Annotated in this window: 111 protein-coding genes and 1 tRNA gene (2 of these 112 cut by a window edge); 42 read left to right on the plus strand and 70 right to left on the minus strand. The window is 45.6% G+C overall.

Annotation, left to right across the window (positions count from 1 at the left end; all coding sequences use genetic code 11):
• From infB to scpB, 5 genes are all read right to left on the minus strand, one after another.
• Window positions 1-209: the start of a translation initiation factor IF-2 gene (gene infB / locus ICN20_RS00280; protein ID WP_216237213.1), read on the minus strand. 2551 nt of this gene lie to the left of the window's left edge; the window shows 209 of its 2760 coding nt (coding positions 1-209); it begins with the start codon at window positions 207-209; its stop codon lies off the left edge, out of view.
• Window positions 210-222: 13 nt separating this feature from the next.
• Window positions 223-1704: a transcription termination factor NusA gene (nusA, locus tag ICN20_RS00285; protein ID WP_216237215.1), complete on the minus strand. Its 1482-nt coding sequence runs from the start codon at window positions 1702-1704 to the stop codon at window positions 223-225.
• A complete protein-coding gene (gene rimP, locus ICN20_RS00290; protein WP_216237217.1) occupies window positions 1701-2192 on the minus strand; it encodes a ribosome maturation factor RimP in 492 nt (163 codons plus the stop codon). The genes nusA and rimP overlap by 4 nt, the downstream gene beginning before the upstream one ends.
• Window positions 2193-2365: 173 nt before the next feature.
• On the minus strand, window positions 2366-4183 hold the full coding sequence (locus ICN20_RS00295; protein WP_216237219.1) for a pseudouridine synthase: 1818 nt from the start codon (window positions 4181-4183) through the stop codon (window positions 2366-2368).
• A 6-nt stretch (window positions 4184-4189) separates the two neighbouring features.
• Window positions 4190-4921 (minus strand): SMC-Scp complex subunit ScpB, encoded by a 732-nt coding sequence (gene scpB / locus ICN20_RS00300; protein ID WP_216237221.1) that lies wholly within the window; start codon window positions 4919-4921, stop codon window positions 4190-4192.
• 328 nt (window positions 4922-5249) lie between these two features.
• Here scpB and ICN20_RS00305 point away from each other — a divergent pair, with 328 nt between their 5' ends.
• Entirely contained in the window at window positions 5250-6041 is a 792-nt protein-coding gene (locus ICN20_RS00305) for a patatin-like phospholipase family protein (RefSeq protein ID WP_216240100.1), read from the plus strand.
• 26 nt (window positions 6042-6067) lie between these two features.
• Here the strand turns inward: ICN20_RS00305 and ICN20_RS00310 are convergent, their stop codons facing one another.
• The 5 genes from ICN20_RS00310 to ICN20_RS00330 form a co-directional block, all read right to left on the minus strand.
• Window positions 6068-6715: a C40 family peptidase gene (locus ICN20_RS00310; RefSeq protein WP_216237223.1), complete on the minus strand. Its 648-nt coding sequence runs from the start codon at window positions 6713-6715 to the stop codon at window positions 6068-6070.
• A 147-nt stretch (window positions 6716-6862) separates the two neighbouring features.
• Window positions 6863-8524 (minus strand): ABC transporter ATP-binding protein, encoded by a 1662-nt coding sequence (locus ICN20_RS00315; protein WP_216237226.1) that lies wholly within the window; start codon window positions 8522-8524, stop codon window positions 6863-6865.
• Entirely contained in the window at window positions 8521-9546 is a 1026-nt protein-coding gene (locus tag ICN20_RS00320) for an ABC transporter permease (protein ID WP_216237229.1), read from the minus strand. The genes ICN20_RS00315 and ICN20_RS00320 overlap by 4 nt, the downstream gene beginning before the upstream one ends.
• The gene (locus ICN20_RS00325) at window positions 9543-10607 is read right to left on the minus strand and encodes a microcin C ABC transporter permease YejB (RefSeq protein WP_216196495.1); all 1065 of its coding nucleotides are present in this window, start codon (window positions 10605-10607) and stop codon (window positions 9543-9545) included. The genes ICN20_RS00320 and ICN20_RS00325 overlap by 4 nt, the downstream gene beginning before the upstream one ends.
• A gap of 11 nt (window positions 10608-10618) precedes the next feature.
• Window positions 10619-12487 carry an extracellular solute-binding protein gene (locus tag ICN20_RS00330; RefSeq protein WP_216237231.1) on the minus strand — a complete coding sequence of 623 codons (1869 nt, stop codon included), beginning with the start codon at window positions 12485-12487 and terminating at the stop codon, window positions 10619-10621.
• Between the two features lie 50 nt (window positions 12488-12537).
• Between ICN20_RS00330 and fabI the strand changes: the two genes are divergently transcribed.
• The 6 genes from fabI to ICN20_RS00360 all read left to right on the plus strand — a co-directional run bounded on the left by fabI (window position 12538) and on the right by ICN20_RS00360 (window position 18879).
• Window positions 12538-13323, plus strand: a complete 786-nt coding sequence (gene fabI, locus ICN20_RS00335; RefSeq protein ID WP_072583474.1) for an enoyl-ACP reductase FabI — start codon at window positions 12538-12540, stop codon at window positions 13321-13323.
• Window positions 13320-14660 (plus strand): chromate efflux transporter, encoded by a 1341-nt coding sequence (gene chrA / locus ICN20_RS00340; RefSeq protein WP_216237233.1) that lies wholly within the window; start codon window positions 13320-13322, stop codon window positions 14658-14660. The genes fabI and chrA overlap by 4 nt, the downstream gene beginning before the upstream one ends.
• A gap of 22 nt (window positions 14661-14682) precedes the next feature.
• A complete protein-coding gene (locus ICN20_RS00345; protein ID WP_216237235.1) occupies window positions 14683-15567 on the plus strand; it encodes a MaoC family dehydratase N-terminal domain-containing protein in 885 nt (294 codons plus the stop codon).
• A gap of 17 nt (window positions 15568-15584) precedes the next feature.
• Window positions 15585-16961, plus strand: a complete 1377-nt coding sequence (locus ICN20_RS00350; RefSeq protein WP_216237237.1) for an MmgE/PrpD family protein — start codon at window positions 15585-15587, stop codon at window positions 16959-16961.
• A 14-nt stretch (window positions 16962-16975) separates the two neighbouring features.
• Window positions 16976-17821 carry a CoA ester lyase gene (locus tag ICN20_RS00355; RefSeq protein WP_216237239.1) on the plus strand — a complete coding sequence of 282 codons (846 nt, stop codon included), beginning with the start codon at window positions 16976-16978 and terminating at the stop codon, window positions 17819-17821.
• Between the two features lie 68 nt (window positions 17822-17889).
• Window positions 17890-18879 carry a tripartite tricarboxylate transporter substrate binding protein BugD gene (locus ICN20_RS00360; protein WP_216237241.1) on the plus strand — a complete coding sequence of 330 codons (990 nt, stop codon included), beginning with the start codon at window positions 17890-17892 and terminating at the stop codon, window positions 18877-18879.
• Between the two features lie 59 nt (window positions 18880-18938).
• Here ICN20_RS00360 and ICN20_RS00365 read toward each other — a convergent pair whose 3' ends face one another.
• The 5 genes from ICN20_RS00365 to ICN20_RS00385 all read right to left on the minus strand — a co-directional run bounded on the left by ICN20_RS00365 (window position 18939) and on the right by ICN20_RS00385 (window position 24238).
• On the minus strand, window positions 18939-19307 hold the full coding sequence (locus tag ICN20_RS00365) for a Rap1a/Tai family immunity protein (RefSeq protein ID WP_216237243.1): 369 nt from the start codon (window positions 19305-19307) through the stop codon (window positions 18939-18941).
• 22 nt (window positions 19308-19329) lie between these two features.
• Window positions 19330-20598: a DUF3300 domain-containing protein gene (locus tag ICN20_RS00370; RefSeq protein ID WP_216237245.1), complete on the minus strand. Its 1269-nt coding sequence runs from the start codon at window positions 20596-20598 to the stop codon at window positions 19330-19332.
• Window positions 20599-20673: 75 nt separating this feature from the next.
• Window positions 20674-21288 carry a hypothetical protein gene (locus ICN20_RS00375; protein ID WP_216237247.1) on the minus strand — a complete coding sequence of 205 codons (615 nt, stop codon included), beginning with the start codon at window positions 21286-21288 and terminating at the stop codon, window positions 20674-20676.
• Window positions 21288-22520, minus strand: coding sequence for an exo-alpha-sialidase (locus tag ICN20_RS00380; protein ID WP_216237249.1), 1233 nt, complete (start codon window positions 22518-22520; stop codon window positions 21288-21290). The genes ICN20_RS00375 and ICN20_RS00380 overlap by 1 nt, the downstream gene beginning before the upstream one ends.
• Window positions 22517-24238, minus strand: coding sequence for a glycosyltransferase family 39 protein (locus ICN20_RS00385; protein ID WP_216237256.1), 1722 nt, complete (start codon window positions 24236-24238; stop codon window positions 22517-22519). The genes ICN20_RS00380 and ICN20_RS00385 overlap by 4 nt, the downstream gene beginning before the upstream one ends.
• Before the next feature lie 181 nt (window positions 24239-24419).
• Here ICN20_RS00385 and ICN20_RS00390 point away from each other — a divergent pair, with 181 nt between their 5' ends.
• The 3 genes from ICN20_RS00390 (at window position 24420) to ICN20_RS00400 (ending at window position 26608) form a co-directional block, all read left to right on the plus strand.
• Window positions 24420-24752 carry a c-type cytochrome gene (locus ICN20_RS00390; protein ID WP_216237258.1) on the plus strand — a complete coding sequence of 111 codons (333 nt, stop codon included), beginning with the start codon at window positions 24420-24422 and terminating at the stop codon, window positions 24750-24752.
• A gap of 14 nt (window positions 24753-24766) precedes the next feature.
• The gene (locus tag ICN20_RS00395) at window positions 24767-26041 is read left to right on the plus strand and encodes an NAD(P)/FAD-dependent oxidoreductase (RefSeq protein WP_216237260.1); all 1275 of its coding nucleotides are present in this window, start codon (window positions 24767-24769) and stop codon (window positions 26039-26041) included.
• 108 nt (window positions 26042-26149) lie between these two features.
• Complete coding sequence (locus ICN20_RS00400; RefSeq protein WP_216237262.1) at window positions 26150-26608, plus strand: phosphate-starvation-inducible protein PsiE; 459 nt, start codon at window positions 26150-26152, stop codon at window positions 26606-26608.
• Between the two features lie 4 nt (window positions 26609-26612).
• On the opposite strand, the gene ICN20_RS00405 is transcribed toward ICN20_RS00400, so the two are convergent.
• Window positions 26613-28034: a TAXI family TRAP transporter solute-binding subunit gene (locus ICN20_RS00405; protein ID WP_216237264.1), complete on the minus strand. Its 1422-nt coding sequence runs from the start codon at window positions 28032-28034 to the stop codon at window positions 26613-26615.
• 86 nt (window positions 28035-28120) lie between these two features.
• Between ICN20_RS00405 and ICN20_RS00410 the strand changes: the two genes are divergently transcribed.
• The gene (locus ICN20_RS00410) at window positions 28121-28822 is read left to right on the plus strand and encodes a pirin family protein (RefSeq protein WP_216237266.1); all 702 of its coding nucleotides are present in this window, start codon (window positions 28121-28123) and stop codon (window positions 28820-28822) included.
• 15 nt (window positions 28823-28837) lie between these two features.
• Here ICN20_RS00410 and ICN20_RS00415 read toward each other — a convergent pair whose 3' ends face one another.
• The 4 genes from ICN20_RS00415 to ICN20_RS00430 are packed head-to-tail and all read right to left on the minus strand — an operon-like array spanning window position 28838 to window position 32562.
• The gene (locus ICN20_RS00415) at window positions 28838-29809 is read right to left on the minus strand and encodes a tripartite tricarboxylate transporter substrate binding protein (RefSeq protein ID WP_216237268.1); all 972 of its coding nucleotides are present in this window, start codon (window positions 29807-29809) and stop codon (window positions 28838-28840) included.
• A 28-nt stretch (window positions 29810-29837) separates the two neighbouring features.
• Window positions 29838-30887: an Ldh family oxidoreductase gene (locus ICN20_RS00420; protein WP_216237277.1), complete on the minus strand. Its 1050-nt coding sequence runs from the start codon at window positions 30885-30887 to the stop codon at window positions 29838-29840.
• A 6-nt stretch (window positions 30888-30893) separates the two neighbouring features.
• The gene (locus ICN20_RS00425) at window positions 30894-31628 is read right to left on the minus strand and encodes a GntR family transcriptional regulator (protein ID WP_216237279.1); all 735 of its coding nucleotides are present in this window, start codon (window positions 31626-31628) and stop codon (window positions 30894-30896) included.
• Between the two features lies 1 nt (window position 31629).
• Window positions 31630-32562 (minus strand): SMP-30/gluconolactonase/LRE family protein, encoded by a 933-nt coding sequence (locus ICN20_RS00430; RefSeq protein WP_255534578.1) that lies wholly within the window; start codon window positions 32560-32562, stop codon window positions 31630-31632.
• A 141-nt stretch (window positions 32563-32703) separates the two neighbouring features.
• Between ICN20_RS00430 and ICN20_RS00435 the strand changes: the two genes are divergently transcribed.
• The 4 genes from ICN20_RS00435 (at window position 32704) to ICN20_RS00450 (ending at window position 36639) form a co-directional block, all read left to right on the plus strand.
• Entirely contained in the window at window positions 32704-33639 is a 936-nt protein-coding gene (locus ICN20_RS00435) for a 3-hydroxyacyl-CoA dehydrogenase family protein (RefSeq protein WP_216237281.1), read from the plus strand.
• A gap of 102 nt (window positions 33640-33741) precedes the next feature.
• Window positions 33742-35289: a UxaA family hydrolase gene (locus tag ICN20_RS00440; RefSeq protein ID WP_216237284.1), complete on the plus strand. Its 1548-nt coding sequence runs from the start codon at window positions 33742-33744 to the stop codon at window positions 35287-35289.
• A gap of 61 nt (window positions 35290-35350) precedes the next feature.
• Window positions 35351-36331, plus strand: a complete 981-nt coding sequence (locus tag ICN20_RS00445; RefSeq protein ID WP_216237291.1) for a DnaJ C-terminal domain-containing protein — start codon at window positions 35351-35353, stop codon at window positions 36329-36331.
• 5 nt (window positions 36332-36336) lie between these two features.
• Window positions 36337-36639, plus strand: a complete 303-nt coding sequence (locus ICN20_RS00450) for a chaperone modulator CbpM (protein WP_216237293.1) — start codon at window positions 36337-36339, stop codon at window positions 36637-36639.
• On the opposite strand, the gene ICN20_RS00455 is transcribed toward ICN20_RS00450, so the two are convergent.
• On the minus strand, window positions 36640-38574 hold the full coding sequence (locus tag ICN20_RS00455) for an ATP-binding cassette domain-containing protein (RefSeq protein ID WP_216237301.1): 1935 nt from the start codon (window positions 38572-38574) through the stop codon (window positions 36640-36642).
• 67 nt (window positions 38575-38641) lie between these two features.
• Here ICN20_RS00455 and ICN20_RS00460 point away from each other — a divergent pair, with 67 nt between their 5' ends.
• Window positions 38642-39238, plus strand: a complete 597-nt coding sequence (locus tag ICN20_RS00460) for an ATP-binding protein (RefSeq protein WP_216237304.1) — start codon at window positions 38642-38644, stop codon at window positions 39236-39238.
• A 60-nt stretch (window positions 39239-39298) separates the two neighbouring features.
• Here the strand turns inward: ICN20_RS00460 and ICN20_RS00465 are convergent, their stop codons facing one another.
• The 3 genes from ICN20_RS00465 to ICN20_RS00475 form a co-directional block, all read right to left on the minus strand.
• Entirely contained in the window at window positions 39299-39925 is a 627-nt protein-coding gene (locus ICN20_RS00465; protein WP_216237306.1) for an OmpW family protein, read from the minus strand.
• A 167-nt stretch (window positions 39926-40092) separates the two neighbouring features.
• On the minus strand, window positions 40093-41526 hold the full coding sequence (hemN, locus tag ICN20_RS00470) for an oxygen-independent coproporphyrinogen III oxidase (protein ID WP_216237308.1): 1434 nt from the start codon (window positions 41524-41526) through the stop codon (window positions 40093-40095).
• 18 nt (window positions 41527-41544) lie between these two features.
• Window positions 41545-43158, minus strand: a complete 1614-nt coding sequence (locus tag ICN20_RS00475; RefSeq protein ID WP_216237310.1) for an NAD(P)/FAD-dependent oxidoreductase — start codon at window positions 43156-43158, stop codon at window positions 41545-41547.
• Between the two features lie 120 nt (window positions 43159-43278).
• Between ICN20_RS00475 and ICN20_RS00480 the strand changes: the two genes are divergently transcribed.
• Together ICN20_RS00480 and ICN20_RS00485 are read left to right on the plus strand one after the other, a co-directional pair.
• On the plus strand, window positions 43279-43824 hold the full coding sequence (locus ICN20_RS00480; RefSeq protein ID WP_216237312.1) for a YaeQ family protein: 546 nt from the start codon (window positions 43279-43281) through the stop codon (window positions 43822-43824).
• 9 nt (window positions 43825-43833) lie between these two features.
• Window positions 43834-44250, plus strand: a complete 417-nt coding sequence (locus tag ICN20_RS00485) for a putative toxin-antitoxin system toxin component, PIN family (protein ID WP_216237314.1) — start codon at window positions 43834-43836, stop codon at window positions 44248-44250.
• On the opposite strand, the gene ICN20_RS00490 is transcribed toward ICN20_RS00485, so the two are convergent.
• Window positions 44245-45243 carry an LLM class flavin-dependent oxidoreductase gene (locus ICN20_RS00490; RefSeq protein ID WP_216237316.1) on the minus strand — a complete coding sequence of 333 codons (999 nt, stop codon included), beginning with the start codon at window positions 45241-45243 and terminating at the stop codon, window positions 44245-44247. The genes ICN20_RS00485 and ICN20_RS00490 overlap by 6 nt on opposite strands.
• Before the next feature lie 33 nt (window positions 45244-45276).
• Here ICN20_RS00490 and ICN20_RS00495 point away from each other — a divergent pair, with 33 nt between their 5' ends.
• The 3 genes from ICN20_RS00495 to ICN20_RS00505 are packed head-to-tail and all read left to right on the plus strand — an operon-like array spanning window position 45277 to window position 46122.
• Window positions 45277-45498: a DUF1653 domain-containing protein gene (locus tag ICN20_RS00495; protein WP_216237318.1), complete on the plus strand. Its 222-nt coding sequence runs from the start codon at window positions 45277-45279 to the stop codon at window positions 45496-45498.
• A 15-nt stretch (window positions 45499-45513) separates the two neighbouring features.
• A complete protein-coding gene (locus tag ICN20_RS00500; protein ID WP_216237319.1) occupies window positions 45514-45714 on the plus strand; it encodes a SlyX family protein in 201 nt (66 codons plus the stop codon).
• Window positions 45715-45774: 60 nt separating this feature from the next.
• A complete protein-coding gene (locus ICN20_RS00505; RefSeq protein WP_068323482.1) occupies window positions 45775-46122 on the plus strand; it encodes a phage holin family protein in 348 nt (115 codons plus the stop codon).
• Window positions 46123-46159: 37 nt separating this feature from the next.
• Here the strand turns inward: ICN20_RS00505 and ICN20_RS00510 are convergent, their stop codons facing one another.
• On the minus strand, window positions 46160-47959 hold the full coding sequence (locus tag ICN20_RS00510) for an AsmA family protein (protein WP_216237322.1): 1800 nt from the start codon (window positions 47957-47959) through the stop codon (window positions 46160-46162).
• Between the two features lie 66 nt (window positions 47960-48025).
• Between ICN20_RS00510 and ICN20_RS00515 the strand changes: the two genes are divergently transcribed.
• Window positions 48026-48370, plus strand: a complete 345-nt coding sequence (locus tag ICN20_RS00515) for a zinc ribbon domain-containing protein YjdM (RefSeq protein WP_216237324.1) — start codon at window positions 48026-48028, stop codon at window positions 48368-48370.
• Window positions 48371-48429: 59 nt separating this feature from the next.
• Here ICN20_RS00515 and ICN20_RS00520 read toward each other — a convergent pair whose 3' ends face one another.
• Window positions 48430-48645, minus strand: coding sequence for a YdcH family protein (locus ICN20_RS00520; RefSeq protein ID WP_216237326.1), 216 nt, complete (start codon window positions 48643-48645; stop codon window positions 48430-48432).
• 217 nt (window positions 48646-48862) lie between these two features.
• Between ICN20_RS00520 and ICN20_RS00525 the strand changes: the two genes are divergently transcribed.
• Window positions 48863-49741: a hypothetical protein gene (locus ICN20_RS00525; protein WP_216237327.1), complete on the plus strand. Its 879-nt coding sequence runs from the start codon at window positions 48863-48865 to the stop codon at window positions 49739-49741.
• A 39-nt stretch (window positions 49742-49780) separates the two neighbouring features.
• Here the strand turns inward: ICN20_RS00525 and ICN20_RS00530 are convergent, their stop codons facing one another.
• The 4 genes from ICN20_RS00530 to ICN20_RS00545 form a co-directional block, all read right to left on the minus strand.
• Window positions 49781-50044: a hypothetical protein gene (locus ICN20_RS00530; protein WP_216237329.1), complete on the minus strand. Its 264-nt coding sequence runs from the start codon at window positions 50042-50044 to the stop codon at window positions 49781-49783.
• A 310-nt stretch (window positions 50045-50354) separates the two neighbouring features.
• Window positions 50355-51422, minus strand: coding sequence for an ACR3 family arsenite efflux transporter (gene arsB, locus ICN20_RS00535; RefSeq protein ID WP_216237331.1), 1068 nt, complete (start codon window positions 51420-51422; stop codon window positions 50355-50357).
• Window positions 51419-51898 (minus strand): arsenate reductase ArsC, encoded by a 480-nt coding sequence (locus ICN20_RS00540; protein WP_216237333.1) that lies wholly within the window; start codon window positions 51896-51898, stop codon window positions 51419-51421. The genes arsB and ICN20_RS00540 overlap by 4 nt, the downstream gene beginning before the upstream one ends.
• On the minus strand, window positions 51895-52224 hold the full coding sequence (locus ICN20_RS00545) for a helix-turn-helix transcriptional regulator (protein ID WP_216237341.1): 330 nt from the start codon (window positions 52222-52224) through the stop codon (window positions 51895-51897). The genes ICN20_RS00540 and ICN20_RS00545 overlap by 4 nt, the downstream gene beginning before the upstream one ends.
• 161 nt (window positions 52225-52385) lie before the next feature.
• Between ICN20_RS00545 and ICN20_RS00550 the strand changes: the two genes are divergently transcribed.
• Both ICN20_RS00550 and ppk2 (ICN20_RS00555) read left to right on the plus strand, forming a co-directional pair.
• On the plus strand, window positions 52386-52661 hold the full coding sequence (locus ICN20_RS00550) for a serine/threonine protein kinase (RefSeq protein WP_216237343.1): 276 nt from the start codon (window positions 52386-52388) through the stop codon (window positions 52659-52661).
• Window positions 52661-53428, plus strand: coding sequence for a polyphosphate kinase 2 (ppk2, locus tag ICN20_RS00555; protein ID WP_216237345.1), 768 nt, complete (start codon window positions 52661-52663; stop codon window positions 53426-53428). The genes ICN20_RS00550 and ppk2 (ICN20_RS00555) overlap by 1 nt, the downstream gene beginning before the upstream one ends.
• A 4-nt stretch (window positions 53429-53432) precedes the next feature.
• Here the strand turns inward: ppk2 (ICN20_RS00555) and ppk2 (ICN20_RS00560) are convergent, their stop codons facing one another.
• Both ppk2 (ICN20_RS00560) and ICN20_RS00565 read right to left on the minus strand, forming a co-directional pair.
• Window positions 53433-54338, minus strand: coding sequence for a polyphosphate kinase 2 (gene ppk2 / locus ICN20_RS00560; protein WP_216237347.1), 906 nt, complete (start codon window positions 54336-54338; stop codon window positions 53433-53435).
• Between the two features lie 51 nt (window positions 54339-54389).
• Entirely contained in the window at window positions 54390-55184 is a 795-nt protein-coding gene (locus ICN20_RS00565) for a 1-acyl-sn-glycerol-3-phosphate acyltransferase (RefSeq protein ID WP_216237350.1), read from the minus strand.
• 104 nt (window positions 55185-55288) lie between these two features.
• On the opposite strand from ICN20_RS00565, the gene ICN20_RS00570 reads away from it, so the two are divergent.
• Genes ICN20_RS00570 through ICN20_RS00585 form a run of 4 tightly spaced genes read left to right on the plus strand, consistent with a single transcriptional unit; the run spans window position 55289 to window position 58475 of the window.
• Entirely contained in the window at window positions 55289-56098 is an 810-nt protein-coding gene (locus ICN20_RS00570) for a UDP-2,3-diacylglucosamine diphosphatase (protein ID WP_370624512.1), read from the plus strand.
• Entirely contained in the window at window positions 56095-57123 is a 1029-nt protein-coding gene (locus ICN20_RS00575; RefSeq protein ID WP_216237352.1) for a glycosyltransferase family 1 protein, read from the plus strand. The genes ICN20_RS00570 and ICN20_RS00575 overlap by 4 nt, the downstream gene beginning before the upstream one ends.
• Before the next feature lie 9 nt (window positions 57124-57132).
• Window positions 57133-57543 carry a diacylglycerol kinase gene (locus ICN20_RS00580; protein ID WP_216237354.1) on the plus strand — a complete coding sequence of 137 codons (411 nt, stop codon included), beginning with the start codon at window positions 57133-57135 and terminating at the stop codon, window positions 57541-57543.
• An 8-nt stretch (window positions 57544-57551) separates the two neighbouring features.
• Window positions 57552-58475, plus strand: coding sequence for a GNAT family N-acetyltransferase (locus ICN20_RS00585; RefSeq protein WP_216237356.1), 924 nt, complete (start codon window positions 57552-57554; stop codon window positions 58473-58475).
• 91 nt (window positions 58476-58566) lie between these two features.
• Here ICN20_RS00585 and ppx read toward each other — a convergent pair whose 3' ends face one another.
• From ppx to ICN20_RS00615, 7 genes are all read right to left on the minus strand, one after another.
• Window positions 58567-60129 (minus strand): exopolyphosphatase, encoded by a 1563-nt coding sequence (gene ppx, locus ICN20_RS00590; protein WP_216237358.1) that lies wholly within the window; start codon window positions 60127-60129, stop codon window positions 58567-58569.
• A 110-nt stretch (window positions 60130-60239) separates the two neighbouring features.
• Window positions 60240-60449 carry a GDCCVxC domain-containing (seleno)protein gene (locus tag ICN20_RS10325; RefSeq protein ID WP_370624513.1) on the minus strand — a complete coding sequence of 70 codons (210 nt, stop codon included), beginning with the start codon at window positions 60447-60449 and terminating at the stop codon, window positions 60240-60242.
• A 54-nt stretch (window positions 60450-60503) separates the two neighbouring features.
• Window positions 60504-61220, minus strand: coding sequence for an MgtC/SapB family protein (locus ICN20_RS00595; protein WP_216237360.1), 717 nt, complete (start codon window positions 61218-61220; stop codon window positions 60504-60506).
• A gap of 11 nt (window positions 61221-61231) precedes the next feature.
• The gene (locus ICN20_RS00600) at window positions 61232-62977 is read right to left on the minus strand and encodes an alkaline phosphatase (protein WP_216237361.1); all 1746 of its coding nucleotides are present in this window, start codon (window positions 62975-62977) and stop codon (window positions 61232-61234) included.
• An 88-nt stretch (window positions 62978-63065) separates the two neighbouring features.
• Window positions 63066-64499 carry a DUF2252 domain-containing protein gene (locus ICN20_RS00605; RefSeq protein ID WP_216237365.1) on the minus strand — a complete coding sequence of 478 codons (1434 nt, stop codon included), beginning with the start codon at window positions 64497-64499 and terminating at the stop codon, window positions 63066-63068.
• Window positions 64500-64559: 60 nt separating this feature from the next.
• The gene (locus ICN20_RS00610; protein WP_216237366.1) at window positions 64560-65000 is read right to left on the minus strand and encodes a tautomerase family protein; all 441 of its coding nucleotides are present in this window, start codon (window positions 64998-65000) and stop codon (window positions 64560-64562) included.
• Window positions 65001-65022: 22 nt separating this feature from the next.
• Complete coding sequence (locus ICN20_RS00615; protein ID WP_216237368.1) at window positions 65023-65520, minus strand: arsenate reductase ArsC; 498 nt, start codon at window positions 65518-65520, stop codon at window positions 65023-65025.
• Window positions 65521-66187: 667 nt separating this feature from the next.
• Here ICN20_RS00615 and ICN20_RS00620 point away from each other — a divergent pair.
• Together ICN20_RS00620 and ICN20_RS00625 are read left to right on the plus strand one after the other, a co-directional pair.
• Window positions 66188-66664, plus strand: coding sequence for an MgtC/SapB family protein (locus ICN20_RS00620; RefSeq protein ID WP_216237370.1), 477 nt, complete (start codon window positions 66188-66190; stop codon window positions 66662-66664).
• 83 nt (window positions 66665-66747) lie between these two features.
• Window positions 66748-66948 carry a hypothetical protein gene (locus ICN20_RS00625; RefSeq protein ID WP_216237373.1) on the plus strand — a complete coding sequence of 67 codons (201 nt, stop codon included), beginning with the start codon at window positions 66748-66750 and terminating at the stop codon, window positions 66946-66948.
• Window positions 66949-66950: 2 nt separating this feature from the next.
• Here ICN20_RS00625 and phoR read toward each other — a convergent pair whose 3' ends face one another.
• The 8 genes from phoR to ICN20_RS00665 form a co-directional block, all read right to left on the minus strand.
• Entirely contained in the window at window positions 66951-68249 is a 1299-nt protein-coding gene (phoR, locus tag ICN20_RS00630; RefSeq protein ID WP_216237375.1) for a phosphate regulon sensor histidine kinase PhoR, read from the minus strand.
• A gap of 64 nt (window positions 68250-68313) precedes the next feature.
• On the minus strand, window positions 68314-69027 hold the full coding sequence (gene phoB / locus ICN20_RS00635; protein WP_216237376.1) for a phosphate regulon transcriptional regulator PhoB: 714 nt from the start codon (window positions 69025-69027) through the stop codon (window positions 68314-68316).
• Window positions 69028-69041: 14 nt separating this feature from the next.
• Window positions 69042-69749, minus strand: coding sequence for a phosphate signaling complex protein PhoU (gene phoU, locus ICN20_RS00640; RefSeq protein WP_216237378.1), 708 nt, complete (start codon window positions 69747-69749; stop codon window positions 69042-69044).
• Between the two features lie 13 nt (window positions 69750-69762).
• Window positions 69763-70599, minus strand: a complete 837-nt coding sequence (gene pstB / locus ICN20_RS00645; protein WP_255534584.1) for a phosphate ABC transporter ATP-binding protein PstB — start codon at window positions 70597-70599, stop codon at window positions 69763-69765.
• Window positions 70600-70607: 8 nt separating this feature from the next.
• Window positions 70608-71465 carry a phosphate ABC transporter permease PstA gene (gene pstA, locus ICN20_RS00650; RefSeq protein ID WP_370624548.1) on the minus strand — a complete coding sequence of 286 codons (858 nt, stop codon included), beginning with the start codon at window positions 71463-71465 and terminating at the stop codon, window positions 70608-70610.
• 5 nt (window positions 71466-71470) lie between these two features.
• A complete protein-coding gene (gene pstC / locus ICN20_RS00655) occupies window positions 71471-72457 on the minus strand; it encodes a phosphate ABC transporter permease subunit PstC (RefSeq protein WP_216237382.1) in 987 nt (328 codons plus the stop codon).
• An 88-nt stretch (window positions 72458-72545) separates the two neighbouring features.
• On the minus strand, window positions 72546-73568 hold the full coding sequence (gene pstS, locus ICN20_RS00660) for a phosphate ABC transporter substrate-binding protein PstS (RefSeq protein ID WP_216237384.1): 1023 nt from the start codon (window positions 73566-73568) through the stop codon (window positions 72546-72548).
• A gap of 184 nt (window positions 73569-73752) precedes the next feature.
• Window positions 73753-74766: a CorA family divalent cation transporter gene (locus ICN20_RS00665; RefSeq protein ID WP_216237386.1), complete on the minus strand. Its 1014-nt coding sequence runs from the start codon at window positions 74764-74766 to the stop codon at window positions 73753-73755.
• Between the two features lie 112 nt (window positions 74767-74878).
• On the opposite strand from ICN20_RS00665, the gene ICN20_RS00670 reads away from it, so the two are divergent.
• The 3 genes from ICN20_RS00670 to ICN20_RS00680 all read left to right on the plus strand — a co-directional run bounded on the left by ICN20_RS00670 (window position 74879) and on the right by ICN20_RS00680 (window position 77199).
• The gene (locus ICN20_RS00670; protein ID WP_216237388.1) at window positions 74879-75709 is read left to right on the plus strand and encodes a hypothetical protein; all 831 of its coding nucleotides are present in this window, start codon (window positions 74879-74881) and stop codon (window positions 75707-75709) included.
• Between the two features lie 66 nt (window positions 75710-75775).
• Window positions 75776-76213, plus strand: coding sequence for a hypothetical protein (locus ICN20_RS00675; protein ID WP_216237390.1), 438 nt, complete (start codon window positions 75776-75778; stop codon window positions 76211-76213).
• A gap of 2 nt (window positions 76214-76215) precedes the next feature.
• On the plus strand, window positions 76216-77199 hold the full coding sequence (locus tag ICN20_RS00680) for a hypothetical protein (RefSeq protein WP_216237392.1): 984 nt from the start codon (window positions 76216-76218) through the stop codon (window positions 77197-77199).
• A 298-nt stretch (window positions 77200-77497) separates the two neighbouring features.
• Here ICN20_RS00680 and ICN20_RS00685 read toward each other — a convergent pair whose 3' ends face one another.
• Window positions 77498-78796 carry a lipase family protein gene (locus ICN20_RS00685; RefSeq protein ID WP_216237394.1) on the minus strand — a complete coding sequence of 433 codons (1299 nt, stop codon included), beginning with the start codon at window positions 78794-78796 and terminating at the stop codon, window positions 77498-77500.
• Between the two features lie 365 nt (window positions 78797-79161).
• Here ICN20_RS00685 and ICN20_RS00690 point away from each other — a divergent pair, with 365 nt between their 5' ends.
• Window positions 79162-79560: an alpha/beta fold hydrolase gene (locus ICN20_RS00690; protein ID WP_216237396.1), complete on the plus strand. Its 399-nt coding sequence runs from the start codon at window positions 79162-79164 to the stop codon at window positions 79558-79560.
• 5 nt (window positions 79561-79565) lie between these two features.
• Here the strand turns inward: ICN20_RS00690 and recQ are convergent, their stop codons facing one another.
• From recQ to ICN20_RS00715, 5 genes are all read right to left on the minus strand, one after another.
• On the minus strand, window positions 79566-81404 hold the full coding sequence (gene recQ / locus ICN20_RS00695; protein WP_216237398.1) for a DNA helicase RecQ: 1839 nt from the start codon (window positions 81402-81404) through the stop codon (window positions 79566-79568).
• 120 nt (window positions 81405-81524) lie between these two features.
• Window positions 81525-81614: transfer RNA gene (locus ICN20_RS00700), tRNA-Ser, on the minus strand.
• A 54-nt stretch (window positions 81615-81668) separates the two neighbouring features.
• Complete coding sequence (gene serS / locus ICN20_RS00705; RefSeq protein ID WP_216237401.1) at window positions 81669-82979, minus strand: serine--tRNA ligase; 1311 nt, start codon at window positions 82977-82979, stop codon at window positions 81669-81671.
• A 57-nt stretch (window positions 82980-83036) separates the two neighbouring features.
• Window positions 83037-83717 carry an outer membrane lipoprotein carrier protein LolA gene (locus ICN20_RS00710; protein WP_216237403.1) on the minus strand — a complete coding sequence of 227 codons (681 nt, stop codon included), beginning with the start codon at window positions 83715-83717 and terminating at the stop codon, window positions 83037-83039.
• Window positions 83718-83726: 9 nt separating this feature from the next.
• Window positions 83727-86039 (minus strand): DNA translocase FtsK, encoded by a 2313-nt coding sequence (locus ICN20_RS00715; RefSeq protein WP_216237404.1) that lies wholly within the window; start codon window positions 86037-86039, stop codon window positions 83727-83729.
• 39 nt (window positions 86040-86078) lie between these two features.
• On the opposite strand from ICN20_RS00715, the gene trxB reads away from it, so the two are divergent.
• Window positions 86079-87035, plus strand: a complete 957-nt coding sequence (trxB, locus tag ICN20_RS00720) for a thioredoxin-disulfide reductase (protein WP_216237406.1) — start codon at window positions 86079-86081, stop codon at window positions 87033-87035.
• Between the two features lie 75 nt (window positions 87036-87110).
• Here the strand turns inward: trxB and ICN20_RS00725 are convergent, their stop codons facing one another.
• From ICN20_RS00725 to ICN20_RS00735, 3 genes are all read right to left on the minus strand, one after another.
• Complete coding sequence (locus tag ICN20_RS00725; protein WP_216237408.1) at window positions 87111-87452, minus strand: DNA-binding transcriptional regulator; 342 nt, start codon at window positions 87450-87452, stop codon at window positions 87111-87113.
• Window positions 87430-87738: a BrnT family toxin gene (locus ICN20_RS00730; protein WP_370624514.1), complete on the minus strand. Its 309-nt coding sequence runs from the start codon at window positions 87736-87738 to the stop codon at window positions 87430-87432. Before ICN20_RS00730 ends, ICN20_RS00725 begins: the two co-directional genes overlap by 23 nt.
• Before the next feature lie 70 nt (window positions 87739-87808).
• Complete coding sequence (locus ICN20_RS00735; protein ID WP_216237441.1) at window positions 87809-89869, minus strand: sodium-translocating pyrophosphatase; 2061 nt, start codon at window positions 89867-89869, stop codon at window positions 87809-87811.
• A gap of 194 nt (window positions 89870-90063) precedes the next feature.
• On the opposite strand from ICN20_RS00735, the gene ppa reads away from it, so the two are divergent.
• The 3 genes from ppa to glnK all read left to right on the plus strand — a co-directional run bounded on the left by ppa (window position 90064) and on the right by glnK (window position 92678).
• Window positions 90064-90600 carry an inorganic diphosphatase gene (gene ppa / locus ICN20_RS00740; RefSeq protein ID WP_216237447.1) on the plus strand — a complete coding sequence of 179 codons (537 nt, stop codon included), beginning with the start codon at window positions 90064-90066 and terminating at the stop codon, window positions 90598-90600.
• A 47-nt stretch (window positions 90601-90647) separates the two neighbouring features.
• Window positions 90648-92267 (plus strand): NAD+ synthase, encoded by a 1620-nt coding sequence (locus tag ICN20_RS00745; RefSeq protein WP_216237448.1) that lies wholly within the window; start codon window positions 90648-90650, stop codon window positions 92265-92267.
• Window positions 92268-92339: 72 nt separating this feature from the next.
• Entirely contained in the window at window positions 92340-92678 is a 339-nt protein-coding gene (gene glnK / locus ICN20_RS00750) for a P-II family nitrogen regulator (RefSeq protein ID WP_216237450.1), read from the plus strand.
• Window positions 92679-92737: 59 nt separating this feature from the next.
• Here glnK and ICN20_RS00755 read toward each other — a convergent pair whose 3' ends face one another.
• Both ICN20_RS00755 and ICN20_RS00760 read right to left on the minus strand, forming a co-directional pair.
• Window positions 92738-93778, minus strand: a complete 1041-nt coding sequence (locus ICN20_RS00755; RefSeq protein WP_216237453.1) for a helix-turn-helix transcriptional regulator — start codon at window positions 93776-93778, stop codon at window positions 92738-92740.
• Window positions 93779-93856: 78 nt separating this feature from the next.
• Window positions 93857-94486, minus strand: a complete 630-nt coding sequence (locus ICN20_RS00760) for a response regulator transcription factor (protein ID WP_216237455.1) — start codon at window positions 94484-94486, stop codon at window positions 93857-93859.
• 229 nt (window positions 94487-94715) lie between these two features.
• Here ICN20_RS00760 and ilvD point away from each other — a divergent pair, with 229 nt between their 5' ends.
• Window positions 94716-96407 carry a dihydroxy-acid dehydratase gene (gene ilvD / locus ICN20_RS00765; RefSeq protein ID WP_216237458.1) on the plus strand — a complete coding sequence of 564 codons (1692 nt, stop codon included), beginning with the start codon at window positions 94716-94718 and terminating at the stop codon, window positions 96405-96407.
• 77 nt (window positions 96408-96484) lie between these two features.
• On the opposite strand, the gene ICN20_RS00770 is transcribed toward ilvD, so the two are convergent.
• The 8 genes from ICN20_RS00770 to ICN20_RS00805 form a co-directional block, all read right to left on the minus strand.
• A complete protein-coding gene (locus ICN20_RS00770; protein WP_216237466.1) occupies window positions 96485-96970 on the minus strand; it encodes a copper chaperone PCu(A)C in 486 nt (161 codons plus the stop codon).
• Window positions 96971-97004: 34 nt separating this feature from the next.
• A complete protein-coding gene (locus ICN20_RS00775; protein ID WP_216237482.1) occupies window positions 97005-97487 on the minus strand; it encodes a TlpA disulfide reductase family protein in 483 nt (160 codons plus the stop codon).
• Window positions 97487-98734: a sialidase family protein gene (locus ICN20_RS00780; RefSeq protein WP_216237484.1), complete on the minus strand. Its 1248-nt coding sequence runs from the start codon at window positions 98732-98734 to the stop codon at window positions 97487-97489. Before ICN20_RS00780 ends, ICN20_RS00775 begins: the two co-directional genes overlap by 1 nt.
• The gene (locus ICN20_RS00785; RefSeq protein WP_216237487.1) at window positions 98734-100887 is read right to left on the minus strand and encodes a TonB-dependent receptor; all 2154 of its coding nucleotides are present in this window, start codon (window positions 100885-100887) and stop codon (window positions 98734-98736) included. The genes ICN20_RS00780 and ICN20_RS00785 overlap by 1 nt, the downstream gene beginning before the upstream one ends.
• 119 nt (window positions 100888-101006) lie before the next feature.
• Window positions 101007-101378, minus strand: coding sequence for a DUF2946 domain-containing protein (locus ICN20_RS00790; protein ID WP_216237488.1), 372 nt, complete (start codon window positions 101376-101378; stop codon window positions 101007-101009).
• Between the two features lie 76 nt (window positions 101379-101454).
• A complete protein-coding gene (gene oxlT / locus ICN20_RS00795; RefSeq protein ID WP_216237500.1) occupies window positions 101455-102717 on the minus strand; it encodes an oxalate/formate MFS antiporter in 1263 nt (420 codons plus the stop codon).
• Between the two features lie 580 nt (window positions 102718-103297).
• Complete coding sequence (locus ICN20_RS00800) at window positions 103298-103777, minus strand: DUF1854 domain-containing protein (RefSeq protein WP_216237505.1); 480 nt, start codon at window positions 103775-103777, stop codon at window positions 103298-103300.
• Window positions 103774-106119, minus strand: coding sequence for an ABC transporter ATP-binding protein (locus tag ICN20_RS00805; RefSeq protein WP_216237506.1), 2346 nt, complete (start codon window positions 106117-106119; stop codon window positions 103774-103776). Before ICN20_RS00805 ends, ICN20_RS00800 begins: the two co-directional genes overlap by 4 nt.
• A gap of 204 nt (window positions 106120-106323) precedes the next feature.
• Between ICN20_RS00805 and cphA (ICN20_RS00810) the strand changes: the two genes are divergently transcribed.
• Together cphA (ICN20_RS00810) and cphA (ICN20_RS00815) are read left to right on the plus strand one after the other, a co-directional pair.
• Entirely contained in the window at window positions 106324-108516 is a 2193-nt protein-coding gene (gene cphA, locus ICN20_RS00810; RefSeq protein WP_216237509.1) for a cyanophycin synthetase, read from the plus strand.
• The gene (cphA, locus tag ICN20_RS00815) at window positions 108517-111087 is read left to right on the plus strand and encodes a cyanophycin synthetase (protein ID WP_216237512.1); all 2571 of its coding nucleotides are present in this window, start codon (window positions 108517-108519) and stop codon (window positions 111085-111087) included. It begins immediately after the preceding gene.
• Window positions 111088-111157: 70 nt separating this feature from the next.
• On the opposite strand, the gene ICN20_RS00820 is transcribed toward cphA (ICN20_RS00815), so the two are convergent.
• The 3 genes in view from ICN20_RS00820 to ICN20_RS00830 are tightly spaced (at most 56 nt apart) and all read right to left on the minus strand, a layout consistent with a single transcriptional unit that may run on beyond the window.
• Window positions 111158-112156, minus strand: coding sequence for a class 1 fructose-bisphosphatase (locus ICN20_RS00820; protein WP_216860172.1), 999 nt, complete (start codon window positions 112154-112156; stop codon window positions 111158-111160).
• 56 nt (window positions 112157-112212) lie between these two features.
• On the minus strand, window positions 112213-114822 hold the full coding sequence (gene pepN, locus ICN20_RS00825; protein ID WP_216237515.1) for an aminopeptidase N: 2610 nt from the start codon (window positions 114820-114822) through the stop codon (window positions 112213-112215).
• Window positions 114823-114867: 45 nt separating this feature from the next.
• Window positions 114868-115343: the 3' portion of a TMEM165/GDT1 family protein gene (locus tag ICN20_RS00830; protein ID WP_216237517.1), read on the minus strand. 100 nt of this gene lie beyond the right edge of the window; 476 of the gene's 576 nt are visible here — the last part of the coding sequence; the start codon falls outside the window, past its right edge; the stop codon is at window positions 114868-114870.

A 115343-nucleotide genomic window follows, 5' to 3' on the forward strand; every position in this document is an offset into this window, starting at 1 on the left:
TCACGCTTAATCAAGGTGATCTTTTTGCGCGCGCCAGAATCTGCGCTGCCATGTGCTTTTTGCAAATGCTCGAGCAGGACAGTTTTGTCCTTTTCGGTAATGCTGTCGTCCTCAGAACCTTTTTCGATACCGGCCGCCTTCAACTGCTCCAAGAGGTCTGGCGCGGTACGTTTTAATTCTTTAGCGAGTACTTTTACTGTTGTTGCCATGCACTACTTCCTCTCATGAAGTAAACCAATGTTCGCGCGCTTTCATGATGAGCGTTTTCGCAGTTTCTTCGTCAATTTGTGTCGCCTCAACCAGCTCATCAACAGCTAATTCAGCAAGGTCGTCACGGGTATGTACTTGATTGTCAGCAAGCTTAGCAATCAGTTCTGTTGTCATTCCCTCTAAGGAGCGTAAATCTTGTGACACTTCGCCAATACGCTCTTCTTTTGCCAACTCCATAGTCAACAAAGAGTCACGCGCACGAGTGCGTAGCTCATTCACAGTATCTTCATCGAAAGAATCGATTTCCAACATTTCTGACAATGGCACATAAGCCACTTCTTCCAATGTATTGAAACCTTCTTCAATCAGGATGTCAGCAACTTCTTGGTCCACATCCAACTTATCCATAAACAACTGGCGTACAGAAGAGGCTTCTTTTTCAGTTTTCTCAGCAGACTCTTCAGGAGTCATGATGTTGATCTGCCAACCTGTCAAATCACTTGCCAAACGAACGTTCTGTCCGCTACGGCCAATGGCGATTGCCAAATTCTCTTCATCAACTACTACGTCCATTGCATGACGCTCTTCGTCAACCACAATAGAGGACACTTGGGCAGGAGCCAAAGCGCCAATCACAAACTGGGCTGGATCTTCAGACCACAATACGATGTCCACCGCTTCGCCAGCAACTTCGTTACGAACCGCAGTCACACGGGTACCACGAACGCCAACGCAAGTACCGATTGGGTCGATACGCTTGTCATAAGTAATTACAGCAATCTTTGCGCGCACACCAGGATCACGGGCAGCGCCTTTGATCTCTAGCAAGCCCTGCTCCATCTCTGGAACTTCGTTTTCAAACAACTTAATCAAGAAGTCTGGGCAAGTACGTGAGAGTTCGATTTGTGGACCACGTGCTTCGCGATCCACTTTAAGGATGTATGCGCGTACACGGTCGCCAGAACGTAAGTTCTCTTTTGGAATCATTTGATCGCGACGGAGCAATGCTTCAACACGACCAGATTCAATAATCAGACCATTCTTGTCGGCACGCTTCACGGTACCAGTCATAACCTTTTCGCCACGCTCAAGGTAGTCATTCAAAATCTGTTCACGCTCAGCATCACGAATGCGCTGCAAGATCACTTGCTTAGCAGCTTGTGCGCCGATACGGCCAAAGGCTAAAGATTCGATTTGCTCTTCGATGTAGTCGCCAACTTCCATGTCAGCAAGCTGCTCTTGAGCTTCAAATTGCAGAATCTCTTTATCCGGCTCTTGTAAACCGGCTTCGTTAGGAACAACCAACCAACGGCGGAAGGTTTCGTATTCACCAGATTCGCGATCAATTGAAACGCGGATATCCACGTCTTCTGTAGCGTAGCGCTTCTTGGTTGCAGAGGCCAAAGCCATCTCCAACGCTTCAAATACGATCGCTTGATCAACGTTCTTTTCACGCGCTAACGCGTCTGCCAACATGAGAACTTCTCGGCTCATGACTTTCTTCCTTTGAAATCAATAACAGGGACCAACCGAGTCTTATCGACCTCGGCTAAAGAGAACTCCAATTGAGAGGGCTGACCATCAGCACCCTCAAATACCAAACCAAACTTTGCATCTGGTGAATTCAATTCACCACTCAGCAAACCTTGCAACTCACCACGAAAATTCTTGCGGCCACCAGCGGCAACACGCAACTTCAAATCTACTTCCATGCCAGCAAAGCGCACAAAATCTGCGGCACTTTTTACCGGGCGATCCAATCCTGGAGATGAAATCTCTAAACGCTCGTAAGGGATGTTTTCAACCGGCAATGTGTAGCTCAGCTGATGACTCACCTTCTCGCAATCCAAAACAGAAATCAAGCGCTCGTAATCCGGGTTTTCAATCGTGACGCGCAGCAATCCTCCGGCTTCACGCTCAATCTCAACTAGCGTGTAACCCAAGTTTTCCAGCTCTGCAGAAATAACCTGCTGATCCTTCACGACACCCCTTCATACCAAAATGGCAAAAAAAAATGGGCTTCAAAGCCCATATTCTCGAAATTCAGAACAGGCCGACTTACGTTGATCGCAACATCAGTCGGTAACTACTCAAAACAGCAAAACCCTGCTGTAAGACCAAAATTATAGCCTATTTAGCAGAAAACTGATACAAATCAGAAGCTTTCGCCCGGATTACGCGGCTTTCTAGGCCCTTTATTGAAGGGTTTTCGTCCTTTTGGTGCACCACGCTTGGGCCCATTTCCAGGACTTTGGGGGTTGCCAGTCACAAAAGCGGACTGACCATGGTGAACTTTGCCGCCTTTACTGCGGTTCTGACCATTTCCACCCTGGCCACCTTGACCACCCTGGCCGCCTTGACCACCTCGACCGCCTTGGCCCTGACCAGGTCTACCACCTTGGGTGCGACCCCGGAAAGGACCACGCCCTTCACCAGAACCACTGCCACCACCTGGTTTTCCACCTCGGCCCTGATGCGTGAGGCCATTGTGGCCGCTAGCAAGGGTTAAGGCATCACGAGAGCCCCAATAAGAAACCGAGGTTTGCATTGGGTCAGGCTGGAAATCTTCACCCATAGGGCGACGATCACGATTATTGGAATTCGCGTTAGGGTTGCGACCCTTGTCTTGCGGCTGTGGCATTTTTAAGCCTGCAGACTTCATCAAGTTGTAGATGCCACCAGCTTCAATCTCTTCCCATTTGCCGCGTCTTAAGCGTGGAGGCAGCAAGAAAATGCCATAACGGGTTCGGATCAGGCGAGATACCACATGACCAACCGCCTCAAACATACGACGCACTTCGCGATTGCGACCTTCACTTAATGCAACGTGGTACCAGCGGTTAGCGCCTTCACCGCCGCCCATCGCTAGACGTAAGAATTTAGCTTGGCCATCATCGAGCGTAATGCCGCTCTTTAATAGAGAGGTATTTTCTTGACTCAAATCACCCAAAATACGCACAGCGTATTCACGCTCTACACCGTAACGTGGATGCATTAGGCGATTCGCCAATTCACCTGAAGTAGTAAACAACAACAGACCTTCAGTATTAAAGTCCAAGCGACCAACCGCGATCCAACGTCCTTGACGTGGCTTTGGCAAACGGTCAAATACGGTTGGGCGACCTTCTGGATCTGATTGGCTAACGATTTCACCGGCTGGCTTGTGATACATGATCACGCGTGGCGGTTTAGTCTGAATCTTGCGATGCACTGGCTTGCCATTGATTCGCACTTGATCTGTTGGTCCAATGCGCTGACCAATGTGAGCAGGTAATCCATTGACGGATACGCGTCCTTGAATAATCAAGTCTTCCATATCGCGACGAGATCCCATACCAACATCAGCCAATACCTTATGCAACTTAACGGTATCTTCATCATCAGCATCGTCATCTAAACCATCGAGGTCAGACCATACTTCATCACGCAAACTCAGCGGGAGATCATCAACGTTTGCAAATTGCAAACTACTCATCTCTTCATCTGTTGGTACATCCGAATCTTCATCTTCCCGGGAACGTTGAGCGCGTTGTGCGCGACGCTCAGCGCCAGTTTGATGAGAGATCTCATTCTCATTCACGCCATCAGGATTTTTAGTCTCTTCAATTTCTGGAGCATCTAAGGCAGCATCAAATTCACCCGATACCACTGAAGCAAATAAGGCCTCGCTCTCTGCTGGGTTAGGTGCTAATTTTGAAGATTGATTGTTGCCTGGATTGCCTCCACCTTCGCGGGGGCTATTGGCATCGACACCCTCGCGACGTGGCCGATCCTTATTGAATGGGCGCTTCTTATTAAAAGGGTGTTTACTACCTCCAGCGCCTTGGCGACGCGGGCGACGATCACCACGTTCTGTGCGCTCCCCACCCTCAGTCTTCTGGCCATCAGCATTTGAAGGCGCAGCATCTGAATTGGAAGGGGTTGCCGATGAATTTACTACCGGGGATGAATCGTTTTCGTTAGAGCTTGTCATTAATTATTATTTTGTTTCGTCTGGATTATTTTCAGACTCAGGGGTAACTTCTTCAATTGTTTCTTCTTCAGCAATCTCAATAGTTGTTTCTTCAACAACGATTTCCACTACCTCAACTTCAGTCTCATTTACTTCTTGTGCATCGGCATCAATGATGACTGTTTCTACAGTGGCAGATGGATCAAATTCCATTACTGCTTGACCCAATTGCGCCGCAGCAGCCATTGGTGCGGCATCTTCTAAGATTGGCAAGCTTTGTAAATTTGTCAGGCTGAGATCGTCCAAGAACTGTTTGGTGGTGGCATATAAACCTGGACGGCCAATCGTTTCTTTATGGCCAATCACCTCAACCCAACCGCGATCCTCTAATTGCTTCATCACGTTACTGCTGACGGCAACTCCGCGAATTTCCTCAATCTCACCACGAGTCACTGGCTGACGATAGGCGATGATGGCTAATGTCTCCATCACAGCACGGGAATACTTTGGAGGCTTTTCTGGAGTCAGGCGATCGAGGTATTCACGCATCGAAAGACGGCTCTGAAAACGCCAGCCGGTAGCGATATGAACTAACTCCATACCCTTGTCATCCCAATTACGCTGGATTTCAATTAATGCTTCATCGATATCTGAGGTAGTGATGTCTTCTATAAATAAGCGAGACAAATCAGCAACGGTGAGTGGCTCCTGCGCGCACAGGAGGGCTGTTTCAATTACGCGCTTATTGTGATCGTCCATAAAATTCGGGCTACCAGGAGTCATCCTGATTAGACTTTAAAAATGTATTTAGTAATGGGTTTTGGTGTTCTCTAGCGACTACGGACAATCTATCTCATCAGTTCTTATTGGGATATGCCCGCGCTGAAACGAAGTCCTTTTCGTTCACCTTCCAACCATTATAAGGTAGGCTCAATACAATAGCTATATGCACAAGAATTCCACAAGACCCCCTTTATCCCCTCCAGATAGCCTAGATTCCATAGGGCGCCGCAGACTCCTGGGTCTCGGGAGCTTCGGAATGGGCATGGGCGCCCTTCTTGGCGCTGCCGGGCTTAGCTCTTGCAGCATGATTAGCAGCAAAAAACCGGTGGTTGGCTTGGTTTTGGGCGCTGGTGCAGCCAGAGGTTTTGCCCATGTAGGTGTCATTAAGGCTCTGGAGGCCCAAGGCATCAGACCTGACATTGTTGTCGGCAGTAGTGCAGGGAGCGTTATCGCCACCCTGCTGGCCTCAGGCGCCACAGGAAATGATCTCAATCGCCTGGCCCTAAATCTGGATGAGGCCACGATTGCGGACTGGGGCCTTCCCTTTACCGGACGATTTGGCGGACTGATTAAGGGTGATGCGTTGCAAAACATGGTCAACCGGGAAGTGCAAAACAAAACTATCGAGCAAATGCGCATCCCTTTGGGCATCGTTGCCACAGAACTGCAGTCAGGCAAAGGTGTTTTATTTAGAACCGGAAATACCGGCTTGGCGGTTCGTGCGTCCTGCAGCGTGCCAGGTGTATTTCAGCCAGCAGTCATCAGCGGAAAGGAATACTTAGATGGCGGCTTAGTGGCGCCAGTACCAGTTAGCTACGCCAGACAAATGGGAGCAACCTTAGTGATTGCCGTGAACATCTCAACCGAACCCGTTCTACAAGATGCCAGCGGAACGTTTGGCGTCTTGCAGCAAACCATTTCCATTATGCAAAGAAGCATCAATCAATACGAATTGAAAAGTGCTGATATCGTCATTCAGCCGCAATTAAGGCAGATGAGTAGTAGTGACTTCAAATCCAGAAATGCAGCTATTCTTGCGGGCGAACTTGCCGCTCAAGAGCAAATGGGATTGATTAAAGAGAAGCTAAAGAGCTAACTGCCATCAGGCTGAAGAGCTCTTGCTTAAAGGCTGCGTGACTTACGCTTGAGATTTTTAACTTCGTTCAGAAGTTCTTGACGCTCGGAATCGTTCAGGTTATCGCTACCATCTAAGCGACGTGCACCATCAAAACGCTTATCCCAATAGAGGCTACCAAGATCATCCACTCGAACATTCGTACCTTTAGAAGGAGAGTGAATGAACTTGTTGTCGCCCACATAAATTCCCACATGAGAAAAAGTGAGGCGCATCGTGTTAAAGAATACAAGATCGCCTGGCTGCAACTCTTCACGAGTAATGGGTTTACCAACACGACTCATTTGAGTGGATTTGCGTGGCAACAAAAATCCGAGTTTGTCTTTAAAAACGTAGCCAACAAAACTACTGCCATCTAATCCAGATTGCGGCAATTCTGTATCCCAGCGATAACGCACACCAATCACTTCCATGGCGCGGTTAATTAACTCTTCTGATTTACCGGTTACGGTGTCTGCCAAGCGATCTGATACACGAGCAATATAAGAACGCCCCGCCTGGAACATGCTTTCTTTGGGAACTGCAACATCCGCAGATGCCTCAATCACTGGATCGGCCGCATAGGCAGATACAGAGACAATGGCACCCAAACTAAGGCCCAGTAGCTTTAAAAGCAGTACTTTTTTCAATGACATCGGATCAGTTTAACAAAGAACCCTCAATTAACCAAGTCCTTAGTCTATGCTTAAGTCTTTGTTTATAAAGATAAATTTGCTTTAAAGAGGGGCAAATGCACCAATTTAGCCCATTTAGGCAGGGTTTTCGCCCGCCCCCACCCTTCGCTAAGTCAGCTCAGCAGCTGCAAAAAGTTCTTTGGTGTAGGTCTGACGAGGATGCTTGATGAGGGTTTCAGTATCGCCAAACTCCACCACCTTACCCCCTTTGAGAACCATCACCTCATGTGACATTGCTCGAATTACTGCCAAGTCATGGCTAATCATCAGATAAGCCAAGTTGTACTTTTTCTGCAGCTCAGTCAACAAGGCAAGAACCTGCTTCTGTATGGAGACATCTAGTGCGGAGGTCGGCTCATCCAAAACCAAAATTTGTGGACGCAAGATTAAGGCACGTGCAATTGCAATCCGTTGACGTTGTCCACCAGAAAATTCATGGGGATATCGAAGTAATGCCGAACGATCAAGACCAACTTCTTTCAGCATATCCACTACACGATTCTCACGTTCCGAAGCCGACAGTTTTGGGAAGTGCACATCCAAACCCTCAGAAACGATCTGCAAAACATTCATGCGAGGCGACAGCGATCCAAAGGGATCCTGAAAAATCACCTGCAAGCTAGAGCGCATAGCGCGTCGCTCTATCGGTTTTAGTTTCCGCCAGTCATTACCAAGCACATCAACATCACCAGTAACTTCTGCATCAGAATCCCCTAGCAAACCAAGTACCGCCATACCCAATGTCGTCTTACCAGAGCCTGACTCACCAATGATGCCAATAGTCTGCCCCTGCTTAAGTTCAAAGCTAACTTTTTTTAGCACTTTATGCGATGGTGCTTTTTTAAACCAAGAAACAGACTCTGAACTCGGGTAGGCCACTGATAGTTCTTCTGTTTTTAATAGCACCGGTGCCAAGGGCATCAGTGGCGCCAAGTCACGCACGGGCTCACTATTCACCAAGGCGCGGGTGTAAGGATCTTCTGGATGCTCAAACACTTTTTTGGTAGAGCCAGACTCTAGCAAGTTCCCTTGATTGAGCACTGCTACTCGTTGGGCAAAATGTTTCACTAAATTGAGATCATGGGTAATCAACAAAATGCCCATGCCACCATGATCCTTGGATTCTTCTTGGAGCTCTTTGAGTAAATCTAAGATTTGCAAACGCAAACTGACATCCAAAGCCGTGGTGGGCTCATCTGCAATCAATAGCCGTGGTTTACACGCCAAAGCCATCGCAATCATGGCGCGCTGCCTTTGACCACCAGATAGTTGATGTGGATAAGAATGGAAACGACGCTCGGGCTCAGGAATCCCAGTCTTTCTGAGCAAGTCAATCGCAGCATCAATGGAGTCTGCTTTAGAAATTAAAGGCTGGTAAATTTGTACTGCTTCAATAATTTGATTGCCGACAGTAAATAACGGGTTAAGAGCAGTCATTGGCTCCTGAAACACCATTGCAATTTCACGACCACGAATTTCCCGAATGTCTTGCATAGACATGGATAGCAAATCTACCGTGCCCTTACCGTCCTTTTTGCTCCACAGGATCTTTCCAGAAACCTTGGCACCCTCAGGTTCGAGCCGCAAAGGCGCTAAGGCGGTCAGCGTCTTACCAGAACCCGACTCTCCCACTAAAGCAACACGCTCACCAATGCCGATTTCTAAATCGAGATGATTGACAGCAAACTTTTCGCGTCGACCCGATCCAAATGAAATGCACAGATCTTCATAGCGCAATAAGGACTGCTTTTGAGTTGAAACTTCGCTCATGGGCGCCCTCCACTCATCAACCCAGCTTTGCGAGAATCAAAAGCATTACGCAATGCTTCGCCCATAAAAGTTAATAGCAACAGGGTCGCTACCAAGACTACGAAAGTGGATAAAGAGATCCACCAAGCATCCAAATTACTTTTCCCTTGAGAGAGCAACTCCCCAAGACTTGGCGTTCCAGGAGGAACCCCTAAACCTAAAAAGTCCAAACTAGTTAAAGAAAGGATGGCAGCGCTCATGCGAAACGGCAAAAAGGTAATTACCGGTGTCAGACTATTAGGCAGAATATGGCGCCACATGATTTGGACATTCGTCAAACCTAGCGCTCTTGCGGCACGCACATACTCCAAGGCGCGATTACGGAAAAATTCTGCGCGGACGTAATCCGATAAACCCATCCAACCAAATGCTGCTAGCAAAATAATTAATAAAGAAACGCTGGGATTAAAGATTGAAGCAAAAATAATGAGCAAGTAGAGCTCAGGCATAGCCGACCAGATTTCAATTAAGCGCTGGGAAACCAAGTCAAACTTGCCCCCAAAGAAGCCCATTAAAGATCCAGTAATGATGCCTACACTCACTCCGACAATAGTCAGTGCGAGACCAAAGAGAATGGATAGACGGAAACCATAAATGAGGCGAGCCAATACATCGCGCCCACGATCATCAGTCCCTAACCAGTTCTCCCAAGAAGGCGGCGCAGGATTGGGTACTTGTGAAAAGTAATTGAGCGTCTCATAGCTATAGTGAATCGGCGGATAGATTGCCCAGTTGCCATCACTGGTGATGTTGTGACGGATGTCAGGATCCAAGAAGTCAGTTGGCGTAGCGAAGTCGCCGCCAAAAACAGTTTCCGGTTGGCTTTTCACAATTGGGAAGTAGAAATGGCCTTCGTAGCGGACTACCAATGGCTTGTCATTCGCAATCAACTCAGCACACATCGACAAGCCAAATAGAATCATGAAGATCCATAGGCTCGCATAACCCACGCGGCTATTTTTAAATCGGTGCCAACGACTCATGAGCCCCCTCCAGCACCAAACTGAATGCGCGGGTCCACATATACATAGCAAAGATCAGAAATGAGCTTAGTGAATAAGCCAATCAGCGTAAACAAATATAAAGTGCCGAAAACTACTGGGTAGTCACGACGCATCACAGACTCGTAAGAAAGCAAACCAAGTCCGTCCAGAGAAAATAGCGTCTCGATCAACAATGAGCCAGTAAAGAATGCGCCAATAAATGCTGCGGGGAAACCCGTCACTAGCGGCAAGAGTGCATTGCGAAATACGTGCTTCCATAACACTTGCTTTTCAGTAAGTCCTTTTGCGCGCGCAGTCAAAACATACTGCTTACGAATCTCTTCCAAGAAAGAATTCTTAGTCAACATAGTAACTACGGCAAAACTACCTAAGACAGATGCGGTAATTGGCAACACTAAATGCCACAAGTAATCCATGACCTTACCAATCAAACTGAGATCACTCCAGTTATCCGATGTTAGACCTCGTAGTGGAAATAGCTGCAAGAAGCTACCACCTCCAAAGAGCACGAGCAATAGGACTCCCAATACAAAGCCTGGAATCGCATAACCAACCAGAATCATGCTACTTGTAATGGCATCAAAGCGCGAACCATCGCGCACTGCTTTGGCAATACCCAAGGGAATAGATACCAAATAAGTAATGAAGAAAGTCCATAAACCGATGCTGATCGAGACCGGTAATTTAGAGACGACCAAACTCCAAACACTTTCATGCTGGTAATAGCTTTGCCCTAAATCAAATCTAGCAAAGCGCCCCAACATCATGAAATAACGCTCGAGTGGCGGCTTATCAAAACCGTACAAAGCTTTTACTTCTTCAAGGCGCTGCGCATCTACACCTTGGCGCCCGCGATAGGTTGAACCAGAGCCAGAAGATTCAGAGCCTCCTGTTGCTGCGCCACCCTTGCCTTTTAACTCAAGCACCATTTGCTCTACAGGGCCACCCGGCACAAATTGCACAACTGCAAAGGTAAGCGTTAGCACCCCCAAGATGGTTGGGATCATTAAGAGCAAACGTTTAAAAATATAGGCGCGCATTTGACCTTGCATTATTTAGCCTCTTCCTTCCACCAATTTTGCATGATCCAGGCCTCGGCCGAGTAATACAAAGGGGGCTCTGGGTAGCGCATCTCATTACGGAAGGCAACGCGATGGGTTGGGTTGTACCACTGCGGCACCACGTAGTAACTATTCCACAAGACTCTATCCAATGCTCTGGTAGCGGTTCTTAACTGCTCGCGATTTTGTGCTTTAGTAATTTCATCGATCAAAGCGTCAACCACTGGCGATTGCACGCCAATCACATTGTCAGAGCCTTTTTCTTTAGCGGCCTGACTACCAAAGCGATCCCAGAGTTCGTTGCCTGGGTTTTGGGAGTCCTGAAAACGCACTGTTGTCATATCAAAGTCATACTCATTCATGCGTTTTTGATGCAGAGCGAAGTCGCTTGTTCGAATATCTACCTGCACTCCCAACTTTTCTAAGTTACGCACATAAGCAGAGATCACTCTCAAGAAAAATCCGCCATCCTCGACAATCTCAAAACGAAATGGCTCGCCCTTTTCATTGCGCAATGCGCCGTCACGATATTGCCAGCCAGCATGCAGCAGGAGTTCACGGGCTTTCTTTAAGTTCTGACGCAAACTACCCGGGGGCTTTGTTGATGGTGCAGCAGGCATGGGCCCAAAGACAGCATCTGGAACCCATTGCGGATATTTATCCTTTAAGGGCTTAAGTAACTTTAATTCAGCATCAGTTGGCTTACGGGGACCATCAAAGTTAGCACTCAAGTCACTGTTCGTGAAATAGCTATTAATCCGACTGTATTGATCAAAAAAGATTTGGCGATTGAGCCATTCAAAATCGAGTGCGTAACCCAAGGCTTCACGAACACGCGCATCTTTGAATATGGGGCGACGGACATTCATGGCGAAACCTTGCATGCCAGCACCGTTGTGATTGAGGAATGCTTTCTTTAATAGAATGCCCTTATCAAATTTGGAGCCCACATACCCTTTGGCCCAAATCTTGGCGCGGTATTCCACTAGAGCATCAAACTCTCCTGCCTTAAAGGCTTCTAGCCTGACAGCATCGTCGCTATAGAGTTTGTAAAGCACTCGATCGAAGTTATAAAAACCAACTCTCACGTTTAAGGGCTTACTAAGTTGATCCGCCCAATAGTTTGGGTTCTTTTTATAAACTATCGATTTACCCGCTTTAAAAGATTCAATCAAATAAGGCCCGCTACCAATCGGCGCCTCAAAGGCGATCTTCTCAAAAGGGATGACCGTTCCATCTGGTTTCTTACCCCAGTTACGCGAGAACACTGGAAAGGTTCCCGCCAAGATTGGAAGTTCAGCGTTGTCATTTTTGAAATCAAATCGAATCGATCGTTCCGATAAAACTATCGCTTCTTTAATATCTACAAAGGTAGTTTTATATCGGGGGTGAGCTTTACCACTCATCAAAGTATCAAAACTATATTTAACGTCTGCAGCCAAGACTGGGCTGCCATCTGAAAACTTCGCCTCAGAGCGAATGTGGAAAGTGACCGACTTATGGTCTTTGGCCACTTGAATATCGTCCGCCAATAGACCGTAAATACTAGACACCTCATCAGCACTTCCCTCTGCCAAGGATTCAAACATCAACTCGATACCGGGGGCAGTGATGCCTCTGAGGGTGAATGGGTTGAATTTATCAAAGCTCGTTCTTTGTCCAGGGTTTGGCAATACCAGGGTTCCACCCCTGGGAGCATTGGGATTTACGTAATCAAAATGGGCAAATCCCTCGGGATACTTGGGTTTACCGTACTGCGCAATCCCCTGCCCAGCTAGAGCTATATTGGCCCCAAGCCCTACTAGCAGGGCTAGCAGCAAGAAATGGGCGATTTGTCGAATGGGCTTTAGGGTGGGCATATATGCAACAATTGTAGATAGCTAATCATATTTGAAGTAAAGGACACAACATGGGCTTTCTCACCGGCAAAAAAATCCTCATTACCGGACTCCTCTCCAACCGCTCTATTGCCTATGGCATCGCCAAGGCCTGCCACCGTGAAGGCGCTGAACTAGCCTTTACCTATGTGGGCGAGCGCTTTAAGGACCGCATTGTTGATTTTGCTAAAGAATTCAATACCGAACTCATTTTTGACTGCGATGTGGGCAGCGATGAACAAATCAGCGCTCTTTTTAAGGATTTAGCCAAATCCTGGCCTCAGTTTGATGGCTTTGTACACGCCATTGGTTTTGCCCCACGCGAGGCAATTGCAGGTGATTTCTTAGAAGGCCTTTCTCGCGAAGGATTCAAGATTGCACATGACATCTCTGCATATAGCTTCCCAGCAATGGCAAAAGAGGCACTGCCAATGTTGCGAGATAAATCTTCATTGCTCACCTTGACGTATTTAGGCTCCATGAAGAATGTTCCTAACTACAACACGATGGGTTTAGCAAAAGCATCACTTGAAGCTTCTGTTCGATACCTCGCTGGTTCCGTTGGTCCCAAAGGTATTCGCGCTAACGGCATCTCTGCTGGACCAATCAAAACTTTGGCAGCTTCAGGCATCAAAGGCTTTGGCAAGATTTTGCAAGCGGTTGAGGAGACTGCACCCCTTCGTCGCAACGTGACGATTGATGACGTAGGCAATACTGCTGCATTCTTATTATCTGATCTAGCAAACGGCATCACAGCTGAAATCATTTATGTGGATAACGGCTTTAGTCAAGTTGTAGGTGGAATGGACGAAGTTTGAGCATCCCTTCATCGGTAACCCTGCGTGAAGCCCTGAAGTTTTGGGCTAAGCTAGGTTTCATTAGTTTTGGCGGGCCAGCAGGACAAATCGCTGTTTTGCACCAAGAGTTAGTTGAGAAGCGTCGCTGGATTTCTGAGCGGCGCTTTTTACATGCACTCAACTACTGCATGCTGCTTCCAGGGCCAGAAGCTCAACAACTAGTGACTTATATTGGCTGGCTCATGCATCGGAGTTGGGGTGGCATTTTGGCCGGCACCCTCTTTGTATTGCCCTCCTTATTGATCTTGATTGGCCTATCTTGGGTTTACCTCACTTTTGGACAGGTTCCTTGGATTGCTGCCATCTTCTTTGGCATCAAACCTGCAGTCACTGCAATCGTGCTGCATGCTGCAGTTCGCATTGGCAAGCGCACGATTCATAACCAAGCGCTTCAGTGGATTGCACTTGGATCTTTTCTGGCAATCTTTATTCTCAATTTAGCCTTTCCTATCATCGTATTGATTGCCGCTGCCATCGGCTACTGGGGAGGCAAACGCTATCCAGAATATTTTCAGCAAGGTAGTGGGCATGGCGCCAAAGAAACAAAACAATACGGCGCTGCCATTATTGATGATCACACCCCCACGCCTGAGCATGCGAAATTGACGTACTCAAAGGCAGCTCGCCATGGCTTGGTTGCACTGGCATGTTGGTTGATTCCAATGGGCGCTTTAGTGGCAATCTTTGGCTGGAAGACTTTATATGTCAATATCGCGTGGTTCTTTACGAAGGCTGCGTTTCTGACTTTTGGTGGCGCTTATGCGGTACTTCCTTACGTATACCAAGGCGCAGTTGAACACTTTCATTGGCTCAGCGCTAACCAAATGATTGATGGCTTAGCTCTAGGAGAGACGACACCAGGTCCACTCATTATGGTGGTGGCTTTTGTGGGCTACCTAGCAGGACACATTCAATCTCTGATCGGCAATAGCAATCCATTTTGGTTTGGCGTTATCGGTGCCTGTGTTGCCACCTGGTTTACTTTCCTACCCTCTTTCTTTTTTATCTTAGTGGGTGGCCCTCTGATTGAATCAACTCATGGCAAGATCGGATTTACTGCCCCTCTGACAGCCATTACTGCTGCAGTCGTTGGCGTCATTGTTAATCTCGGTCTATTTTTTGCATATCACGTGTTTTTACCGAGGGGCTTTGGTGGCTCGATTTCTTGGGTCTCGATTCTTATCTGCGTCCTAGCTGGTCTGGCCTTATTTAAGTTTCAGAAGGGCGTAATGTCGGTATTGGCTGGCTCTGCATTGGCTGGATTGTTGTTCTATTGCATCTCCGTTTTGATGGGGTGAGTTTTTCTACAAGATTGGCATAATGGAACTCATGCGAATCGAACCTCAAACCATCACCCACCTCCAAGAATGGCTTGGCAAAACCGAGTCACTTCAAGATACCGTCACAGCAGCGCCCGTACGCGCACTATCGGCAACCTTAGACCGTGAAGACGCTACGCCCAATAAGGGAACTTTTTTACCTGAGCTATGGCACTGGTTGTATTTCTTACCCCATGCTCGCCAATCAGAAATTGGACCTGACGGTCATCCGAAGCGCGGCGGCTTTCTACCACCAGTTCCTCTACCACGGCGCATGTGGGCAGGTAGTCGTATTGAATGGTTAAAGCCTCTAGCTATTGGTGATGAGATTGAGCGCATCTCCACAATTGAGTCAGTTACGCACAAAGCAGGTCGTACTGGTGATTTGATTTTCGTATTAGTTAATCACAAGATCTCCAATCAAGATGGTCTTGCGATTATTGAAGAGCATGACATTGTCTATCGCAATGCGCCTGGACAAGATGACAAGCCCGTTGCCCCCACACCCGCACCAACTGATGCCAAGTGGAGCAAAACCATTACGCCTGATGATGTTCTGCTGTTTCGCTATTCAGCACTGACTTTTAATGGTCACCGCATTCACTACGATCGCAAATATGTGACTGAGGTTGAAGGCTATCCAGGTTTAATTGTGCACGGTCCTTTGATTGCCACTCTATTGGTTGACTTAGTGCGTCAAAGTATCCCTGATTGCAGGCTGAAGAGCTTTGAGTTCCGTGCCATTCGCCCAACCTTCGATATCAACATTTTTAAGGTGAGCGCCAAACCTGATCTAGAAAAAGATCCAAGTGGAAAAACAATTTCCATTTGGGCGCAAGATCACGAAGGCTGGCTCACTATGCAAGCAACCGCTGTTTTAGCTTAATAAAATACTTTTAATTCATGACCACTGAACGTCTTTCTCGTGAGCTAGCTACTTTTGCTGCCAATTTACAGGCTGCTGATATACCTGCAGAGGTGATGAACCGTGCTGAGGATTTATTGGTCGATTGGTTTGGTTCCGCTATCGCAGGCAAAGGCTCTCGCCCGGTAGAACTCATTACGCAGTTTGCACAAAATATGGGTGGCTTTAGTAACGCACATGCTGGCCCTTCAGAGGTGCTGATTTCTCGTAAAACCTCCAGCCCTTTTTTAGCAGCGATGGCTAATGCTGCAGCCTCACACGTCGCAGAACAAGATGATGTTCACAATGGTTCAGTCTTTCATCCGGCGACAGTGGTGTTTCCACCCGCACTAGCTTGTGCTCAAGCCATTGGCGCTTCTGGTGAAGATCTATTGGTAGCCGCAGTTGCGGGATACGAAGTGGGTATTCGGGTTGGTGAATTCTTAGGTCGATCTCATTACAAAGTGTTTCATACAACCGGAACTGCCGGCACCTTAGCGGCAGCTGCAGCGGTTGGAAGACTTCTGAAGCTGTCTCCCGAGCAAATGCTGAATGCCTTTGGCTCTGCGGGCACACAGTCGGCCGGTCTTTGGGAATTTCTGCGCGATGCTGCAGACTCAAAGCAACTCCACACTGCGCACGCAGCATCTACTGGATTAATGTCTGCCTACATTGCACAAACTGGCTTTACAGGCGCACAGCATATTTTGGAGGGCAAGCAAGGTCTAGCAGCCGGTATGTCTAGCGATAGCGATCCAAGCAAGTTAGTTGATCGCCTAGGAAGTCGCTGGGCCTTGGCAGAAACAAGTTTTAAATATTACGCCTCATGTCGTCACACTCACCCTGCTGCTGATGCATTACTGCAAGTCATGTTGTCAAACAAACTTACTCCAAGCGATATCGCTAAGGTAGAAACCTTAGTCCATCAGGGTGCTATTGATGTCTTGGGTCCAGTCACCGATCCCGCAACGGTGCATCAGTCGAAGTTCTCCATGGGTACCGTACTTGCACTTGTTGCGCACTATCAATTTGCTGGCTTGCAAGAATTTGATCAACACTTTCATGATGATGAAATTTGCGCGTTCCGTGAGCGTGTCTCGATGACGCTCGATCCTGAGGTAGATGGCGCCTATCCACAACGCTGGATAGGCAAAGTTCAAGTTCATTTAAATAATGGGCAAGTTTTAGAGGGTCGAGTCGATGAACCCAAAGGTGACCCAGGCAATACCCTCTCTCGTGCAGAAATTACCGATAAAGCTATGCGCCTAGCTGCCTTTAGCGGAGGCGCTAGCCCAGCAGAAATGACTAAGGCAATTGATCTCTTGTGGAATATCCGCAAACAAGCCAAGATGGGCTTTCTTTTTCCGTCAAACTAAGTACATACTTATTCATGAATCCACTTGATACGCCATTAGGCTACAGCACTAACTTTCTATTTGTACCGGGCACTCGCCCTGAGCGCTTTATAAAGGCTCTCGACAGTGGTGCTAGCGGGGTTGTACTGGATCTGGAGGATGCTGTTGCTGAAGAAGATAAAGCGAGTGCTCGTGATGCTATTCGCGCTGCCTGGCCAAACTTTAGTGCTGAACAAAAGAAACGCTTAGTAATTCGGACGAACTCCCCAGGTAGCAAGTTTTACTCAGCTGATTTAATTTTGGCTCAAGAACTTCAAGTTGCCTGCCTATTGATCCCCAAGAGCGAATCACTCGACCAGATTAATGGCGCTGCCCTAATCCTCCCTAATACCGCAATCATTCCGATGATTGAAACGGCAATTGGCTTAGATCAACTAAAGGCAATTGCAAACTCCAATCAAGTTATTAGACTCGCCTTAGGTAATTTAGATTTACAGGCGGACCTCGGAATGATCTGCGATCGACAAGAAACTGAATTACAAACCGCACGCTTTCAAATCGTATTGGCCTCTCGGCTCGCGCAGATTGCCCCTCCTATTGATGGGGTTACACCATCCACTGATGATATTGAACGTATCACTGATGATGCTGAGCGAGCAAAGCGCATGGGCTTCGGCGGGAAACTCTGCATTCATCCAAAGCAAGTAGACCTTGTCATCAAGGCGTTTACCCCAACAGAAGAAGATCTGGCGTGGGCCCAACGCGTCATCGAAGCGGATAAGGCCTCCAAGGGAGGTGCCGTGAAATTAGATGGCCGCATGATCGATCGCCCCGTTGTTCTATTAGCCCAAAGGACGCTGGCAATTACTGGTAAACACTAGGGTCTTTAGTTGCTGAAAAAGTTATAAAACTGGCAAAATTGGTCTACATAAAAAAGATGGAGACCAATATGAAAATCAAACAATTCTTATTCTCAGGAGTTGCTGCCGCCTTAGCGGCTGGAGCATTTCTGAGCACTAGCGCCCTCGCTCAAAAAGATTGGCCTACCAAGTCTATTACCATGGTGATTCCTTTTGCAGCAGGTGGCCCAACCGATACTGTTGCGCGTTTAATTGCAGTCCCAATGGGTCAAGCCCTTGGACAAACCATCATAGTTGAAAACGTCAATGGGGCTGGTGGCACAATCGCCACCACCAAGGTTGCGCGCGCTGCACCTGATGGCTACACAATCTACTTGCATCACATGGGCATGGCAACAGCTAACGCCCTCTATGACAAACTCCCATACGATCCTTTGCAAAACTTTGAATATATTGGCCAAGTTGCTGACGTGCCGATGGTGCTCTTAGGCAAAAAAGATTTGCCAGCGAATAACTTTAAAGAGCTAGAGGCCTACATCAAAGCGAATGGCTCCAAAGTGACAATGGCAAATGCTGGGCCTGGTGCCGTATCTCAATTGTGCGGACTCTTGTTCCAGAGTCGCATGGGTGTCAAGCTGACCAATATCCCCTATAAAGGAACCGGCCCGGCCTTAACCGACTTATTGGGCGGTCAGGTCGACTTGCTTTGCGATCAAACCACTCAAACCATTCCCTATATTAAAGATGGTCGCGTCAAGGCTTTCGGCACAACTACTTTGAAACGTTTACCTGCGATTCCTAACGTCCCCACTTTAGATGAGCAAGGTCTCAAAGGCTTTGAGGTTAAAGTTTGGCACGGCATGTACACACCAAAAGGTGTTCCAAAGCCCATCTTGGATAAATTGAATGCTGCATTGATAAAGGCACTCAACACTCCCGATGTCAAAAAACGTTTGGAAGATGCCAATATTGATATCGTCTCCCCCGAGAAGATGACTCCCAAAGGTCTAAAAGCACATCTGGAAGCAGAGATCAATAAATGGGGTCCAATCATTCGCAAGTCTAATATTCCAGACTAAGCCTTGATTGCATCAATAAAAAAGCCAGCATCTGCTGGCTTTTTTATTGTTCTGAACTCTTATTTACATGGGTAATTATCAGTAAAGAAACGCATTAAGGCTTTGGCCGCTTTCTCTTTACCGAATTGAGGATTTGCCTTGGTCCACGCCAAGAACTTTTGTAAGACCTCGTTACGAGTCTCGCTCTTATTTACAAAGCATATTGTTGACTTAGCATCCGGACGGCGATTCGCCAAGTACCCTTGATAGACGCCTTCTCCAAAGCCAAAACAAAAGCTGCGGCCTTGCTCATCATCCGGGTTTTTACAGAGCTCTACAAATGCGGCCGTACTTGCATCGTCTACTGGGAGATCCTTCTGTGCAAATGCACTGGGGGCAAAAGAAAGGATGGATGCAATGAGTATGAATGTTGCTGTTAATGTTTTCATGATTCTTTTCTCTAAATAAAAGTTAACGTCTAAAGCCGCTCATATGGCCGCCGCCAAATCCACCCGCATGACCACCACCGCCACCACCAAATCCGCCCATGTGGCCACCACCGCCACCGCCAGCAAAGCCACCCATATGCCCGCCGCCAAATCCACCATCACGTCCGCCACCACCAAAACCTCGTGAACGATCTTGATTGCCATCAAAGCGCGCTTGATCGCGCAACTCATTTTCTTGAGCAGCCTCGCGATACTCGTTGGGGTTCACTCTATCCATCTGGGCATCATTACGTGCCTCTTGATTTAGACGCGCCGCTTGATTTCTTTCTTGAGGAGTTGCATCTCTCTGAAATGCATTATTGGCGCGCTGACCATCCATTCTGGCGGCCTGCCTCTCCTCGGGGGTGGCTTTATTTTTCCAATCGTTCAGCAAACGCTGTTGATTGGCAACGTTTGCCGGCCCGATAATTGCGCGAGAAGGTATGCGTCCGGATGCATTGATGTTCGTTGCATTAATAGTTCCATTATTCCAATTGGGTTGAGCCCAAAAACCATCGCCAATCATAAAACCCACACCAAAAGTCATCAGACCCCAATCAGGGTCATAGATAGGATACGGCGGGTACTCTGGATAAGGCCATGGCCCATAAACTACTGTGGGGTTATAGCTTGGGATATAGACCACTGTTGGGCTAGCTGGGCCAATCAGAATATTTCCGCTTGCATCAGTGGTGACCTTTATTTGTTGGCTAGACTTCAAAGTGCCAGAAGCAATAGCCATTTTTCTGAGAGCTTGTACTGCTTTCATAGTGTCTGCAGCTTGGAGCTTATAAGCATTGCCTAGATTCTGAGTCCACTCTAATTTTCTACCCATCATATTGAATGCTTTTGGAAACGCTATTAAAGATTTAACGCTGTCATTCCAGGTTTGTGCATTGAGTGCATTCTGTAGATCGTCGCCTTTCAACGAGGCATTACTAGTGCGCCAGTTATAGGCTTCTGCAACTTCTAGAGGATAGGTTGAGGCTAGCAACATCAGTGAGAGCAGAGAGTCGGGGTATAGCGCTATCGGCGAGACCAATGACTGTAATTGCTCTGAAGAAATATTTTGTGGGCCAGCGTTGTAGATAGGTTCCTGGGTGTAGCTCTGAGGGTAATATCCGCTGTATTGGTATGGGCCAGGATTCATAACGCATCCATTGAGGAGGGATCCAAAAGCAATTGTTGCTAGCGTTAGCAATCCCACTTTTTTATTGAATGCAGGAGTACTTTCTTGATGTGCGTGTTTCATATTTACCTCAATATTGATCCATCTAAATAACTTGCTAGATTCACCCTACTCTACTACGTTGCATTTAAATGGACATTAACCTGGTCTAAATAAATATCCAGATCGCGCCTTATCGCGACGTTTTCTATACAGCATTCCAATCAAGGCAATAAGAGCCCAGATAGCCAAAAATGGATCAAGCAGGTAATCCCAAAGGTTCGCAGATTCATGCCAATGTGCTGCCCACGCAATGATGGCAATAGCAATAATCCAAACACCCATACTCCAGTTGGCCAATCCACAGACCAGCGCAAAAAATAGTACTGCCATTAAAAACGTAATCGTTCCATATCCCCATGCATAAGGATCAATCATTCCTACGCCTAAGGCGAATGGATAAAAACACAAAGAGATGATTGCTACCGTTAACTTAAAGATCATCGGTGCAGGCTTATTGGTAGGCAGTAATGAGCTCCATAACAATAGCGTTAGGACAATACTGAGGTCACCTGTTGCGCCCCGTATATAAGCGACCAAAGGTAAATCCATACCCATAGGCCAAAATAAGAGATTGCCAATCAGAATCACAAGAAATGCTTTTACAGTAAATGGAAAAGGATTTGGGGTGAATTTTTGCAAGGCCCACACGCACACTACCGCGCACGTAATAGACAGCTCAATTAATGCCAAGCTTTGCATGTATGCATTCATTATTGCGCCTCCTGGCGTGATGCTTCTGCTTCTATGGATTGCGCCTTACTTAAGGAATGCTTTAACCAAGCACCAGAAAAATAACGATGGCGAATCTTTTTGCGGTCCCAGGTGTAAACCAAATGCGCATCATCGCCATCAACCGTGATTAAGTATGGGTATGAAAATTCTTTACGCTGCGCCTCAGGCAAGGCCTCATCATCTTCTAAGACCTCAACAGTTTGCCATTGTGATTTGGGATCACTTATCAATAAAACCAAACGATAGCGGCCGTTTTCAATATTATTCAAAACCAAAATACGTGACCCATTTTTAAGAGCTAAGCCCGCTACCGCAGAATTAGGATTAGCAATCCCCAAATCTTCTGACGGTTGCCAGCTTTGGCCGGCATTTTGGGTATGACTTACTGGTATTTGTTTTGGCAAACCTGCGCTACGCGTCTGGCGAAAATAAGCGTTGGCATCCTGCGCATCATTCACAAAAATCAAGGGCTGAATTGCACTGCGGCCAGAACTCATTCGACGTTTATCAATAACTTGACCCGCCTCTATCCTCAAGAACTCTCCAAAGCGACCTATCCACTCGTGATAGGCAGGCAAACCCAGGAGTCCATCAGAGAACATGACGCTTGGTGATTTAACCAGCGTGCTTAAATTAAGCAAAGGCGAACTAATTAAGCGCTGAGGATTGCTCCAGGTTAAACCTTCATCATCGGATGTCATTGCAGATATTGAGCTTCCAGCCCAACCACCCATAGAAACCGTCACAAAGAATAATTGCAAGCGCCCATCAGATAATCTCGCGGGCACCGGGTTACCCAACTTGGCGATATAGCGTGAAAGACGCTTCTCCGCATCAATGCGATCAATCACAACAGTAGGCGCACTCCAGTTAGCAGACCTCGAATCGTATACAGAGCTATAGATAGATACGTCAGCAGCGCCTTCACGGCTACCGGCGAACCAAAATGCCCTCACTGCACCATCTTTTAGGGCAATCATGGATGCGGCATGAACTGAAGCAGCACCTGTATCAGGCAGCCAATTGGACTGAGGGATAGGAATGCCCACTTTTATTGAGCCCTTTGATTTGGTGGTGGTAGATTCCTCCACCACCTCGTCAGCCTGAGTAGCTGAAATCACAAATGGCACCCAAACTGGACGGCTATCAATATGCAGAAATCCAATCACTGCAGCAAGCAATAAAAAACACAGGGCAATGACACGACTCATCTACAAACATCCTTTAGGTTTGATAAATCTGGATTGGGTGCCGATGTAGAAACTACATACTCATTTACAAATAAATATTTGCCAATCTGCCCCATCAACATCTCCCTAATTTCTTCAGTGGAGTGACGAGCCCTCATTTCCATTCTTTGCCCAACTATCTGACAAGAATCGCAGAGTATTGGCTGAACCCCCAAGGGAGCATGAACGGCTACCAAGGGATAAGCAGATGTTAGGGTTGCTATATCAGCAGCATCTTTGGCTAAATAACCATGCAGTTTTGCACCTGGCAGCAACAATCGATATTCCTCATCTTTTGCGCGATAGTCGCAAGGAATCCAGACATCCTTGCCCTGCAACTGCGCAATGGTTTCCACAGAGTAGCGCCCTAAACGACCCTCTAGTGGAGCAAGACTGCTGGTCAAAGCGCAATAGACTAGAAAACAAGCAGCTAAAGAAAAGGTTTTGGTGAGGTTTCGTTTGAATAGACCCGCTAAGATAAGCATTAATCCTGCAGCCATGAGAAGCCAGTGGCAATAGGGATATATCCACTTGCCTGCGTCCCCCAGGAACTGTGAGAATTGCAGATTGATACCAATCCACGTTAATAGCGATAGCACTAGCAACTGCAAAAGTAATGCGATGCGAAAGCCCCATAAAGGCAATCGATCCCAATACAGAGCAATCAAAGCTGCAAATGCAGGCATCACTGGCAAAAGATAGCGACCAGATCTTTGGCTAGGCACACTGAACACCATGAAGAATGCTGCAATCATTAAAAGGAGGAGAACCTCTTCCAAGCTGAGAAACCGACGAGTACGCCAGCACTGCACCAAACTAGAAATTAATACAAAGCTAAATAAACCTGCATTGGCTATCGTAGTGAGCATTAGAAGCCATATGCTGTCACCACCCCGCAAAAGATCCATGAAGTAACTAGACTGACGTGCGGCAAACTTACCGGCATTTTCACCTACTACAAATTCTTTCCAAACGGCCTCTGGATTTGGATCCACGGCAAACCATAGTGCAAACACACCTAGGGCAAGTGCAGCAATCATGATTAATTTATATAGATCTCGGATGATTACTTGAGGAATACTCCACTGCCGCCAGCGCCAATAGTAGAGACCCATAGCAAATGTGGCGGGCACGATATAAGCAAATGATTTTGCAAATAAGGCGAAACCGAAACACACTCCAGCCATGAGCGGAAAAAAGAATTTAGATTCGAGCGCACCCCTACCCCAATACAAGACTGCCAAAAATGGTAACGATATCCAAAAGACTTCGGGAGGGTCAGCCAAGAATGGCCGACCGTAGCGATAGGTTGCAAAAAATGAAAGCCAAACTACAGCAGCCAAGATACCCGTTTGTGTTTTGCCACTAAATCGACGAACCGCTAAAAATAAGAAAAATGCTGTGAGGCTGGTATATAAAACGCTAGGCCAACGTAAATCGGCTAGAGTCCATTCACTTGCCCAATGGGTGCTCGCAATGCCCTGCCAAAAAATGAGTGGGGGCTTTGTGTTTTTAATGCCGTCCATTTCAGACTGGAGTGGAAGCCAGTGGCCCGAATCAGCAGTCATCCGCACAATATGCATATAGGGGTACTCATCGCCGTTTTTAGGGGCAAATCGGCTATCCAAACCATAAAGGTAGGTAAATACACCTAAAAGGAGTATCAATATGGCAGAACGGTAAGAAAATGTACCTCGCATTCCTATAGTTTATAGGGCTTAGCAGAAACTCGAATAAAAATGGTGATATCCAGATTTTCGAATGAGCTTATGAAAAATGTGTCTGAAATGAATACCCTATTTCAGCGCCTTCTTGATTAAGATGCTAGCAAAGCAATATGTAGTTTATTACCCGGAAATATTCTGAACGGAGACAGATTTTATGTGTGCAAAGTTTTTAAAACCCGCAGTCTTATTGTCAATTTATATTGGCATAAGTCATTGGAGCGGAACCGCCCTTGCCCAAAATACGGATGCAAGCAATTTATATAAGCGCGGCCTTGCAGCAACCTGCGCTAATTGCCATGGAACTGATGGAAAAGGTGTGGTTGATGGCGGAATGCCACTGATTAATAACCTTACTAGCGAACAAATGCTGACTCAACTCAAGGCATTTAAATCTGGCGCACGCGAAGGTACCATCATGCCCCAGTTAGCTAAAGGCTATACGGACGAGCAACTCGAAACCATCTCCAATCAACTTGGCAAGAAATAAGAAGGAATCACATCATGGATCGTCGACACTTTATTGGCCAAGGCACTGCAGCGCTTGGCTTGCTCGCTGGCTTCTCAACTCCAGCCACCGCCAATTTAAAAAAAGCAGAAATTGTTGTCATTGGCGGGGGGTACGGTGGCGCTACTGCTGCAAAGTACCTGCGCTTATTTTCGAATAACACCGCCAATGTAACGCTGATTGAACCCAATACATCCTTCGTTTCATGCCCAATGTCCAACTTAGTTATTGGTGGATCACGTAGCTTGGCGGAGATTACCTCCCCTTATGACACCCTCAGCAAACGTCATGGCATCAAGATTATTCAAGATAGTGTTGCTAGCATTGATCCGGATAAGAAAACTGTGAAGCTGGCCTCTGGAAAAACTCTGCGTTACGACAAAGCAGTTGTATCGCCAGGAGTCTCTCTCAATTTTAAGAGCATTGAGGGTCTTGCTCAGGCGAATAAGGATGGCGTCACCTTGCAAGCTTGGAAGGCTGGACCAGAAACGGTCGCCTTACATAAACAAATCGCCGCTATGCGAACCGGTGGCACCTTTGCAATCAGCATTCCTGAAGCGCCTTACCGCTGCCCTCCCGGACCTTACGAGCGCGCTTGTCAAGTAGCGAATTACCTGAAGCAACACAATCCTAGCGGTAAAGTGCTGATTCTAGATGCCAACCAAGATGTCACTTCTAAGGGCGCACTATTCAAGAAGGTATGGGCTGAACAGTACTCCGGAATTATTGAGTACCGACCAAAAAGTAATGTCGTTGGTGTGGATGCCAAAACCAAAACACTCAAGCTGGAAGTTGAGGATGATGTCAAAGCAGACGTATTAAATGTCTTGCCACAAATGGCTGCCGGTGAAATCGCTATTCAAACTGGCTTAGCAAACTCCAATGGTCGCTGGGTAAACGTGAACTTCTTGAACTTTGAATCCACTGCACGCAAAGATATTCATGTTTTAGGAGATTCGATCCAAGTTGCCTATGCAATGCCTAAATCTGGCCACATGGCCAACCAACATGCAAAAGTCGCGGCTGCAGCAATCGTGGCAGAACTCAGTGGCTGGGAATTAAATCCTGCACCAGTACTCACCAATACCTGTTACAGCTTTGTGAATGACCGAGAAGTGGTTCACGTCGCCAGTGTGCATCAGTACATTGCCGCTGAAAAAACCTTTAAACCGGTTCCAGGCTCTGGAGGGCTCTCCCCAGCACCTTCCACCCTAGAAGGAGTCTATGCCTGGGGCTGGGCTCACAATATCTGGGCCGATAGTTTGGGTTGATCAAAGTCAATACTTCCAAAAAAAGGGGGCCTTAGCGCCTCTTTTTTTGTTTACATGGCTCGATAGATACCTATACTGAGGAAAATATACTAAAAACTCGGAGGCTTAATGAACATGACCCCTACCTCACCTAAAGATGCATCTAAATTAGAAGATGCGATTGAAAAATGGACTGTACCTATCGGCAACTTATTTGTCTCATTGTTTCATCGGATTGCATTGTTTGGAATCGGCGCAGCAACTGTTTGGTCAGCCGCCGTTGCATTCCTGGGAATGGTGCATAAGGGCTCAGCCTCGATTGAAGACCTGCTCCTGCTTTTTATCTATTTAGAGATTGGCGCGATGGTGGGTATTTATTTCAAGACCAACCATATGCCAGTACGCTTTTTGATCTACGTAGCGATTACCGCAGTTACTCGCCTCATTATTGATTTAGTCAATACTAAACATGAGGCAGACCTGCCCATTCTCTATATGGGCTTAACCATCCTGATACTAGCTTTGGCTAATGCTGTAGTTCGCTACGCATCATTTAAGTTCCCGAGCAGATCCGGCGAGAGTGAATAAGACTCTATAAGAGGGGCTGCGCGCTCTCCCCCTCTCCCTCACTAAATTGATAGGGGTGAATGCCCCTATTTAAGCAATTTCGCACATAGTCAATGCTGGTTCGCAGGGAATAGTAATCACTAGAGAGGTGTTTTGAGATTTTAATATTCAGAGCCTGATACTCAAGCAAATTAAGTCTTTTCAAATACTCATCCCGCTGCTGATTGTCAAAGCCATTTAGCAACTCTTGCTCCAAAGCTTTTAGCGAGCTATATAAGCGATGAATCTTATTTTTCATGCGCTTGGCCCGATATCCTGGCAAAGCCTGCAAAAGTGGATACCCCAAAATACAGAAAGGTAGTACTACAAACATGAGACGACTAATGAGCTCTGCTACCCAAAACGGAAAATAGGCTGCCAACATCGGATAATTGTTTTTCTCGAAATGAACCGCTACAGGGCTTTCGGGCAGCATGGAATCCTTGAATGATGGAAACTCCCCACGTTCAGAGAAGAAAGATTCTTTTCCATTAATTTCTTTAGCGGCCTCTAGAAAAAGAAATTGTATGGCGGGATGCATACGATCATCAATCAATAGAATTGTTGTGGTTGCCAACATCTTCATATCGGTTGCTGGGAAGTTACGTGGCAGATTAAAGGCCCCTTGGGGGATATGCAAGATATTGAGATAAGGCATTAATTTGGCATAGGCTGCCGCACGCTTAAAAGTAACCAGATGTAATGATTTGTCATTAAGCAAACTTTGCACATTAGGAGCCTCGTAAGAATCTACGATAAAGGCTCCATCGATCTCACCTGCCTGCAGCGCTTTGACTGCGTCATGTCCAGCAAGATTGAGAACTTGTATCCCCTTCTCATAGCCGGCAGCCTTTAGTATTTTGGTTGACTGTGCATAGGTCCCGCTGCCCGGAATTCCGACAGAAATCTTTTTATTGGCAAAATGTTGAAGTACGACGCCAATCGTATCGGACTCAGCAGTCTTTAGCTCTGAACCGCGATAAAAAAACCAAATAGGATCATAGGCAATTGCACCTAAGGACTGAATACCAGTGACTTCCTGAGCATGGTCCACACCGGCTTGAACAAAAGCAGCCTGTACGGGATCTTTGCGATCTGCTAAGCGATCAATATTCTCTTGAGCCCCCGTTGTGGGTACCAACTCTAGAGTAATACCCTTTGCCTTGAAAAACTCGACATACTTTTTTCCGAGGTCTTCATATGAGCCACCTGCAGATCCAGTGGCCATGAGAACGTGTCTTGGAGGAGGTGGGTCTGAATACCACCAAATACCCATCAAGATTGTCAGTAGCAGAATCAGAATCGGCCAAGTCTCATGTAAAAATTGAGTGAAATCGCTCCAGCTCTGCTGAGCGCTCTCAGATATACCTAGGCATGTCTCTTGAAGGTCTTCTTTAAAGCTTCCCATATGTTACCAATCAGCAAATTTCATTAAAGCTAATGATAATAGGCTTATTCTGATTCTTTCAATTGGCCCTTAAACACCCTTAAAACATGATAAATCTTAGAAAATCCCAAGAACGTGGCTACGCTGACCATGGTTGGCTCAAAAGCTTCCACTCCTTCTCATTTGCTAGCTATCATGACCCCCGCTTTATGGGCTGGGGAAATCTCAGGGTGATTAATGAAGATCGCATAGCTGCAGGAAAAGGCTTTGGCAAGCACAGCCATCGCAATATGGAAATTATTAGCTACGTCCTATCTGGAGAATTGGCGCACGAAGATAGCATGGGCAATATCAAAGGAATCCCGCCAGGAGATGTCCAACGAATGAGTGCGGGCAATGGAGTAACACATAGCGAGTTCAATCACGCCAAAGATCAAACTACGCATTTTCTGCAAATTTGGATAGAGCCAAATGTTTCTGAAATAGAACCAAGCTACGAACAAAAGTCCGTCCCCAAAATAGAAAAAGACGGTAAGCTACGTATCATCGCATCCGCAACCGGCAATGATGGCGCCGTGAAAATCCATGCTGACGCCACAATATACGCAGGACTTTTTAATGGCCCTGAGACAGCGGCCTTAATATTGGATCCAAGTCGTAAGGCTTATGTTCACCTGATTAGTGGGACTATCGATATTAACGACCAGCCACTAAATGCCGGCGATGCTTTGCTGATTCAAGATGAAAGCAAACTGGAAATTAAAAATGGAAAAGGCGCCGAAGTCTTAGTATTTGACCTCAGCGCCTAGTATGTATAACGTTATTTAGTCTAATTTAATTTTAGATTTTTCAATAACTACTTTCCACCTAGCAATTTCAGTGTTGTATAGATCGGTGAATTGCTGAGTATTCATAGGTGCGATCTGAACCCCCGCCTTCTGAAAGCGCTCTTTCATTTCTGGAGTGTCCAATACTTTCAACACTGAATTGTTGAGCGCATGCACAATGTTGTTTGGCGTTCCAGATGGAACAAACATTCCTTGCCACAAAGCCATCTCGTAACCCTTAACGCCAGCCTCTTGGATCGCTACTAATTCAGGGGCGCCACTAAAGCGTGCTTTACTAGTCACTGCTAAAGCCCTTACCTTCTCACCCTTGTACAAAGGAAGACCCACTGGCATACCGGCAAAATAAAAATCGATTTGACCACCAACTAAATCGGTTGCCGCTGGCGAACCGCCTTTGTATGGAATGTGAATAGCCTGCGTACCAGTAGTCGCTAAAAATAATTCTCCAGCCATGTGATCTGAGTTACCAATCCCTGAGGAGCCAAAACTTAATTTACCCGGCTCAGCCTTTAGCATTGCAATTAATTCAGCAACATTTTTAGCGTTGGAATTATTGTTCACAATCAGAATATGGGGAGTAGCAGCAACACCCACTACAGGCAATAAATCTTTTTGACCATTAAATGGCAACTTTGGATTAGCCGCCACATTAATGGCAAGGCCATTTTGGGCAAACAAGATCGTATAGCCATCTGGAATACTTTTTGCAACAGCATCAGCCGCTAGACTCCCGGCAGCGCCACCTCGGTTCTCCACAATGATGGGTTGCTTTAACGCAATACTCAAATCATTAGCAACCATCCTGCCAACAATATCTGTCGAACTGCCAGGCGCATAACCAATCAACATCTTGATTGGTTTATCTGGATAAGCTGCCAGAGCTGACCCTGCTATCACAGGAACTATTACTGCACTTATTGCTATGTTTTTTATTAATTTTTTAAACATATGTCTCCTCCAGTAATTTGGTATTTTTTTAAAACCTTAAAACAGGGATGCCGCATTCCTGAGCACAATCATTTAATGCCTCTAGCAACTCAGGCGAGACTGGGATGCCACTTTTACTTCTCTCTGCCATTGTTTTTGCTGCACCCTCACCTGGAACACGAATTTCCTTTACTCCCGGTAATGTTGATGAACTCTTGATATCCTCAACTAAATCAATAACGCGCCCGATAAAGGCATCTTTATCACCAAATGCACTGGGATCAACTGCGATGATCGTTTGACCGGTATTGGTAATTACGTCGTGATGTGCATTGAAGTCGATCGTTCCCTTGCCTACGGCTGCGTTGTTTAAGGCTCCCGCCAATAATCCAATCATGACAGCCAGACCATAACCCTTATATCCGCCGATCGGCAATAAAGAGCCTTCTGAAGATTTATGAGGATCGGTAATGGGATTGCCCTGACGATCAATCATCCATCCTTCGGGAATGGGTTTGCCCTTTTGCGCCGCCACTTTGACTTTCCCATATGCGGCTACTGTTGTGGCTATATCTAGCAGCACCATGGGGTGGTCACCCGCTGGAACCGCAATCGCAATCGGGTTGGTAGAAAGCAATAAATCAATTCCGCCCCAAGGTGCCATATGATTTGCATTGCCAACGGCCATATATATACCGATATAGCCTTGCTCAGCTAACTTGCGAACATATACCGACGCAGCACCTGAATGATTGCCATAGTGACTGCCAATCCAACATACGCTGTGCTGCCTCACCTTTTCAATCGCCAGATCAACAGCCCTATTCATCACTAAATGACCTAGCGCGTTATCGCCATTGATCAGGGCGGTGGCACCTTGTTCGCGTTCAATATGAATATTGGGGTGCAAGTTGATGCCGCCAGCCCGTATTCTTTTCAGGTAGGCGGGCAGACGAAAAATGCCATGCCCGTCAGCACCAACAAGATCAGACTTCACCATCAGACTTGCGGTGATGTCTGCATCACTTGCAGGAACGTTTTCTGATTGAAGTGCGCTCGAGATAAATCTTTCAGCGTCAATAATAGATAAATAATTCATCGTGATTTAAGCCTCTGAGCTCGCCTTAAATTCCATGCTGTAGACATACTTATTCTCTGGATGGTGCGTTACCGTGACTTCAAATAATTTGTCTTGGTCATCAAAATAGCGTCGAATAATTACCAGGCATGCAGTTTCAGGCTTGATGCGAAGTTTTTCAGCAATTTCAGGTGTCGCCTGAGAGGCATATACATCCACTTCCGCTCTCTCGATGCGGGCGCCATATTTTTCCTCAATCTGCTCATACACCATTACTTGGGTATGCTCTGGATCTTTTGTCAGCGAAGCAAACTGAGGCAGGATATAAATATCCGTCCAGGCAATCACCTCTTCAGCTTGTTGACGCTTACGAATTCCGCCAATGTGATACCAAGATGATCCAATCGGAGCCCCGACTATCTGACTGAGGGATTTATTCAGCTCTATAAACTCTTCGACTAGGTTCTGGCGATAGGTATCACGGGAGTAACTCAGGATATCAATTGGAGAGTTGTAGCTTTGAGTGAAACGTCGTAAGCGCTGCCTAGATACCACTTTCGTAGGCGCACCTTGATGGCGATAAATCAGGCCATTGGACTCAAGAATTTGTAATGCATGTCGCAGCGTATGTCGACTGGACTGAAAATCCCGACAAAGATCCGCCTCGGCAGGCAAGACGGATCCCACGGGCCAATCACCGTTATAAATACGTTGCTCTAGCGTCTTTGCTAGAGATTTATATAGCGGTGATCGCTGGCTCAATTTAGGTAAGTCCAAACATTTTTTTACCAGCAACTGGCAAACGAGCTTTCAGGATGTCGCCAGACAAAGACTCAGTAATGTAGAGATCTTTGCCATCCGCCCCACCAAAACACATATTAGCCAAATGATGGTGATGTGGGTTCTCAGAGTAGATTAAGTGCGTTGGCAGCATATTGCTATCAAATCTCCAGATACCAATACCAAGGTGGCATACCAATAGGCCATTTTCTGAGTCCATTTCAATTCCATCTGGACCTGCAACACCACCCGTTAACTGAATTGCAACCCCAGTCTTAGAAACAGAACCGTCAGCCATCAAAGGCAATCTCCAGATTTGCTGTGATCTTGTAGCAGCTACAAACACATGCTTTTCTTGAGTATTCAAGGTAATGCCATTAGGGCTTGGAACATTGAGCGCTAAGCGATCTAATTGGCCATTGGCTCGCAATCTAAATACGCGACCAGTTGGATCGGCAATACCAGTCTGCCCTTGGTCAGTGAAATACAGATCGCCGTTAGAGGCGAAGTGCAGATCATTTAATCCCTTAAAGTTTTCGCTGTACATTGAACCTAAGATAGTTTCAATTTTTCCAGTCTTTGGATCTAGCGCTATCAAACCAGCTTTGTAGTCACAAATAAAGGCGCGGCCATCTTTATGAAACTTCAAGCCGTTTGGCCAGCCATCGTATTGCGTAATCAGCTCCCACTCTCCCTTGGTATCGATACGAAAAATACGGCCAAAGGGAATATCAACAAACCACAAATTACCTTCGCGATCGAATGAAGGCCCCTCTAAAAAGCATTCAACTTCTGCGCCTTGACGATTTGGGTCAGACCAGCCAGTACGGGATTTCTTGCGAAATTTCTCCGGCATGGTTGAAAAAACTTCCGTTTTAATTTTCTCAACGGGCTGGAAAGGGTTATGCATCGTCATAGAGTGTTTCCTAGGGTAAGTTATACGGATAAGTAAGTTCTAATATAAAACAATTAAACCATAAATAATGATAACCTACGGTAAATATTGATCAGAATGTAGTCCATCTTTTTTATTACTTAACCGTATAGGTTTATAAATATGAAATCTGTAGCTGTTATTGGAACCGGAATTATGGGTGCTGGCATAGCAGCCGGCTTTATTGCCCAAAACATCCCCGTAGTCATACTGGGTAGATCAAATGACAAGGCTGATGCCTGCTTGGATAAGGCCATCACCCTTGCAAAGAAAATTGGCATGGCTGGAGATAGCGCTACTAGAGAAGAATCTGACATTAAGAAGCAACAATTCATTGGAACCCTAGAGGATTGGCAGGGCTGGAATCAATTCTCATGGGTCATTGAGACAGTTGCCGAGAACTTAGACCTAAAGAAACAGGTCTTCAAATATCTCGATCAAGTTGTGCCAGCAGATGTTCCCATTGGTAGCAATAGCTCAGGTTTTCCCATTAGCAAAATCGCAGAAGGCCTCAAAACTGCAAATCGCATGATGGGTGCCCACTATTTCATGCCGGCAGAAGTTGTCCCCTTGGTTGAAATTGTGATGGGGCAAAAAACTGAACTCCAGTATGCGGAACAAGCTTGCGAACTTTATAAGGCTATCGACAAGAAACCTGTCTTAGTAAAGAAAGATATCCCTGGATTTTTGGCCAATCGTATTCAGCATGCATTGATGAGAGAGGCACTCTCACTGGTGCAGGATGGCATTGCTACGCCCGCTGATATTGATGATGCAGTGCGCTATAGCTTTGGCTTTCGCTATGCTGCTGTTGGCCCAATGACACAGAAAGAAATTTCAGGATGGGATGGGATGGCAAATGCCGCGAAAGAAATTTATCCATCGCTCTCCAATATCACTACCCTACCCCCAAAAGTAGTTCAGCTCATGGCCGAAGGAAAAACAGGTATGAAAGCTGGGGAGGGATTTAGGAAGTGGACACCAGAAGAAATTAAAACGGTTTCTGACTCTTACTCGCGTAGATTAAAGGCTGCTTTTGATGTTCTTAATATTGAATAATTGAGCAATCCTGAACTTGTCTATGCAAGGCAACTTGAGGCCCATTATGAAGAAATCCGGCACAACTGCTAAATAAATAAACCATCTCATCGAAAGAATTCCATGATTGAAATTTCTGAAAAGCGCTTAATAGGCCCAATTATTCGCCTACACCCAAACGACAACATTGTCGTAGCGCGAATTGATATTGCTATTGGCACTGAAGTTCCAAGCGAAAGCTTTACAAGTCGCAGTCAAGTGCCTGCTGGTTATAAGATTGCTGCCAAAAAGATTCTTAAGGGTGAGGCTATCCTCAAATACAACGTTACGGTTGGTTTTGCTAACGTCGACATTGAGCCAGGCACCATGGTTCATAGCCACAATACAGAATTCCGAGAATTTGATCGTGATTACGCTTATGCGAGCGAATTCAAACCTACGCAAATGCTGCCAGAGTCAGAGCGCGCCACCTTCCAGGGCTACGTCAGGCCCAACGGCAAAGTAGGAACGCGCAACTTTATCGGAATCTTATCCACCGTCAATTGCTCGGCAACGGTAGTCAATAAGATTGCTGACTGGTTCACTCCAGAGAGACTAAAAGACTTTCCAAATGTGGATGGGGTAGTGGCATTTAGTCATGATATCGGCTGCGGCATGGAAATGAGTGGCGAGCCAATGCAATTACTACGTCGCACGATGGCTGGTTACGCGCGTCACCCCAATCTCGCTGCCGCACTCATCGTTGGCTTGGGCTGTGAACGCAATCAGCTTAAAGGTCTGATGGAGCAGGAAGATCTGACTGCTGGCACCAATCTACATACTTTCATAATGCAAGAATCTGGCGGTACACGTAAAACTATTGAAGCAGGTATTGAGGCTGTTAAAGCCCTACTTCCAGAGGCCAATAAAGCAAAACGTGAAACAGTTTCTGCCAGTCATTTATGTGTTGGCTTGCAATGCGGAGGGTCAGATGGTTTTTCTTCCATTACAGCTAACCCCGCATTAGGTGCAGCGATTGATATCTTGTCTCGTCATGGTGGCACCGGAATTCTTTCGGAAACGCCAGAGATTTATGGTGTTGAACATACCCTTACCCGTCGCGCAGTAAATCAAGCGGTTGGTGAAAAGCTGATTAAACGGATTCGCTGGTGGAAGGATGAATACTCAGTTGGTAGAGATGTACAAATTAATGGACAAGTCAGCCCTGGAAATCAAATCGGTGGCTTAGCCAACATCTTTGAAAAATCCTTAGGCTCCTCTATGAAAGGTGGTACTGGCCCCCTCATGGAAGTCTATAAATACGCTGAACCGGTAAACACTAAAGGCTTTGTATTTATGGATACCCCTGGCTTTGACCCTGTTTCAGCCACTGGTCAGATTGCTGGCGGCGCCAATCTCATCGCCTTTACTACTGGCCGCGGCTCCATGTTCGGCTCCAAGCCAGCGCCCTGCATCAAGCTTGCTACTAATACCCCCATGTATCAACGACTTACAGAAGACATGGACATTAACTGTGGCGAAATCCTAGATGGGACCGTATCTGTTCAAGAGATGGGACAAAGGATATTTGAGCTCTTCCTCAGAACAGCATCTGGAGAAGCCTCCAAGAGCGAGCTCCTTGGTTTGGGTGACTATGAATTTGTGCCCTGGCAAATTGGGGTCATGAGCTAAGAGAACTGTAGAATTAATCCTAATAGCTCAACCCAGATAGAAACCGAACTGAAACAGGCTTATGAAATTTAGGGATTACTACGAAACACTCGGAGTTGCTCGTGGCGCTACTGAAGCAGACATTAAGTCAGCTTATCGGAAGCTAGCTCGCAAATATCATCCGGACGTCAACAAAGATGCTGGTGCTGAAGAGCAGTTCAAGCAAATCGGTGAAGCATATGCTGTTTTAAAAGACACTGAGAAACGCGCCGCCTACGATCGCTTTGGCGAGAACTGGAAAAACGGTCAAGACTTTACCCCTCCCCCTAATTGGAATGAAGGCTTTGAATATTCTGATGGTGGTTTTGGTGGTGGTAACCCAGGCTATGGCGGAGGCTTTGAGGGTGATCAAAGCGAGTTCTTTGAATCACTATTCGGCAGAGGCAAACATCGCCAAGGTGGACGCGGTGGTAATACTCGTCAGGGAATGAACTTCAAAGGCCAAGATCATCACGCCAAAATTTTGATCGATTTGGCTGATGCTTATAACGGAGCGAAGCGCACTATTGCATTACATATGCCTGTGCAAGATGCGAATGGTCATGTCAGCACTCAAGAACGCAAGTTAGATGTCAGCATTCCCAAAGGTATTAAGGCTGGACAAAACCTCAGACTGACAGGCCAAGGTGGACCTGGTGTTGGCGAGGGTCCTGCAGGCGACCTTTATCTGGAAATTGATTTTCATCCAAACCCTATCTATCGCATAGAAGGCAAGGATGTTTTCATTGATATTCCTTTAGCGCCTTGGGAGGCTGCTCTGGGAACAACGGTGAATGTGCCAACCCCAGCAGGAAGCACTTTGGAGTTAAAGATTCCAGCTGGAACAGTTGCGGGTCGCAAAATGCGACTCAAAGGAAAAGGCATTCCAAGCGCAGAGGCAGGTGATCTTTATGTAGTGCCTTCTATCGCCCTACCGCCAGCCGATACAGATGCACACAAAGAAGCCTATCAATCCTTTGAAAAGGCTTTTGATTTCAACCCCAGAACTCACTTGAAGGGATGATTGATATGACATCAACCAATATCACCTGGATTGAAGGCGCAGTTGTAGAGAATGAAGTTCACATGACGATTGTGGAACTCTCTCATGCATCACGCACTCCTGAGGATCTCATCATGACTTGGGTTTCGGAGGGAGTACTGAGCCCAGTGGGATCCTCTCCTCAAGATTGGCGCTTTAGTGGCGACTCTTTACGAAGAGCAAAAACTGCTGCGCACCTTACGCATGATCTGGAGCTCAATGTGCCAGGCGTTGCCCTGGCGCTAGACCTGCTTGATGAAATCGCCCAGTTGCGGGCTCGCTTAAAGTAATTAGGATTCCGAACGACTTAGAAGAAGTTCCCAGCGCTGCAGCTTTTGATCTAAGTCTGCAGTAATTTCACTCAGACGCGCTTGCATACTGGCTGCTAACTCAGGTTCATTTTTATACAAATCTGGATTGCTCATTGCAATACCAATATCAGCCTGCTCTGTTTCTAGCGTCTCGATTTGTAAGGGCAAGACTTCTAACTCTTGACGCTCTTTACCATTGAGCTTTTGAACACCACTTTTAGCGACTGGCTTATTTTCTGCCTTAGCTTCCACCTTAGCTTCGATCTTTACCTCCGCCTTAGCTTCTGCTTTATCTCCAGATTTTGCATTGGCTGCTCGAATTTTGTCTGAACGCGCTTTCTGAATTTTCCAATCTTCGTAGCCACCCTCATATTCACGCCAGAAGCCATCACCCTCATTAGCAATAATGCTGGTAACCACGTTATCTAAGAAGTAACGATCATGACTAACCAAGAAAACCGTGCCCTTATAGTCTTGCAATAGTTGCTCAAGTAAATCTAAGGTATCAATATCCAAGTCATTGGTTGGCTCGTCCAAGACCAAGACGTTTGCAGGGCGAGCAAATAAGCGCGCCAACAGTAAACGATTGCGCTCACCACCCGACAAAGTGCTTACTGGAGAATTCGTTCTTTCAGGCGCAAACAAGAAGTCACTCAAGTAACTCTTGACGTGCTTTTTATTGCCATTGATCTCAATCCACTCACTACCCGGGCTAATGTAATCCTCTAATGAGGCATTTAGATCCAAGCCTTCACGCATTTGATCAAAGTAAGCTACCTCAATCCGTGTTCCCATTGTTGCGGTTCCCGAATCAGGTGTAATCGTTCCTAAAATCAATTTAAGCAAAGTTGTTTTGCCCGCACCATTAGGACCCAATAAGCCCACCTTATCGCCACGCAAAATCGTTGCCGTGAAATCTTGCACAATCGGACGATCGTAGGATTTACTCACGTTTTGCAAATCGGCCACAATCTTGCCGCTTCGATCCCCAGCAGACACTGCTAACTTAACCTGCCCCATAGCATCTCTGCGTTCGGCGCGGCTACTGCGTAACTTTTCCAAGCGGGCGATCCTGGCAACACTTCGAGTGCGACGTGCCTCAACCCCTTTACGTATCCAGACCTCTTCTTGCGCCAATAATTTATCAGCGCGGGCATTTGCCAAAGACTCAGAGTTCAGCTCCTGCTCCTTAAGAACTTCATACTGAGTAAAGTTCCCGGGATAGCTACGGAGAATGCCGCGATCTAGCTCCACAATCTGTGTACAAACGTTATCCAAGAAAGCACGGTCATGGGTAATCAGAATGACTGAGCCTTGATATTCCTTGAGCAACTCTTCTAACCAGGCAATCGAATCTAAATCCAGATGGTTGGTTGGCTCATCCAATAGAAGGACATCAGGCATCTCGACTAAGGCACGCGCTAAGGCAACGCGTTTTTTGGTACCACCAGAAAGCGTATTGATTTTGAGGTCTGCTTCGAGATGCAATCGGTCTAGGGTTTCATGAACACGTTGCTCCCAATTCCAACCACTCAAAGCTTCTAATTGGGACTGCACTTCGTCGAGTCGATGATGGGAGGCATCATCCCATTCACCTACGCTAAGAGCCTCATACTCCTCACGCAAGGCCTTAGCTTGAGCAACGCCTTTGGAGACAGCATCAAAAACAGTTTCTTCAGCCTCAAAAATTGGCTCCTGTGGAACATATGCAATGCGAAGGCCTTGCTGATATTGCAGCAGACCATCATCCATTTTTTCGATACCAGCCAAGATCTTCAGCAAGGAAGATTTGCCAGTGCCATTGCGGCCAATTAAACCAACACGTTCACCCGATTCGAGTGAAAAAGCAGTGTTTGCGAGGAGGTCAACGTGGCCAAAAGCCAGTTTTGCATCAGTGAGTACGATTAAAGCCATGGCGACATTATCGCCACTTCCCCAAAAGAGGAGATATTTCTGCCAATATCTGCGAGACTAAGCACATATGGTTTGCAAATTAACACCCTCTGCGCCCCGCCTCATCCTCTTTGCAGGGCATGCTGGCACTGGGAAGTCGACCCTAGCCAAGAAGGCCCTGCCTCTAATTATTGAGAAAACAGGAGAGGATTTTTTCTTTCTCGACAAAGACACGGCCTATGGGGCCTTTAGCGCCCATGTCATGAAGCTAACCACTCAGAACCCCAATGATCGTGATAGCCCCTACTACCTGGAGAATTTACGTGATTGGGAGTACCAAGGTCTTATTGATATTGCTAGAGAAAATTTGCTCTTAGGGGTTAATGTCATTCTTGTTGGACCATTTTCTAGGGAGATTCAAAGCGGCAAGATGTTCGATGCACTGGCTCTTGGGATTCCACCTCAAACCAGCATTCAGATTGCTTGGATTGATTTAGATGAAACAGAAGCAAAGCAGCGGATGACTAAACGTGCTGACCCTAGGGATGAATGGAAGCTTGCACATTGGGATCAATACACCAAGCGCCGGACTGAACCACCAGTCCACACTTCATTGCATTGCTTTAATAACAAAAACTTTAATGAGCTCGCATTCAATAGGCTGATTGATGACCTAGCCTTGTAATTAGAAGTAAAAAAATAGGACCCCTAAGGAGCCCTATCTCAAGACCTAAGAACTAAATTCTTAGAACTTGTAAGTTACGCCAACAGCAGGCATCCATGGGTTCAATGTCAACTTACCAACGTTTGCACCGCCAGCAACAGTCTGTACGTTTGTCGCAATCGTTGCGTATTTAACATCCACGTTTAAACCCCAGTTTTTGTCGAACATATAGTCCATACCAACTTGACCAACAACGCCAAAGCTTGATGGCTCAACTTGCAAACCTGCGCCACCACCATAGAAATTTTGACGGTTACCGAAAACGGTGTAGTTAACACCAGCACCGATATAAGGCTTAAATGCACCTAGGTCAGTAAAGTGATATTGAGCCAGCAATGATGGTGGCAAGGCTGATACCTTGCCAATGTTGGTACCACCTGCAGTGATGTTGACCTGTTGCGGCCAAGTTAATACAAGCTCTGCAGCAATATTCTTAGTAAAGAAGTAAGAAACGTCAAATTCAGGAATCCACTGATTTTTTGCCTGTACGTTTAGTGCCTGTACAGCGCCAGTTTGACCATTCTGCCAAAGGAGATCAACAGCACGAACACGAACCATCCAAGGATTCTCTTCCGCTTGTGCTTGAGCTGCGATTGGGGCTAAGGATGCTACTGCAGCCATTGCTGCTACGAGTGACTTAATACGCATGATGGTTTCCCTTTTGTTATCAATTTCGATGTAACCATTTTCGAATTGATACAAACGCAGCAATTGATGTAAATCAAATAGACAGCACTTGGGATTTTTTTGTTTGCCTAAAAGCAACAGTGTTTATGAGCTTATTTGATCTAGATCAAATGACCTATGGCTTACGCCTACAAAACCTTAGAATAAGTACCTTTTGCTTGCGACTCTCTGAGATGTCGGTCGAAAGTCATAGCCACCCTTCTTGCTAGAAGACGGCCCTTGATAGGGACCAAAATACTCCCCTCCTGCCAATTGAGAAGTCCAGCTTCTTCTAGATTTTTTAACTCTTCAATCTCTGCCTTAAAGTAGCTTGAGAAATCAATCTGATGAGAGGCTGCAAAAGCCTTGGTATCCAATGCAAATTGGCACATCAATTTCCCAATAAGCTCACGGCGCAAAAGATCATCTTTGTCGAGTTGCAGTCCTCGCAATACTGGCAAGTGTCCGCCATCAATTGCCTCGTAATATTCATCTAGAGTGCGTACATTCTGCGAGTAGCAATCATCTATCTTGCCAATTGAAGAAATTCCGAAAGCCAATAGGTCGCACTCTGCTTGGGTCGAGTAGCCCTGAAAATTACGATGGAGCTTGCCTTCTTTCTGGGCAATCGCTAACTCATCGTCAGGCTTAGAAAAATGATCCATGCCAATAAAGACGTATCCGGCCTCACCAAGGCGAGCAATAGTATTGGAAAGAATATCTAGCTTATCAGCAGCAGCTGGTAAATCCGCTTCTGCAATTCGGCGTTGTGGCTTAAAAATATGCGGCAGATGTGCATAGTTATAAACAGACAAGCGGTCTGGATTCATGGCCAAGACTATATCTATAGTTTCTTTAAAGGTTTCAGGCGTCTGTTTTGGCAGGCCGTAAATTAAATCCACACTTCTCGATTTAAACCCATACTTCCTGGACCAATCCATCACTGCTTGAGTCTCTTCAATTGTTTGCACACGGTGTACAGCTTCTTGGACTGCTAAATTAAAATCCTGTACGCCCAAGCTGATACGGTTGAAACCTAACTCTGCCAAGAGGGCAATATCTTGCTCAGTAACACGCCTTGGATCTATCTCAATCGAATACTCACCTCCGGGCAAGAGCTCAAAATGCTGGCGTGTGTGAAACATCAACTCAGTCATTTCTTCGTGCGATAGAAAAGTAGGTGTGCCGCCACCCCAATGCAATTGCGTTACAGGAATCTTCTTCTGGGCACCCATGGCTGCAGTAACCATGGCCATTTCTTTGGCAAGGTACTTAATGTACTTAGCGCTGCGTCCATGATCTTTTGTGATGATCTTGTTACAGCCACAGTAGTAACAAATATTTGGGCAGAACGGCAAATGAAAATACAACGAAAGAGGTTCGTTTGCTTTGGCTACCCTATTTAAGGCGCCCAAATAGTCAGCCTCAGAGAAGTTGTTATGAAAACGATCTGCGCTCGGATAAGAGGTATAGCGGGGCCCATTGATATCAAACTTCTTCAACAACTCCGGATGAAATAAAACTTCTTTTTCTTCGTTTTTTTCTTTTACTACTATGGATGAATGAGTTGCTACGGGGTTCATAGAGCTCTTATGTGGAAGTTACTTTGACAGATAATCTAGCGCTACTGCTTCTGCCACTTTAATCCCATCGACACCAGCAGACAAGATCCCACCCGCATAACCCGCGCCCTCACCCGCTGGATAAAGGCCTTTGATATTCAAGCTTTGGTAATTATTGCCCCTGGTAATTCGCAAGGGAGAGGAAGTACGTGTTTCTACGCCAGTCAATACAGCATCTTTCATAGAGAAGCCTTTGATTTGCTTTTCAAAGGCAGGGATCGCCTCCCGAATTGCTTCAATGGCGTAAGCAGGCAAGCTGTCTGCAAGATCGGTTAAGTGAACGCCGGGCTTATAGGAAGGCATAACGCTGCCGAACTGTGTTGAAGGCTTACCCTCCAGAAAGTCACCAATCAGCTGGCCTGGAGCTTCGTAAGTGCCACCACCCAATTCAAAAGCCTTGGATTCAATAGCGCGCTGGAATGCGATACCAGCAAGTGGGCCGCCGGGATAATCCTCTGGAGTAATGCCAACAACAATACCCGCATTGGCATTGCGTTCGTTACGCGAATACTGACTCATGCCATTGGTCACTACACGATTGGGCTCCGAAGTCGCAGCGACCACTGTCCCACCTGGACACATACAGAAGCTGTAAACGGCGCGGCCATTTTTGGCGTGATGGACTAATTTGTAATCTGCTGCACCAATCAGTTCGTTACCTGCATGAGGGCCAAGGCGTGCTTTATCAATCAGAGACTGGGGATGCTCAATTCGAAAGCCGACTGAGAATGGCTTGGATTCCATGAAGACGCCGGCATGATGCAGGGCCTCAAAAGTATCGCGTGCACTGTGGCCAAGCGCCAAGATCACATGGTTAGCCGGTAAATCAGGCTGACCTTCTATTTTGACACCAGTAATTTGTTCATTCTCAATATCAAATCCAATGACCTTTTGTGAAAACCGAATCTCTCCACCTAGATCAATGATTTCCTGGCGCATCTTCTCAACGACACCCACCAAGCGGAAGGTACCGATGTGAGGTTTAGCTACATAGGTAATTTCTTGTGGAGCACCAGCTTTTACAAACTCATTAATTACCTTGCGGCCATAAAACTTAGGATCTTTAATTTGGCTATACAACTTGCCGTCTGAAAACGTACCAGCACCACCCTCACCAAATTGCACATTGGATTCTGGGTTCAGGACATTTTTGCGCCATAAGCCCCAGGTATCTTGCGTGCGCTCTCGTACTTTTTTACCGCGTTCGAGCACGATGGGTTTAAAACCCATTTGGGCCAGGATCAATGCAGCAAAAATTCCGCATGGCCCAAATCCAACGACAACGGGTCTTAGCGATTTGCCATCAGTTATTGAATCAGGCGCTTTTGCTACAAAGTGGTAACTCGTATCTGGGGATGGTCTTACATGGCTGTCGCCTGAAAATTGCTTGAGAAGAGCCTCTTCATGTTTTACAGATAAATCAACCGTATAAATGAAAGAGAGCGCAACGTTTTTTCGGGCATCGTAACTGCGCTTAAAGACGTCAAATGCAATTAAGTCTTTAGCGTCCAAGTTGAGACGCTGAAGAATCGCCTTCTCCACCGCTTCAGGAGCATGGTCAATTGGCAGACGTAATTCAGTAATACGGATCATGAGTTTTACGATACACAGTAATTTGAGGCATTTCCAGGCTCATTGCGAGCCGCAAGCCAAATAATACTGGTTATGAGCCCACTCAGGCCAGGAGTTGGCTCATAAAGGCGATAATGCGTCATGGCTCTACGCGCAACTATCCACAAAGCCGACCTTCACGTCGCAGATTCTGACCGCCACTACTATGGCAGTCACTCCCTCACTATCGCTAAACACCCTTCTGAGACTGAGCAACGAATGATGATCCGCATCATCGCCTTTGCATTGCAGGCGCATGAAGATCTGGTGTTTACAAAGGGATTAAGCGATACCGATGAACCAGATCTTTGGATTAAAGACCTCACCGATGCCATCAAGCTGTGGATTGAGATTGGTCAGCCGGATGAGCGCCGCATTCTCAAAGCCTGCGGCCGTTCAGATCAAGTCATTGTCTATTGCTATGGCGGTCATACCAGCAAAATCTGGTGGGATGGCATTGCAAATAAGCTGACTCGTGCTCGCAATTTACAAGTAATTTCCATTCCAGCCGAACAAGCAGAAGATCTCAATAAGTTGGTTGAACGCAGCATGGTCATTCATGTGAATGTTCAGGATGGTGAAGCCTATGTCTCCTCCGACCAAGGTCAGGTGACCATCACCCCAGAGATTTGGCGCAACAATCAATAGGCCTGCAATATGAAGGTGGTTGTTTTCGATACCAATGTCTTATTAGATCTCTTTGTCTTTAATGACTTTAGGGCGCTACATTTAAAGCAAGCTCTTATTGAAGGTAAGTTGGACGCTTTAGCAACCCCAATTACATTAGCAGAATTCGCTGACGTCATTGCGCGCCCATTGTTTTCGCTTGACGAGGCACAGCAGAAGCAAATCTATCTGCAATGGCAGAATCTAGCAAGAGTGATGGATGAGCCAAGCTTAAGCAAGGCACCTTGGACATGCAATGATCCAGACGATCAGATCTTTTTAGATCTTGCCTATACAGCAAGGCCTTGCGCATTAATTAGCAAAGACAATGAAGTTCTTCGATTTGCGAATAAGGCAGCAACAGAGCAGGTTTTAATTACTGCTGATTACACCGTATTTGATCTATAAGCCTTGTGCAGCTTGCGCTGCTATCTCAAATGACCTGAGACGAGCTTGATGATCAAATATTTGCCCCGTCAGAATAAGCTCATCCGCACCAGTAAGATCCAACCAGCGACGCATGCCTTTCCTTATAGTCTCTAGCGAACCAACTACCGAGACCTGCAAAGTATGATCTGCCGCTGCCTGCTCATGAGGCTCGCAGAATTCATTCATATCAGCGATTGGAGGTGGCAACTGCCCTCTTGTATTCCTGCGCATTCTGACAACGTTCTGTTGCAGAGTTGTAAATAGATGCTGGGCTTCTTCATCGGTATCGGCAGCCACTACATTCATCACAAATGCTGAATATGGTTGAGCTTGCTGGGCCGATGGTTTAAAGAGTTCTCGATAAATCTTCATTGCCTCCAGGAGTTGGTCTGGCGCAAAGTGAGAAGCGAATGCATAAGGAAGACCGAAGTGTGCCGCTAATTGAGCGCCATACAGACTAGAGCCCAAAATCCAGATAGGTACATTGGTCCCTATACCCGGAATGGCTTTGACGGATTGCCCCTCTTGAAGCGGGCCAAAATAATGCTGCAGCTCTCGCACGTCTTGCGGAAAACGATCATCGCTTCCTAGCAAATCTCGGCGTAATGCCCTTGCCGTCATTTGGTCAGTGCCAGGCGCCCTACCCAATCCGAGTTCAATCCGTCCTGGATATAAAGACTCTAAGGTGCCAAACTGCTCGGCAATTACTAGGGGCGCATGGTTAGGAAGCATCACGCCGCCAGACCCTACCCGAATATGAGACGTACCGGAGGCGATATAGCCTATGAGTACCGCAGTAGCGGAACTCGCATTACCGGTCATATTGTGGTGCTCTGCTACCCAGTAACGGGTATAGCCCCATTTTTCAGCGTGCCTTGCTACATCCAGAGAGTTGTGAAGGGCGTCGGCAGCAGTAAATCCCTGTGGAATCGGAGATATATCTAGAATGGAGTACGGGATGGAATTTGCCATCGCTAGATCATACTGAGAAAGTGTATTGTTGACATGAGTAAACCCAAAATGGCCGATCCAGATGACGGCCTCTTCAAGCCGGGGTGCAAGCTAAGGCACATCAAGACTGGTGGCTTTTATAAAGTCGTTTTTTTGGCAAATGTGGAGGCAACTTTAGAGCCCGCTTACGTATACGAATCTCTGCAATCCCATGACTTTTGGGTTAGACCAAAAGCAGAAATGGAAGATGGGCGCTTTGAGCTCATCTCAGAATAAGAAAGTCCATTAACTATGTCTGAAGAACGTATTACCAATCTAGAAATCAAGCTCAGCTTCACAGAAGACCTCATTGAAAAGCTCAATGAGACTGTTTATAAACAGCAGCAGCAAATTGAATTCCTGTATCGCGAACTAAAGGCGATCAAAGAGCAATCCAGTAGCAGTGGAGGCGGTGGTGGAAGCCTCAAAGATGAAATCCCCCCACACTATTGATCAACTGCTAATATAGGCATTAGGCATAAACCCCTTACAACATCAGTAAAGGAATCATCCATGAGCAACTTAACGCTATTTCTAGTCCAGTGGGGCTTAACTTCTTTATCCCTTTGGGTTGCTAGCTATATCTTTAGTGGCTTGCGCTTTGCAGATGGTGGCTCACTCATCATTGCTGCCTTGCTACTAGGCTTTGCCAATGCAATCGTTAAACCATTATTAGTGTTATTCACGCTGCCACTCACTGTAGTGACCATGGGCCTCTTCTTGCTCGTGATAAACGCGTTGGTATTGATGCTGGTCTCTGCAGTAGTGAGCGGCTTTACGATCTCCAGCTTCTGGACTGCATTCTTTGCCAGCATTTTTATTTCTTTGTTCAGCCTCTTTGTCAGCGGCTTAGTATTCTAAGAAACAGATTAGCAAGCTTAGTGTGGCTTAGTTTGGCTTACTTGCTAGCGGGGTAGATATCAGACCAAGAATGCAGCGCTGTTTTGCATGGCTGCGACTTGGTCGCCAATGATTTAGCATTCTCCGCGGCGATACTAATGCCGCCCGTTAAGAAGCCCAATCCAATGGATACGGCACTATTCACAACCCCCGCTTTATTGACCCCGGTTTGTGGGTTTTGCAGAGTTCCCTCAATCTTCACCAGCCCAGCAAGATCCAAGCCAGTTGTCAGGCCTGATTTTTCTCTTGGGTTAATGGTGATATTGAGAGCCTCGTTAGAGAGATTAATGGAACCCGCCAAGGTGATATCGAGTCGGTCAGTTTCAACGCCAACTGAATTCTGAATATTAACTACCCCACTGCTAATGGGCAAATAAGCAACTGCGCAATCTAATATAGTTTGATTTGATTTTTTGTACATCGGATTGATTGAATCAATCACGGTAATGACAAAGTCCCCGCCCTTATTAATGAATTTAGAATCTAATTTGCTTGGGCCTACTGAAACCTGAATGGCTCCATTAGCTCTGCTAGCCATTTGATGTGGACTTAGACCGCTTCCCTGTAAATTCCAGGCCACTTTTGTATCGCCACCAGAAACCCTAGCACTGGAGTCAGTAGTGGCAATAATTTGCTCTAAGGTAAAGTCTTTCGCCAAACCCTTCATGGCAAATTTTGGGGAGGGGCTATCAAATTGCGAAATAGAAATTTGTGCCTGGGTACTTCCTTTGCCAACATTAAAACTGACATCATTTGCATCAATAGCATTTTTCTTAAATTGCAGGGTCGTCTTGAAGTTAGTAAATGGGGCTTGATCCGGCACCCCAAGTTCAGCAATATTGATATTGATCGATCCATCAGCTAAAGGCAGTAGATCGAAAGGCAATGCCTCATCAGAGAAAAAATACTTTCCTTGAGATTTATGTGGGGATGCATGACTGGCTTTTCCAGTTGAGCCAGCAATTGCAGCCGACCCCACCAAGGGAGCTAAATCAAATGATTTGGAGTTGAGGTTGATATTAAATTGCGGCAAGACATGAGGCTTCTTATCAATCACCCCTGTAATCGCAAGTGACTTGCCATTCAAAGTAAGAACTAAATCGAGATCCGTTTTTACCGGAGATTGGTCCCAAGCAAAATAAGCATTCCGCAAAGATCCTGTTTTGCCTTTGAGATTGAGGGTGTAGTTGGGATACTGAAGATCCATCAGAATCGTAGATTTTCCATCTCCGCCATCCAAAATGAATTTTGGAATCTTTAATGACTTAGCAGCTTGACCACCATCTTGATAATTAATACGCGCATCAACAACATCTATTGAATTAATCGAGACGAGTACATTGTCAGAAGAACTGCTTGCCGTTGCTTGAGCCGCTAAATTACTAGATGCTATGACTGGTGCAGTCAAATTCCAATTGCCCTCGCCCGATTTGTTGGTTTGTAAATTGGCTTCTAGGCCCACGACACCAATTCTGCTGATCTCAACGTTACCCCTGAGTAAGGGCAATAACTTAATGTCTAACTCGACTTTCTTAAAAGTCAGCATATCGGGATTGCTTGCCCACGATGCATTGCTTAAAGATAACTGTTCTGCTTTTACGCTAATGGAAGGAAAAATACTCAGGCTAACTGGTCCAGTAATCTTTAGGTCACGCCCAGTGGAGTCCTTGACTGAAGAGCTTAGGAGCTGAGTTAATTGAGCGGGGTTGATAAAGGATGCCGCATACCAGGCGCCCAGACCTACCACGGCAAGAAAGCCTATAAATGCAATGAGAGAAATCTTTAGGGTTTTATTCACAGCTCCATTCTAGTTCGAGTAAAGGCAGTTAGCCATATATCACTGCTGCTAGACTAAAATGAGTCCATGAGCACAGATAACCTACCAAAGTGTCCCGCCTGCCAGGAGGATATGACTTACCCCGATGGCGAGAATTACGTTTGCGCGCAGTGCGGCCATGAATGGCTCATTGCTTCAGCTGCCGAAGAAGTGGAATCTGGCTTAATTGTGAAGGATGCCAATGGCAATCTCTTGGCTGATGGCGATACCGTCACCCTCATTAAAGACCTGAAGGTCAAAGGCTCCTCCACCACCCTCAAGGTAGGCACCAAGATCAAAGGCATTCGCCTTGTCTCTGGCGATCATGAGGTCGACTGCAAAACAGAAGCAGGCAATATGCTACTCAAAGCCTGCTTTCTGAAAAAAGCCTAAATCCACTTGGCATCTAGGCTCTTCAAATTACATTGGGGCTTAGTTGTGCTTAGTTGCGCTTAGTTACTCGCCTTCTTTAAAACGGCGTAAATCTGATCCTTCAGAAGTAACTTTTCTTTTTTGAGGGTCTCAATTTCTTCTGGAGTACTTGGCTCACTATGCGCCTCCATTCTCTGGATCTTTTGATCCAAATTATTGTGCTTATCAAACAAATGCGAAAAATGGCGATCTGACGTTTTTAACTGAGTAATGAGTTCACGATATTCTGGAAACATAGATCCTCTTGATATTTAGGTTAAACAAGACTTTGTAAATTGAGTGTAGCAATCCTGCGTTACAAGAACAATAACTTGATCTATCTATTTATTTCAACCCTCCCCTTGTAATCCGCAGGAAAAACCCCATATAGGAAAGGCGAATTCCTACAGGAATTTGCAGTAATATCAGTAAGTGCATAAAGCACAATAACTACCAAAAGAAGGGTAATAAACCATGGCTACAAAGAAGTCTCCAGCAAAAAAGAAAGTAGCTACCAAGGTGGTAACAAAAGCCCCCGCTAAAAAAGCCGTCAAGAAGGTTGCTGCCAAGAAAGTAGCAAGCAAAAAGACAGTCAAAAAGGTAGTGAAAAAACCAGCAACTAAGAAAGTGGCTGCAAAGAAGCCAGCCGCCAAAAAAGTAGCTGTTAAAAAATCACCGGCAAAAAAACCTGCTGCTAAAAAGCCAGCGGCTAAGAAAGTTGCCAAGAAGCCTGTTAAATCAGCTTCATCTAAAACTCCAAAAGTAGACCAATATGGTCTTGAGCAAGATGATGAGTTTTACGGTCTGTATTTTGCAAAATCCACCAATAAGGGATTAGTTGAAGTAAAACCTTGCACCTTCTCACTCATGTATTGGTGGAAAGGCTTGCTTGGCTACCCTGACATGATCGAGATCTCCAAAGGAAGCAATACTGCAATGTTGCAGTTTGAGTCTACTTTTGGCGGCGGCGATTCTGGCGAGACAGAGTTAACTGAAAAAGATGTTCTGGATATTGATCACATCATTGAAGTGGATGAAGAAGAAATGATGATCTCCCTCTACTCTTATGTGCCTATTCCTGTACCCGAGAAATTGGTTGGGGCCTTAAGCCTTGCTGTTCTCAATATCAATCCAGAAACTCGCTACGGCAGCCTAGAGATTTGTCCGACTGAGAATGAAGAAGGTGTAACAGAGCATTTCTTGCGCTATCGCGCTGCAACCTATTTGCGCGGCATTAAGTCAGGCAAAGTGGAGGCCATTGAAAGCATGGTAACCAATGGCTCTGAATTCTTTGGCCTAGCCTTAGATGCAATGTGTGTGAATAAGTCTATTAAGAAGTGGTTATTGAGTTAATCACACACTGGTGGTGTATGGCGGACTAACTATCCGCCACTATCTGCAAAGATAGATATAAGTAATGGGAAAACGGTCATTGACCGTTTTTCTGCTTTCTAGAATCGTCACAGTTCTCTTGCCCTGCTTCTTACACTCTACAAGAGCTGCTTCCTGAGCCTCGTTCTCTTTAGCAGTCTTAGGTGCATGCACCCCAATCGTTCCGTCGGATTGTTGATAGACACCAAAATCACTTTGCGGTGTTGAGCAAGCAAATAGGCCAAAGCCCAATCCTAGGAACAGCAATTTATTTAAGGCTTTCATTCAATCTCCATCATTTCTTCAATCTTAAAGCACCCAGAGCGAAGATGAGCAGAGACCCTGCTGTTGATATTTATTTCTGATATTTTTGATTTTTTGCAGTAGTGATACGTTTTAAACGATCCGTCAACTTGGTTGACCACACGTCTGCGATAGATTTCTTTTAAAGAGCGTACTAACAGTCTCCACATCTGCGGTAAAACTTTACGTCTGTACGCTCTTTAATGCTGTGGGCGAACCCTCAGCGAGTTATCACTATATTCCTTACTTCATCAAAAGTCAAGGGTTTACCCTAATATTAAGCAACTATATTTCATCTGTGAATGGCGTCTTCCCGGATGACATAAAAAAGCTTTTCCTTGATCCACAGAGCCACTGAGACTAGGCCAACCATGATTGGCACTTCAACTAAGGGCCCTATCACTGCGGCAAACGCTGCTCCTGAGTTAATACCAAATACAGCGATGGCTACTGCAATAGCTAGCTCAAAGTTATTACTAGACGCTGTAAACGATAAAGTGCAGCAGCGCTTATATTCAATACCCATTTTGATGGTGATAAAGAAGGTGAGCAAGAACATCACCACAAAGAACACGAGCAATGGAACAGCAATAGTGACTACATCCATTGGCAATTGAAGAATTAACTTACCTTTCAAACTAAACATCACCACGATCGTAAAGAGCAAGGCTATTAATGTGAGCTTGCCAATTCTAGGAATGAAAGTATTTTGATACGACTCTCGCGATACAAATTTGAGCGCAATGTATCTGGTCAAGAATCCTGCAACACAAGGAATCCCTAAATAGATCGCAACTGTCTTAGCGATTTCACCAATAGTGATATTGACAACAGAGCCTGCAAAGCCAAAATACGGTGGCAGAACAGTTAAGAAAAAATAGGCATACAAGCTAAAGAACAGCACTTGAAAGACCGCATTAAAGGCAACTAAGCCAGCCGCATACTCTGTAGAGCCTTTGGCAATATCGTTCCAGACAATTACCATCGCAATACAGGGCGCAATGCCTATCAATATCAAGCCAGCCATGTACTCAGGCTGATTAGGCACAAAGAGGATGGCCAAGAAGAACATTAAGGTTGGCGCAACTATCCAATTGAGCAGAAATGCCAAACCAAATATACGTTTATCTCTGAATACATCAGGTAAGTCTTCGTACTTCACCTTAGCAAACGGTGGGTACATCATCAATATCAGCCCAATCGCTATTGGGATATTGGTTGTGCCAGATTGAAAGGAGTTAATGAACCCCTCTACCCCAGGCACAAAATACCCCAAGCCAATACCCACTGCCATGGCAGCAAATATCCAAAGAGTGAGATATCGATCTAAAAAGGAAAGCTTGCTAGTAACAGTGTTCATACTTTGTGGTGAATTTCTTTTAGGCTTATCGAATCCAATTTGTCCAATGGCATTGCAGCAAGAATATCAATGCGTTTCTGAAGGCCGTTCATAACCTCAATAAAGGCAGTCTTCTTCTCTATATCGGTGCCCTCTACTTTGGATGGGTCAGGAAAGCCCCAATGCGCAGTTGCTGGGCTGCCCGGCCAAAATGGGCACTGTTCGCCAGCGGCATTGTCACAAACCGTGATGATGAAATCCATCTTAGGCGCATCTGGCATACCAAATACATCCCAGCTCTTAGACTTTAACTTTGCAGGGTCCATCCCCATCTCGATAGCTATTTCTCTGGCAATAGGATTAACGCTAGTGCCTGGAGTCGATCCTGCTGAGTAACCGACAAATTTGCCGCTAGGATGAGTAGATGCCAATGCCTCTCCCAGAATGGAGCGAGCAGAATTATGCGTACATAGGAAGAGAATATTAAATTGCTTCATTTAGCCTTCGCCTTTTTAATAATCGATGCCGGCGCACATGCTTTGCCACCACAGCAGTTTTCCAGTAAGAACCCACTTAACTCTTGAACCAAGCTCGCATTGGGTCGATAAATGAGATTGCGACTCTGGCGCTCCACTGACAATAAATCAGCCCCCACCAACTCTTTTAGATGAAAGCTGAGAGTGGCATTAGCTATCCCCAGTTTTTCAATAATTTCACCGGGCGTTAAGCCCGTATCACCTCGCTGCACTACTAAGCGAAAGATGTTTAAACGGGTCTCCTGACCTAAGGCCAGAAATGCATTGATGGCATCTGTATTTTTCATATTTCCAATTGTATAGAAATATATATTTCATAATCATGACAATCAATGTCATAAAACTGACTTATAAGTGTCATATTTGCTTGAAAAGTACAAGAATAAAACGTAGGATTGGGTCGAGAAGATCAAATCAACGAAACCAACAATCAATTTAGGAATACATCATGAGTCAAAAGAAGCTGGTCAAGCAACTATTAAAAAAGCTCGATAAATTAGAATCCGACCGTGAGAAGCTGATTGATAAGCTTGCAAAAGCATTGGATAAGCTAGACAAGAAAGTAGCAACCAAAAAAGCTCCAGCGAAAAAAGCTGCAGCAAAAAAGGTTCCAGCTAAGAAGGCTCCAGCGAAAAAAGCTGCGGCTAAGAAGATTCCTGCCAAGAGGGCACCTGCTAAGAAGGCGCCAGCTAAAAAGGTAGTGAGCACAACCGAAGCAAGTTAATGGGTCATAAAGACAAGCTAGAGCAATCTAGCTATGACGAGCAACTTCGCCTATTGCAGATTGAATTAGTAAAGCTACAAAATAGCCTGATTAGTAACGGCGATCAGATATTGGTGATTCTTGAGGGTCGCGATACGGCCGGTAAAGATGGCAGCATTAAAGTCATCACCCAACACTTAAGTCCTAGAGAAACCCGTGTTGTTGCCCTAGGGAAACCATCTGATACCGAATCCGCGGAATGGTACTTTCAACGCTATGTTGCAGAGCTACCTAAGAAGGGTGAGTTCGTTCTATTTAATCGCAGCTGGTACAACCGCGCTGGCGTTGAAGTGGTAATGAATTTCTGCACCAAGGAGCAATACGCCAACTTCATGGGATCTGTGAATGAACTTGAATCTATCCTGGCCAGCTCAGGCATGACCATTCTCAAATACTATTTGGACATTTCCAAGCAAGAGCAGGCTCTCCGTCTTGCCGATAGGACCAAAGATCCTCTGAAGCAATGGAAGATCAGCCCAATTGATCAGCAAGCGCAAATTAATTGGAATGCCTATAGCAAGTGCAGAAATGACATGCTAGAAAAAACCAGCTCTAAAGATGCGCCATGGATTGTTGTGAAGGCAAACGATAAAAAGGTGGCCCACATCAATATGATTCAAGATCTTCTATCTAGAGTTTCTTATCCAGGTAAAGATAAAAGCCTGTTAAAGGCTGATAAAGACATCGCCTTCAAATGGGACGGCAAATTATCCAAGCTCGAAAAATAAATCTTTAGAACACTTCAGGTACGTACATCTGAGGAGGCACTGGCCCGCGTAGGTAGTCTGGATTATGAACACGCTTTGGCAAAGTAATTACTGGATGATCAATCTCTTTATAAGGGATCTGATCTAACAAATGCGTAATACAGTTTAAGCGGGCTTTTTTCTTATCATTAGCAGCAACCACCCACCAAGGCGCTTCAGGAATATGCGTGCGCTCCAGCATGGTTTCTTTGGCTTTGGTGTAAGCCTCCCAGAGCCTTCTTGCTTCTAGGTCCATTGGGCTTAACTTCCATTGCTTTAATGGATCATGAATGCGCATCATGAAGCGGTTGTATTGCTCATCGTCAGAAATGGAGAACCAATATTTGATGAGAATAATTCCGGAGCTAATCATCATGCGCTCAAGATCGGGGACTGTTCTTAAGAACTCTTCGTACTCATCATCAGTACAAAATCCCATGACTTTCTCAACGCCAGCACGGTTGTACCAGCTTCGATCAAATAGAACGATCTCACCGCCAGCCGGTAACTGAGAAATATATCTTTGGAAGTACCACTGCGTTTTCTCACGCTCGTTGGGTGCAGGTAATGCCACTACCTTACAAACACGAGGATTGAGACGCTGAGTAATGCGCTTAATAGCCCCGCCCTTACCTGCTGAATCTCTTCCTTCAAATAAGACTGCTACCTTAAGCTTATTTTCTACCACCCAGTCTTGAAGCTTTACCAACTCACCCTGGAGTCTAAAGAGCTCACGGAAGTAGACATTGCGTGGAATTTGGGAGCTCTCGCTGCCATCAGGCGAAAGCCTATCATCATCGAGCTCCATTTCAAGCTCTTCATCCATGCTATCAAGAATCTCTTCTTGAGCACGGCGATACCACTCGGCCATTTCTGTATGCTTCGATGTCATTGGTTCCCACTCCTAGTGGTAGATTTATAACTAGAAATGATGACACATTTATTACATCAGGCGATGATTGCCTTTTAATTGATTGGAAATGGCCTCTTGACTGTGCAAAGCCAGCCACTTTCGGTCTTTAGATGCCTCCGGGCTTGCTCCTGAGGGCGAAATAAAGTTCAACTCAACAACTAGCTGGCGATTATTCAAGATCTTCGCCATGGACTCCAGCAGCCCCATATCTCCAATAAAGGCAGCCACCTCACTTCTGTCGCCTGATGGCAATGATTTATAGGTAATTGCCAAGGAATAGACTGGCACCTGAGCAATAACGGCTGATTCAAATAAATTCGGTTTGAATGGGAGAACGCCCTCACCTATTGTGGAGGTGCCCTCCGGAAAAATGCAGACAGACTGAGTTTTGAGTACATCACTCACTTCACTCGCAACATACTTTCCATGACGTGCGCTATCACGCTTAATGAATACCGTACCTAATTGCTTGGCCATCCATCCAAATACTGGCCAGCCCGCCACATCCGATTTGGCGACAAATCGGATGGGCTTGAATGCATTAATCGCATGGATATCCATCCAGGAGATATGGTTTGACGCCAGCAAATATGGAGCAGAAGGAAGTATCTCGTGATTCTGCAACCTTAAGGTAATTCCAAAAATATCTAATAATTTTTTTGACCAATTCTGGATCAGCTTATTTTTAGCTTCATAGGTAGCAAATGGAAATCGCAAGAACAGCGTAACCAATCCACCAATTACGTGACTCCATACCTGAATCCAAGACCATATAGTGGCCAAGCACTCGAATAGGGAATGTCTTATGGTTTGATTCTGACTCATATGAGGTAAGAATATAAATCAATTGTTAAAAATAATTGCTTCGTCATAAAACTGTCTTGGAACTGTCACTCTAGTTTCATACTCAGTAGGCTTAATACTGTTTCATGATGCATTACAAAGCCATCTGGATTTCAGACGTACACCTAGGAACATCAGGGTGTCAGGCAGACTACCTTCTCGATTTCCTAAAACACAACGAAGCTGATAAATATTATCTCGTCGGTGACATTATTGATGGCTGGAGACTGAAAAAGTCATTCTATTGGCCTCAATCACATAACGATGTAGTGCAAAAGCTGTTGCGTAAAGCACGTAAAGGTAGCGAAGTAATCTACGTCCCTGGAAATCATGATGAAAGCGCTAGACAGTTTTTTGGACTCTCTTTTGGAGACGTCAAAGTCGTTGAGGAAGTTATTCATACAACGGTAGACGGTAGAAAGCTATGGGTAACGCATGGCGATCAGTTTGATGGCGTGATGCAGTATGCCAAGTGGCTTGCCTATGTTGGCGACAACCTGTATTCGTTCATTCTTTACGTCAATCGCTACTTTAATATGATCCGCGCCAAAATGGGTCTGCAGTACTGGTCACTATCTCAGTATCTTAAGCACCAAGTAAAAAATGCAGTCAGCTATATCGCAGACTTTGAGCACATTATGGCCAGAGAGGCCCGCTTACGAGGCTGTGATGGGGTTGTTTGTGGGCATATTCACAAAGCAGAGATTCGCGAGATCGATGGACTGCTGTATTGCAACGATGGTGATTGGGTTGAAAGCCTCTCCGCTCTTGTTGAAACACAAACCGGCGAACTCAAACTGATTTACTGGACACATATCAAGGGTGAACCAGTTGAGACCCCTCAAATCACCCTTCAACCTACTATCGAATCACTTATCAAAGAGGCTGTGCTATGAAAATTATGATTATCACTGATGCATGGGATCCACAGGTGAACGGCGTTGTCCGAACCCTCAAGCAAACCCGTGCTGAATTAACTGCCATGGGTCATGAAGTAGAGATGATTACGCCAAATGGCTTTAAATCCATTCCTTGCCCAACTTATCCTGATATCGCCCTATCACTCTTCCCAGGCAAAGAAGTAGCTCGTTGCATTAAAGAATTTGCTCCCGATGCAATGCATATTGCAACAGAGGGCCCACTAGGCTTATCTGCACGTGCCTACGCAGTCAAAAATCGTCTACCGTTTTCCACCGCTTATCACACCCGCTTCCCAGAATATGTCAAAGCGCGTACTGGCATTCCTTTGGCAATTACTTATGCGTTTATTCGCTGGTTCCATGGCCCATCAATGGCAGTAATGGCACCAACTATTGTTGTTAAAGATGATTTAGAAAAATATGGCCTCAAGAATGTCGTGCTGTGGTCAAGAGGCGTGGATCTTGATATTTTTAAGATGCAAGATTCAAAAGCCTTGAACACTGCCCATCCTATCTTTTTATATGTAGGCCGGGTTGCTGTTGAGAAAAATATCAATGCATTCTTAGAAATTGATTTACCAGGTTCGAAGTGGGTGGTAGGAGACGGTCCAGCCATGGCTGGAATAAAAGAAAAATACCCAGAAGTGAACTACCTGGGAGTATTGCAACAGCATGAATTAGCAAAAGTGTATGCAGCGGCTGATGTATTTGTATTTCCGAGTAAGACAGACACATTTGGCTTGGTTTTACTTGAGGCAATGGCTTGTGGCACACCGGTTGCAGCCTATCCTGTTACAGGACCTATTGATGTTTTAGGAAACTCCAATTCTGGCGCAATGGATGAAGACTTACGCGTGGCTTGCATGCAGGCATTGAAGATTCCTCGCGAGGTAGCGCGCGCACATGCCGAAAAGTTCTCCTGGAGAGCTGCTTCAGAACAATTTGCCAATCATCTCAAGCCAGTGCCGACACCAGAAGTGCACGTCACTGCACTAGCCTAAAGAAAGTTCATGTTGAACGCTCCATACCATATCGACCAAAATCCCCATAAGGGCAATCGTGGTCTTGCCAGGGCATGGCATGCAGCCAAAAACTCTTGGTGTGGGTTGGTATATGCATTTATGGAAGAAAGTGCTTTTAGACAAGAACTTACTTTATTTGCATTGCTAACACCGGTTGCCTGCTTGCTGCCGATTTCACTGCTAGAAAAAGCATTACTAGTTTCTTCATTGGTTATGGTTCTTGTGATTGAACTTCTTAACTCAAGCGTAGAAGCAGCAATCGATCGCATTTCATTCGAACATCATGATCTCTCTAAGCGAGCAAAAGATTTTGGTAGTGCCGCTGTCATGCTTGCTCTGCTTGTGGCCACCCTTCTCTGGGCAGCTGTCTGTGCCCCCCTCATATTTAATGTCAATTAAGGCTAACTATGTCTGATATTCCTAACCCAATCGGCTCATTTGAGATTTTCGCCCCCAAGAAAGTCAAGGCATTCAAAAGAAAGAAGCCAAGCGCATTTAAAAAACTCTCTAAAAAGTTAGCCAAGAAGCTTTTTGGTAAAAAGTTTGCGACTAAGACAAGAGCTGAACTCAGAGATGTTGATATCACCCCCGCCGTTCAGATAGATAAACCCAAAAAACCTGCTTTTCAGATTATTTGGGCGAGCACTCCTGGCGAAGTTAAAGAAGCGCAAAGATTACGCTTTAAGGTGTTTGCTGAAGAAATGGGTGCTAACCTCCCTAAAAATGCTGAAGGCTTAGATGTTGATGAATTTGATTCGTATTGCGATCATTTATTGATTCGTGATCAAGATACCCTCAAAGTAGTTGGCACTTATCGCGTGCTGCCACCACATAAAGCACTAGAAATTGGTCGCCTCTACTCTGATTCTGAGTTCGATCTCTCCCGCATTGACCACCTCCGCCCGAAATTGGTTGAATTAGGTAGATCCTGCGTTCACCAAGACTATCGCTCAGGCGCAGTCATCATGGCTCTATGGAGTGGCTTAGCCCAGTACATGCAGAAGAATGGTTATGAAATCATGTTGGGTTGCGCTAGCATCCCGATGGCTGATGGCGGACATTTTGCGGCCAGCCTTTACAACTCGCTAGGCAACGACCAAATGGCGCCAACAGAGTTCCACGCCTTCCCACGTTTACCTTTACCTTTAGATAAATTAAATGGTGGCTTGGATGTCCAACCTCCACCATTGATTAAGGGCTATCTAAAGCTTGGCGCAAAAATATGTAGCGCTCCAGCATGGGATCCAGACTTCAATACGGCTGACTTGTTAACCATGCTGCGTCTCTCAGAAATCAACCCACGTTATGCAAAGCATTTCTTAGGCTTGTAATCTCAGCGCATTCATTGAAAGCAAAAGCCACTTCAGATTGAAGTGGCTTTTTTATGCTTACTTTAAGATTTATTTGAAGCTTATTTTAGGCTTACTTAAAACTTACCTGGTAGGAGTGACCAATTCTTTCCCACTCTGCAGCCTCTTTCATCAGACTAAACTCGGTTAAAGGATGTTCGGCTGCCCACTCTTTAGAAAGGCTCACAAGATAAGAGCCACCATGTTCGGAAACCTTGACCTTAGGAAAGTTAACGTCGTTTCGACCCCGACAGAGCACCTGCGCCAGTCTTAAACAAAAGAGCATGCGCCAGTCTTCAAAACTATGATTATTCGCCAACTTACCCAACTTGCCGGTATGCCCAATTAATAGCGCTGCAAGTCTTGCTTGATCATTTTTAGAAAATCCTGGCATGTCGGCATTGCCCGCTATGTAAGCAGAATGCTTGTGATATCCATTGTGGGCGATAGACAAACCAATTTCATGGAGGTTAGCTGCCCACTGCAATAAAGCAACGTTATCTGCTCTACTCTCTGCCTCAGGTTTAGGTAATTGCTGTAAAAAATCAGCAGCCAATTTACCCACCCTGTCAGCCTGCTCTCGATCGACTGCATATCGCTGCATAAATTGCTCAACAGTGACATAACGCATGTCATGATGTTGTGAGCGGCCAAGCAGGTCATATAAAACACCGCTACGTAAAGCGGCATCCGTAACTTCCATTTCTTCGATACCCAATTCATCGAATGCTGCCAACATAATTGCTAGACCACCTGGCCATACCGCTCTTCTATCGTCCTTAAGACCTACTAATTCAACCTGATTTACATGCTCATACTTCAGGAGATGCTTTTTGAGATTCTTCAAGCCCTCACGGGTAATGAGGCCACTTGCACCATTGACGCGGCCCATCGTCAAACCGTCACCAGGTCCATTAAAGTGGTTATTTGCAATCAAATCGGCTAAAGCTCTAGCAGTTCCAGAGGAGCCAATCACCTGCTTCCAGCCACTCTTCAAATAAGCACCTGAGATAACCTGTATTTCACGGCGGGCAGCTAGCTCAGCCTCCTTAAAGGCATGCGCATCAATATTTCCCTTAGGGAAAAAACGCATACTGTGAGAAACGCAGCCAATATAAAGACTCTCCATCAGCTTTGGCTCATAGCCTTTACCGATAATGAATTCTGTAGAACCGCCACCAATATCTATAACCAGCCTATTACCCTGGATAGCCTGGACTTCATGGGCTGCTCCAATATAAATAAGTCGAGCCTCTTCTACGCCTGCAATCACTTCGATTGGAAACCCTAAGGCTTCTTGCGCATCCTGAACAAATTGTTGGGAATTTTTAGCAACCCGTAAGGTGTTTGTGGCAACCGCTCGTACATTAGAAGGATCAAATCCACGGATGCGCTCACCAAAACGCCTAATAGCAATTAATCCCCGCTGATAAGCATCATTACCAAGCAATTTATTTTCGGTAAGGCCTGCAGCCAGACGTACCGTTTCGCGCAAGGTATCGATTGGGCGTAATTGCGTACCGGATGGTGTATTTACTGCTTGAGCCACTAGCATACGAAAACTATTGGATCCCAAATCAACCGCAGCAACTAGGTCTGCGGAATTCACTAAAGGATCTACGGGATTGCTGGCCAAAATATTCCCCAAAAATGGACTGCTGTATCAATTGTGTCTATTTTATGTAAAAACAATGACACATTGATGAAAAGACCAGCAAGCCTTTATGGCTGGGGGTGCTATTTAAGCTAGGCTGCCAAATTTTGCTCTGAGCTTGAGCAATCTCGATTGCCAAAACTGCACAAAATGCAGCAGTCACCTGATTTAGGCTTCAGAATCGCACTACAGGAACGGCAGCGGTAGAAGTGCTGGGAACCCTCTTCGGAGCTGATGATTTCAGAGGCCTGGCAATGTGGGCAAGTAACAGTAGCTTGCGGGTATTGGATAGTCTTATTCACACTGCAATACTGAATCAAGATTATGTCAATAGTGTGTCAAAGCAGATACACCGCTTAATCTGTTGTACTGGGGCTCCAGAATGCTTGGGTTACAAAGTCCTGATCGGCAATTTTTTCAATGAGCTTATCCATCTCATCACCATCTACAGCCGACGCCGTTAATACCGCTTGAATTTCTACATCTTCACTACCAAATTGATGCACTTCAATATCTTGGGTTTGGTAGCCCGCCTCTTCCAGCGTTCTAATAAATTGCTTTAATGCATGCTTTTGAGCATGTTTAGGGGTAATGATGAATATGGAATTTGTTACCTCAACCGAAACGGTATCAAGGGGTTGGCGATTAATAAACGTCACCACAGGACGCAACAGTGTATTGGCTGCCAACACGAATACAGTTGCTAATCCAGCCTCCAATATCAAGTCCGCGCCAGCGCAGGCTCCCACCGCTCCTGATGCCCATAGGGTTGCCGCTGTGTTAATCCCGCGAACATTACCTTCTTCACGCATGATGACACCAGCGCCTAAAAATCCAATGCCTGAAACGACATATGCCATTACATGTACTGCCCCATCATGACCGGTAAGACGATTCGCAGCATCTACAAAAATGGCAGCACCGATAGCAACCAAGATGTTGGTTCGCAAACCAGCAGTTCTTTGGCGATATTGACGCTCAAGACCAATTAAGCCGCCAAAGAAAAAGGCAGCAGTCAGGCTGATTGCAGTATCAGTCAGGGATGCATAGTTAATGTTGCTAACAAATTCCATGGTACTGGTAATTATTTTGAGCCGAGACCTAGGGACTCTACCATCACTTTAAATACCTCAGTGTTATCCATGAAACCCTTGAATTTTTCGGATCCTGGGCCCATCGCATTCAGAACAGCATCATCGGCCGTATGCACACCAGAATCTTGATACGACGGCAAATTGCCCCCCACATGAATGGCATCTTCCTGAAGCTGGATATATTTTGGATTGGCTACATATTTACCGGAATCATCTTTAACGGCGGGAACAAATGTGCCATCTAGTTTTGGATGCAAGGTTTCGTAGTGATCCGGATAGTTGCCATAAAAGAATGCGATGCGTTTAGAGACATCAATCTTATTTGGGTATCCCTGTATATCGGCCTTAGGATAATTTGGATAACCTGCCTCAGCATAAATACCCACTTTTTCACGCAACGGTCCCGGCTTGTCATCATGCACCACTCCACTAATTGAGCCACTGTGCGTATGATCTGGCGTCACAATGATCAGGGTATCGGGATGGGTTTTAGCAAAGTCCTTGGCAATCTGGACCGCATTACTGAGCATGATGGTGTCAAACGCCGCCCGCTCCCAATCCAGGGGGTGATTAAACTTATCGATCAGCGCAGCTTCCACCATCAAGAAAAATCCATTGGGATTTCTGGATAGAACATCAATCGCAGATTGCGTCATTTCTGTGAGGTCTGGTTGATTGGGGTATTGCTCAACCGTATTCTTTTTAAGGTATAGACGATCTAGAGAACCGTCCATGTTATCCGGATGAAACACGCCGAATAATTTTCTTGTTCCCTTACTCTCTGATGCCAAAAGTAATTCTTGTTTTGTAAAAGCTAACTGATAGCCATTCGACTTAAAGTTTTCAACTAAATTCTGCTCATCTTTACGCTTCGAACCCTTGGATGACTTAGGATAAAAGTAAGCCGAACCTCCGCCTAGAATAACTTCCGCACCACTGGATAGCAATTGGTCAGCAATATATTGCTTATCAGCCCTCCGCCTTGTATGCGAGACCATAGCGCCTGGAGTAGCATCCTCCAATTCCGCATCCGAAACGATGCCCACTGCCATTTTGGTATTGCGTTTGATCAATTCTGCAATGGTTTCTACCTTGGGATGCGAAAGATTGTCATTTGCACGGGATACATAAACGCCCATGGCATTTACTGCTGTTTTATGACCAGTTGTATAAGCACTCATTGAATTAGCGGAGTCTGTAATAAGCGAATCAGACCCGGATGTGCCAATCATTGCTGTACTAGGCATATCGTCAAAAGCCAATCGTCCCTGATACTTTCCCTCCTGAATACCTTTAGAAAGAACCCTAGCAGTGGTGCGATTGGCAATCGTCATACCATCACCAATAAATAGAATCACATTCTTTACGCGGCGAGGACCAGTAGCATAAACATCCCAATTGACCTGCAAACGCTCCTGAGATGTTCGAGCGACAACTTGATATTTACCCGCTTTGGATAGTTGAACATCCCTAAATAGAATGGAACTACCTTTACCATTTTCATTCGCAATAAACTCTGATTTAGCGCTTATGGTTTTATTAATGGGTGCACCATTAAGCTCAATAATGACCTCTTTAGGATCGAGCACGGAGTTGAATTCAATCTTGATATCAAACTTAGATCCGGCCAAAATAGAGGCTTGATCGATTGGATAAACTGCTGCAGCCTGAGCTATACCAGTAAGGCTTCCAAATAAAATAAGAAATACAACTCTTAGAAATGGTGATGTTTTCATGGAAAAAAGGGCTTGGGATAGGTCAAACTAGACTATCTTCCAATCAAATGACAATTTGATGACGGCCATAAAGCGCTTTACTTAAATACTATTTTGTCTTTGCAACCTTAAGTCTTCCACTCTTAACCGCCTTACGAAATAACTCAAAATCGCGCTCATTCTGCTTCGCATAGGATCTGGCAAATGAATACATTGCCTCACTAAACTCTTTATCTTGACCGCAATACCCAGCGAGCTCTGCTGCATCCCCAGAGCGCGCATGGCCAAGAGCGAGCGCCCAACCAAATAGCTTGGAATAGTCCGCAAAATTCTTTAAGGAAATACCCCCCGGGCCTATCTCGATGCCGCCTTTCATATCGCGTAATTGACGCAGATAAAACCCTTGGCTTTTATCAACATCGAACTGCATGGAGCCGTAATTCAAAAAGATATCCGGAGCGCCTTGGAGCAATCTCTGACCAGCTACTACACGCAGACCCATATCTCGATAAATGGATTCGCCCAAGTAAGGACTTAAGACAGATTTTTGTGCTTCCTTATATTGCAAGAATAAGGGGTCATTTGCACTATCCCCCTCAAAATATAGGACCATGCAATTAGTTCCCACACTTCCAACGCCAACTACCTTACGTGCAAAATCTTTCAAAACGTAACGCTCAAACAAAATCTTGCGATCAGCTAGTAAGGTGCTTGAATAATTCAGCAAAGCCTTATCTATTAGGGAGCTCAAAGGGTGTCCAAAAGCATTCTTTTTGAAGTGCTCAATTAATGGGGGCTTATTGATAATCTTTCGGTCTTTGCCAACAAGGGTAGTGAGTTTTTGTAATACCTGTACATTCCCTTGCCCCTTGGTCTGATTGAAGTAGACATCAATTTTTTTTTGATGTTCTTTACTAAAATTCTTGCGAACATCTGCTTCGCCAATGAATTCTTGCGCCAAATCCAGATAAGGCATTTTGGCATATTGAGCCAGCCGTTTTTGGTACTCAGCGCATATACGGAATGCTAATTTTTTGCTTAATGCTTTATCCCCACCATTGCTTTCACAAGCAATGACTGCGCTCGTAACAAGACGCTTCATATCCCACTCCCAGCTACCGGGAAGAGTTTCGTCAAAGTCATTAATCCCAAATACCAGTCGATGTTCTGTAGTTCCAAACAAGCCAAAATTTGACACATGCATATCACCGCAAAGCTGAACTGTAATATTGGTGTATGGCTGGCTCGCCAAATCTTGAGCCATGATGGCTGCACCACCGCGATAAAAAGCAAAGGGTGACTGAAGCATGCGCTCATAGCGAATCGGAATCAAAGACTCAATTCGAGTCTTGGCTTGATTCTCCAAAATGCTAATGGGATCAATTCGATGTTTTGGCGGAGTGTATATACCTTGCTCTGCAATGCTCACTACTTTTCGCAAGGCCTTACCATCACCCATACGCTTTTTAATGCTGGGCCTAGGGTTACTAAAGGACTCTACCGATCTAAGAACAGCAAATTTGGGTTTCTTCTGTGAGGGCATGGGCTACCTGAGCAATGGATATACCCGCCCATCTTAAAGCCATTCCAAATACAGCGCGAACTAGGAATTGAGGTAATTTAACTTCTTCTGAATGCCTGCAGGCAGTGTAGAGAACCAAATACTATCGTCCCCTACCGCAGGTAGTATTTGGCCATATTCAACCATTTGACCCGGGGTAATTTCATCAATATATGCCCAGATCTGATGCCCAGCCAATCCTGAAGCGCCCTGAAGTGCTACCTCAAGCTCAACGAGAAGTTGCTTTTTCATTTGCTCACTTCTACCGTTGCGGATTTGTCCACTCAAAAAGAGATGGGGTTCATCAAGAAGAACGCCACCAATAAAGCAATCATGTAAATCTAATTGTTTAAAAATCACTTGAGCAAAATAGGCCTCTGCACCAGTGATATCAGCATGAATTTTAGTAATCGCCTTAGCAACCGTAAATCTTTGATGGGTTGTCAGCGAAAAGCCAGCGTAATTAACGGTATATGTAGCCATGTTGAGATGCGTTTATAAAACTCTAGTTACATTGTTGATGGATGGAGTGAAGCTCATCTTTTATCTGCAAGTGATCCAACTTATCCATTGGAAGATCAAGTAATAGCTCGATACGATTGCGTAAACCCATCTCGACTTTTCTAAAAGCATCCCACATTTCTTGCTCGCTACCAGTCACCGCTGCTGGATCAATAAAACCCCAATGAGCAGTCGTCGGATGGCCGGGCCAGTAAGGGCACTCCTCACCTGCAGCAGAGTCGCAAACGGTGATAATAAAGTCCATGTGGGGCGCATCATGTCTACCGAACTCATCCCAAGTTTTACTTCTGAGTAATTCGAGTGGATACCCCATCTCTCTTGCAAGCTTAAGTGCAATTGGATGAACAAATTGCTTTGGATTTGAGCCAGCAGAATAACCTATAAATCGGCCATGACTCAGAGTGGTTGCAAGGGCCTCACCCAAAATGGAGCGTGCTGAGTTACCGGTGCACAAAAAGAGAATGTTATAAGGACGAGTCATGCAACCTCAGTTAAACATTAGATATTTCAAATGATTTCATCAAGACGTAATGCATATTTTCTGTCTATCAGAAATTGACTCACTCTTGAATCATTTAAAGCAGGAGTCCTAAGCTCTTGCTCCTTTAACCCTGAGACCACCTTCTCCCGCACTTCATTTCTCAGGACATTTGATAAATATTTAGTGAGAGTAGCATTCATAAGCTTTGCTTTATAAAAATAGTGAATGCAATCATCCTAGGCTATGTATATTTCAATTTTATTAATATTCAATGGCCGGGGACAAGAAAAAAACCTAGCGTATGCTGGGCTATAAAGGAAGACAAGATACCTTATCTTGGTCAGATGAGATCCGACGATTCAATGTACCTTTGGTTCATTACATCTAGATAACTAATGACTTAGCTACCAAGTCGATGAACCATATAACGGTTTGCGTAAGCTACCCTTGCCTCACTCCATGCTTGCCATAAGCGTGTGATTAATTTTTTCATATTGCATCCTTGTGGTGAAAGATTTTCAGGCATCCCTATTTTGTAGAGAAGCGACATTGACTACACTTTGATTATTCATGATGAAGATGACAGGGTGAAGTCGCTTTTATGACGCAATCAACTAGCTGGGATAAACTGGGTTGTACCTATAACCATCTCCAATAAGGAAACGACATGTTTGATTGGGATATCTACGGAACTATTGCGCTCCGGCTGGCTTTAGCCTTGTTAGTTGGTGCCGTTCTTGGCCTCAATCGCTGGTTACACCATAAATCTGCCGGTATTCGCACGCACTCTTTAGTAGCTATAGGTTCGGCAACCGCCGTCATGCTCATCAGCGACTTTGTGAGAGATGATGCTCAATCAGTCAGCCGCGTTCTTCAGGGCCTTATTACCGGACTTGGCTTTTTGGGAGCTGGAGTGATCATTCGAGAACAACGCTCTCAAAGGGTTCATGGGCTGACTACGGCAGCCAGCCTTTGGGCCTGCGCCCTGATTGGGGCAGCCTTTGGAGCCGGGCAATTTGCGCTTGGAGGGCTGTCCTTGGGGGCGATTTTGATCACCCTACTGCTTGGCGGCCCCCTAGAAAGAATGGTTGCCAAGCTTAATGGCGTTAGAAGGGGCTCTGAAATTTCAGGGGATCCCGACTAAACCCCCTTAAAACACTCAAAAAAGCGAGTTTTGTCATATTTGTTTGATAGGATTGCCATCTTCGTCAATTACAAGATAAAGCCATGAGTGATTACAAATATGCAGATGCAGTAAAACAGCTCCAGGAAAGTGGCGCTATTGGCCTAGTGGACCTTAAGAGCCTTCCTCATGAGGATCTTGAAGAGCTATTTGAAGAAATCAAAGTCTGGTGCCTATATGCCGGAGGCAAGACTGAAAAGCTTTGTAAAGAGTCTAAAAAGAAGAAGAAAAAGAAGAAAGATTAGCCCTAGAGAGCTATACGCTCTTTAGGAAAGCGAAGTATGAAAGTGCTGCCCTTACCTGGCGTGCTTTCAATAATGAGCTGAGCTTGATGTCGACTGGCAATATGCTTAACGATTGCTAATCCCAGGCCAGTTCCCCCTGTATCCCGAGAACGACTTCTATCAACGCGATAAAACCGCTCAGTAAGTCTTGAAATATGTTCGGATGCAATACCTGGGCCGCTATCTGTTACAGAAAATTCTCCCTGCCCTTCAGTATTGAGCTTCCAACTCACATCAATTGCCCCAGAGTCAGGCGTATAACGAATGGCATTGGAGACTAAATTACTAAACGCAGAAAGTATCTCTCTTTCATCACCCAATAAAGAAGATGGATCTTCTACTTTAAAACTAAAACTATGTTTACCTTTAGATAAAGCCTCAGCATCATTCCTGAGCAATGCCATTAAGGTTTCGACATTGACACCATTGGTGGCCGCAGGTAACGAGTTGGCCTCTAAGTTAGCCAAGGTCAATAAATCCTCAACCAAACTTTTCATGCGTTGCGCCTGCGACATCATCATGTCGAAATACTGATCACGTTGACCCTTCTCAAGATCTAAGGTTTGAACTGTCTCCAAAAAGCCCATCAATACAGTGATAGGCGTTCTCATCTCATGAGAAACGTTGGCAACGAAATCACGACGCATCGCATCTATTTTTTGTAGGTCAGTGACATTTTGGACTAACAATAAGTGACGTTGATTGCCAAACGGAAATAACTGTAGCAGCAAGCTAAGACTGCTATTTGGCCCCATTCGCTCCAATAGCAAGGGCTCTTCGAAGTTACGCTTATTAATGTATTGAATGAACTCTGGGCGACGAATGAGGAAGTTAATTCGCTGCAATGCATCGCGCTTGAAGTTCAAACCAAAAAAACGTTCTGCAATTGCGTTACACCATTCAATTTGATCATTTTGATCAAGCATCAGAATGCCATTAGGTGAAGCTTGAAAAGCTTCAATAAAGTGGTCATGCTGCTGTTCAATGCTCAGCATTCTTTGTTTCAATGATTTAACTAAACGTTGTAATCGAAACAAAACCTCTTCCCAAAAACCACTAGGCAAGGACATAGACTCAACTGAGTCAGTTTGAATGGCCTTTTGAAGACGAGCTAAATTGATGTACGAATAGACCAGAGGGATGGATATCAAGGCCACTGTTGTCAAAATAGCCCATTGAGCACCCCAGTTATAAAGGGTGATAAAAGAGATTATCAAAACAACGCAAATAAGGAAAATGAAGCGACTTAAGGCGGAAATCATAGTGCAATCTTAGACGATCTCTGAAGCGCCCCAGAAATGAGTAAAAAAGCCTAAAAAATAGGCTTTAGATATCGGTTGGGATTTTGGTGATACGGTAACCACTACCCCTAACTGTCTCAATAAAACGATCGCAGTCTGCCGGACTTAAGGCGGCTCTTAAGCGCTTGATATGGACATCCACAGTGCGCTCTTCAATGTAAACCTCATTGCCCCAAACATTGTCGAGCAAACTGGCTCTGGAGTGAACTCGCTCTGGATTGGCCATAAAGTATTGGAGAAGTCGGTATTCTGTAGGGCCCAAAGAAATGGGCTTTGGGTCTGAATTAGGCCAGACTGCTAGCACTCTGTGAGAGCTCGGATCCAGCTTTAAGGGTCCAACCGTCAGGGGGCCAGTGTCATCTACTGGAGTTTGTCTGCGCAACAGGGCCTTAACTCTGGCAATAAGTTCTTTGGGTGAGAAAGGCTTGGTGACATAATCATCTGCCCCAGAATCTAAACCCATCACTTTATCTGCCTCTTCACTTTTGGCGGTGAGCATCAAAATTGGTAAGCCTCTTGTGCGCTCATTAGCCCTGAGCTCTTTAGCAAACTGAACGCCAGACTTACCAGGAAGCATCCAATCCAAAATCACAAGATTAGGCAACTGGTCCTTCATAATGCCTTGAGCAATATCAGCCTGCATCGCCTTTTCTACCTCATAACCTGCATGTGTCAAATTAATTGCGATGAGTTCTGCAATGGATGGCTCATCTTCAACTATTAGTATGCGGTGAGTCATTTAAATAGATCGCTTTATTCTTTAGTAGCTTCGCGGACCAAATCTGCATGTGGAATATGGCGAACATCAGAACCCTTTGCAATGTAGATCACAAATTCGGCAATATTCTTTGCATGATCACCAATACGCTCAATTGCCTTGGCAATGGTTAGCATATCCAGGCCAGTGCTGATGGTATGGGGATCTTCAGACATGTAAGTGATGAGCTTGCGAACAAAACCCCTAAACTCTTCATCAATTTGGCGATCCTCGGCTACTACTTCTGCAGCTGCAATAGTATCTAGCCTTGCAAATGCATCTAAGCTACGGCGCAATAAGTTAATCGCCATTTGGCCAGAGAGTCGAATCTCAGCAACGTTAATGTTATGTACTGAGCCAGCCTCTATTAAGCGCTTAGTGCGCTTAGCTACACGCTCCGCTTCATCACCGGCACGCTCTAAATTGGTAATTGCTTTAGAGACCGCCATTACTAAGCGCAAGTCACGGGCAGTTGGTTGACGACGCGCAATAACCTCTGTACAGGCTAAATCGATTTGAATCTCAAGATCGTTAACAAGCTTTTCGTTTTCAATAACGATGTTGCAAGTATCAATATCCATTTGCGTGAATGCACGCATCGCGGTAGCAATTTGTGACTCAACTAAGCCACCCATTTCAAGCAAACGACTTGAAAGAGAATTAAGATCGGCATCAAATTGTGATGATAGGTGTTTATCTGGCATTTAATATCTCCAATTAACCGAAGCGACCGGTAATGTAGTCTTCTGTTTCTTTACGCTTAGGCTTGATAAAGATTTCATCTGTTTTACCATATTCAACTAGGCTACCTAAGTACATATAAGCAGTGTAGTCGGATACGCGAGCTGCCTGTTGCATATTGTGGGTCACAATCGCAATGGTGTACTCATGCTTAAGTTCATTAATAAGCTCTTCGATTTTTCCTGTTGAAATAGGATCCAATGCAGAAGTAGGCTCATCTAGCAAAATCACAGATGGCTTTACTGCAACGCCTCGAGCAATACACAGACGCTGCTGTTGGCCGCCAGACAGAGATAAACCACTTTGGTTTAACTTATCCTTAGCCTCATTCCATAGGGCAGCCTTATTCAGCGCCCACTCAACACGCTCATCCATTTCTGAACGTGAAAGCTTTTCGTACAAACGCACACCAAAGGCGATGTTTTCATAGATCGACATTGGGAATGGGGTTGGCTTTTGGAAAACCATGCCAATACGTGAACGTAGTAAGTTTAAGTCTTGGCCTGGTTCAAGGATGTTCTGGCCATAGAAGTTGATTTCACCTTCAGCGCGCTGACCAGGATAAAGGTCATACATGCGATTTAAGGTGCGCAATAAAGTAGATTTACCGCAACCAGAGGGCCCGATGAATGCCGTTACTTTGCCCTGCTCAATATCGAGGTTAATATTTTTAAGGCCTTGAAAGGTGCCGTAATAGAAATTCAGATTTCTCACTTCAAGCGCGTTAATAGCCGCCTGCTCTGAATGTTGAATTGTTGTTTCCACTTTACCCCCTTGACCATCAATCTTATTTAAGTCAAACATTGTTTTCATATTGCTCATCATCCTTGGACCTTCTCACGGAATACCACTCGTGCCAAAATATTTAAGCCGAGAACAGCAAAAGTGATGAGTAATGCACCACCCCAAGCCAGTTCAACCCAGTTGTCATATGGACTCATAGCAAATTGGAAAATCACCACTGGTAAATTTGCCATTGGGGCATTCATATTGGTTGAGAAGAACTGATTATTTAACGCTGTAAAGAGCAATGGCGCTGTTTCACCACTAACGCGCGCCAGAGCAAGCAAGATTCCTGTCATTACGCCACTTTGCGCAGCGCGTAAGGTAATCATGAAAGCTACCTTCCACTTCGGCGTACCCAAGGCATAAGCAGCCTCACGTAAGCTACCAGGCACTAAACGAAGCATATTTTCAGTTGTACGAACAACCACAGGAATGGCAATTAAAGCCAGTGCAATGGTTCCCGCCCAGCCTGAGAAGTGTCTAACCTGGGCAACCACAAATGCGTATACAAACAAACCAATCACAATCGATGGCGCTGAAAGCATGATGTCAGTAACAAAGCGAGTAACGGCAGCAACGCGACTACGATCACCATATTCAGATAAATATAGTCCCGCTAAAACACCAATCGGCGTACTGATTAAAGTACAGGTCCCTACCAACAAAAGACTTCCAACAATGGCATTTGCAAGACCACCGCCCTCAGAGCCTGGGGCTGGAGTGCTTTGCGTAAAGAGGTTTAAGTCAATCGCTGATAACCCCTTGAATAATAGAACGCTCAAAATCCAAAGCAAAAAGATCATTCCTAGGGCCATTGCACCCATCGATAGGGTCAAACCAATCTTATTTGCGCGCTTGCGCTTAGCAAAAACAGCTTGGTCAATATTGGACATACTGTTCATGTTTTTAATCCTTGCCTCTTCTCCATATTGTTTAGCATCCACTTAGCGCATGCCAATACAACGAAGGTGATAATGAATAACGCCAAACCTAAGGCAAATAAAGAAGATAAATGATTGCCTGCTTCCGCCTCACCAAATTCATTGGCAAGAGTTGAGGCAATGGATGTGCCTGGAGCAAATAGCGAAGCAGATAAGCGATGCGCATTACCAATAACAAAGGTGACTGCCATCGTTTCACCAAGCGCCCTACCTAATCCGAGCATCACGCCGCCAATTACGCCAGCCTTGGTATAAGGCAGAACAACATTCTTGACCACTTCCCACGTAGTGCAGCCGATACCATAAGCAGACTCTTTGAGAACTGGTGGAACGATTTCAAATACATCACGCATAACGGATGCAATGAAAGGCAGAATCATCATTGCCAAGATTAATCCGGCACACAAAATACCAATGCCGTTAAAAGCACCCGAGAATAAGATGCCGAAGCCAGGAATCTGACCCAAAGTTGCAGCTAAAGCAGGCTGAATATATTCAGCAAACAATGGTGCAAAAATAAATAGGCCAAACATACCGTAAATAATTGATGGGACGGCTGCAAGCAATTCAACAGCTGTACCCAAAGGTCTACGGAGCGGGCCTGGGCAGAGTTCGGTTAGAAATACGGCAATGCCAAAGCTCAGAGGGACAGCAATCAACAATGCAATTAAAGAAGTAACCACAGTGCCATAGATAGCAATCAAACCGCCAAACTCACCATTAACAACATCCCACTCTTGCGAGAAGAAAAAGCCAGGACCAAACGTATGCAAAGCTGGCCATGCATTTATGACGAGCGAGATCAGAATGCCCATCAAAGCAATAAGAACGGATAAAGCAAAGAATTGCGTTATTCCATGGAACAAGAAGTCCTGAATTCGCTGCAATTTAGCAATCCTTAGCGCCTGTGGCGTAGGTGCCGAATGAGACTGAATGGTATCCATTGAGATAGGCTTATTTAAATATTAAAACAGCCCCACAACACTGTGGAGCTGTTCATTAAAGAGTATTTGATAAGAAAACCATCAAACCTTACTTAGTTACAACCTTTGTGAATACATTCTTGCGAATGAAATCAGTTGTTGCATCAGGCATTGGAACGTAATCCAACTCTTCCGCCATTTTCTTTCCATCTTTGAAAGCAAAGTCAAAGAATTTGATCACTTCAGCTGCATTAGCTTTGTTTTCAGGATTCTTGTAAAGCAAGATGAAAGAAGCGCCAGTGATTGGCCATGATTTAGCACCTGAAGCATTGGTAATAAATGTGCCCATACCAGGGATCTTTGCCCAATCTGTACCAGCTGCTGCAGCTGCAAAGGTTAAGTCATCAGGAGCAACAAAATTACCGTCTTTGTTTTTCAAAGAGATAAATGTCATTTTGTTTTTCTTGGCGTATGCATACTCTACATAACCTACAGAGTTCTTAACGCGGGTTACGTTAGCAGCAACGCCTTCATTGCCCTTGCCGCCTACTGTAGAAGCTGCAGGCCACTTTACGTTAGCACCAGAACCTACGGCATCTTTAAACAAAGTGCTTGTCTTAGCCAAGTAGTCAGTAAAGATTGCAGTTGTACCGGAACCATCTGCACGAGTTACTACAGTGATTGGACCAGAAGGAATCTTTACGCCTGGGTTCATGATGGCAATGCGCTTGTCACCCCAATCAGAGATAACGCCTTGGAAAATGTCGGCCAATGTTGGGCCATCCAATTTGATTTCGCCTGGCTTTACACCGTCAACGTTGATCACTGGAACTACACCACCAATAATGGCAGGAAACTGAACCATGCCATCTTTTTCTAATTCTTCAAATTTCACTGGATTGTCAGTAGCGCCGAAATCTACAGTCTTTGCTTTAATTTGCTTAATACCGCCAGAAGAACCAATAGACTGATAGTTCAAGTTAGAGCCGGTCTTTGCTTTGAAGGCTTCAGCCCACTTAGCGTAAATTGGGTATGGGAATGTTGCGCCTGCACCTGTCATGTCCACAGCAAAAGCCGTTGGAGCAAGTGAAATAGCGCTAATAACTAGTGCTTTTTTCAAAAAAGATTTCATGTGTTTCGTCCTAATATTGAAATAACGCAACATTGCGATAGTAGGACGATACTTTTTCACTGTGACGGTTTAATGACAAAGTGTCTTTAATAAATATTTCCTATATAAAACAATGATTTATAGAAAATATATAACACTTAAAGTGGAGCAATTTGGCAACCTTTAGGATGCCCTCTCCAGCGACTTAAATGATTCTTTTAAGCTTTAATGATGCAAAAACTGCTGCCCCAGTAATAGACATAAGAAACATCACTTGATAAAAGGAACCTTTTAGCCCAGGAAGATCCTCCATATTCATACCCATGACTCCTGTTATTAAAGTCATAGGAAGGAAGATCACCGTCATTACGGACAAAACTTGCAAGTTTTTGGCATTAAATTCGGCTACATGGGCAGCTTGCTCATCTTGCAATACTTTGGCACGGTCGTAAAGACTAGAAATCTCCTGCACTAAGTAGGAGAGCAGATCCAAGTCATCATTCAAGCTGTTTTTATCTTCCTCAGTAAACCAGTACGGGAGACGCTTTAATAAACGATGTAAGGCTATTAGTTCTGGTGAAAAATGCCTACGGAGGCGGCTACATTGAATCCGTATCCTGCCAAGATTTTCATGCTCTGGAAACTCCCTTCCTTTTAGAAGGTTCTCCTCTAGGTCATCCATATTCCCTGAAAGATGAACTAAAAGAGTTCTCAATTGCTCAGCGCGTAAATCTAGTAACTCATGGAACAATTCGATTACAGAGCCAGGGTTGAGCTGACCATTCCTCAAGTCATACCTCAATTTGTCAGTAGTTCTAAGGGGGTTGTTGCGTAGAGAGACCATTAACTTTGGCCGAACAATTGCCCAAAGGGTTCCTAGGCTTGAGTCGCCGGCCCCCTCCCCAAACTCTTGTTGAAAGTCATTCATCACCATCAAGAGGCAATCATCTAGCTTTTCAATACGTTCTAGGCGACTCAGATTGACGCCCTCTTGAATCATCTCCACAACTCGCTCAGGAATCAATGGCGTGTTTTCAAGCCAGCGCTGTATTTGAGAATTAGATAGATTTAAATGTAGCCAGATGGAGATATTCGGATTTTCAAGTGCCTCAGAAATTTCAAATAAAGGAATTTCATACCCATCGCCCAATATAGGCATAGCCCAGGCAAAAACAACGCCCGCCACTGGAAATGGTTTTGTAATAATTTCTGTAGACATTAATAAATTGTATGGCACAACTTAAATAAACCATTACCTGCCTGACATCAAAATGTCATGAAAGTAATCTAAACAGATTGCTTTACCAATCATCGGGCCACGTAAGATCTTCATGAAAAGCTTATGCCTTTCCCTTCTACTTGTGCCAACGCTAGTTTTTGCATTTGAACCTTTAAATACCGATGATGCGGGTACCGTAAAAGCCGGAGGAAATCAGATAGAGCAGTATTTTTTCTCCATCAATCGACAAGGGGGTTCACAGCAGGCAGATATTATTACGCCCGGCGAAGAGTACACCGGCAGAACAGATGCAAAGGCCTTTCCCTTTACATATACCCGTGGATTGAGTAATCAAGTAGAAGCATCGATCTCTGCAACCTACTTCAATGAACCAAGCGGTAATTACTCTAAATTTGCCAACTATGTGCTAGCAAGCAAATGGCGGTTTTACGAAGACGAGGATCTGGGCTACGCTTTGGCTATTAAGCCAACAGTGGTATTGCCTGCCGGTAAGCAACAGCAAGTTGCTGGATTAGGTTTGGCCGCGTTTAACTATGGCGTGAATTTCATCGCCTCCAAATATTGGCAAGATATAGAGTTACATCTGAATGCCGTATACATGCGTTCACCTTACAACACGAATTACAGCGTTGGAACTACGACCGATCTTAATCGCACAAATATCTTTTTGATTTCTGTTGCCCCCGTTTGGTCAATATCCAAGAATTTCAAAATCGCATTAGATATTGGAGCTGCGACCAATCCACCTTCATCTGAACAATACTTAAGTCATTACGCCTTGATTGCGGGCATCTATTCCCTTACCGACAGCATAGATCTTGGCGTGTCTTACATGCGAACTGGTTCAAGCTATGGCGAAACTTTTGCATCGCAACAAGCTGGCGCTACACGCAGTGAAGTTGGAGTTACCTGGAGATTTTAAATTTAAACTGATTTGTGAATATAAAAGTGTCACAATTTTGTAGCAAACTAGGAGCACTCATTACCTTTGAACTGGAACAACTCAATGTTCTATCAGATTATTCCCCTAGAAATAGGCTCCTTAGTAGAGCGCAATATATTTCAGCAATCGAATAAAGAGATTAAGTGCGGCATGGTCTGGAAGTTGGGTTCCGTTTTAACAAACATCAAACCCCTGTTCATAAAGACCTACGATCCTAAAATTGGAATCTGCATTGAAGATATCCCCGGCGGTATTATCAGCAAAAAATATGGCGGAGAAAAAGTCATTTATTTCTCAGACACTGTCGAAGATGAAGAACAAGATGAGTTAACGGATATTTTTTACCAAAGTAATCGAAAGTACTCGAAGAGCCATGAGGATGTCTTCCATGATTTGGGTTGGACTCAAGTAAGCTCAGAGACCTATATATTTGGTGAACTTGAAATTAAGGAGTTAGATGATGCTCCTAGCGCTTATAAATAAATATGAAATCATTTAACACACTCAAAGCACTATTTAGCGGGCTTCTCATTGCATGCTCTTTGACAGCATCTGCGCAGTCATTAGAGGCATTTAAATTTATAGCCTTAGGTGATGTGCCCTACTCCATTCCAGAAGACTATGTTCGCTACGAAAGATTAATTGCAGTAATCAACAAATCCAATCCGAGTTTTAGTCTCTTTATTGGTGATACCAAATCAGGCTCTACTCCATGTAGCGATGAATATAACCAAAAGGTGAAGGGCTATTTCAATCAATTTACATCTCCATTAATTTATAGCATTGGAGATAATGAATGGACTGATTGTCATCGTCCGCTAGCAGGATCTTACGACCCCCTCGAGCGTTTAGACAATCTAAGAAGCACTTTCTTTAACACACAAAAAAGCTTTGGCAAACAACAGATCAGCCTCATCAGACAGGCTGATACAGACCCAAAGTACAAGAAGTTTGTTGAAAATGCTTACTGGGTAAAAAATCATTTTCTCTTTGTCAGCCTACACATTCCCGGTTCAAACAATAACTTTGAGCGAAATGATCAAGCAAAAGCTGAGTACTTCGAACGCAATCAAGCCAACTTAGACTGGATTCAACGTGCCTTTGACCTTGCGTCAACTAAGGGATATTTGGGAATTGTTTTTTGCTACCAAGCTGATATGTTTTATACGCCTACACAAGCAACTAATGCAGATAGCGGGTATCGAGATACATTGCACGCCTTCAGTAAAAATGCGCAGGAATTCAAAAAACCAGTACTTTTAATTCATGGTGACAGTCATCGCCTTATCCTGGATCAACCATTAAAGACGGTAGATCAAAAAAATATACTTGAGAATGTTCTTCGCCTAGAGCTTATGGGTGCAGAACAAGTCCAGGCGGTAATGATTGGGATAAATCCAAAGTCTGAGCAACCTTTTAGCTTTACACCGATTTTGCTTAGACAAAATATGGGCACGCCAAAACCCTAAAGGCCGATTAAGAGTGCTCCGAGCTTATTAAAACGGCCTTCGACAGTAATTTGATTTTCAGAGTATGAAATGTCATCAAAATCACATCAACCTGTCACATTAGATTTGTAAAGTTAAGTTCTACTTATGGGAGATGAGGTGTAATTCTCTCGTTACTGGTTACGAATAGTTTGTGCCATCAGCCCATAGGTAACCAAATTTAAATACTTTAGATAGCTTTATTTCTTCAGCATTAATCTGAATAGGTCAAAGAAAAACCACCCGTGGGTGGCTTTTCTATTTAAGAGAAAGACTTTCTCTAGTTTTGTGGGCAGGCGTTAGCCAATGGCTTGCTAGCAATACGGTCTTTCACCCAAGCTAAATAGAAGGGCTTGGATGAGCCAGGAGTCGTAAAGTGAGATTGCTCCCCAGGCAACTGCATTCTTCCAACATTACCGCCTAATTTGCAGGCTTGCTCTTGGTAAAGCTTATGCATCATTGGTGGAACTGCAGTGTCCTTTGAGCCAAAATAAATCTGTATTGGTGCAACAGGTTTAACAACTGGCACTCCGCCCTTTAACATCGCCTCAGCCCAAGCAACAGTATTGCTCGGCTTTTGCTTTAACAAACTAGCATAGCTTGAACCATAGTTAAAGTTAAATGTATCGCTAGCGGTATGCATGCATTTATTGCTGTAAATCTCGTTGGCAACCTTTACACCCTCGTCGGTAAAAATGTCCGATAACTTAAGATTAGGGAATGCAGCCTGCGTGCCCCAATAAAACATGGTTGCATGTGTGAAATTGAAAACGTTATCCAAGAACATTTTTTGTGAGTCTTGGAAGTATTTATCTGCGGTAGCTTGATCATGTTTGCCTGCAGGGGCAAGGATCGAAATATCTTGCGGCGCCAAGGCCACAAAACCCACAATATCAAGATTATCAGCAACCGTACCAGTCTGCTTGATGTACTCAGGCATTCCAGCCAAGGCAATCGTTGCCCCGCCACCTTGTGACCAGCCATAAACTAAAGTCTTTTTACTGGCGCCTGTTTCTTTCATAGAAACTACAGCACGGGCAGCATTGAGTGTATCCATACCATTAGTAGCGGCAACGCTATATTGATGTCTACCGCCACCGCCCAGACCTTGATAGTCAGTTGCAACAAGAACATAACCTTCCTTGATGAACTCTTCTGCCGCAGGAAGACCGTAATCAGTCCAAGAATTGCCTCCTACCAAAAAGTATTCATTCAAAGGAATAGCAGGATCGATAACTTGTGATGGGCCACAGTTTTGTGCTGAGCCTGTTGTTCCATGCGCCCAAGTCATTACCGGACGACCGCCTGCTGGAGCCGCCCCTGTAGGTGCAACCACTACACCAGTTGAAATGGTTTTACGACCAGAAACATCTGAAGAAATATAAGCAATCTTCCAAGCTTGTGCACCTTTAATGGAGGTGGCGATTTTTTCTTGCTTGATCACTTGCCCTAACTTACCTTCAGGGGCCATTTTCATAACGGCAGCGTAAAAAGGTTGCATTGGTGGATCGGCATGCGCTGCTGAGAAGCCAATGCCAAGCAAAGAACCAACAACTAAGGTTGATAGAATTTTTTTCATTTTCCAGGTTTCTAAATGAGGTCTAAGACTATATTAAACACCAACTTTTAATACATTTAGATAATTTATATTGATATTCTTGAAGCCTCTTTTATGGGCCGAAAGAGTCCCGCCCATCTGGGATAACCCTTGGTGAAAACTAAAACAAGATATTTTCTACCCATATTGCAATGCTAATATGGGGTGCTCCCAACCCAATTGGATTCTTGCGATGCCTTTTAATAAAACCCTACGCTTTTTAAAGATCGACTTCATGCGAGGTGCCTATTTAACGATTGCCGCCTTAGTCATCTGTCTGACTTTTAGCTTTTCAGCACAAGATTGCCATTAATAAAAAGGTTGGCGAGGAATTAAATAATCCTAGTTTGTCACCAATGGAGAATTTTGAGCTGCTATTCCCAATAACACCCGAAGGTAAAGCAGCTACTAAGGCTGTCTATACACGTTGGGCAGCAGCTAAAGCTGCTGGAACAATCCCTGATGATTTTGTAGTGTCTAAAGAAACAAAGGCGCGTCAAGTTCGCGCTCGCATCACTCTTTGGGATGCTGATAACCAGAATTACCAGGATTTAAAGAATATTAAAATTCCTGTACTGGTCGCAGATGGCCGCGAGGATATTATCGACAATCCCCAAAACTCAGTCATCATCGCAAAACAGATTCCTTTTGCTTGGCTGGCCTTTTATGAAGGCGGACATGCATTCTTATTCCAAAGTTACAAGAAACTTTCTGAAACTGTGAATGTCTTCCTGCAAAAAGACTAGCTGACTTAACTGGAGCGCTCTAGATTTTCTAAAATGGTTTCAAGAAAGTGTTCGCCATAGCGCTCCAGCTTAGCTTGCCCCACCCCGCCAATACGGCTGAACTGACTTAAGGTAGTCGGCTGAGATTTAACCATCTCCTGCAAGGTGCTGTCATGAAAAATGACATAGGGTGGCACACCTTGTTCTCGCGCTAACTCAGTACGTTTGGCCTTAAGTGCATCCCACAGTTTTTCATCTGCAATATTGCTAAAGGGATGCGTAGACTTCTTGCTTGCTCCAGACTTCGTAGCTTTACTCTTGGAATAGCCTGTTTCTTTGCGCAGCCAAACCTCTTGTTCTCCACGCAATACTGGCAAGGCAATCGCATCTACCAGCTTTAAGCCGCCATGTAATGCAATATCAGCATCTAAATAACCACCCGCTACTAATTGACGATAGATGCTATTCCACTGTGCCTGATTGAGTTCCGACCCAATACCGAATGTACTTACTTGCTCATGAAAAAATTGCTTCACTCTAGGGGTTACTTTACCCATCAGCACATCAATTAAATGGGTTACTCCAAAACGTTGGCCTGTACGGTATACGCAAGACAATGCTTTTTGCACTTCGTGTGTAGCATTCCAGGTGGCCACTGGCTCTAGGCAGTTATCGCAGTTACCACAGCTACCAGCATGCATCTCTCCAAAGTAACGCAAGATTGTTTGATGGCGGCAGGTCGTAGATTCACAATAGCCTAGTAGCGCATTGAGCTTTTGGCGCTCTACCCGCTTGCGGTCCTCAGAAGCTTCACCAGAATCCACCATTTGCCGCAAGCTCACCACATCCCCAAAGCCGTAGGCCATCCAAGCATTTGCTGGCAAGCCATCACGCCCTGCTCGTCCAGTTTCTTGGTAGTACCCTTCCATGCTCTTGGGGAGATCTAGGTGGGCTACAAAGCGAACGTTGGGCTTATCAATACCCATACCAAACGCTACGGTTGCAACCATGATGACACCCTCTTCACGCAAGAAGCGTTTTTGATTGGCGCTGCGTGTTTCCACACTTAAGCCTGCGTGATACGGCATAGCATCCCAGCCGCGGTCTACCAACCATTGGGCAGTCTCTTCTACGCTACGGCGTGATAGACAGTAAATGATTCCGGAGTCATCGGCATGTTCTGCATCTAAAAAATGCTCTAACTGTTGTTTGGCACTTTGCTTTTGGAGAACTCGATACTTAATATTGGGACGATCGAAGCTAGAAACAAACTGCTTGGCAGACTCCAGTGAAAGACGCTCCACAATTTCTGCTCGGGTTGGCGCATCCGCAGTAGCCGTTAAGGCGATACGAGGCACCTTCGGAAATCGTTCATGCAAAACAGTTAACTGGCGATATTCTGGGCGGAAATCATGACCCCATTGAGAAACACAGTGTGCTTCATCAATAGCGAACAGTGCAATTCCAGGGCCGCTATTGAGTCTATCGAGTATCGATAGAAAACTAGAGCTCATTAGACGCTCTGGCGCAACATAGATCAAGTCAAGATCTCCAGCCAGTAATTGACTGGTCACCTTTTGAGATGTTGCTGCATCTAGACTGGAATTTAAGAATGAAGCTTTAACGCCCAACTGGGTTAACGCATCGACTTGGTCTTGCATTAGCGCAATTAAGGGAGAAACCACTACTCCAACACCACGTCTAACAAGCGAGGGAATTTGATAGCACAGCGACTTACCGGCACCAGTAGGCATGAGGACTAAAGCATCCCCGCCAGCTACAACATGCTCAACAATAGACTCTTGAGCACCACGAAATTGATCAAAGCCGAAAACATCATGAAGTACTTGGTGGCTCGATTGCAACAGTAACGCTCCCTTGTCTATTAAATACCTGCGTATTACAAACTACGTACAAATAAAAAGCCCCACGTCATGCGGGGCTCTTTCAATATTTTCTGAATGTATACAAATACAGAATCTAAATGGCGGAGAGGGTGGGATTCGAACCCACGGTAGGTTTGACCCTACGCTTGATTTCGAGTCAAGCACATTCGACCACTCTGCCACCTCTCCGAACCAAAGCCAATTATAGCTTTGGGGTACTTGTTTAGTTTTGCTTAGTTTTGCTTAAGCTGGCTTGAGCACTTCCAAACCACCCAAGTAAGGTTGCAATGCTTTAGGAATAGTAATACTGCCATCTACCTGTTGCTTGTTCTCTAGGAGAGCTACCAATGCCCTACCAACAGCAAGACCTGAACCATTCAAAGTGTGAACTAATTCTGGCTTACCTTGACCCGCTTTAAATCTGGCTTGCATGCGTCTTGCTTGAAAGTCACCCATGCTAGAACATGAACTAATTTCTCTGTAGGCATTTTGTGATGGCACCCAAACTTCTAAGTCATAAGTCTTAGTGCTGCCAAAGCCCATATCACCAGTACAGAGCAATACTTTTCTGTAAGGAAGCTCTAGAAGCTCCAGGATTTTTTCTGCATGGCCTGTGAGATCTTCCAAAGCTTGCATGGAGTCTTCGGGCTTAGTGATTTGCACCAACTCTACTTTGTCAAACTGATGCTGACGAATCATGCCTCGGACATCGCGACCATAGCTACCGGCTTCTGAACGGAAACATGGGGTGTGCGCTACAAACTTCATTGGTAAGTTATCAGCATTAACGATTTCATCGCGAACTAAATTTGTTACAGGCACTTCTGCAGTTGGGATAAGGTAAAAGTTTTCTGTTTTGGCTTCTCCACCTTCGTCTTCACCGCCCATTTGACGTGGAACTTTGAATAGATCTTCTTCAAACTTCGGAAGCTGCCCTGTACCACGCATGGATGCGGCATTAACCATATACGGTGCATACACTTCTTGATAGTCATGCTTTGTAGCATGCGTATCAATCATGAACTGCGCTAAGGCACGATGCAATCTTGCAATCGGCCCTTTGAGAACAACAAAGCGCGAACCACTGATCTTGGCTGCCACTTCAAAATCTAAACCCAATGGGCCGCCCAGATCAACGTGGTCTTTAATCTCAAAATCAAAAATAGGCTCTTCACCCCAACGCTTTACTTCTTTATTTTCTGTCTCATCTTTGCCGGCAGGCACAGATTCATCCGGAAGATTAGGGATACCCATCAAGAAATCAGAAATCTCCGCCTGGAGCGTGCTTAATCTAGCTGCTCCAGATTCCATATCGGTATTAACTTGTGCAACCTCAGCCATTTCAGCTGCAGCATCCTCGCCCTTACCTTTTTTCATACCAATCGCTTTAGATAATTGGTTGCGCTTGGCCTGTAATTCTTCGGTACGGGTTTGCAAAGATTTACGCTCCGATTCTAAGGTGTTGAATTTCTCAACATCCAATTGGAATTTACGAGTCGCTAGGCGCGCAGCAACTGCGGCGATATCTTTACGGAGTAATTGCGGATCAATCATATGTTGCTCTGGTGTGCTTTGGTTGTTCTGGTTCAGTACTTAATCAATATTGTGGCTCTAGTTTAAGCGCAAGACTTCTGCCCCTGCAGGCGGAATAAAGGTAAAGCGATTGGCTGGCAAATTGACATTGAGCTGGATCTTATCCAGAGTTACCAAGACTACGCTACCTAGACCATCGGTTAGTTCAAGTGCCTTAGGCAAGCCATTGGCCATACCAATAGAAATCTTTGTATAAGGAAGATCATTTTTACTCTTGGCATTGGGATCTTTTTTGGGAGTCAAAGCTACCCACTTCATGCCCAGACGCTCTTCGCCTTCAATTAAATCAAAGTGCTGATCCAATGAACTTTCACCAAACAGAATCGCTGCAGGGGTAGATGCAAGCGCTTGCCCTGCAGGACGAAAAGTTGCTTGATTTAAGTCCTTGTCCCACAAGATCAGTTGCTTGCCATCAGCAATTAACTTTTGCTCATAGGGCTTTTGGGTATCCCAGATAAAACGGCCTGGACGCTGAAAAACAAAATGGCCTTGAGTTTGGCGAAGAACTTTCAAGCCCTTGTCTTGTGACTCATTCGCCTTAGGAGCGCGCAACTGTTGCTGCACAAAGTCGCCTTCAGCAGTTTTGGAGTTACGCACAAATTGGCGTAACTGCTCTGAACCACTTTCGACTTGGGAGTGAGCTACATTTGAAAACAGAATGACTGTTCCCAGAACAACAGCAGAAAAGAATCTTTGCAAAATGAAGCCTTACTCTGAAGGGCGATGGAGGATCTCGCGATTGCCACCATTACCCATCTTGGATACGAGACCTGCTTTTTCCATATCTTCAAGCAGTCGTGCTGCGCGGTTGTAGCCGATACGCAAATGACGTTGCACCAATGAGATGGATGGGCGTTTATTTTCGAGAACAATCGCTACTGCTTGATCGTAAAGCGGGTCAGCTTCGCCGCCGCCCTCGCCAGTTAATGCATCCACATTGGACTCATCTGCACCTTCGAGAACGCCATCAATGTAATTGGCTTCGCCCTTCTCTTTGAGCCACTCAACAACGCGATGCACTTCATCATCAGATACAAATGCGCCGTGCACACGCACTGGCAAGCCAGTGCCTGGTGCCATATAAAGCATGTCGCCCATACCAAGTAACGCTTCCGCACCCTGCTGATCCAAAATCGTACGGCTATCAATTTTTGAGCTTACTTGGAAGGAGATACGGGTTGGTACGTTGGCTTTAATCAAACCGGTAATCACGTCCACGCTTGGACGTTGTGTCGCTAATACCAAATGAATACCTGCAGCACGCGCCTTTTGCGCAATACGTGCGATGAGCTCTTCAATCTTCTTACCAGACACCATCATCAAGTCAGCTAACTCATCGATCACAATAACGATGACTGGCGCTTTGTAAATTGGCTCTGGATCATCCGGTGTCAAGCTAAATGGATTGGTGAGCTTCTCACCCTTCTCTTCTGCTTCGGCAATCTTCTTATTAAAGCCGGCTAAGTTACGCACACCAAACTTACTCATCAGTTTGTAGCGACGCTCCATCTCATTCACGGCCCAATTAAGAGCGTTATAAGCCTGCTTCATATCCGTAACTACTGGGCACAACAAATGCGGAATCTTGTCGTAAATTGCCATCTCCAGCATCTTCGGATCAATCATAATCAAACGCACTTCATCAGGCTTAGCCTTGAAGAGTAGCGATAGGATCATGGCATTGATGCCTACAGACTTACCTGCGCCGGTGGTACCCGCAACCAAGCAGTGCGGCATCTTTGCCAAGTCAGCCACCATTGGACTACCAGAGATATCTTTACCTAAAGCGAGTGTCAGCAATGAGTGGTTGTCGTTATAGACCTGAGAGGTCAGAATCTCTGACAAGTAAACAGACTGACGTGTTGGATTTGGTAATTCCAAAGCCATACAAGTTTTGCCGGGAATCGTTTCTACAACACGCATACTCACTACACCGAGTGAGCGGGCTAAGTCGCGTGACAGATTGACAATCTGACTACCCTTCACACCAATCGCTGGATCTATCTCGTAGCGGGTCACTACAGGGCCAGGGTATGCCGCAATTACAGTAACTTGAACGTTGAACTCCGCTAACTTGCGTTCGATTAAGCGAGAGGTAAATTCCAATACATCTGCAGAGATCGTTTCTTTTGCTTCAGGGACTGGATCAAGCAATGCCAGTGGTGGCAATTCTGAATCAGGAATATCTACAAACAAAGGTTGTTGCTTCTCACGCTCTACACGAGCACTCTTTGGGATCTCTATAGGAGCGCGCACGATTTGCACTGGCGCAGCAACTTCAACGCGCCCACGAAACTCTTCCACAAATTCTTCGCGTTCTTCAGCCGCAGCTTCGCCCAACTTGCGATCTTCTTCGCTATCACGACGCTCTCGAATGCGGTGATAAGTGACCTCTAAGAAGCGCCCTACTTTTTCAGCAACATCCAACCAGGAAAAATGCAGGAATAAAGATAGGCCCGCGCACAGACCGAACAGTAAAACTAAGGTCGAGCCGGTAAATCCGAGAGACATTTGCAGGGGATCGCCAATGAGCTCACCCAAAATGCCACCAGGCGGCCTAGGGAGCTGCCAGGACAACGAATGCATCCGAATGGACTCCAAGCCCATGCTGCAGACCAAAGTCAGGCCAAAGCCCAACCAACGCATCAATAGAGAGTCTGGCTTGGCATCTGGATCAGGGGGTAATGGAATGCTCCACAGCTCACGCCAGCCATTGAGGACGCGGCGGCCAAACAAGGCAACCCACCAAAAGGCAGAAATACCAAAGATATACAGCATTAAATCGGCTAAATAGGCCCCAAAACGGCCCCCTAAGTTCTTAGGAGCCTCAAAACTGGCATGGGACCAGGCTGGGTCGGCCTTGGAATATGTGAGCAAAATAGCAAATAAGCCTAGGCAAAGTGCTAGGGAGATGAACCAGCGAGCCTCTAATAGGAGGCGGGGCATCCGGCCCTGACCACCGTTCTCTGGGGGCTGGGGGCTCAAAGGAGCCTTGGACTTCGGGTATGAGGTTCTTGCCATGTTCTACCGATTGTAATCAAGCAAAACTATAATTTGAACATGACTACAAATACCCCAAAACACTCCAAAGTTCTGATCCTCGGATCTGGCCCTGCTGGCTATACAGCCGCTGTCTACGCTGCCCGTGCCAATTTAAACCCTACCCTCATTACTGGGCTGGCTCAAGGCGGTCAATTAATGACCACTACAGACGTGGAAAACTGGCCAGCGGATGCTGATGGCGTCCAAGGCCCAGAGCTCATGGATCGCTTTTTAAAGCATGCTGAGCGCTTTAATACTGAAATCATTTTTGATCATATTCATACGGCAGCCCTTACAGAAAAGCCCATTCGCTTGGTTGGTGATTCCGGAACCTATACCTGCGATGCTTTGATTATTTCTACTGGCGCCTCCGCTCAATACATTGGCTTACCAAGTGAAGAAGCATTCATGGGTCGCGGCGTTTCTGGTTGCGCAACTTGCGATGGCTTCTTTTACCGCAATCAAGATGTTTGCGTAGTGGGCGGCGGTAATACTGCAGTTGAAGAAGCACTCTACCTCACTGGCATTGCCAAAAAAGTCACCGTGATTCATCGTCGCGATAAATTCCGCGCTGAGCCAATCTTGAATGATCGCTTGATGGCGAAAGTTGCTGAAGGCAAAGTAGAGCTCAAATTGAACGCCACTCTCGATGAAGTACTTGGCGATGAAAAAGGTGTCACTGGCGTACGCATTAAGAAACAAGATGGCAGCACTGAAGATTTGGCTGTGACTGGTGCCTTTATTGCGATTGGCCATAAACCAAATACAGACCTTTTTGTTGGTCAGCTCGATATGAACAACGGCTACCTCAAGACCCATTCAGGACTTGAAGGCAATGCCACTGCCACCAATATCCCTGGTGTATTTGCAGCCGGCGACGTACAAGACCACATCTACCGTCAAGCGATTACCAGCGCTGGCACAGGTTGTATGGCTGCATTGGATGCGCAGCGTTACTTGGAAACTTTGGAATAAGAGTTTTAGAAATTAAGTAAGTAGCTGAGCAATAAAAAACGCCTAGCAATGCTAGGCGTTTTTGTTTGAGGTTTCTTATACGCTTAAGGCTAGCAAAGCCACCTCAGGCGCACGATCCAATATTTTTAGCAGCGCCTTTGCTGCGCCTGTAGGACTTCTTTTTCCCTGCTCCCAATTTCGAATGGTTTCTAAAGAAACTTCTATACGATTTGAGAACTCTTGTTGAGATAGGCCAATCCGTTCACGAACTCGCTTTGCATACTTTGCAGCATCTTGTATGGCTTCGTCATCGTCTTGCTGTTGGTGTAGCTTTATGAGGCGCTCAGAAGTTGCATCCAATAGCCTCTTATTTACAGCCCCCTTGGGGAAGCTTTTTGGGTTATTTAGATCAACGCTAACTCGTACTATTTTTTTCATATCGTTTGACCTCCCTGTTATTAGCTTTCCTTGCAGAAATAATTCTGATGGCCTTTACCCTTCTGGTGAACACAACTACAAAGACTCGTTTATCAATTGCTCCGATTGCGCGATACCGCTCTTCCCCGTAATCCCATCTTTGGTCATGCTCAATAAATATCGTAGGATCTTTGAAAATTGATATCACATATGCAAAATCAAAATTTCGAGAGATCTGGCATGAGTTACTTTTAGCCAAATCCCATTCAAAATCCATTAACACTATGGTAGGCCATTGGCCTACCATAGTCAAGTGATTTCAAAATAGAAAAACGCCTAGCAATGCTAGGCGTTTTTGTTTGTTGCGGTTTTATTGCTTAACGTGAGATCACTGGCAAGAGTGGCACGATAAGCAATGCCACAATGTTAATGATCTTGATCAGCGGGTTCACAGCAGGACCTGCAGTATCTTTGTAAGGGTCACCTACGGTATCACCAGTTACTGCAGCTTTATGGGCTTCAGAACCTTTACCGCCGTAGTTACCTTCTTCGATATATTTCTTCGCATTGTCCCAAGCACCACCACCGGTACACATCGAGATCGCTACAAACAAGCCGGTCACAATCGTACCCATGAGCAAGCCACCCAATGCAGCAGGCCCTAACAAGAGGCCAACCACGATAGGCGCAACCACTGGCAAGAGTGAAGGAATGATCATTTCTTTAATAGCAGCTGAAGTGAGCATGTCCACTGCTTTGCCGTACTCAGGCTTAGCAGTGCCTTCCATGATTCCAGGGATATCGCGGAACTGACGACGCACTTCTTCCACCACTGCGCCAGCGCAACGACCAACAGCCTCCATCGCCATCGCACCGAATAAGTAAGGAATCATGCCGCCGATAAACAAGCCAATGATCACCATGTGGTTAGACAAGTCAAAAGACACTTGCTGACCAATACTCTCTAAAGCATGGGTGTAGTCGGCAAAGAGTACGAGTGATGCCAAACCAGCTGAACCAATCGCATAGCCTTTGGTAACTGCTTTAGTAGTGTTACCAACTGCATCCAATGGATCAGTAATGTCGCGAACTGATTGTGGCAAGCCGGCCATCTCTGCAATACCACCAGCATTATCTGTAATTGGACCGTATGCATCGAGTGCAACCACAATGCCTGCCATCGACAACATGGCTGTTGCTGCAATGGCAATACCGTACAAACCAGCCAACCAATACGCTGCAAAAATCGCTGCGCATACAAACAGCACTGGATAAGCAGTCGACTTCATCGAGATACCTAGACCAGCAATAATGTTGGTGCCATGACCTTTAGTGGAAGCTTCAGCAATATGTTGCACTGGCTTAAACTGGGTACCGGTGTAGTACTCGGTAATCCATACTAATCCAGCAGTTAGCAACAAGCCTACTACGGTTGAACCAAACAAGCGCCACTGGCTACCTGGGATACCCAAGGCATCGTCCGGCATGATGAAGTTGGTTACGAAATAGAAGGCAATCAGTGATAAACCACCAGCAATGATCAAGCCCTTATATAAAGCAGGCATCACATTTTTCATACCTGGGGTTGCTTTTACAAATGAGCAACCAATAATCGAAGCGATGATAGAAACACCGCCAAGGACTAATGGATAAATAATGGCAGCGACTGGCGCGCCAGTAACCATGAGCGAACCTAAGACCATGGTTGCAATCAAAGTCACTGCATAAGTTTCGAATAAGTCTGCTGCCATACCAGCGCAGTCACCAACGTTATCGCCCACGTTATCAGCAATCACCGCAGGATTACGCGGATCATCTTCCGGGATCCCGGCTTCAACTTTGCCAACTAAGTCAGCGCCAACGTCTGCGCCCTTAGTAAAGATGCCACCACCTAAACGGGCGAAGATCGAAATCAAAGAAGAACCGAATGCCAAACCAATCAAAGGATGCAATACAGAAGTGAGGTCTTGTCCTGCGCCAATTGATACCAGGAACATAAAGAACAAACCAACACCCAAGAGTCCAAGGCCAACTACCAACATGCCGGTAATCGCGCCACCTTTGAAAGCAACGTTCAAAGCTTCGTTCATGCCTTTGGTGGCTGCTTCTGCTGTACGAACGTTTGCCTTGACGGAGACATTCATACCAATGAAGCCGCAAGCGCCAGAAAGAACGGCGCCAATGACAAAGCCAATCGCGGTTGCAAAATCCAGGAAGAGCGCCATCAGAATGGTTAAAACCACCCCAACAATGGCAATCGTTTTATATTGGCGCGACAAGTAGGCTGCCGCACCCTGCTGAATCGCCTCAGCAATTTCTTGCATCTTGGCATTACCCGTACTTTGCTTCAAGATCCAGCCGCGCATCACAAAACCGTAAATCACGGCTAGGACACCGCACGCCAAGGCAAAATACAAGCCTAAAGTGACATTACTCATGCTTGAACTCCCTAAAGTTAATGATTTGTTAATCATTTGTTAATCTTTATTGTTTTGCATAACCTGCACTTAGGTAGACCTGGTTTCCGAAAGCTTTAAACTATGGTCTTTAAGCTGTACCAGTATGTAGCAGAATCACCCCTGCGCCCCCTCAGTAGGATCAGGGTATTTACTAATCACTATTCGGAGTATTTATGAGTCTCGACAAAGTTAAGCCAGGTAAAAAGATCCCTGAAAGCTTCAACGTCATTATTGAAATCCCAATGAACGCTGATCCAGTGAAGTATGAAGTGGATAAAGAGTCTGGCGCAATTTTCGTTGACCGATTTATGGGCACTGCAATGCACTACCCATGCAACTACGGCTACATCAATAAAACGATTGCTGGTGATGGTGACCCTGTTGACGTTCTCGTAATTACTCCATTCCCACTCATTCCAGGTGTAGTTGTTTCATGCCGCGCAATTGGCGTATTGCAAATGGAAGATGAAGGCGGTGAAGATGCCAAATTATTGGCCGTCCCAGAAGACAAAATTTTACCTATCTATACCCACTGGCAAAAACCAGAAGATATGAACCCATTACGCTTGAATCAAATTCAACACTTCTTCGAGCACTACAAAGACCTCGAAGCAGGTAAATGGGTAAAAGTAAGAGGCTGGGGTGGCGTTGCTGATGCTCATAAAGAAATTCTTGAGGGCATCGAGCGTTACAACAAAGAGCACGCTTAATTTAGTATTTATTTAAATAGTTATTAGTAAAGGCTTTGTGAGTCGGAGTGAGCGCACAGAAAATTGCTTTAGCCCAAATCAACCCATTACTGGGTGATTTGGCTGGCAACGCGCAACTCATTCACAAAGCCGCCGTCGATGCCTATTCTCAAGGTGCCAAACTCGTAGTAACCCCAGAGCTTTCGCTCACCGGCTATCCCCCAGAAGATTTATTGCTCCGCCCTGCTTTTATTGAAGCGGCTCAATTACAGCTCGAGCTCTTAATAAAAGAGTTCGCTCAGTATTCCGATCTGACAGTCATTGTCGGTCACCCCAAACAAACATCTACAGGTTTGCAAAACTACGCCTCCGTTTTACGAAATGGCAAAGTGATTGCAGGCTACGCCAAACAAGAATTGCCTAATCATGAAGTATTCGATGAAGTGCGTTACTTCGTGCCAGGCAATCAAGCCTGCGTATTTGAATGCGAAGGTATTCACTATGGCCTGATCTTGTGTGAAGACGCCTGGCATTCAGGTCCGGCTAAACAAGCGCACGCTGCTGGAGCACAGGTATTGCTAGTTCCAAATGCGTCGCCCTACCACCTCAAAAAAGAGGTGCTTCGCATTGAAGTGCTGCGTGGGCATATTGCACAAACCAATATGCCACTGGTTTACGTCAATGCAGTAGGCGGTCAAGATGAATTGGTGTTTGATGGTGGCTCATTTGCACTCAATAGTCGCGGTGAAGCTGTCATGGCAATGCCCCAATTTGAAACAGGCTTAGGTTTCGTTACAGTCTCGCCTTCTGGCGAGCTGGAAAAGGGCTTAATCACCCCACCCCAATCAGTCGAGGCACAGGCCTACCAAGCACTTGTCCTGGGCGTACGTGACTATGTCACTAAAAATCGCTTCCCTGGCGTGATTATTGGCTTATCTGGCGGCGTAGATTCAGCCTTAGTGCTCGCCATTGCAGTGGATGCCCTCGGCGCCGATAGAGTTCGTACAGTCATGATGGCCTCACGCTATACCGCCGACATCTCCTGGATCGACGCACGTGAGATGGCGCAAAACTTGGGCGTGCAATACGATGAGATTCCGATTAGTGCTCCGGTAGACGCTTTAGAAGCTTCACTTGCTGAGCAATTTAAAGGTTTGAGTGTTGATGCTACCGAAGAGAATATTCAAGCACGTGTGCGCGGCACTTTACTCATGGCCCTTTCCAATAAAACCGGTCGATTAGTTTTGACAACCGGCAACAAGAGTGAAATGGCCGTAGGCTATTGCACTCTCTACGGAGACATGGCTGGTGGCTTTGCAGTGATTAAAGATATTGCCAAAACTTTGGTATATCGCCTATGCGCTTATCGCAATAGTATTGGGGATGTCATTCCGGAGCGAATCTTAACTCGCGCCCCTTCTGCAGAATTACGCCCAGATCAAAAAGACCAAGATAGCCTACCCTCCTACGAGGTGTTGGATGGGATTGTTGAGCGCTACATGGAGCAAAACCAATCGATTGTACAAATCATTGCCGCAGGCTTTGATCCCGAGAGCGTAGAAAAGGTGACTCGCCTGATCAAACTGAATGAATATAAGCGTCGCCAAGCGCCTCCGGGGGTCCGTGTAACTACTCGCGCCTTTGGACGGGATTGGCGATACCCAATCACTTCACAATTTAGAGCCTAGATGCCCAAAAACTGCCGGATTTTTGGCAAGTCATTCCAGTTCTAGGTATGATTACTCCATTAGGGGGAATAAATGAAATTAATTACATCCATCATTAAGCCGTTCAAGCTCGACGAAGTCCGCGAAGCATTAGCTGAAGTTGGCGTTACCGGCCTAACCGTTACCGAAGTGAAGGGTTTTGGTCGTCAAAAAGGCCATACTGAACTCTATCGTGGCGCTGAATACGTTGTCGATTTTTTGCCTAAGGTAAAGGTAGAGGCCGTGGTTGCTGATGACCGCGTTGAAACTGCTATAGAAGCGATCACCAAAGCCGCACGTACCGGCAAGATTGGTGACGGCAAGATTTTTGTTACTGCAGTAGAACAGGTGATTCGTATTCGTACCGGTGAAACCGATAACGCAGCTGTATAACACTAGCTTTAATGTAATAGCAAATGCAGCGACTTAACGAGTCGCTGTTTTTATTTGGATTAACGTAACTGAGAGTCTGAAGCTGTTGATGGAGTTATTGGCTGAATGATTTCAGCTGGCTCCAAAAGAATGGTTTTGCCAGTCGTATTGCCGATGCGCACCTTTGCACCCTGGAAGTACAAATCCACCTGATTTAATCCGCTAGTAAGCACCTTTAATGGCGGCTTACCGAAGACGCTCACACCAACACCAGGCTCCAAAGTTTTGTTCTGGGTCTTGCCAGTAGCATCGACTACGCAAACTGTTTGAGCAGTCTTTGATTGTAGGTAGACCATATCGCCGGCCTTTTTAGGCGCTTCAGGCTTGTAATTGATCACTGAGGCATCTGTAGGCGGGCATTCGGCAGAAACTGTTACAGGAACGATTTCTGGCGCTATTGCTGGGGCTGACTTTGCGTCAGCTACGGCGTCCGGCGGCGCAGGCTCTGGAGCCACCTCTTGAATGATGACTACTTCCTCTTTTGCTGGCTCAGGAAAAAATAAAGGGCGTAAGTTCACTACAGAAAAAATAACCGCTGCACCAATTGCTAATAGTAGGAAGAGTTTCTTTTTAGGGTCAGCTGAAGATTTTGACTTTACTCTATAGTCAAGAATGCTTTCAGAGATTTTGCTTGCGCTGACCTTTTCAGGTTTTGGGTCAGGGGCTTTTACTGCTGCAGTTGGCTCTTGCTGTTCTTTTGATGCTTTTGCCTGTTCTGTTTCTTTTGCTTTTTCAGGCTTTGCTTTTTTTTCTACTGCAGAGGCTTTTGTCTCCTCCTGCAATTTCACTTCGACTTCCGCTGCTTTGGCGGGTTGCGCAATTCCAGAAAAATCAAATGCCTCTTCTGGGGTCAGCTTTAATAGACCAGCTACTTTTTTTGCTGCCGTAAATTTAACTTGGTCACCATAGAAACTACTGCTGTCGCCATTTTCAATCTGCTCAATTTGACGAACAGAGAGGCAAGCCATGCCCGATAAATCTTTCGTGCTTAAACCAAGACTTTCTCTAGCCTTGGTAAATGCCTCTTTACGAATCTCAGGAAGTTTGGCTGGTTTATTCACTGCGCAGCAACCGTCTCATATAGAAATAATAAGATTGATAGTAATACCAAAATGGTGCAAGGGTAATTAGCTACAAAGCTAAGTGCTTAAAGGATGATTCTCAAGATCGGACTCTAGATACTTCTTCACCAATACCTGGAGAGAATCCGCATGCATTTTGTCCATCACTCTGGCTTTATGAACCTTAATTGTGGCATCCGTGGTTCCTAGCTTTACAGCGATATCTTTGTTTAAAAGCCCTTTAACGAGCCATCCACAAACTTCACGCTCTCTCGGGGTCAAACTTTCGTAAGCCTTCTTGGCCTCAACATCCAATGAAACACGCTTAAGCTGACGGCTATCAAACTCAATCGCATCTGCAACCGCCTTTAAGAGCTCTTCTAAATTAAATGGCTTGAATAGGAAATCTAAGGCCCCCTTCTTGAGGCCCTGAACGATTTGGTGGGGGTGACTTTGACCGCTAACAAACACAATAGGTGTCTTGCGACCATGTTTCTGGAGTTTTTCCTGTAGATCTAGACCGCTCATATCCGGCATCTGCATATCTAACAAAATGACAGCAGGTGACACAGGCACTGATTTTTCCAAGAAAACAGTGGCAGATGCATAGTCATCAACGAGGTAGCCCAATTCACGCAGCATTCTGGACAGAGAAATGCGCATTGACTCATCATCATCAATTAGGTAAATATGGCCGACTTTAGTCATTGAATTCAAAGGAAAAGTTATTAATAACTTAATGTACTGCAGCGTCTTTCACTAAGCTATTAGCTGTCTAGCTAACATTTAGATCTAAATCAATGATTTCATTGGTATATTTATATTGCATTGCAACATAAAGAATGGGTTGGGAGACTCATTGCATCTTAGCCACCCCGGAACCCATCTCACGGCACAATAGAGCCTTTCGACACAAACCTTTTCTGGAGTAATAAGCATGAAACGCCTAAATGAACGCTCGCGCATGGTCACCGAAGGGGTCGCTCGCGCACCTAATCGTTCGATGTATTACGCAATGGGTTACGAAGAAAAGGATTTCGTAAAGCCAATGGTTGGCGTTGCGAATGGTCACTCCACCATTACTCCTTGCAACAGTGGATTACAAAAATTAGCTGATGCTGCTGTTAATGCTTTAGAGGCAGCTGGCGCAAAAGCACAAGTGTTTGGTACGCCAACAGTTTCTGATGGTATCGGCATGGGCACCGAGGGTATGAAATACTCGCTCGTCTCACGCGAAGTGATTGCTGACAGTATTGAAGTTTGTGTAAATGGCCTTTGGCAAGATGGTGTTGTCGTCATTGGTGGTTGCGATAAAAATATGCCAGGTGGCATGATGGCTTTAGCGCGTACCAATGTACCGGGCATCTATGTCTATGGCGGCACGATCAAGCCAGGTCATTACAAGGGCAAGGAACTCAATATTGTTTCTGCATTTGAAGCGGTAGGTGAATTTACATCTGGTCGATTGAGTGAAGAAGATTTAAAAGGTGTTGAACAACACGCCTGTCCTGGTAGCGGATCTTGTGGCGGCATGTACACAGCAAACACCATGAGCTCTTCATTTGAGGCTTTAGGCATGAGCTTGCCCTACTCCTCTACGATGGCCAACGTTGATGAAGAGAAGGTAGTGAGCGCCGCTGAATCAGCACGCGTCCTGGTTGAGGCTGTAAAAAATAACCTTCGTCCACGCGACATCATTACTAAAAAATCCATCGAGAATGCAGTTAGCGTGATCATGGCAGTTGGTGGATCTACCAATGCAGTGTTGCATTTCTTGGCCATTACCAGCGCTGCTGAAATCGATTGGACGATTGATGACTTTGAGCGTATTCGTAAACGTGTTCCAGTGATCGTGGATATGAAACCATCTGGCACTTATCTTGCAACTGATCTGCATCAAGCTGGTGGCATTCCACAAGTCATGAAGATTTTGCTCGATGGTGGTTTACTCCATGGCGATTGCATGACTATTACTGGTAAAACTATTGCTGAAGTATTAAAGGATGTGCCATCCGTACCACGCGCTGATCAAAAAGTGATTCGTACTTTAGATAATCCTTTGTACAAGCAAGGTCACTTAGCCATTCTCAAGGGCAATATCTCCCCTGAGGGTTGTGTAGCCAAGATTACTGGCCTCAAGAATCCGTCTATTACTGGTCCTGCACGTGTCTTTGATTCTGAAGATGATGCAATGGCAGCGATCATGGCGCAAAAGATCAAAGATGGCGACATCGTTGTGATTCGTTATGAAGGCCCTAAAGGCGGTCCTGGCATGCGCGAGATGCTTGCCCCAACCTCAGCCCTTGTTGGTCAAGGCTTAGGCGAGTCTGTTGGTCTTATCACCGATGGTCGCTTCTCTGGTGGAACTTGGGGCATGGTTGTTGGTCACGTGGCTCCTGAGGCTTATGTAGGCGGTACGATTGCCCTCATTCATGAAGGCGACTCTGTGACGATCGATGCGCACAAGTTATTGATTCAGTTGAACGTGGATGAAGCAGAAATTGCGAAGCGTCGTGCAGCTTGGGTTCAACCCAAGCCACGCTATACGCGCGGCCTGCTGGCTAAATATGCAAGCCTCGCAAGCAGTGCTAGCAAAGGAGCGGTAACGGATTTAGATTTAAAAATCTAAATGACTTGATCGCCCTTGCTAAAAAGCCCCTAAGTAACACTAGGGGCTTTTTTAATTCTTCTGTTACTTCGCATTACTTAGTGTTTCATTGCTCCACCATGGCCAGCACTCATTGGATTTACTGGCATTTTCACATCAACCTCACCCGCTTTAGCAAACTTCAATTTCACAGGCACAGTTTCACCGGCAGTTAAAGGTGCTTTGATGTTCATGAACATGAGATGCAAACCACCTGGCTTTAACTCAACGGCACCGCCTGCTGGTAATGCAATGTCCTTTACCTGACGCATCTTCATGATGTTCCCGTCCATTGCCATTTCATGCAATTGCACTTCACCAGCAACTGGTGAGCTTGCCGAAATAAGTTGATCGGCAGAGCCTTTATTTTCAATCTTCATAAAGCCGCCAGCAACCTGCTGACCTGGTACTGTGGCACGTGTATAGGCATCCTCAATCCTGATTGCATTGGTAGTCACGGTTTTAGAAACCCCTTGCGAAAAGACGCTGCCAGTGATCGCTACACCAGCAACAATCAATAGTGTTTTTAATAGAGTGGCTTTCATTTCATACTCTCCTAGTAAGGGATCATTAATTTAATTACGATTTAATAGCTAATAAACTTTGCAGTTTCTGAAAATCAACCAAGCCCGTTTTACGAGTGGCTTTACCGCTCTTATCAATCACGATGGTTGTTGGCGTTTCACCATGCCACTGCGGATCAATCTCAAATCTCACACGCTCATCAAATGGTGCGGCAATGTAATAGTTATTTGCTTTATCAAGTCCAGCCTTATTCAGCATTTTTTTCATTGAATCTTGGGATACATCATCAACCTGAATAAAAACTATCTTTGTATTTGGATTCTTCTTCAAGAACTGCCCCCACTGCGGCATCTCTTTCACACACGACGGACAGGTGACACCCCAAAAATGGACCGCTAGCGGTGCTCCATTTTCAGTCTTTGTGATGGATTTCCAATCCCCAGTTTGATAAGGCTTCAAAGTGACTGTATCGGCCAGTGCTGACCCAGTGATAAAAAGGAATACAGCGGCGAGAATAGAAAGCCAAGATAGCTTCATTACTGTTGTCCAATACTCATTAATTGATAACCATCATCGCGAGTCAACCAAGATAAAAATACCTCTTGACCTCGCGATAACAACAGAGGGTGATCGCTATACCCTGCTGTACTGAATAACATTTTAGGTGAACTCCACGTACTGCCATCATCGATAGACTCTTTAAGGTATGCCGATGACTTATTCCCATCAAATTCCTTCCAAACTAGCCAAACCTTTTGCCCTGATGAGTATAAATAGGGCCTAGAAACATTGGCGCCTTCAGAACCCACCCTACTAGGCTTTGAATAACTGATGCCTTGGTTACTAGAGTTAGCGTAAAACACGCCTGAGCGCTTGCTACCTTGGGTATACCAGGCAACGTGAAATTTTCCTACTCCAGAAACTGTAATAGATGGCCCATGATGTGGACAAGCATCTGTTTTCCAATCGTCATCAGCCACACGACGAATAGGCTGCGCACCTTTTTCTGAAATTACCTGGGTTGCATGATCTCGAATACCTCCGGGGAATATGGCGCGGTACGCCACTACTGGACTGCCTTTTGGATCAAGGCCACCTGCAATGCGACAGCATTCGCAACTACTCTCATTAGCGAAGCGCTCTGGCTGGAAGCTATTACCACCATCCTGAGAGAAAGAATACGCAATCGAGCCACCTAAACGTTTCTCGCCACCCTGCTTTGCAGCGGCTACCAAACGCTTATCAATCCAAGATATAAAGATTGAATCGTCTGGTTTAATCAATACCGAGGGAAAGCGTTGGCTAGAGCCATCCTTTACCAAAGACACTGGAGGGGTAAAAGTTTTACCTTCATCAATCGAGCGAGCGGTATTAATTTGCGCGTTCCAGTTGGCATCTTTAAAGAACGCATAAGCTAAAAATACATTACCTTGCTTATCGGCCACAATTTGTGGGCGAGCATCAGCGCCGGCATCCAATGACTTGCCATGCTCTGCAATTTTGACTGGGGGTGAGAATGACTTTCCAAGGTCAGCAGATTGAGCAACCGATACCACTCCATTGGCAGTCCATGAAAGCAACAACTTCCCATCCGATGTAAAAAACGGTGTAGCAGCGTTGGCACACTCTAGGCCAGCGCTCAGACAGATATTCTTAGACTTTGAACCAGTCATCGACGAATGATCCATTTGCATTTGCGCACGCACACCAAAACTCAGCACACCCATTAGGAGTGCACTAAGCAAAGCTGGACGGCTCAAAGAGCGAATAAGTGGATTTGCCATTAGAAGATGATACGTGCACCCACAGAAATTGCTTGGGGCATACCCACAATGTAGCTGGAATTGTTGCTACCGGTACCAAATGTAATGTACTGGCGATTAAACAAGTTCACTGCAGATGCATAAACAGTGGCATTTTTAGTTACTTCGTAGTTAGCACGCAAACCAACAACTGTATAAGCTGCCACGGGTAAGGTATTGGAGGTATTCAGCCAAGAGCTGCCGACATAACGGACTGTTGCAGTCAAACTAGCTTGCGGCACTGGGTAATACGTTAAACCTCCACCAGCAATGTTTTGAGGTACGCCTCCCACCTGTTTATTGGTTGGGTCACTAGTTGCACTCATGGTCAATTTGGTACTTGTAAACGCATAGTTCATATCCGTAGCCCACTGCGAACTAATGTCGTGGTGGAACTGAAACTCAATACCTTGACTCAAGAGATTTTGCTTATTCGTGTAGTAACTTAGACTTTGCGCTGAAGCGCAAGCGCCATACTGACTATTCTGCCCAGTCCAAACAGTAGATGCGCCACACAATTGCTGAGCCAGCGCCTTATCAGTAGCGCTACTCGTAGAAAGACTGTAACTTGCAACTGCATTTTGAATGTAATTATTAAATGCGGTCAACTGGGCAAAGCCACCCTTCCAACGATAGTCTGTCCCAACCTCATAGCCCGTCATTGTTTCAGGCGTGAGGTTTGGATTCGCAAAAGAATAGCCATTGCCCGAACCATAACTACGAAGCGTGTTGTTCATTCCGGGGGCATGAAAAGCTTGATAAGCCGCAGATCGCAGATCCCAATCTTGATTCATCTTGTACAACAAGCCTAGGGTAGGACTAAATTGCGTCTTACTTTGACTAGGGACATTTTGATAAACAGGATTTGCACCATTCGACCCCGCATTGTAATTAGTGGGGGTTTGGCTATTCCACTGATCAATACGCGCCGCTAAAGTTGTTTCCAACGGAAATGACTCAGCCTTCGATTTCAACTGCCCCATCAAGCCGTAGAAGGTTTGCTGGCCTTGGGCATAGTTCACTGCTGACGAAACACCATTAGAAAGTAAGTTATTGGTTTGGTTTGAACCGGCAATATTCCGTGCATCAACCCCCACTACATACTGATCAATCAATCCTACTGTCTCTTGCGTGTATTGAGCAGAGGCACCTACAGTGTTGTAGGGGTCTTTGTAATTGGCATTGATATAGGGCGTGTTGGCTGGAATATTATTTGACCGAGTAGTTGTGGTCGAGCCATTCTGCTTATTAAAGCCCGTATTCATATAAAAGAAATTGACATCCACCTTTGACTTGTCATCTAGGCGGGTAGTTGTTCCGCCAGCCAAATCCGTTTCTTGCATGATATTGGTTGCAAAAGAATAGCCTGAAGAGAGGTCAGACATCGTGTGATACCCAAGACGGAAGAAACCATTCGTGTCTTGAGTAGCCTTGAAATAGCCCTGCATCCTCACGTTGGAGTTATGGGAAGCGGCATCGCCCTGACCGTTCTTAATACTGGTTGGAGATGCGGGTGAGATGGTTGCAATATTTTGATAGCCATCGGTATTGAAGTAATCAGCCGAGAATCGAAGTTGAAGATTTTCAGAAGCAATCAGATCCTTGGAAGCTGCTACGTTACCAGTACCAAATGCACCATAACTTGCTGATACTTCTTGCTGACTATTGACTGGTGTTTTGGTCTTGATGTTAATTACACCACCCATGCCGTAGTTACCCCACAGACTAGATACACCACCACGAATAAACTCAACTGAGTCAATCGAAGACATGGGAACCAAGTTCCACTGCACCGTTCCATAAAATGCATCATTAGCAGGAACGCCATCAATCAGCACCAAAGTTCTGGCATTACCAAGACCACGCACGTTAATACTCTGTCCGGTTGGATCCTTTTGGTAATAAGGCGTGTCATTCAAAATAACGCCTGGTACGTTCTTTAAGATTTGATCAATGGTTTGATCCGGAGCGACTTCCAGAGCCTCTTTAGTCAGAACCGTTGTATTGAGAGGGATCTCATCTAATGACGTACCAGAACGGGTGGCCGTTACGGTAACGCTCTTGAGTTTCTGATCGTAGTCAGGTGGCGGCGCAATTTGCGCTTGCGCATTAAAGAGCGCTAATCCAAAAAGCATGCCTATGCATGCACTGATTTTCTTCTTCCGCAACAACATTTAGTTCCCCACACAATATGTCTGCAACTTGGCTGGCGCCCTATTGCTCACTACATAGCTTTGCTATGCCCTAAAAATATTTAGGCTTGTGCTGGAGGTGCTGCTGAGGGTGGGGTTACCCAAACAGAAAGTGGCTTGGGTGATTGATAAAAAAGCGCTGGCAATAAGGATAAAGTTTGCGGCGCCTGAAATGTCAGATTGGTATTGAATGCTGGAATGATGCTGTTTTGAGCTACACAATAAGGACAAGGCTGCATTTGGTCTGCAAGCTCTTGATCATCAACCTGAACATCAATTTGCATCTTATTGCCATCTGCTGAACAAATCTCCATGGCAAAACCTTGGCCATGCTTAGCAAGCGAAATTGCTTGAGATGCGGCAGGCGCAAGTGCACTCATTGCGATTGCAAATGCGGCAATCCAATGAATGAGGCGGTTTTTGGAGAAATTCATGGTGAGGAGATTTTAACTGATTTTCAGCAATAAAAAAGGGGTCCGAAGACCCCTTTTATTAGGCTTTTAACCTGTATTACATTGAAGCAGAGCGCTCGATGAGTTTGCGACGCATTGGGCGCAATACAAACCAAGCCAAGATTGCAGCTGTACCATTCAAGATACTAGCAACCCAGAATACCGCCTCCCAACCACCAGTAGTGGCTACCAATACGCTAGACAAAGGAACTAACAATGAAGCTGTACCTTTTGCTGTGTAGAGGAGACCCGCATTACCAGCAGCATAAGTTGATCCAAATGTATCGGCGTTAGTTGATGGGAACAAGCTGTAAATCTCACCCCATGCAAAGAACACTAAACCAGTCAACAAAACAAACATTACTGGATCGCGACCAAGGTAGTACAAACCAAGAATACCTAAGCACTCAAATGTGAAGCAAAGAGTCATAGTTTGCTCGCGACCGATCTTGTCAGATACCCAACCGAAGAAAGGACGTGTCAAGCCGTTCAGCACACGGTCAACGGTCAAGGCAAATGTCAACGCAGGTAATGCCAAGCCCATCAAGCTCACTGTTACGCCAGCAATCTGGAAGTCTTTAGCGATTGGGCCTAATTGCGCAGTAGCCATCAAGCCACCAGCCGCAACCATCACGAACATGAGATACATGATCCAGAACACAGGCTGCTTAACCATCTCCATTGGGCGGAAATCCTTACGAGTCTGAGCAACAGCTGCCTTAACTGTAGTGATAGCACCTTTGATAGGCTTAGAAAGCAACAAGCTCAAGACCACAACAATTGCGCCCTGCCAGATACCGAAGAACCAGAATGCATCTTGATAGCCTTGGTTTGCAATCATGTTTGCAATTGGAATCACAGTCAATGCAGAACCGGCACCAAAGCCAGCAGCTGTCATACCAGCAGCTAAACCGCGACGATCTGGGAACCATTTGAGCGCATTACCTACGCAAGTACCATAAACAGCGCCAGCGCCAACACCACTTACAGCAGCTGCCGTGTAAAGCATTGTCAAAGTGTCTGCATGAGCATTCATCATCCAACCAATGCCACACAAGATGCCACCGAAAAATACTACTGGACGTGGGCCGAACTTATCAACGAGGTAACCCTCGATTGGAACTAACCAAGTTTCAGTCAACACGAAAATAGTAAATGCAACTTGAATAGCTGCACGACCCCAACCGAACTTAGCGTCAATTGGGTTTACAAACAAAGTCCAACCGTATTGCAAGTTTGCAATCATTGACATACAAATGATGCCAATTAGTAGCTGAAACCAACGACCCCCTAAAGGTCCTGCAGTTTTCTCGCCGCTCATCCTGAATCTCCTATTTTTACTTTTTTATAAATACTCATTACACCCAGAAATTTGGGTTAAGTGATTTTTAAGCATTTAAACCTGCAAAGACTTGACACTAATCAAGTTTTCTTTAAATCCACACTAGTGATTACCCTTGCCATAACCCCATGAAATATAAGCTTTCTCAAGGAATACCAGGGTCGGTGTTGCACCAAAATCTAGAGGCACCAGAAAACAAAAAAGCCACCCGAAGGTGGCTTTTGAGTTGTTGTAATTTTAAAAATTACATGCCGCGGTAAGCGCCGTCGAAATCATAGTGACGAGCAGCCTGGTCTTGGCTTGTTTTGCTTTCTGTGAAAAGCTGGTTGATCATATTCAATAAAACAGTCATTTGAATCTCCTTAAGGGTTAGTACCTAGAGTATAACCCTAATACTATTGCAGTGCAACAAGCCCAAAAGGCAGGCAAGAGAGTCATAACTCTCTGTTTTTAAAGGAAATTAATTAAATTTGAGGGAAACAGAAGGTTTGCCCACCAGGGTGAGGGAAAAATACCTTGGTGTTGCCTGCCGAATTGGGATTGGTGCGACGAATCTTTTTTAGCGGAACCGGTCTAGAAGCTTTTTGCTAACTTTATCCAACTGTGTGGAGTCTTGAATTAAGAACTGCAATCCATTGGAATCAGCAATGAGCAATGTGTTGCCTGCGATCCTACGAATGTCCTCTTCACCCTTGAGACGAATTCGGGTTGGGCCACGATCCGTTTCGATATCCCAAATACTTGGAGTAGCAAATGTTGAGACATTGGTAATTTTTTGGATGACCGGCATGAACTCACGCTCAGCTAGCTCTTCTTCGATCAGCCCCAGCTCCGCTTCAGAAATCGCAGCCATGTTTGGGAACCAGCAAAGCTCTTTGCCTGATTGATTCATGATGCCAATGCCAGCACCAGGTGCAGTAATTGGGAAAGCGCGCACCGGATGAACGCCAACATGACGCTCGCCCTTGCTATCAGTAAAGACAAGTCGACCTAGCGCATCACGTTCGAATTGATGGGTGGATTGATTGACTTGCGTCATACCCCGCCTCCAATTTTCTTAGCAACTTCTTCGAGCTGCTCTTCTTGTTTCTCTGCTTGATCTTCTTCCAAACTTTCACCGATAGCGCCGCCTTCTACAAGCTCCGCAGCATGACGCAGCTGGGCTTGATACAAGGTGTAATAGGCACCCTGGGCTTCCATCAGTTGGTCATGTGAGCCGATCTCCACAATTTCACCTTTATCTAACACCACTAAGCGATCTGCTTTTCTTAAGGTGGAGAGGCGGTGGGCAATTGCAATCGTTGTGCGGCCTTTAACTAAGTTATCCAATGCACGCTGAATTTCTTTTTCAGTGGTGGTGTCTACTGATGATGTTGCTTCATCCAAAATCAGAATGCTTGGATTAATCAGCAGTGCACGTGCAATTGAGATGCGTTGACGCTCACCGCCAGATAAAGATTGCCCACGCTCACCTACTAAGGAGTCATAACCTAGAGGAAGGCGAAGAATAAATTCATGGGCATGCGCTGCACGTGCAGCCTCGATGATTTCTTCGCGAGTTGCATCTGGTTTACCGTAGGCAATGTTTTCTGCAATCGTGCCAAAGAATAAGAATGGCTCTTGCAATACCAAACCAATACGCTTGCGATAGTCGGAAATGGCAATACTACGAATGTCGCGCCCATCTAATGAGACAGAACCAGAGCTGACATCATAGAAGCGGCAGATCAAGTTCACCAAAGTACTCTTCCCTGAACCACTATGACCGACTAGGCCAATCATTTCACCTGGAGCAATATCTAAATCAATGCCTTTAGTGACTGCACGGTTGCCGTAGCGAAAACCCACGCCCCGTAAGGAGATACGACCCTTTACCTCACCCAATGGCGCCGGATTGATTGGCTCAGGAACGCTAGAGACGTGATCCAAGATATCAAAGATTCGCTTAGCGCCAGCGGCTGCCTTCTGTGTGTGAGAAACAATGCGACTCATAGAATCCAAGCGAATATAGAAACGTCCGATATATGCCAAGAATGCAATCAAGACACCTACTGTGACTTTCTGATGGGCCACTTGCCAAATACCAAATCCCCACACTACGAGCAAGCCCGTTTCAGTAAGCAAAGTTACTGTTGGTGAAAATAATCCCCACACGCGATTTACACGATCATTAATCTGCAGATTATGTTTATTGGAATCTACAAAGCGCTTGAGTTCGCGGTCTTCTTGTGCAAATGCTTTGACCACACGAATGCCTGGGATAGTGTCAGCCAAAATATTGGTTACTTCTGACCAAATGCGGTCGATCTTTTCAAAACCAAAACGTAGACGATCGCGTACTACATGAATCATCCATACAATGAATGGCAAAGGCGCCAAGGTAACCAAAGCCAGCAAAGGATCAATAGACACCAGGATCGCCGCAGTCATAGTGATCATCAAGACATCGGTTGCAAAGTCAAGTGCGTAAAGGGAAAGGAATACGCAGATACGATCAGTCTCAGCGCCAATACGGGCAATCAAATCACCCGTTCTCTTGCCGCCAAAATATTCAAGCGACAGTTTGAGTAAATGTTCAAAAGTAGTATTGCGTAGATCCGCACCAATACGTTCGCTGACCAATGCAAGAAGATAGGTTTTCCACCAACCCAGTCCCCAAGCAACAATTGCGGCGCCAAATAAAGCCAAGAGATACATGCTGGCCAAATGAAAATCAATCGGATTGCCGCGCTCATAGGGAATCAATACATGATCCATCAACGGCATAGTGAGATACGGCGGTATTAAAGTCGCGCCTGTAGATAGCAGAGTTAATACAAAACCTAGTAACAATTGCTTTTTATAGGGACGAGCAAAACGCCAGAGCTTAAAGAGCGTCCAAGTAGATGGTGGCGCATCATCTTCAGGATCACAGGTTGGGCATGAATCAGAATTCGCGGGCTTTGGGCTCAAGCAAACTGGGCAAACCTGTTTGTCGTATTCACTGACTTCACCGTTGTTGATTTCTTCACCGCGAGTCAGCTGTTTAAAGCTCGATTGCAGACGAAGAACCTGTGGATTCACTGCCAAAGTGAAATTCCAAGACTTTAGTAATTTTTCAGCAGTTTCTAGGCGTAAATGCCCTACTCCAGCATGATCGCCGTGGACCAAATGGGTGCTGGTCTCCAACTTCCAAGACTCAAATACCTTCCCATCCGTCCAAAATAGACCTTGTTCGCTGAGCAAAAGCAGGCTTTTTTCAAAGCGTAACTCGACATCCAGATCGAGCTCAACCCATGCTAGTAGGGCTTCAGGGCTCTTTACAGGGGAGTTTGGATCAACTAAAACAGCCTCCCAGTAGCTTGGCAGCATGGGAGCAAAAGGTAGTATTTGTGGCTTCATTGACCCTAAAAGTATAGTGGAGCTGAATTATTTAGATTTATTACTCATGTCAACTTTAGAGGCCTAAAAGCCGTTAAATTGTGTAACTAGGCCTTTTTATGTATTTTTGCTATTTTTGTGAGTTTTTCAATAACTATTAGAAACAGAGAGACTATCTGACGCGTCAACGCCAAAACCTTGGCGTCGGCCATCGCAACACTGCATATGCCCCAATTACTAGATAAATCCATCGAGATTCTGAGCGTTAAGCATCTCCGTGGCCCCAATATGTGGACTTACCATCCAGTCATAGAGGTATGGCTCGATATTGGTGATTTAGAGGACTACCCTTCTAATCTCATTCCCGGCTTTTATGACCGCCTTGTCAAAGCACTCCCAAGTCTTGTCGAGCATCGCTGCAGTTATGGCGAAACTGGCGGATTTTTAAAGCGAGTTGAAGAAGGCACCTGGCCTGCTCATATTCTGGAACATCTCACTTTAGAGTTGCAAAACTTAGCTGGTATTCCCGGCGGCTTTGGCAAAGCACGTGACGGCGATAGGCGCGGTGTCTACAAAGTCATGGTGAGCGCCATTAACGAGGAAGTCACACTCACAGCCCTTAAGTACGCGCGTGATTTGTATCTTGCCCTAGCTCAAGATAACAAAGATTGTGTAGTTGAAGCTCAGACCATTATTGAAAATCTTCGTGAACTCGGCGACGATCTCTTGCTCGGCCCAAGCACTGCATGCATCGTCAATGCAGCTGAGGAGCGCGGCATTCCATCGATTCGCTTGTCTGAAGGTAACTTAGTTCAGCTAGGCTATGGCGCCAAGCAACGCCGCATCTGGACTGCAGAGACTGATCAAACCAGCGCGATTGCGGAAACGATTTCTCGCGATAAAGATTTAACGAAAAGCTTGCTACGTAGCGCTGGTGTTCCTACGCCTGAGGGCAGAACCGTCACCAGCCCTGATGATGCTTGGGAGGCTGCGCAAGACATTGGTCTGCCAGTTGTAGTCAAACCCATCGACGGCAATCATGGTCGTGGAGTATTTATTAATCTCTATACCCAACAAGAAATTGAAGCTGCTTATGCGGTTGCGATTGACGAAGGTAGCGAAGTATTAGTTGAGCGTCACATTGTGGGAGACGAACATCGCTTGCTAGTGGTTGGCAATAAAGTAGTTGCCGCAGCAAAAGGTGAAACGGTTTGGGTAACTGGTGATGGCAAGCACACTGTTCATGAACTGATTCAGATTCAGATTAATTCTGATCCGCGTCGTGGCACTGCTGAAGAGCACCCTCTTAATCCTGTTCGGATTGATTCTGCAGTAGAACTCGAATTAGCGCGCCAACAATTAACTGGTAGCAGCATTCCTGCTGCTGACCACAAAGTCTTAATCCAAAGTAACGGCAACGTAGCCTTTGATGTCACTGATTTAATTCATCCTGATGTAGCGAGTCAAGTTGCCTTGGCTGCTCGTGTCGTTGGGCTCGAAATTGCGGGTGTTGATCTAGTGGCCCAAGACATTAGTAAGCCACTCGCCGAACAAAACGCTGCCATTGTTGAAGTCAATGCTGGCCCAGGCTTATTGATGCACTTAAAACCTGCGAGTGGTAAACCACAGCCAGTGGGTGTTGAGATTGCTAATCACCTCTTCCCTCCTGGGGCGGATTTCCGCATTCCCGTAGTCGGCGTCTGTGGGGAACATGGCAAAACCCCTGTATCTGAAATGATTGCCCACTTCCTGCGCTTAACCAATGTCTACGTTGGATTGTCTTGCAGCAAAGGGCTATTTTTTGGCAATCGCGCTATCCCCAACTCCAACTCATCTAATTGGGAAAATGCTCGTCGCACATTACTCAATCGTGCAGTAGAAGCTGTAGTAATTGAGAATAATCATTTGTCGATGTTGATTGAAGGCTTAGCCTATGATCGTTGCCAAGTTGGCGTAGTGCTCAACGTTGATCCAAAGGCAAATTTTCCGCAGTACGCAATTTACGATGAAGATCAAGTCTTCAGTGTTGTGCGCACTCAAATAGATGTCGTACTCCCAACGGGCGTTGCGGTTCTCAATGCCGATGATCCAATGTGCGTGCAGATGGCTGAGCTTTGCGATGGTCAGGTCATTTTCTTTAGCGAAAATCCCGACTCTGAGATTATCAAAAATCACTTACTAGATGGTGGACGCGCAGTTGCCATTGGTAAACAACAAATTACTCTGAAGTCTGGCAAGTTGGATCAGAAATCTATTCCCGTGCCACGCCACTCAGAAGCTAGCCGCACTTCTCCTTGGAAGACCATGAACTTAGGCGCGGCTATTGCTGCAGCCTGGGCTCTAGACATTCCGTTTAATGTTATTGAAGCAGGCGCAGAAACATTCGTGCCTGATGCCACTATCGCTACAGGGGCTTAATTGGAAATCACCCGTATTCGCATGTTGCGCGGCCCGAATTTATGGAGCCGCCATACCGCCTTAGAAGCAATTGTTTCTTGTGATGAGTCAGAGCGTTCTATTGACTCCATTCCTCAATTTGAAACCAAGATTCGGGAACGCTTTCCACAGCTAGGTAGCATGCGACGCGGAGGCCACAATGAAGTACTTTCAATGGCCCACGCCCTTGAGCATGCAGCACTTGGACTCCAGGCTCAGGCAGGTTGCCCAGTAACCTTTAGTCGTACCGTTCAAACTATTGATGTTGGCGTCTATCAAGTTGTTGTGGAATATATCGAAGAAGTTGTGGGTCGCATGGCCTTTGACTTTGCCTTTGCTTTAATTCAAGCAACCCTCAATGATGCGCCGTTTGACCTGGCTGCCGCACTATCCGAATTAGAAGCACTCTATGAAGATGTTCGTCTTGGGCCTAGTACGGGCTCGATCGTTGATGCCGCTGTTCAACGCAACATTCCTTTCCGTCGAATGACTGAAGGCAGCATGGTGCAATTTGGTTGGGGTAGCAAACAAAAACGAATTCAGGCCGCAGAAACGAGTAATACCAGTGCGATTGCAGAAGCAATTGCGCAGGACAAAGAGCTCACTAAGAATTTACTTGCTGCTGCTGGTGTATCAGTACCTATTGGCGAGGTTGTTACTACTGCTGACGATGCTTGGCGTGCCGCTCAAAAAATTGGTGGCCCCATTGTGCTCAAGCCAAAAGACGGCAACCAAGGCAAAGGTGTCGTAGCCAATATTCAAACCGAAGAAGAAGTGCGCGCTGGATTTATCGTGACCCAAGCCTTTGGTCGTGAAACCATTGTTGAGCGCTATCTTCCTGGTGCAGACTACCGTTTATTGGTAGTTGGCAATCGCCTTTCTGCTGCTGCACGGCGTGAACCTGCTCAAGTAGTTGGTGATGGTACCCACACCGTTGCTGAACTAGTTGAAATGGAGAATAAAAATCCATTGCGCGGCGACGGACATGCAACAGCGCTCACTAAAATTCGTTTTGATGATATCGCCCTAGCGCATTTAGCAAGCAATGGTCTGACTCCACAGCATGTGCCCAAAACCGGCGAGCGTGTTTTATTGCGCAATAACGCCAACCTTAGCACCGGCGGAACCGCAACAGATGTGACTGATGATGTTCACCCTGATGTAGCAGCAAGCGCCATTGCCGCTGCGCAGATGATTGGTCTTGATATTGCCGGCGTTGATATTCTCTGCGAGTCGATCTATAAACCATTGGAGCAACAAGGTGGTGGCATCGTTGAAGTGAACGCTGCCCCTGGATTACGCATGCATTTAAAGCCTTCTTACGGCAAAGGACGTCCAGTAGGCGAAGACATCATCAATATGATGTTCCCATCCGGAGATGATGGCCGAATCCCCGTGGTTGCAGTGACCGGCACCAATGGCAAGACCACTACCGTGCGCCTAATCTCTCATTTATTAAATGAAACAGGTCTACGCGTAGGTATGACAGGCACCGATGGTGTTTACATCAATCATCGCCTCATTGATACCGGCGATTGCAGTGGGCCTAAGAGTGCGCGCAATGTCTTGATGCACCCCGATGTCGATGCTGCCGTTCTTGAAACAGCACGAGGCGGTATGCTGCGCGAAGGCCTAGGTTTTGATCGCTGCGAAGTTGCTGTAGTCACCAATATTGGCGAAGGTGATCACTTAGGCCTCAATTACATCACCAGCGTTGAGGACTTAGCCATCCTCAAACGCGTCATTGTGCAAAACGTAGCCCCTACTGGCGCCGCAGTATTGAATGCAGCAGATCCAATGGTCGTGAAGATGGGTGATAAATGCTCTGGCCGAGTAATCTTCTTTGCTCAGAACCAACATCATCCAGTCATTGCGGCCCATCGCGCCAAGAATAAAAAAGTAATTTATTTTGATGGCACTTACATCGTTGCATCAAAGGGATCGCGCATCATGTATCGCTTCCCCGTAAGCGAAATTCCTTTGACGAAAAATGGTGTTCTTGGTTTTCAAATAGAAAATGCAATGGCCGCCATTGGTGCAGCCTGGGCCTTAGGTCTTGATGCAGAAAAGATTGCTCGTGGGCTGCATAGCTTTGAAAGTGATGCCAATTCAGTACCAGGCCGCTTCAATCAGTTTCAACACAAGGGTGCCACCGTCATCGCTGACTACGGGCACAATCCTGATGCGATGCGCGCCCTGACAAGCGCTATTGAGGCGATGAAACCCAATAAGAGTCATGTAGTAGTTAGTGGCGCAGGTGATCGTCGTGATGAAGATATTCGTGATCTGACCCGCATTTTGGGCAACTCTTTTGATAACGTCATTCTCTATCAGGATGCCTGCCAACGTGGTCGTGAGGATGGCGAAGTACTAAAACTCTTACAAGAGGGTTTGGTTGGCGCCACCAAGGCAAAGCAAATTAAAGAAATTCATGGTGAGTTCAAAGCAATTGATACTGCTCTTAATGATCTTGCCGCTGGCGATATATGCCTGATTCTGATTGATCAAGTTGAAGAATCACTCGCTTACCTTAAGGAACAAGTAAGGCCTTAAAAGTAACTTTTTAAGTAATAAAAAACCCAATCAAGCGATTGGGTTTTTTATTTGCAAGGGGCAATCTCAATTACGCATGGTAATGCACAATGCGATCAATCTCCTCTTTAGATCCCAACATTACTGAAACACGCTCATGTAAATCCGTTGGCTGCAAATCCATAATGAGATCTGTGCCATTAGTAGAGGCGCCGCCTGCCTGCTCTACCAAGAAGCTCATAGGATTTGCTTCATACATTAAGCGCAATTTACCCGGCTTGTGTGGCTCACGTTGATCCCATGGGTACATAAATACCCCGCCACGAGATAGAACACGATGCACATCAGCCACCATGGAGGCAATCCAGCGCATATTGAAATCCTTGTCGCGTATGCCACTTGTACCCGCCAAGCATTCATCCACATAGCGACGCACTGGTTCTGCCCAGTGACGCATATTAGACATATTGATTGCAAACTCTTTGGTCGAGTGAGAAATCTTGACTTCATCCTTGATGAGTAAAAATTCGCCAGTCACTTTATTCAAGGTAAACATCACCACACCATCACCTAAAGTAAGAGCCATAGTAGTTTGTGGGCCATAGACCACATAACCCGCTGCAACTTGATGGCGGCCTGATAACAAGAAGTCAGAAGTTTGCAAAGGCGCACTTGGATCCTGTTTCTTTAGAACAGAAAAAATTGTTCCAATCGAAACGTTCACATCAATGTTGGATGAGCCATCGAGTGGGTCAAACAATAGCAAGTAATCACCGGTACCTTGAACTGGAACTGGCAACTCCATCTCTTCGGAGGCTAAACCTGCCAGTGATTTACAGCCCTTCACACCATCAATCAATAAATCATTGGCAATGATGTCGAGCTTTTGCTGAACTTCACCCTGTACGTTGCCAGTACCCGCAGAACCCAGCAAGCCAATTAAAGCGCCCTGCGCTACTTCATGACTTAAGGTTGAACAGGTATTAACCACTGCAGTAAGCAATTCTTGCAAGCCCGCAGGAATGGCAGCGCCCACCGGCTTAGCAGAGGTTAAATATTGCTTGAAATTGATATGCGTACTTGAGGACAAAGGTAATTCTCCGATTTCTTCTAATAGACTCTATTTTGCCTTGTTATTGAAGGAGCTTAGTTACCTAGCGCCTTTCCAACAACTTCCCTAACATCCGGAGACAGCGTTTGGCATGCAGAAACCCGCTCTAAAGCCGCTTTCATGCGATCTTGATAGGGTTGAGCAAATAAACGCCAGCGGTCCAAAGCCCTAGCTAACCGTGCGGCAACTTGGGGGTTGATTGGGTCTAGTGCTAATACGCTATCAGCCCAGAACTCATACCCACTGCCATCCGCCTGATGAAAACTCGCTGGATTATTGGCGCAGAAAGCATGGATGACACTGCGTACTCGGTTTGGGTTATTCATCTTAAATGCTGGATGCTCACGTAGCTTCTTCACTTCAGTGAGTGTGGAATCAAGACCATCAACAGGAGGACGGCTCGATTGCAAGCCAAACCACTTATCGATTACCAAAGCATCGTTCGCAAATCGATTGTAAAAATCAATTAAGCAATCTTTTGCTTGTTTAGAGCCATGCACCACCAATGCCGATAACGCGGCATAGCGGTCAGTCATATTGTCAGCAGTTTGATATTGATTCACAGCCATTGGCGACCACACTGCAGGAGCAGCTTCTAGCAACATGCTTAATGCCAAATTCTTCAGAGCGCGCTTGCCTGCATTGACCCCATCTGACTTAAATGGTCCAGGGGTTTGCATTTGTTGATACAAGGCGGCCCACTCGAGCTGAAGTTGCTTAGCAATCTCTCGACGGAAAGCGCGACGCGCTGTGAAAATTTGCTGCGGATCAACGCTCTTACATTGCTCATACAAATAAGACTCTGCTGGCAAAGTTAAGGCTAGGTCTTTAAAAGCGGGATCTAAATCAGGATCTAAAAGGAGATTGCGATAAGCCTTAATTAAATTTTCATCAGGCAATCGATTATTCAGAATCATTTTCATCGCCAACTTCTGGCCAGCTTCCCAGCGATTAAATGCATCATCATCGCTTGAGAACAAGGTTAGGAGATCCGCTTCAGGCTGCTCAAAATCTAAATTGATCGGGGCCGAGAAATTTCGATTAATCGAGAGAACCGGACGCTCTTCTATATTCTCAAAGGTCCAGGCTTGAGTCTCTTGTGTCAACTCCAGTAATTGCTCTTTCTGATCATTCGCTTTAGTCAGCAGTCGCATTTTTAATGGAATGTGGAAAGGCTTTTTCTCTGGCTGGCCAGGGCTTGGTGCGCAACTCTGGGTGAGCGTCAATTGAAACTGTTTTTTTGCAGAGTCATATTGTTCTTGAACTTTTACCCGCGGAGTACCTGCCTGGCTATACCAATTCTTAAATTGAGATAGGTCCTTACTATTGGCATCCGCCATAGCCATTAAGAAATCATCACAGGTAACTGCTTGTCCATCATGGCGTTTGAAATACAGATCCATACCTTTACGGAATCCATCTTTACCCAATAGGGTCTGATACATCCTAACAACCTCAGAACCCTTCTCATAGACGGTAACGGTATAGAAATTATTAATCTCCTGGTACTCATCCGGACGAATCGGATGGGCCATCGGACCTGCATCTTCCGGGAACTGCAGCTGACGCAGTAAGCGGACATCTTCAATACGTTTTACTGCCCTACCGGATTCACTACCCATTTGATCAGCGGAAAACTCCTGATCTCTAAAGACCGTTAAGCCCTCTTTAAGCGATAACTGAAACCAATCCTGACATGTAACACGGTTACCAGTCCAGTTATGGAAGTACTCGTGCGCCACAACACTTTCAATATTGGCAAAGTCAGCATCTGTAGCGGTTTCAGGTTGAGCAAGGACAAACTTGGTGTTGAAAATATTCAAACCCTTGTTCTCCATCGCGCCCATATTGAAATCACTTACCGCCACGATCATGAAGCGCTCTAAATCTAATTCCAATCCAAAACGCTTCTCATCCCAATGAATCGAAGCAATTAAAGAATCCATGGCATGTCGAGTCTTCTTGAGGTCATGCGGCTCAACCCAAATCTGCAGAAGCTTTTTCGCACCGCTACTAGTAGTAATGGTTTCTTCAATGCACTCTAACTTACCTGCCACCAAGGCAAACAAGTAGGATGGCTTCGGAAACGGATCTTCCCAGGTGGCGCTATGCCAGCCGTTTGGAAGTTTTTCTGTGCTAAGTAAGTTGCCATTAGATAGCAGCACTGGACACTCCGCCTCACGCGCACGCAATGTCACTCGGTAGCGGGCCATCACATCTGGACGGTCCAAGAAATAGGTAATCTTTCTAAAACCTTCTGCCTCACACTGAGTGAAGAAGTTTCCATTGGAAACATACAGACCCATCAAGGTCGTATTTTTCTCGGGGACACAGACGCAAATAATTTCTACGACAAACCTATCTTTACCTTCGTTAGGCAAAGAATGAATCGTGAGCGTTTCGGGGGTTAGCTCAAAATGACGATGGGCTTCGCCGTTTATACGCAGGCTAACAAACTCGAGCTCATTCCCCACCAAAACCAAAGGCGCTCCCGGCTTAAAACTTTTGCCTGGCAAAACCTCAATACGACTCTTCACAATAGTTCGTGCTGGATCTAAAGCAATATCGAGTTCGACTTGATCGAAGGTATAAATAGGCGGAAGGTACTCGAGCCGACGAAAGCTCTGTGGGAGATCAGTTTTCATGAGCCTATTTTAAGTCTAGGCCGAAAGACTGGCTGACCTTCTAAATCAAGCCCATATCAAGGTGGCTATACCTATGGCAATAAAGGTGACAGCCGCCACCGCGTGCACCCACTTAATAGGCATACGCTTGGTGAACTTCTGACCAATCCAGACTGCGGGTGCATTGGCCAACATCATCCCCAATGTGGTGCCTATAGTTACAGAGACCACATCCTCATAACGAGCCCCCAAGGCGATAGTGGCAATTTGTGTCTTATCACCCATCTCAGCCAAAAAGAATAAGCCCACCGTCAGTAGAAATACCTGCAGCGCTTTGTCGGCTACCTTGGACCCAGCGGCGTCATCAATATGATCAGGCACTAATAGCCACAAACCGATTCCCAGGAAACTCAAGCCCAAAATCCAGCGCATCACATCAGGTGAAACCAAAGTCGTTAACCAATGCCCCAGAAATGCGGCACAAGCATGGTTTGCAATCGTGGCGATAAAAATGCCCGCAATAATAGCTAACGCCTGCTTAG

This window comes from Polynucleobacter sp. JS-Polo-80-F4 (assembly GCF_018881965.1).
Taxonomy (GTDB): domain Bacteria; phylum Pseudomonadota; class Gammaproteobacteria; order Burkholderiales; family Burkholderiaceae; genus Polynucleobacter.

Coding starts and splice junctions, on each gene's coding strand:
- nusA (WP_216237215.1), bottom strand. CDS start 1,704: ATGAGCCGAGAAGTTCTCATGTTGGCAGACGCGTTAGCGCGTGAAAAG.
- ICN20_RS00295 (WP_216237219.1), bottom strand. CDS start 4,183: ATGACAAGCTCTAACGAAAACGATTCATCCCCGGTAGTAAATTCATCG.
- scpB (WP_216237221.1), bottom strand. CDS start 4,921: ATGGACGATCACAATAAGCGCGTAATTGAAACAGCCCTCCTGTGCGCG.
- ICN20_RS00305 (WP_216240100.1), top strand. CDS start 5,250: ATGATTAGCAGCAAAAAACCGGTGGTTGGCTTGGTTTTGGGCGCTGGT.
- ICN20_RS00310 (WP_216237223.1), bottom strand. CDS start 6,715: ATGTCATTGAAAAAAGTACTGCTTTTAAAGCTACTGGGCCTTAGTTTG.
- ICN20_RS00315 (WP_216237226.1), bottom strand. CDS start 8,524: ATGAGCGAAGTTTCAACTCAAAAGCAGTCCTTATTGCGCTATGAAGAT.
- ICN20_RS00320 (WP_216237229.1), bottom strand. CDS start 9,546: ATGAGTCGTTGGCACCGATTTAAAAATAGCCGCGTGGGTTATGCGAGC.
- ICN20_RS00325 (WP_216196495.1), bottom strand. CDS start 10,607: ATGCGCGCCTATATTTTTAAACGTTTGCTCTTAATGATCCCAACCATC.
- ICN20_RS00330 (WP_216237231.1), bottom strand. CDS start 12,487: ATGCCCACCCTAAAGCCCATTCGACAAATCGCCCATTTCTTGCTGCTA.
- fabI (WP_072583474.1), top strand. CDS start 12,538: ATGGGCTTTCTCACCGGCAAAAAAATCCTCATTACCGGACTCCTCTCC.
- ICN20_RS00345 (WP_216237235.1), top strand. CDS start 14,683: ATGGAACTCATGCGAATCGAACCTCAAACCATCACCCACCTCCAAGAA.
- ICN20_RS00350 (WP_216237237.1), top strand. CDS start 15,585: ATGACCACTGAACGTCTTTCTCGTGAGCTAGCTACTTTTGCTGCCAAT.
- ICN20_RS00355 (WP_216237239.1), top strand. CDS start 16,976: ATGAATCCACTTGATACGCCATTAGGCTACAGCACTAACTTTCTATTT.
- ICN20_RS00360 (WP_216237241.1), top strand. CDS start 17,890: ATGAAAATCAAACAATTCTTATTCTCAGGAGTTGCTGCCGCCTTAGCG.
- ICN20_RS00365 (WP_216237243.1), bottom strand. CDS start 19,307: ATGAAAACATTAACAGCAACATTCATACTCATTGCATCCATCCTTTCT.
- ICN20_RS00370 (WP_216237245.1), bottom strand. CDS start 20,598: ATGAAACACGCACATCAAGAAAGTACTCCTGCATTCAATAAAAAAGTG.
- ICN20_RS00375 (WP_216237247.1), bottom strand. CDS start 21,288: ATGAATGCATACATGCAAAGCTTGGCATTAATTGAGCTGTCTATTACG.
- ICN20_RS00380 (WP_216237249.1), bottom strand. CDS start 22,520: ATGAGTCGTGTCATTGCCCTGTGTTTTTTATTGCTTGCTGCAGTGATT.
- ICN20_RS00385 (WP_216237256.1), bottom strand. CDS start 24,238: ATGCGAGGTACATTTTCTTACCGTTCTGCCATATTGATACTCCTTTTA.
- ICN20_RS00390 (WP_216237258.1), top strand. CDS start 24,420: ATGTGTGCAAAGTTTTTAAAACCCGCAGTCTTATTGTCAATTTATATT.
- ICN20_RS00395 (WP_216237260.1), top strand. CDS start 24,767: ATGGATCGTCGACACTTTATTGGCCAAGGCACTGCAGCGCTTGGCTTG.
- ICN20_RS00400 (WP_216237262.1), top strand. CDS start 26,150: ATGAACATGACCCCTACCTCACCTAAAGATGCATCTAAATTAGAAGAT.
- ICN20_RS00405 (WP_216237264.1), bottom strand. CDS start 28,034: ATGGGAAGCTTTAAAGAAGACCTTCAAGAGACATGCCTAGGTATATCT.
- ICN20_RS00410 (WP_216237266.1), top strand. CDS start 28,121: ATGATAAATCTTAGAAAATCCCAAGAACGTGGCTACGCTGACCATGGT.
- ICN20_RS00415 (WP_216237268.1), bottom strand. CDS start 29,809: ATGTTTAAAAAATTAATAAAAAACATAGCAATAAGTGCAGTAATAGTT.
- ICN20_RS00420 (WP_216237277.1), bottom strand. CDS start 30,887: ATGAATTATTTATCTATTATTGACGCTGAAAGATTTATCTCGAGCGCA.
- ICN20_RS00430 (WP_255534578.1), bottom strand. CDS start 32,562: ATGACGATGCATAACCCTTTCCAGCCCGTTGAGAAAATTAAAACGGAA.
- ICN20_RS00435 (WP_216237281.1), top strand. CDS start 32,704: ATGAAATCTGTAGCTGTTATTGGAACCGGAATTATGGGTGCTGGCATA.
- ICN20_RS00440 (WP_216237284.1), top strand. CDS start 33,742: ATGATTGAAATTTCTGAAAAGCGCTTAATAGGCCCAATTATTCGCCTA.
- ICN20_RS00445 (WP_216237291.1), top strand. CDS start 35,351: ATGAAATTTAGGGATTACTACGAAACACTCGGAGTTGCTCGTGGCGCT.
- ICN20_RS00450 (WP_216237293.1), top strand. CDS start 36,337: ATGACATCAACCAATATCACCTGGATTGAAGGCGCAGTTGTAGAGAAT.
- ICN20_RS00455 (WP_216237301.1), bottom strand. CDS start 38,574: ATGGCTTTAATCGTACTCACTGATGCAAAACTGGCTTTTGGCCACGTT.
- ICN20_RS00460 (WP_216237304.1), top strand. CDS start 38,642: ATGGTTTGCAAATTAACACCCTCTGCGCCCCGCCTCATCCTCTTTGCA.
- ICN20_RS00465 (WP_216237306.1), bottom strand. CDS start 39,925: ATGCGTATTAAGTCACTCGTAGCAGCAATGGCTGCAGTAGCATCCTTA.
- hemN (WP_216237308.1), bottom strand. CDS start 41,526: ATGAACCCCGTAGCAACTCATTCATCCATAGTAGTAAAAGAAAAAAAC.
- ICN20_RS00475 (WP_216237310.1), bottom strand. CDS start 43,158: ATGATCCGTATTACTGAATTACGTCTGCCAATTGACCATGCTCCTGAA.
- ICN20_RS00480 (WP_216237312.1), top strand. CDS start 43,279: ATGGCTCTACGCGCAACTATCCACAAAGCCGACCTTCACGTCGCAGAT.
- ICN20_RS00485 (WP_216237314.1), top strand. CDS start 43,834: ATGAAGGTGGTTGTTTTCGATACCAATGTCTTATTAGATCTCTTTGTC.
- ICN20_RS00490 (WP_216237316.1), bottom strand. CDS start 45,243: ATGGCAAATTCCATCCCGTACTCCATTCTAGATATATCTCCGATTCCA.
- ICN20_RS00495 (WP_216237318.1), top strand. CDS start 45,277: ATGAGTAAACCCAAAATGGCCGATCCAGATGACGGCCTCTTCAAGCCG.
- ICN20_RS00500 (WP_216237319.1), top strand. CDS start 45,514: ATGTCTGAAGAACGTATTACCAATCTAGAAATCAAGCTCAGCTTCACA.
- ICN20_RS00505 (WP_068323482.1), top strand. CDS start 45,775: ATGAGCAACTTAACGCTATTTCTAGTCCAGTGGGGCTTAACTTCTTTA.
- ICN20_RS00515 (WP_216237324.1), top strand. CDS start 48,026: ATGAGCACAGATAACCTACCAAAGTGTCCCGCCTGCCAGGAGGATATG.
- ICN20_RS00520 (WP_216237326.1), bottom strand. CDS start 48,645: ATGTTTCCAGAATATCGTGAACTCATTACTCAGTTAAAAACGTCAGAT.
- ICN20_RS00525 (WP_216237327.1), top strand. CDS start 48,863: ATGGCTACAAAGAAGTCTCCAGCAAAAAAGAAAGTAGCTACCAAGGTG.
- ICN20_RS00530 (WP_216237329.1), bottom strand. CDS start 50,044: ATGAAAGCCTTAAATAAATTGCTGTTCCTAGGATTGGGCTTTGGCCTA.
- arsB (WP_216237331.1), bottom strand. CDS start 51,422: ATGAACACTGTTACTAGCAAGCTTTCCTTTTTAGATCGATATCTCACT.
- ICN20_RS00540 (WP_216237333.1), bottom strand. CDS start 51,898: ATGAAGCAATTTAATATTCTCTTCCTATGTACGCATAATTCTGCTCGC.
- ICN20_RS00545 (WP_216237341.1), bottom strand. CDS start 52,224: ATGAAAAATACAGATGCCATCAATGCATTTCTGGCCTTAGGTCAGGAG.
- ICN20_RS00550 (WP_216237343.1), top strand. CDS start 52,386: ATGAGTCAAAAGAAGCTGGTCAAGCAACTATTAAAAAAGCTCGATAAA.
- ppk2 (WP_216237345.1), top strand. CDS start 52,661: ATGGGTCATAAAGACAAGCTAGAGCAATCTAGCTATGACGAGCAACTT.
- ppk2 (WP_216237347.1), bottom strand. CDS start 54,338: ATGACATCGAAGCATACAGAAATGGCCGAGTGGTATCGCCGTGCTCAA.
- ICN20_RS00565 (WP_216237350.1), bottom strand. CDS start 55,184: ATGAGTCAGAATCAAACCATAAGACATTCCCTATTCGAGTGCTTGGCC.
- ICN20_RS00570 (WP_370624512.1), top strand. CDS start 55,289: ATGATGCATTACAAAGCCATCTGGATTTCAGACGTACACCTAGGAACA.
- ICN20_RS00575 (WP_216237352.1), top strand. CDS start 56,095: ATGAAAATTATGATTATCACTGATGCATGGGATCCACAGGTGAACGGC.
- ICN20_RS00580 (WP_216237354.1), top strand. CDS start 57,133: ATGTTGAACGCTCCATACCATATCGACCAAAATCCCCATAAGGGCAAT.
- ICN20_RS00585 (WP_216237356.1), top strand. CDS start 57,552: ATGTCTGATATTCCTAACCCAATCGGCTCATTTGAGATTTTCGCCCCC.
- ICN20_RS00595 (WP_216237360.1), bottom strand. CDS start 61,220: ATGGAATTTGTTAGCAACATTAACTATGCATCCCTGACTGATACTGCA.
- ICN20_RS00600 (WP_216237361.1), bottom strand. CDS start 62,977: ATGAAAACATCACCATTTCTAAGAGTTGTATTTCTTATTTTATTTGGA.
- ICN20_RS00605 (WP_216237365.1), bottom strand. CDS start 64,499: ATGCCCTCACAGAAGAAACCCAAATTTGCTGTTCTTAGATCGGTAGAG.
- ICN20_RS00610 (WP_216237366.1), bottom strand. CDS start 65,000: ATGGCTACATATACCGTTAATTACGCTGGCTTTTCGCTGACAACCCAT.
- ICN20_RS00615 (WP_216237368.1), bottom strand. CDS start 65,520: ATGACTCGTCCTTATAACATTCTCTTTTTGTGCACCGGTAACTCAGCA.
- ICN20_RS00620 (WP_216237370.1), top strand. CDS start 66,188: ATGTTTGATTGGGATATCTACGGAACTATTGCGCTCCGGCTGGCTTTA.
- ICN20_RS00625 (WP_216237373.1), top strand. CDS start 66,748: ATGAGTGATTACAAATATGCAGATGCAGTAAAACAGCTCCAGGAAAGT.
- phoR (WP_216237375.1), bottom strand. CDS start 68,249: ATGATTTCCGCCTTAAGTCGCTTCATTTTCCTTATTTGCGTTGTTTTG.
- phoB (WP_216237376.1), bottom strand. CDS start 69,027: ATGACTCACCGCATACTAATAGTTGAAGATGAGCCATCCATTGCAGAA.
- phoU (WP_216237378.1), bottom strand. CDS start 69,749: ATGCCAGATAAACACCTATCATCACAATTTGATGCCGATCTTAATTCT.
- pstB (WP_255534584.1), bottom strand. CDS start 70,599: ATGAAAACAATGTTTGACTTAAATAAGATTGATGGTCAAGGGGGTAAA.
- pstA (WP_370624548.1), bottom strand. CDS start 71,465: ATGTCCAATATTGACCAAGCTGTTTTTGCTAAGCGCAAGCGCGCAAAT.
- pstC (WP_216237382.1), bottom strand. CDS start 72,457: ATGGATACCATTCAGTCTCATTCGGCACCTACGCCACAGGCGCTAAGG.
- pstS (WP_216237384.1), bottom strand. CDS start 73,568: ATGAAATCTTTTTTGAAAAAAGCACTAGTTATTAGCGCTATTTCACTT.
- ICN20_RS00665 (WP_216237386.1), bottom strand. CDS start 74,766: ATGTCTACAGAAATTATTACAAAACCATTTCCAGTGGCGGGCGTTGTT.
- ICN20_RS00670 (WP_216237388.1), top strand. CDS start 74,879: ATGAAAAGCTTATGCCTTTCCCTTCTACTTGTGCCAACGCTAGTTTTT.
- ICN20_RS00680 (WP_216237392.1), top strand. CDS start 76,216: ATGAAATCATTTAACACACTCAAAGCACTATTTAGCGGGCTTCTCATT.
- ICN20_RS00685 (WP_216237394.1), bottom strand. CDS start 78,796: ATGAAAAAAATTCTATCAACCTTAGTTGTTGGTTCTTTGCTTGGCATT.
- serS (WP_216237401.1), bottom strand. CDS start 82,979: ATGATTGATCCGCAATTACTCCGTAAAGATATCGCCGCAGTTGCTGCG.
- ICN20_RS00715 (WP_216237404.1), bottom strand. CDS start 86,039: ATGGCAAGAACCTCATACCCGAAGTCCAAGGCTCCTTTGAGCCCCCAG.
- trxB (WP_216237406.1), top strand. CDS start 86,079: ATGACTACAAATACCCCAAAACACTCCAAAGTTCTGATCCTCGGATCT.
- ICN20_RS00725 (WP_216237408.1), bottom strand. CDS start 87,452: ATGAAAAAAATAGTACGAGTTAGCGTTGATCTAAATAACCCAAAAAGC.
- ICN20_RS00730 (WP_370624514.1), bottom strand. CDS start 87,738: ATGGTAGGCCAATGGCCTACCATAGTGTTAATGGATTTTGAATGGGAT.
- ICN20_RS00735 (WP_216237441.1), bottom strand. CDS start 89,869: ATGAGTAATGTCACTTTAGGCTTGTATTTTGCCTTGGCGTGCGGTGTC.
- ppa (WP_216237447.1), top strand. CDS start 90,064: ATGAGTCTCGACAAAGTTAAGCCAGGTAAAAAGATCCCTGAAAGCTTC.
- glnK (WP_216237450.1), top strand. CDS start 92,340: ATGAAATTAATTACATCCATCATTAAGCCGTTCAAGCTCGACGAAGTC.
- ICN20_RS00760 (WP_216237455.1), bottom strand. CDS start 94,486: ATGACTAAAGTCGGCCATATTTACCTAATTGATGATGATGAGTCAATG.
- ilvD (WP_216237458.1), top strand. CDS start 94,716: ATGAAACGCCTAAATGAACGCTCGCGCATGGTCACCGAAGGGGTCGCT.
- ICN20_RS00770 (WP_216237466.1), bottom strand. CDS start 96,970: ATGAAAGCCACTCTATTAAAAACACTATTGATTGTTGCTGGTGTAGCG.
- ICN20_RS00775 (WP_216237482.1), bottom strand. CDS start 97,487: ATGAAGCTATCTTGGCTTTCTATTCTCGCCGCTGTATTCCTTTTTATC.
- ICN20_RS00780 (WP_216237484.1), bottom strand. CDS start 98,734: ATGGCAAATCCACTTATTCGCTCTTTGAGCCGTCCAGCTTTGCTTAGT.
- ICN20_RS00785 (WP_216237487.1), bottom strand. CDS start 100,887: ATGCTTTTTGGATTAGCGCTCTTTAATGCGCAAGCGCAAATTGCGCCG.
- ICN20_RS00790 (WP_216237488.1), bottom strand. CDS start 101,378: ATGAATTTCTCCAAAAACCGCCTCATTCATTGGATTGCCGCATTTGCA.
- oxlT (WP_216237500.1), bottom strand. CDS start 102,717: ATGAGCGGCGAGAAAACTGCAGGACCTTTAGGGGGTCGTTGGTTTCAG.
- ICN20_RS00800 (WP_216237505.1), bottom strand. CDS start 103,777: ATGACGCAAGTCAATCAATCCACCCATCAATTCGAACGTGATGCGCTA.
- ICN20_RS00805 (WP_216237506.1), bottom strand. CDS start 106,119: ATGAAGCCACAAATACTACCTTTTGCTCCCATGCTGCCAAGCTACTGG.
- cphA (WP_216237509.1), top strand. CDS start 106,324: ATGCCCCAATTACTAGATAAATCCATCGAGATTCTGAGCGTTAAGCAT.
- pepN (WP_216237515.1), bottom strand. CDS start 114,822: ATGAAAACTGATCTCCCACAGAGCTTTCGTCGGCTCGAGTACCTTCCG.